General features: G+C 34.0%; 123 protein-coding genes and 7 pseudogenes (1 of these 130 cut by a window edge). 34 read left to right on the forward strand and 96 right to left on the reverse strand.

Translation table 11 applies throughout. The features are described from left to right. The 8 genes and pseudogenes from KFD70_RS05540 to KFD70_RS05575 all read right to left on the reverse strand — a co-directional run. On the reverse strand, window positions 1–1,589 hold the 5' portion of the coding sequence (locus KFD70_RS05540; protein WP_336451178.1) for a sigma-54-dependent Fis family transcriptional regulator. 268 nt of this gene lie to the left of the window's left edge; 1,589 of the gene's 1,857 nt are visible here — the first part of the coding sequence; the start codon lies at window positions 1,587–1,589; the stop codon falls past the left edge of the window. 353 nt (window positions 1,590–1,942) lie between these two features. Beyond that, window positions 1,943–2,491 carry a GNAT family N-acetyltransferase gene (locus KFD70_RS05545; protein WP_336451179.1) on the reverse strand — a complete coding sequence of 183 codons (549 nt, stop codon included), beginning with the start codon at window positions 2,489–2,491 and terminating at the stop codon, window positions 1,943–1,945. Window positions 2,492–2,723: 232 nt separating this feature from the next. Continuing rightward, complete coding sequence (locus KFD70_RS05550) at window positions 2,724–3,557, reverse strand: alpha/beta fold hydrolase (protein ID WP_336451180.1); 834 nt, start codon at window positions 3,555–3,557, stop codon at window positions 2,724–2,726. Between the two features lie 347 nt (window positions 3,558–3,904). Further along, on the reverse strand, window positions 3,905–5,284 hold the full coding sequence (gene lpdA / locus KFD70_RS05555) for a dihydrolipoyl dehydrogenase (RefSeq protein ID WP_336451181.1): 1,380 nt from the start codon (window positions 5,282–5,284) through the stop codon (window positions 3,905–3,907). Window positions 5,285–5,299: 15 nt separating this feature from the next. Further along, window positions 5,300–6,505: a dihydrolipoamide acetyltransferase family protein gene (locus KFD70_RS05560; protein ID WP_336451182.1), complete on the reverse strand. Its 1,206-nt coding sequence runs from the start codon at window positions 6,503–6,505 to the stop codon at window positions 5,300–5,302. A gap of 17 nt (window positions 6,506–6,522) precedes the next feature. Next, window positions 6,523–7,557 (reverse strand): acetoin:2,6-dichlorophenolindophenol oxidoreductase subunit beta, encoded by a 1,035-nt coding sequence (acoB, locus tag KFD70_RS05565; RefSeq protein WP_336451183.1) that lies wholly within the window; start codon window positions 7,555–7,557, stop codon window positions 6,523–6,525. A 17-nt stretch (window positions 7,558–7,574) separates the two neighbouring features. After that, window positions 7,575–8,573 (reverse strand): acetoin:2,6-dichlorophenolindophenol oxidoreductase subunit alpha, encoded by a 999-nt coding sequence (acoA, locus tag KFD70_RS05570; RefSeq protein WP_336451184.1) that lies wholly within the window; start codon window positions 8,571–8,573, stop codon window positions 7,575–7,577. Between the two features lie 415 nt (window positions 8,574–8,988). Further along, a pseudogene (locus KFD70_RS05575) lies at window positions 8,989–9,297 on the reverse strand (YbfB/YjiJ family MFS transporter); the annotation flags it as partial. Between KFD70_RS05575 and KFD70_RS05580 the strand changes: the two are divergent. Next, window positions 9,278–10,120: an oxidoreductase gene (locus KFD70_RS05580; RefSeq protein ID WP_336451185.1), complete on the forward strand. Its 843-nt coding sequence runs from the start codon at window positions 9,278–9,280 to the stop codon at window positions 10,118–10,120. The pseudogene KFD70_RS05575 and the gene KFD70_RS05580 overlap by 20 nt on opposite strands. Before the next feature lie 48 nt (window positions 10,121–10,168). Here the strand turns inward: KFD70_RS05580 and KFD70_RS05585 are convergent, their stop codons facing one another. Genes KFD70_RS05585 through KFD70_RS05595 form a run of 3 tightly spaced genes read right to left on the reverse strand, consistent with a single transcriptional unit; the run spans window position 10,169 to window position 11,961 of the window. After that, window positions 10,169–10,642: an NUDIX domain-containing protein gene (locus tag KFD70_RS05585; protein WP_336451186.1), complete on the reverse strand. Its 474-nt coding sequence runs from the start codon at window positions 10,640–10,642 to the stop codon at window positions 10,169–10,171. A 31-nt stretch (window positions 10,643–10,673) separates the two neighbouring features. After that, window positions 10,674–11,498, reverse strand: a complete 825-nt coding sequence (locus KFD70_RS05590) for a PP2C family serine/threonine-protein phosphatase (RefSeq protein WP_336451187.1) — start codon at window positions 11,496–11,498, stop codon at window positions 10,674–10,676. After that, the gene (locus KFD70_RS05595) at window positions 11,482–11,961 is read right to left on the reverse strand and encodes an HIT family protein (RefSeq protein WP_336451188.1); all 480 of its coding nucleotides are present in this window, start codon (window positions 11,959–11,961) and stop codon (window positions 11,482–11,484) included. Before KFD70_RS05595 ends, KFD70_RS05590 begins: the two co-directional genes overlap by 17 nt. 213 nt (window positions 11,962–12,174) lie before the next feature. On the opposite strand from KFD70_RS05595, the pseudogene KFD70_RS05600 reads away from it, so the two are divergent. Continuing rightward, window positions 12,175–12,420 (forward strand): annotated as a pseudogene (locus KFD70_RS05600) (hypothetical protein). Window positions 12,421–12,498: 78 nt separating this feature from the next. Here KFD70_RS05600 and KFD70_RS05605 read toward each other — a convergent pair. Both KFD70_RS05605 and KFD70_RS05610 read right to left on the reverse strand, forming a co-directional pair. Continuing rightward, a complete protein-coding gene (locus KFD70_RS05605) occupies window positions 12,499–13,338 on the reverse strand; it encodes an ABC transporter permease (RefSeq protein WP_336451402.1) in 840 nt (279 codons plus the stop codon). Further along, a complete protein-coding gene (locus tag KFD70_RS05610; RefSeq protein WP_336451189.1) occupies window positions 13,331–14,536 on the reverse strand; it encodes a quaternary amine ABC transporter ATP-binding protein in 1,206 nt (401 codons plus the stop codon). The genes KFD70_RS05605 and KFD70_RS05610 overlap by 8 nt, the downstream gene beginning before the upstream one ends. A gap of 202 nt (window positions 14,537–14,738) precedes the next feature. On the opposite strand from KFD70_RS05610, the gene KFD70_RS05615 reads away from it, so the two are divergent. Beyond that, entirely contained in the window at window positions 14,739–15,596 is an 858-nt protein-coding gene (locus KFD70_RS05615) for a glycine betaine ABC transporter substrate-binding protein (RefSeq protein WP_336451190.1), read from the forward strand. A gap of 53 nt (window positions 15,597–15,649) precedes the next feature. Here the strand turns inward: KFD70_RS05615 and clpP are convergent, their stop codons facing one another. Both clpP and KFD70_RS05625 read right to left on the reverse strand, forming a co-directional pair. After that, a complete protein-coding gene (gene clpP / locus KFD70_RS05620; protein ID WP_336451403.1) occupies window positions 15,650–16,231 on the reverse strand; it encodes an ATP-dependent Clp endopeptidase proteolytic subunit ClpP in 582 nt (193 codons plus the stop codon). 21 nt (window positions 16,232–16,252) lie between these two features. Continuing rightward, complete coding sequence (locus KFD70_RS05625; protein ID WP_336451191.1) at window positions 16,253–16,951, reverse strand: RNA polymerase subunit sigma-70; 699 nt, start codon at window positions 16,949–16,951, stop codon at window positions 16,253–16,255. A gap of 147 nt (window positions 16,952–17,098) precedes the next feature. On the opposite strand from KFD70_RS05625, the gene KFD70_RS05630 reads away from it, so the two are divergent. Further along, window positions 17,099–17,419 (forward strand): 2Fe-2S iron-sulfur cluster-binding protein, encoded by a 321-nt coding sequence (locus KFD70_RS05630; protein ID WP_336451192.1) that lies wholly within the window; start codon window positions 17,099–17,101, stop codon window positions 17,417–17,419. Between the two features lie 16 nt (window positions 17,420–17,435). Next, entirely contained in the window at window positions 17,436–18,098 is a 663-nt protein-coding gene (gene rpiA, locus KFD70_RS05635; RefSeq protein WP_336451193.1) for a ribose 5-phosphate isomerase A, read from the forward strand. 330 nt (window positions 18,099–18,428) lie between these two features. Here the strand turns inward: rpiA and ppsA are convergent, their stop codons facing one another. The 12 genes and pseudogenes from ppsA to KFD70_RS05695 form a co-directional block, all read right to left on the reverse strand. Next, window positions 18,429–21,044, reverse strand: a complete 2,616-nt coding sequence (ppsA, locus tag KFD70_RS05640; RefSeq protein WP_336451194.1) for a phosphoenolpyruvate synthase — start codon at window positions 21,042–21,044, stop codon at window positions 18,429–18,431. A gap of 755 nt (window positions 21,045–21,799) precedes the next feature. Continuing rightward, a complete protein-coding gene (locus KFD70_RS05645; RefSeq protein ID WP_336451195.1) occupies window positions 21,800–22,045 on the reverse strand; it encodes a hemolysin XhlA family protein in 246 nt (81 codons plus the stop codon). Between the two features lie 264 nt (window positions 22,046–22,309). Then, complete coding sequence (locus tag KFD70_RS05650; RefSeq protein ID WP_336451196.1) at window positions 22,310–22,699, reverse strand: ribosomal maturation YjgA family protein; 390 nt, start codon at window positions 22,697–22,699, stop codon at window positions 22,310–22,312. A 242-nt stretch (window positions 22,700–22,941) separates the two neighbouring features. Then, complete coding sequence (locus KFD70_RS05655; RefSeq protein ID WP_336451404.1) at window positions 22,942–23,385, reverse strand: DUF6241 domain-containing protein; 444 nt, start codon at window positions 23,383–23,385, stop codon at window positions 22,942–22,944. 189 nt (window positions 23,386–23,574) lie between these two features. Beyond that, entirely contained in the window at window positions 23,575–24,186 is a 612-nt protein-coding gene (locus KFD70_RS05660) for a DUF4241 domain-containing protein (protein WP_336451197.1), read from the reverse strand. Between the two features lie 138 nt (window positions 24,187–24,324). Next, window positions 24,325–24,786: pseudogene (locus KFD70_RS05665) on the reverse strand (DUF2441 domain-containing protein); the annotation flags it as partial. Then, window positions 24,729–25,022, reverse strand: coding sequence for a hypothetical protein (locus tag KFD70_RS05670; protein ID WP_420792331.1), 294 nt, complete (start codon window positions 25,020–25,022; stop codon window positions 24,729–24,731). The gene KFD70_RS05670 and the pseudogene KFD70_RS05665, both read right to left, overlap by 58 nt. A 50-nt stretch (window positions 25,023–25,072) precedes the next feature. Continuing rightward, entirely contained in the window at window positions 25,073–25,501 is a 429-nt protein-coding gene (locus tag KFD70_RS05675; protein WP_336451198.1) for a GNAT family N-acetyltransferase, read from the reverse strand. Between the two features lie 132 nt (window positions 25,502–25,633). Further along, window positions 25,634–26,413 carry a serine hydrolase gene (locus KFD70_RS05680; protein ID WP_336451199.1) on the reverse strand — a complete coding sequence of 260 codons (780 nt, stop codon included), beginning with the start codon at window positions 26,411–26,413 and terminating at the stop codon, window positions 25,634–25,636. Between the two features lie 92 nt (window positions 26,414–26,505). Then, window positions 26,506–26,844, reverse strand: a complete 339-nt coding sequence (locus KFD70_RS05685; protein ID WP_336451200.1) for a DUF952 domain-containing protein — start codon at window positions 26,842–26,844, stop codon at window positions 26,506–26,508. A gap of 86 nt (window positions 26,845–26,930) precedes the next feature. Next, window positions 26,931–29,027 (reverse strand): HelD family protein, encoded by a 2,097-nt coding sequence (locus tag KFD70_RS05690; RefSeq protein WP_336451201.1) that lies wholly within the window; start codon window positions 29,025–29,027, stop codon window positions 26,931–26,933. A 189-nt stretch (window positions 29,028–29,216) separates the two neighbouring features. Continuing rightward, the gene (locus KFD70_RS05695) at window positions 29,217–30,464 is read right to left on the reverse strand and encodes a tetratricopeptide repeat protein (protein ID WP_336451202.1); all 1,248 of its coding nucleotides are present in this window, start codon (window positions 30,462–30,464) and stop codon (window positions 29,217–29,219) included. Window positions 30,465–30,752: 288 nt separating this feature from the next. On the opposite strand from KFD70_RS05695, the gene KFD70_RS05700 reads away from it, so the two are divergent. Beyond that, window positions 30,753–31,955 carry an MFS transporter gene (locus tag KFD70_RS05700; protein ID WP_336451203.1) on the forward strand — a complete coding sequence of 401 codons (1,203 nt, stop codon included), beginning with the start codon at window positions 30,753–30,755 and terminating at the stop codon, window positions 31,953–31,955. Between the two features lie 50 nt (window positions 31,956–32,005). Here the strand turns inward: KFD70_RS05700 and KFD70_RS05705 are convergent, their stop codons facing one another. Genes KFD70_RS05705 through KFD70_RS05715 form a run of 3 tightly spaced genes read right to left on the reverse strand, consistent with a single transcriptional unit; the run spans window position 32,006 to window position 35,508 of the window. After that, window positions 32,006–32,404 (reverse strand): gamma-glutamylcyclotransferase family protein, encoded by a 399-nt coding sequence (locus KFD70_RS05705; RefSeq protein ID WP_336451204.1) that lies wholly within the window; start codon window positions 32,402–32,404, stop codon window positions 32,006–32,008. 22 nt (window positions 32,405–32,426) lie between these two features. Further along, window positions 32,427–34,544: a DNA helicase RecQ gene (gene recQ / locus KFD70_RS05710; RefSeq protein ID WP_336451205.1), complete on the reverse strand. Its 2,118-nt coding sequence runs from the start codon at window positions 34,542–34,544 to the stop codon at window positions 32,427–32,429. Window positions 34,545–34,593: 49 nt separating this feature from the next. Beyond that, window positions 34,594–35,508 (reverse strand): LysR family transcriptional regulator, encoded by a 915-nt coding sequence (locus tag KFD70_RS05715; protein WP_336451206.1) that lies wholly within the window; start codon window positions 35,506–35,508, stop codon window positions 34,594–34,596. A gap of 133 nt (window positions 35,509–35,641) precedes the next feature. Here KFD70_RS05715 and KFD70_RS05720 point away from each other — a divergent pair, with 133 nt between their 5' ends. Next, window positions 35,642–36,907 (forward strand): APC family permease, encoded by a 1,266-nt coding sequence (locus KFD70_RS05720; protein WP_431612984.1) that lies wholly within the window; start codon window positions 35,642–35,644, stop codon window positions 36,905–36,907. A gap of 885 nt (window positions 36,908–37,792) precedes the next feature. Then, window positions 37,793–38,161 (forward strand): cytoplasmic protein, encoded by a 369-nt coding sequence (locus KFD70_RS05725; RefSeq protein WP_336451208.1) that lies wholly within the window; start codon window positions 37,793–37,795, stop codon window positions 38,159–38,161. 60 nt (window positions 38,162–38,221) lie between these two features. Here the strand turns inward: KFD70_RS05725 and KFD70_RS05730 are convergent, their stop codons facing one another. From KFD70_RS05730 to ppaC, 3 genes are all read right to left on the reverse strand, one after another. Continuing rightward, entirely contained in the window at window positions 38,222–38,605 is a 384-nt protein-coding gene (locus tag KFD70_RS05730; RefSeq protein ID WP_336451209.1) for a hypothetical protein, read from the reverse strand. Window positions 38,606–38,702: 97 nt separating this feature from the next. Next, complete coding sequence (locus KFD70_RS05735) at window positions 38,703–39,155, reverse strand: DUF6884 domain-containing protein (protein WP_336451210.1); 453 nt, start codon at window positions 39,153–39,155, stop codon at window positions 38,703–38,705. Window positions 39,156–39,545: 390 nt separating this feature from the next. Then, a complete protein-coding gene (gene ppaC, locus KFD70_RS05740) occupies window positions 39,546–40,478 on the reverse strand; it encodes a manganese-dependent inorganic pyrophosphatase (protein WP_336451211.1) in 933 nt (310 codons plus the stop codon). Between the two features lie 182 nt (window positions 40,479–40,660). Here ppaC and KFD70_RS05745 point away from each other — a divergent pair, with 182 nt between their 5' ends. Beyond that, window positions 40,661–41,467: an alpha/beta fold hydrolase gene (locus KFD70_RS05745; RefSeq protein ID WP_336451212.1), complete on the forward strand. Its 807-nt coding sequence runs from the start codon at window positions 40,661–40,663 to the stop codon at window positions 41,465–41,467. An 80-nt stretch (window positions 41,468–41,547) separates the two neighbouring features. On the opposite strand, the pseudogene KFD70_RS05750 reads toward KFD70_RS05745, so the two are convergent. From KFD70_RS05750 to KFD70_RS05770, 5 genes and pseudogenes are all read right to left on the reverse strand, one after another. After that, window positions 41,548–41,877 (reverse strand): annotated as a pseudogene (locus tag KFD70_RS05750) (lytic polysaccharide monooxygenase); the annotation flags it as partial. A gap of 76 nt (window positions 41,878–41,953) precedes the next feature. After that, entirely contained in the window at window positions 41,954–42,319 is a 366-nt protein-coding gene (locus KFD70_RS05755) for a carboxymuconolactone decarboxylase family protein (RefSeq protein WP_336451213.1), read from the reverse strand. Window positions 42,320–42,449: 130 nt separating this feature from the next. After that, entirely contained in the window at window positions 42,450–43,940 is a 1,491-nt protein-coding gene (locus KFD70_RS05760) for an alanine/glycine:cation symporter family protein (protein WP_336451214.1), read from the reverse strand. A 279-nt stretch (window positions 43,941–44,219) separates the two neighbouring features. Further along, on the reverse strand, window positions 44,220–44,528 hold the full coding sequence (locus KFD70_RS05765) for a YxcD family protein (protein WP_336451215.1): 309 nt from the start codon (window positions 44,526–44,528) through the stop codon (window positions 44,220–44,222). Next, entirely contained in the window at window positions 44,516–44,965 is a 450-nt protein-coding gene (locus tag KFD70_RS05770; protein ID WP_336451216.1) for a hypothetical protein, read from the reverse strand. Before KFD70_RS05770 ends, KFD70_RS05765 begins: the two co-directional genes overlap by 13 nt. Window positions 44,966–45,221: 256 nt before the next feature. On the opposite strand from KFD70_RS05770, the gene KFD70_RS05775 reads away from it, so the two are divergent. Next, on the forward strand, window positions 45,222–45,983 hold the full coding sequence (locus tag KFD70_RS05775) for a DUF1836 domain-containing protein (RefSeq protein ID WP_336451217.1): 762 nt from the start codon (window positions 45,222–45,224) through the stop codon (window positions 45,981–45,983). A gap of 74 nt (window positions 45,984–46,057) precedes the next feature. Here KFD70_RS05775 and KFD70_RS05780 read toward each other — a convergent pair whose 3' ends face one another. Next, window positions 46,058–46,744, reverse strand: coding sequence for a DUF421 domain-containing protein (locus KFD70_RS05780; protein ID WP_431612989.1), 687 nt, complete (start codon window positions 46,742–46,744; stop codon window positions 46,058–46,060). Window positions 46,745–46,929: 185 nt separating this feature from the next. Here KFD70_RS05780 and KFD70_RS05785 point away from each other — a divergent pair, with 185 nt between their 5' ends. Then, window positions 46,930–47,103 (forward strand): hypothetical protein, encoded by a 174-nt coding sequence (locus KFD70_RS05785; protein WP_336451219.1) that lies wholly within the window; start codon window positions 46,930–46,932, stop codon window positions 47,101–47,103. A gap of 331 nt (window positions 47,104–47,434) precedes the next feature. On the opposite strand, the gene KFD70_RS05790 is transcribed toward KFD70_RS05785, so the two are convergent. Then, on the reverse strand, window positions 47,435–47,719 hold the full coding sequence (locus tag KFD70_RS05790) for a hypothetical protein (RefSeq protein WP_336451405.1): 285 nt from the start codon (window positions 47,717–47,719) through the stop codon (window positions 47,435–47,437). 85 nt (window positions 47,720–47,804) lie between these two features. Between KFD70_RS05790 and KFD70_RS05795 the strand changes: the two genes are divergently transcribed. After that, on the forward strand, window positions 47,805–49,484 hold the full coding sequence (locus tag KFD70_RS05795; protein ID WP_336451220.1) for a DUF6044 family protein: 1,680 nt from the start codon (window positions 47,805–47,807) through the stop codon (window positions 49,482–49,484). An 82-nt stretch (window positions 49,485–49,566) separates the two neighbouring features. Here the strand turns inward: KFD70_RS05795 and KFD70_RS05800 are convergent, their stop codons facing one another. Continuing rightward, window positions 49,567–49,710 carry a hypothetical protein gene (locus KFD70_RS05800; protein ID WP_420792332.1) on the reverse strand — a complete coding sequence of 48 codons (144 nt, stop codon included), beginning with the start codon at window positions 49,708–49,710 and terminating at the stop codon, window positions 49,567–49,569. 161 nt (window positions 49,711–49,871) lie between these two features. On the opposite strand from KFD70_RS05800, the gene KFD70_RS05805 reads away from it, so the two are divergent. Further along, the gene (locus tag KFD70_RS05805) at window positions 49,872–50,096 is read left to right on the forward strand and encodes a hypothetical protein (protein ID WP_336451221.1); all 225 of its coding nucleotides are present in this window, start codon (window positions 49,872–49,874) and stop codon (window positions 50,094–50,096) included. Window positions 50,097–50,152: 56 nt separating this feature from the next. On the opposite strand, the gene dltD is transcribed toward KFD70_RS05805, so the two are convergent. The 8 genes from dltD to KFD70_RS05845 form a co-directional block, all read right to left on the reverse strand. Beyond that, complete coding sequence (gene dltD / locus KFD70_RS05810) at window positions 50,153–51,334, reverse strand: D-alanyl-lipoteichoic acid biosynthesis protein DltD (protein WP_336451222.1); 1,182 nt, start codon at window positions 51,332–51,334, stop codon at window positions 50,153–50,155. 368 nt (window positions 51,335–51,702) lie between these two features. Then, window positions 51,703–52,221, reverse strand: coding sequence for a GNAT family N-acetyltransferase (locus tag KFD70_RS05815; protein ID WP_336451223.1), 519 nt, complete (start codon window positions 52,219–52,221; stop codon window positions 51,703–51,705). Between the two features lie 353 nt (window positions 52,222–52,574). Beyond that, window positions 52,575–54,197 carry a peptide ABC transporter substrate-binding protein gene (locus KFD70_RS05820; protein WP_336451224.1) on the reverse strand — a complete coding sequence of 541 codons (1,623 nt, stop codon included), beginning with the start codon at window positions 54,195–54,197 and terminating at the stop codon, window positions 52,575–52,577. A 41-nt stretch (window positions 54,198–54,238) separates the two neighbouring features. After that, window positions 54,239–55,240 (reverse strand): C40 family peptidase, encoded by a 1,002-nt coding sequence (locus KFD70_RS05825; protein ID WP_431612992.1) that lies wholly within the window; start codon window positions 55,238–55,240, stop codon window positions 54,239–54,241. A gap of 70 nt (window positions 55,241–55,310) precedes the next feature. After that, a complete protein-coding gene (locus KFD70_RS05830) occupies window positions 55,311–56,360 on the reverse strand; it encodes a dipeptide epimerase (RefSeq protein WP_336451226.1) in 1,050 nt (349 codons plus the stop codon). A gap of 67 nt (window positions 56,361–56,427) precedes the next feature. Continuing rightward, window positions 56,428–56,754 (reverse strand): DUF3870 domain-containing protein, encoded by a 327-nt coding sequence (locus KFD70_RS05835; protein WP_336451227.1) that lies wholly within the window; start codon window positions 56,752–56,754, stop codon window positions 56,428–56,430. Between the two features lie 129 nt (window positions 56,755–56,883). Further along, a complete protein-coding gene (locus KFD70_RS05840; RefSeq protein WP_431612993.1) occupies window positions 56,884–57,636 on the reverse strand; it encodes a serine hydrolase in 753 nt (250 codons plus the stop codon). Between the two features lie 232 nt (window positions 57,637–57,868). After that, window positions 57,869–58,225, reverse strand: a complete 357-nt coding sequence (locus tag KFD70_RS05845; RefSeq protein WP_336451229.1) for an FtsB family cell division protein — start codon at window positions 58,223–58,225, stop codon at window positions 57,869–57,871. 283 nt (window positions 58,226–58,508) lie between these two features. On the opposite strand from KFD70_RS05845, the gene KFD70_RS05850 reads away from it, so the two are divergent. Next, complete coding sequence (locus tag KFD70_RS05850) at window positions 58,509–59,435, forward strand: aldo/keto reductase (protein ID WP_431612994.1); 927 nt, start codon at window positions 58,509–58,511, stop codon at window positions 59,433–59,435. 88 nt (window positions 59,436–59,523) lie between these two features. Here KFD70_RS05850 and KFD70_RS05855 read toward each other — a convergent pair whose 3' ends face one another. The 4 genes from KFD70_RS05855 to KFD70_RS05870 all read right to left on the reverse strand — a co-directional run bounded on the left by KFD70_RS05855 (window position 59,524) and on the right by KFD70_RS05870 (window position 63,323). After that, window positions 59,524–59,997, reverse strand: a complete 474-nt coding sequence (locus KFD70_RS05855) for an ankyrin repeat domain-containing protein (RefSeq protein WP_336451231.1) — start codon at window positions 59,995–59,997, stop codon at window positions 59,524–59,526. A gap of 449 nt (window positions 59,998–60,446) precedes the next feature. Continuing rightward, window positions 60,447–60,677, reverse strand: a complete 231-nt coding sequence (locus KFD70_RS05860; RefSeq protein ID WP_003198034.1) for a hypothetical protein — start codon at window positions 60,675–60,677, stop codon at window positions 60,447–60,449. 247 nt (window positions 60,678–60,924) lie between these two features. Next, window positions 60,925–62,724 carry a Xaa-Pro dipeptidyl-peptidase gene (locus KFD70_RS05865; RefSeq protein WP_336451232.1) on the reverse strand — a complete coding sequence of 600 codons (1,800 nt, stop codon included), beginning with the start codon at window positions 62,722–62,724 and terminating at the stop codon, window positions 60,925–60,927. A 104-nt stretch (window positions 62,725–62,828) separates the two neighbouring features. Then, a complete protein-coding gene (locus KFD70_RS05870) occupies window positions 62,829–63,323 on the reverse strand; it encodes a transglycosylase SLT domain-containing protein (protein WP_336451233.1) in 495 nt (164 codons plus the stop codon). A gap of 617 nt (window positions 63,324–63,940) precedes the next feature. Between KFD70_RS05870 and KFD70_RS05875 the strand changes: the two genes are divergently transcribed. Both KFD70_RS05875 and KFD70_RS05880 read left to right on the forward strand, forming a co-directional pair. Continuing rightward, entirely contained in the window at window positions 63,941–64,210 is a 270-nt protein-coding gene (locus KFD70_RS05875) for a DUF1292 domain-containing protein (RefSeq protein ID WP_336451234.1), read from the forward strand. Between the two features lie 225 nt (window positions 64,211–64,435). Further along, entirely contained in the window at window positions 64,436–64,645 is a 210-nt protein-coding gene (locus tag KFD70_RS05880) for a hypothetical protein (protein WP_336451235.1), read from the forward strand. A gap of 197 nt (window positions 64,646–64,842) precedes the next feature. Here the strand turns inward: KFD70_RS05880 and KFD70_RS05885 are convergent, their stop codons facing one another. The 5 genes and pseudogenes from KFD70_RS05885 to KFD70_RS05905 form a co-directional block, all read right to left on the reverse strand. Further along, window positions 64,843–65,472 (reverse strand): class I SAM-dependent methyltransferase, encoded by a 630-nt coding sequence (locus KFD70_RS05885; RefSeq protein ID WP_431612995.1) that lies wholly within the window; start codon window positions 65,470–65,472, stop codon window positions 64,843–64,845. Beyond that, a pseudogene (locus KFD70_RS05890) lies at window positions 65,469–65,656 on the reverse strand (hypothetical protein); the annotation flags it as partial. The gene KFD70_RS05885 and the pseudogene KFD70_RS05890, both read right to left, overlap by 4 nt. A 5-nt stretch (window positions 65,657–65,661) precedes the next feature. Further along, window positions 65,662–66,075, reverse strand: a complete 414-nt coding sequence (locus tag KFD70_RS05895; protein ID WP_336451237.1) for an Rrf2 family transcriptional regulator — start codon at window positions 66,073–66,075, stop codon at window positions 65,662–65,664. 324 nt (window positions 66,076–66,399) lie between these two features. Beyond that, window positions 66,400–67,782: a sensor histidine kinase gene (locus KFD70_RS05900; RefSeq protein WP_336451238.1), complete on the reverse strand. Its 1,383-nt coding sequence runs from the start codon at window positions 67,780–67,782 to the stop codon at window positions 66,400–66,402. Continuing rightward, window positions 67,775–68,422 carry a response regulator transcription factor gene (locus tag KFD70_RS05905; RefSeq protein WP_336451239.1) on the reverse strand — a complete coding sequence of 216 codons (648 nt, stop codon included), beginning with the start codon at window positions 68,420–68,422 and terminating at the stop codon, window positions 67,775–67,777. The genes KFD70_RS05900 and KFD70_RS05905 overlap by 8 nt, the downstream gene beginning before the upstream one ends. A 157-nt stretch (window positions 68,423–68,579) precedes the next feature. On the opposite strand from KFD70_RS05905, the gene KFD70_RS05910 reads away from it, so the two are divergent. Beyond that, window positions 68,580–68,996, forward strand: a complete 417-nt coding sequence (locus tag KFD70_RS05910; RefSeq protein WP_336451240.1) for a hypothetical protein — start codon at window positions 68,580–68,582, stop codon at window positions 68,994–68,996. Between the two features lie 47 nt (window positions 68,997–69,043). On the opposite strand, the gene KFD70_RS05915 is transcribed toward KFD70_RS05910, so the two are convergent. The 5 genes from KFD70_RS05915 to KFD70_RS05935 all read right to left on the reverse strand — a co-directional run bounded on the left by KFD70_RS05915 (window position 69,044) and on the right by KFD70_RS05935 (window position 74,160). Continuing rightward, window positions 69,044–69,490, reverse strand: a complete 447-nt coding sequence (locus tag KFD70_RS05915) for a GNAT family N-acetyltransferase (RefSeq protein WP_431612996.1) — start codon at window positions 69,488–69,490, stop codon at window positions 69,044–69,046. A 78-nt stretch (window positions 69,491–69,568) separates the two neighbouring features. Next, entirely contained in the window at window positions 69,569–70,270 is a 702-nt protein-coding gene (locus tag KFD70_RS05920) for a 5'-methylthioadenosine/adenosylhomocysteine nucleosidase (protein ID WP_431612998.1), read from the reverse strand. Between the two features lie 39 nt (window positions 70,271–70,309). Further along, the gene (locus KFD70_RS05925) at window positions 70,310–71,062 is read right to left on the reverse strand and encodes a WecB/TagA/CpsF family glycosyltransferase (protein WP_431612999.1); all 753 of its coding nucleotides are present in this window, start codon (window positions 71,060–71,062) and stop codon (window positions 70,310–70,312) included. Between the two features lie 41 nt (window positions 71,063–71,103). After that, entirely contained in the window at window positions 71,104–72,744 is a 1,641-nt protein-coding gene (locus tag KFD70_RS05930) for a M3 family metallopeptidase (RefSeq protein ID WP_431613001.1), read from the reverse strand. A gap of 135 nt (window positions 72,745–72,879) precedes the next feature. Beyond that, window positions 72,880–74,160: an APC family permease gene (locus KFD70_RS05935; protein ID WP_431613003.1), complete on the reverse strand. Its 1,281-nt coding sequence runs from the start codon at window positions 74,158–74,160 to the stop codon at window positions 72,880–72,882. Between the two features lie 142 nt (window positions 74,161–74,302). On the opposite strand from KFD70_RS05935, the gene KFD70_RS05940 reads away from it, so the two are divergent. Next, window positions 74,303–74,737, forward strand: a complete 435-nt coding sequence (locus KFD70_RS05940; protein ID WP_431613004.1) for an Lrp/AsnC family transcriptional regulator — start codon at window positions 74,303–74,305, stop codon at window positions 74,735–74,737. A gap of 73 nt (window positions 74,738–74,810) precedes the next feature. On the opposite strand, the gene KFD70_RS05945 is transcribed toward KFD70_RS05940, so the two are convergent. The 3 genes and pseudogenes from KFD70_RS05945 to KFD70_RS05955 form a co-directional block, all read right to left on the reverse strand. Beyond that, window positions 74,811–75,647, reverse strand: coding sequence for an endonuclease I family protein (locus KFD70_RS05945; protein WP_431613006.1), 837 nt, complete (start codon window positions 75,645–75,647; stop codon window positions 74,811–74,813). Between the two features lie 87 nt (window positions 75,648–75,734). Continuing rightward, on the reverse strand, window positions 75,735–77,156 hold the full coding sequence (locus KFD70_RS05950; RefSeq protein WP_431613007.1) for a zinc dependent phospholipase C family protein: 1,422 nt from the start codon (window positions 77,154–77,156) through the stop codon (window positions 75,735–75,737). Between the two features lie 232 nt (window positions 77,157–77,388). Next, a pseudogene (locus KFD70_RS05955) lies at window positions 77,389–77,526 on the reverse strand (helix-turn-helix domain-containing protein); the annotation flags it as partial. A gap of 479 nt (window positions 77,527–78,005) precedes the next feature. Here KFD70_RS05955 and KFD70_RS05960 point away from each other — a divergent pair. Next, complete coding sequence (locus KFD70_RS05960; protein ID WP_336451249.1) at window positions 78,006–78,209, forward strand: hypothetical protein; 204 nt, start codon at window positions 78,006–78,008, stop codon at window positions 78,207–78,209. Window positions 78,210–78,383: 174 nt separating this feature from the next. Here KFD70_RS05960 and KFD70_RS05965 read toward each other — a convergent pair whose 3' ends face one another. Continuing rightward, a complete protein-coding gene (locus KFD70_RS05965; RefSeq protein WP_431613008.1) occupies window positions 78,384–79,301 on the reverse strand; it encodes an aminoglycoside phosphotransferase family protein in 918 nt (305 codons plus the stop codon). Window positions 79,302–79,590: 289 nt separating this feature from the next. Beyond that, complete coding sequence (locus KFD70_RS05970) at window positions 79,591–80,451, reverse strand: DegV family protein (RefSeq protein ID WP_336451251.1); 861 nt, start codon at window positions 80,449–80,451, stop codon at window positions 79,591–79,593. Window positions 80,452–80,712: 261 nt separating this feature from the next. Here KFD70_RS05970 and KFD70_RS05975 point away from each other — a divergent pair, with 261 nt between their 5' ends. After that, a complete protein-coding gene (locus tag KFD70_RS05975; RefSeq protein WP_336451252.1) occupies window positions 80,713–81,144 on the forward strand; it encodes a GNAT family N-acetyltransferase in 432 nt (143 codons plus the stop codon). Window positions 81,145–81,221: 77 nt separating this feature from the next. On the opposite strand, the gene KFD70_RS05980 is transcribed toward KFD70_RS05975, so the two are convergent. After that, a complete protein-coding gene (locus KFD70_RS05980) occupies window positions 81,222–81,500 on the reverse strand; it encodes a hypothetical protein (RefSeq protein WP_336451253.1) in 279 nt (92 codons plus the stop codon). A 42-nt stretch (window positions 81,501–81,542) separates the two neighbouring features. Next, window positions 81,543–82,397 (reverse strand): alpha/beta fold hydrolase, encoded by an 855-nt coding sequence (locus tag KFD70_RS05985; protein ID WP_336451254.1) that lies wholly within the window; start codon window positions 82,395–82,397, stop codon window positions 81,543–81,545. Between the two features lie 287 nt (window positions 82,398–82,684). Between KFD70_RS05985 and KFD70_RS05990 the strand changes: the two genes are divergently transcribed. Beyond that, complete coding sequence (locus KFD70_RS05990; RefSeq protein ID WP_336451255.1) at window positions 82,685–83,005, forward strand: hypothetical protein; 321 nt, start codon at window positions 82,685–82,687, stop codon at window positions 83,003–83,005. 57 nt (window positions 83,006–83,062) lie between these two features. On the opposite strand, the gene KFD70_RS05995 is transcribed toward KFD70_RS05990, so the two are convergent. From KFD70_RS05995 to KFD70_RS06015, 5 genes and pseudogenes are all read right to left on the reverse strand, one after another. Next, a complete protein-coding gene (locus KFD70_RS05995) occupies window positions 83,063–84,598 on the reverse strand; it encodes an MDR family MFS transporter (protein ID WP_431613009.1) in 1,536 nt (511 codons plus the stop codon). Window positions 84,599–84,621: 23 nt separating this feature from the next. Next, window positions 84,622–85,329, reverse strand: a complete 708-nt coding sequence (locus tag KFD70_RS06000; RefSeq protein ID WP_431613010.1) for a cytoplasmic protein — start codon at window positions 85,327–85,329, stop codon at window positions 84,622–84,624. Window positions 85,330–85,353: 24 nt separating this feature from the next. Next, window positions 85,354–86,064, reverse strand: a complete 711-nt coding sequence (locus KFD70_RS06005; protein WP_336451258.1) for a polymer-forming cytoskeletal protein — start codon at window positions 86,062–86,064, stop codon at window positions 85,354–85,356. A gap of 12 nt (window positions 86,065–86,076) precedes the next feature. Continuing rightward, a pseudogene (locus tag KFD70_RS06010) lies at window positions 86,077–86,700 on the reverse strand (YhbD family protein). 153 nt (window positions 86,701–86,853) lie between these two features. Beyond that, entirely contained in the window at window positions 86,854–88,644 is a 1,791-nt protein-coding gene (locus KFD70_RS06015) for an SgrR family transcriptional regulator (protein ID WP_431613011.1), read from the reverse strand. A gap of 48 nt (window positions 88,645–88,692) precedes the next feature. Between KFD70_RS06015 and KFD70_RS06020 the strand changes: the two genes are divergently transcribed. Continuing rightward, window positions 88,693–89,898: an MDR family MFS transporter gene (locus KFD70_RS06020; protein ID WP_336451261.1), complete on the forward strand. Its 1,206-nt coding sequence runs from the start codon at window positions 88,693–88,695 to the stop codon at window positions 89,896–89,898. 27 nt (window positions 89,899–89,925) lie between these two features. Here the strand turns inward: KFD70_RS06020 and KFD70_RS06025 are convergent, their stop codons facing one another. The 3 genes from KFD70_RS06025 to KFD70_RS06035 all read right to left on the reverse strand — a co-directional run bounded on the left by KFD70_RS06025 (window position 89,926) and on the right by KFD70_RS06035 (window position 91,574). Beyond that, window positions 89,926–90,609, reverse strand: a complete 684-nt coding sequence (locus KFD70_RS06025; RefSeq protein WP_336451406.1) for a YjgB family protein — start codon at window positions 90,607–90,609, stop codon at window positions 89,926–89,928. Between the two features lie 225 nt (window positions 90,610–90,834). Beyond that, window positions 90,835–91,230: a hypothetical protein gene (locus KFD70_RS06030; RefSeq protein ID WP_017151969.1), complete on the reverse strand. Its 396-nt coding sequence runs from the start codon at window positions 91,228–91,230 to the stop codon at window positions 90,835–90,837. A 95-nt stretch (window positions 91,231–91,325) separates the two neighbouring features. Then, window positions 91,326–91,574, reverse strand: a complete 249-nt coding sequence (locus KFD70_RS06035; RefSeq protein WP_336451262.1) for a GlsB/YeaQ/YmgE family stress response membrane protein — start codon at window positions 91,572–91,574, stop codon at window positions 91,326–91,328. A 339-nt stretch (window positions 91,575–91,913) separates the two neighbouring features. On the opposite strand from KFD70_RS06035, the gene KFD70_RS06040 reads away from it, so the two are divergent. Further along, window positions 91,914–92,402: a DinB family protein gene (locus tag KFD70_RS06040; protein ID WP_336451263.1), complete on the forward strand. Its 489-nt coding sequence runs from the start codon at window positions 91,914–91,916 to the stop codon at window positions 92,400–92,402. 109 nt (window positions 92,403–92,511) lie between these two features. Here KFD70_RS06040 and KFD70_RS06045 read toward each other — a convergent pair whose 3' ends face one another. The 4 genes from KFD70_RS06045 to KFD70_RS06060 form a co-directional block, all read right to left on the reverse strand. Beyond that, a complete protein-coding gene (locus KFD70_RS06045; RefSeq protein WP_336451264.1) occupies window positions 92,512–93,477 on the reverse strand; it encodes a nucleoside hydrolase in 966 nt (321 codons plus the stop codon). A 75-nt stretch (window positions 93,478–93,552) separates the two neighbouring features. Beyond that, window positions 93,553–93,741 (reverse strand): YvzF family protein, encoded by a 189-nt coding sequence (locus KFD70_RS06050; protein ID WP_336451265.1) that lies wholly within the window; start codon window positions 93,739–93,741, stop codon window positions 93,553–93,555. Window positions 93,742–93,809: 68 nt separating this feature from the next. Next, a complete protein-coding gene (locus tag KFD70_RS06055) occupies window positions 93,810–94,595 on the reverse strand; it encodes a class I SAM-dependent methyltransferase (RefSeq protein ID WP_336451266.1) in 786 nt (261 codons plus the stop codon). Between the two features lie 142 nt (window positions 94,596–94,737). Beyond that, window positions 94,738–95,325: a hypothetical protein gene (locus KFD70_RS06060; RefSeq protein ID WP_336451267.1), complete on the reverse strand. Its 588-nt coding sequence runs from the start codon at window positions 95,323–95,325 to the stop codon at window positions 94,738–94,740. A 231-nt stretch (window positions 95,326–95,556) separates the two neighbouring features. Here KFD70_RS06060 and KFD70_RS06065 point away from each other — a divergent pair, with 231 nt between their 5' ends. Then, on the forward strand, window positions 95,557–96,759 hold the full coding sequence (locus KFD70_RS06065) for an MFS transporter (protein ID WP_336451268.1): 1,203 nt from the start codon (window positions 95,557–95,559) through the stop codon (window positions 96,757–96,759). 32 nt (window positions 96,760–96,791) lie between these two features. Here the strand turns inward: KFD70_RS06065 and pduL are convergent, their stop codons facing one another. Beyond that, window positions 96,792–97,361, reverse strand: coding sequence for a phosphate propanoyltransferase (pduL, locus tag KFD70_RS06070; protein ID WP_336451269.1), 570 nt, complete (start codon window positions 97,359–97,361; stop codon window positions 96,792–96,794). A 183-nt stretch (window positions 97,362–97,544) separates the two neighbouring features. Here pduL and KFD70_RS06075 point away from each other — a divergent pair, with 183 nt between their 5' ends. The 4 genes from KFD70_RS06075 to KFD70_RS06090 all read left to right on the forward strand — a co-directional run bounded on the left by KFD70_RS06075 (window position 97,545) and on the right by KFD70_RS06090 (window position 100,609). Further along, window positions 97,545–98,744 (forward strand): LL-diaminopimelate aminotransferase, encoded by a 1,200-nt coding sequence (locus KFD70_RS06075; RefSeq protein WP_336451270.1) that lies wholly within the window; start codon window positions 97,545–97,547, stop codon window positions 98,742–98,744. A gap of 70 nt (window positions 98,745–98,814) precedes the next feature. Next, window positions 98,815–99,222 (forward strand): 3-hydroxyacyl-ACP dehydratase FabZ family protein, encoded by a 408-nt coding sequence (locus KFD70_RS06080; protein ID WP_336451271.1) that lies wholly within the window; start codon window positions 98,815–98,817, stop codon window positions 99,220–99,222. Window positions 99,223–99,277: 55 nt separating this feature from the next. Next, window positions 99,278–100,099, forward strand: a complete 822-nt coding sequence (gene coaW, locus KFD70_RS06085; protein WP_336451272.1) for a type II pantothenate kinase — start codon at window positions 99,278–99,280, stop codon at window positions 100,097–100,099. 24 nt (window positions 100,100–100,123) lie between these two features. After that, window positions 100,124–100,609: a DUF6584 family protein gene (locus KFD70_RS06090; protein ID WP_336451273.1), complete on the forward strand. Its 486-nt coding sequence runs from the start codon at window positions 100,124–100,126 to the stop codon at window positions 100,607–100,609. A 41-nt stretch (window positions 100,610–100,650) separates the two neighbouring features. Here the strand turns inward: KFD70_RS06090 and helD are convergent, their stop codons facing one another. The 7 genes from helD to KFD70_RS06125 form a co-directional block, all read right to left on the reverse strand. Beyond that, entirely contained in the window at window positions 100,651–103,011 is a 2,361-nt protein-coding gene (gene helD / locus KFD70_RS06095; protein ID WP_336451274.1) for an RNA polymerase recycling motor HelD, read from the reverse strand. Between the two features lie 303 nt (window positions 103,012–103,314). After that, the gene (locus KFD70_RS06100; protein WP_336451275.1) at window positions 103,315–103,821 is read right to left on the reverse strand and encodes a 2'-5' RNA ligase family protein; all 507 of its coding nucleotides are present in this window, start codon (window positions 103,819–103,821) and stop codon (window positions 103,315–103,317) included. 20 nt (window positions 103,822–103,841) lie between these two features. Further along, a complete protein-coding gene (locus KFD70_RS06105) occupies window positions 103,842–104,309 on the reverse strand; it encodes a CcdC family protein (RefSeq protein WP_336451276.1) in 468 nt (155 codons plus the stop codon). 50 nt (window positions 104,310–104,359) lie between these two features. Further along, on the reverse strand, window positions 104,360–105,019 hold the full coding sequence (locus KFD70_RS06110) for a DUF4052 family protein (protein WP_336451407.1): 660 nt from the start codon (window positions 105,017–105,019) through the stop codon (window positions 104,360–104,362). A gap of 2 nt (window positions 105,020–105,021) precedes the next feature. Further along, window positions 105,022–105,897 carry an ABC transporter ATP-binding protein gene (locus KFD70_RS06115; RefSeq protein WP_336451277.1) on the reverse strand — a complete coding sequence of 292 codons (876 nt, stop codon included), beginning with the start codon at window positions 105,895–105,897 and terminating at the stop codon, window positions 105,022–105,024. Then, window positions 105,894–106,271 carry a GntR family transcriptional regulator gene (locus KFD70_RS06120; RefSeq protein WP_336451278.1) on the reverse strand — a complete coding sequence of 126 codons (378 nt, stop codon included), beginning with the start codon at window positions 106,269–106,271 and terminating at the stop codon, window positions 105,894–105,896. The genes KFD70_RS06115 and KFD70_RS06120 overlap by 4 nt, the downstream gene beginning before the upstream one ends. Window positions 106,272–106,405: 134 nt before the next feature. Continuing rightward, on the reverse strand, window positions 106,406–106,903 hold the full coding sequence (locus KFD70_RS06125) for a DinB family protein (RefSeq protein WP_336451279.1): 498 nt from the start codon (window positions 106,901–106,903) through the stop codon (window positions 106,406–106,408). 471 nt (window positions 106,904–107,374) lie between these two features. On the opposite strand from KFD70_RS06125, the gene KFD70_RS06130 reads away from it, so the two are divergent. The 5 genes from KFD70_RS06130 to KFD70_RS06150 are packed head-to-tail and all read left to right on the forward strand — an operon-like array spanning window position 107,375 to window position 108,192. After that, on the forward strand, window positions 107,375–107,509 hold the full coding sequence (locus tag KFD70_RS06130) for a YrzI family small protein (RefSeq protein ID WP_336451280.1): 135 nt from the start codon (window positions 107,375–107,377) through the stop codon (window positions 107,507–107,509). Between the two features lie 27 nt (window positions 107,510–107,536). Next, entirely contained in the window at window positions 107,537–107,680 is a 144-nt protein-coding gene (locus KFD70_RS06135) for a YrzI family small protein (RefSeq protein WP_336451281.1), read from the forward strand. Window positions 107,681–107,710: 30 nt separating this feature from the next. Continuing rightward, a complete protein-coding gene (locus KFD70_RS06140; protein WP_336451282.1) occupies window positions 107,711–107,854 on the forward strand; it encodes a YrzI family small protein in 144 nt (47 codons plus the stop codon). Between the two features lie 29 nt (window positions 107,855–107,883). After that, on the forward strand, window positions 107,884–108,024 hold the full coding sequence (locus KFD70_RS06145) for a YrzI family small protein (protein ID WP_336451283.1): 141 nt from the start codon (window positions 107,884–107,886) through the stop codon (window positions 108,022–108,024). 27 nt (window positions 108,025–108,051) lie between these two features. Next, complete coding sequence (locus KFD70_RS06150) at window positions 108,052–108,192, forward strand: YrzI family small protein (protein ID WP_336451284.1); 141 nt, start codon at window positions 108,052–108,054, stop codon at window positions 108,190–108,192. Between the two features lie 261 nt (window positions 108,193–108,453). On the opposite strand, the gene KFD70_RS06155 is transcribed toward KFD70_RS06150, so the two are convergent. Continuing rightward, window positions 108,454–109,539 carry an AI-2E family transporter gene (locus KFD70_RS06155; RefSeq protein ID WP_336451285.1) on the reverse strand — a complete coding sequence of 362 codons (1,086 nt, stop codon included), beginning with the start codon at window positions 109,537–109,539 and terminating at the stop codon, window positions 108,454–108,456. 151 nt (window positions 109,540–109,690) lie between these two features. On the opposite strand from KFD70_RS06155, the gene KFD70_RS06160 reads away from it, so the two are divergent. Beyond that, entirely contained in the window at window positions 109,691–110,521 is an 831-nt protein-coding gene (locus KFD70_RS06160) for an HNH endonuclease (protein WP_336451286.1), read from the forward strand. A 300-nt stretch (window positions 110,522–110,821) separates the two neighbouring features. On the opposite strand, the gene KFD70_RS06165 is transcribed toward KFD70_RS06160, so the two are convergent. The 5 genes from KFD70_RS06165 to KFD70_RS06185 form a co-directional block, all read right to left on the reverse strand. Further along, complete coding sequence (locus tag KFD70_RS06165) at window positions 110,822–110,914, reverse strand: putative holin-like toxin (RefSeq protein ID WP_001289320.1); 93 nt, start codon at window positions 110,912–110,914, stop codon at window positions 110,822–110,824. A gap of 144 nt (window positions 110,915–111,058) precedes the next feature. Continuing rightward, a complete protein-coding gene (ssuD, locus tag KFD70_RS06170; RefSeq protein ID WP_336451287.1) occupies window positions 111,059–112,180 on the reverse strand; it encodes an FMNH2-dependent alkanesulfonate monooxygenase in 1,122 nt (373 codons plus the stop codon). 331 nt (window positions 112,181–112,511) lie between these two features. Next, window positions 112,512–113,363, reverse strand: coding sequence for an ABC transporter permease (locus KFD70_RS06175; RefSeq protein ID WP_336451288.1), 852 nt, complete (start codon window positions 113,361–113,363; stop codon window positions 112,512–112,514). 17 nt (window positions 113,364–113,380) lie between these two features. Beyond that, window positions 113,381–114,319, reverse strand: coding sequence for an aliphatic sulfonate ABC transporter substrate-binding protein (locus KFD70_RS06180; protein ID WP_336451408.1), 939 nt, complete (start codon window positions 114,317–114,319; stop codon window positions 113,381–113,383). A gap of 69 nt (window positions 114,320–114,388) precedes the next feature. Continuing rightward, a complete protein-coding gene (locus KFD70_RS06185; protein WP_336451289.1) occupies window positions 114,389–115,144 on the reverse strand; it encodes an ABC transporter ATP-binding protein in 756 nt (251 codons plus the stop codon). Window positions 115,145–115,343: the final 199 nt, after the last annotated feature.

Below are 115,343 nucleotides of genomic sequence, written 5' to 3' on the forward strand. Positions count from 1 at the left end.
CGCTCTAACACATTTAACAATTCACGAATATTCCCTGGCCATTCATGTTGTAGAAACTGATTACATATGCTAGTTGGGAATTGAACATCCCAGTCTTTCTTTTTACAAAAATCTTGAATAAAATAGGGAATATCCTCTTTTCTTTCACATAAAGAAGGTACATAAATCGGATATACATGTAACCGGTAATATAAGTCTTGACGAAAAATCCCTTCCTCTACTAGCTGCAGTAAATCACGGTGCGTTGCCGTAATGACACGAATATCTACTGCCACTTCTTTCGTGCTTCCAATCGGTGTTACTTTACGCTCTTGTAAAACCCGCAATAGAGCTACCTGCATTTCCGGGGGAACTTCTCCTATTTCATCCAGAAAAATCGTTCCACCATTCGCTTGTTCAAACTTCCCTTTATATCCTTGGCGGCGTGCCCCTGTAAAGGCTCCTTCTACATAACCAAACAATTCACTCTCCATCAATTCTTTTGGTAATGCTCCGCAATTAACAGCTACAAACGGTCCATTTTTCCTTGTACTGTTTTCATGAATTGCTTTGGCAACATACTCTTTCCCGACCCCAGTTTCCCCGCAAACATAGACACTTGCATCCGTCTGCGAAACGAGTTTAATTTCTTCTAACGTACGCTGGAACGAATCACTTATTCCAACAACCCCTGGGAAATGTACTGCCTTTTGCATTTGAAAAGAGTGGTGCTTTTTTTGGAATTGATTTTCTGATAGGTATATACATTTCCCAATCATCCTATCATTATTATATACAGGTACCTCCATCCTACTTCGAAATCCGTACTGTAATAAATCATTTACTTTCATCCGTGACCAATTAGAAACGTGTTCCCGAACTGGTTTACTTGCCGAAATGACAACTTGTCGATGATTACAAATGACTAAAGACTCCTCACTCTCAATTACATCTAAAAAACGGTGAATTAATTCTAATTCATGTTGATGCACACGAATGCTACATTCACGCTCAATTGCATGTGCAATGGATGTTACCATGCCAAGCATATATGGATGTGAAAATTCAATCGGGCACGAAAAATCAAGGACACCAATTAATTTCCCATCGTCATTACGAATGGGTGCGGCTGCACAGCTCCAGCTATGAGACGCGACAGAATAATGTTCTGTACCACTTATCATAATTGCTTCTTCTATCGCAAGCGCTGTACCAATTGCATTCGTCCCAACAGCCGCTTCGGTCCAGTTCACACCTTCGATAAAATTAATATGATTTGCCTGTTTTAATGTCTTTTTATTTCCTGTTATGGAAAGTACATATCCATCAGGATCGATTAAGAGTGCCATCATCTGTAAGTCATGAATTGTTTTTTGCATATTTTGCAAATGCGGTAAAGCGATATCAAGGAAAATTTCACTTTTTTGTTTTTGTTCATCAAACGTATCTGAAGTTAAAATATTCTGACCTTTATTCATATGCGGATTGACATTCGCTTGTTTACAGCGATGCCATGATTCTGAAATTCTTTTATTTATTCTAGCAGAATCAAGAACACCTTCATCAACAAATTTTTTCCAAGTATGTAAGTAAAACGGTGAAGCTAACATTCTATCATCTCCCTTTTTATTATTTTGGAGATTCTTTTTTAGGAGTTCATGCGAGGAAATATAATTTTATTATAAAACTCCATAAAAACGTTTTCAATAAAATGAGGAAGATGACACAAACATGTTAACAATTCGAATATTTTAATGAACACTTTTATATTTTCTAAATAACACTACATTTTGTACAACAGAGCTCACCGTTATACAAACCCATAACCATTTCATCGGATAATTGTCCATAAAAAAGATTGTACTTGCTATAATGAACAACATAGTAGACACGATACTTATATAAAACCTGATTTTAAGTTGCAAGGTTCTCACTCCTTTACATCTATATGTAATTTTATAAACTATTCCCCGTGAAATCTCCCCATAATGATAGTATTATAATATTGACCATCAGCAAGCCTTTTATCATTTTTTAATATCCCTTCAATTTCAAATCCTAACTTTTTATACAGTTTAATAGATTTCTCATTTATTTCCAACACATTCAAAATAATCTTTTTAATTCCATTGGTGTCAGCCCAAGAAATAGACTTTTGTAAAAGATTTTTACCAATCCCATGTCCCCAAAACTCTTTTAATACACATACTCCAAACTCTATTTTATGAGAGAATCTCTTTAAATACACTCCTTCGCATCTTGAAAACCCGACGATTTGATCATTCACTACAGCAACTAAAAATAAGTTCCTCGGACTTTCAGTATCCTTTTTTATAATTTCTTTAAACCCTGGTATATCTATGAATGCCTCTCCTTTTTCTCTATCCATATTTTCAGTCTCGCCATCAATCTGTAATCTTAAATCAGACAAATCTTTTGCATCTTTTTCAAGTGCGGATCTAACAGTATAATTGATCCCATTTACATAAAATTCTTGTTTGTTAATTATCATGGTACACTCCTTTGATATGAAGTTGATTTAAAGAATACAACAAGTAAAAATCTTTGTAATTCACAACAATTCTAGCCAAATAACCTACCCTAATTTATTGCCATAGGATATTTTTCGTATGGTAAATATCGGTAACATCAGTCTATCATAGATTACTTGACAATCTATAATACAGTGCATTTTTTACACATTCTTCTCCTCGAAATATCCTTAAAAAGGTGACCTTATTGATTTAACGAATCTTCTGTTTCTTTTCATACGGATTCTCTGTTCGTTTCATCCATTCCCCTACTAAACTCTCAAATAGCTCAGGTTGTTCAATCTGTAAATTATGACCAGCCATATCTAAAACAGCAAATGTTGCTCTTGGATACTCTTCAATAGTCTCCAATAAATCTTGATATCCTACAACTATATCCTGCCTCCCAGCGAGTAAAAGAACTGGTTTTTCATATTTTTGTCCATCTGTATTGAATGATAATGTATAATTGCATTGCAACATTTCTACAAACTCTGTATTAGCCACGGTAAGGCCTGATTTGATTTCTCTTTTATATCGGTTGTATGTATATTCATTTGCTATCACTGCTAACTCACAAAACTCGTTTTTTTCATCCGATGAAAGTTTATTTAAAAATTCATCATCACTTATAATCCTATTATATTTTGGAACTGTTCTCGCTTTATGATTTGCAATTATAACAGGGCATATGAGTAATAAACCATCAATTCGCTGAGACATTTTCGAAAGTATTGCTCTAGACAAATATCCGCCATATGATTCTCCTACGAGTAAAAAATTTTCATCAGGAATAATCTTTTCGATAAATAAAATCAAGATATCTAATAAAATATCTGAACTATTTATCCAATTAGGGGCCGTCGATTTTCCCATACCCGGTAAATCAATATAAATGCGCTTATAGCCTGCATGTTTCTGAAACACTGATTCCATACATCCCATCATCAACCTATAATCGACAGAACATCCGTGTAAGAGAATTACAGGTTTTCCCTCACCAATTATTTCATAATATATTTGTGCATCTTTAATATGGCATATCATAAAAAATCCTCCTTATTTTAAAAACAGAATCTTTTCTATTCCATTTCTTCATTCAACTCACAATATACTTTACATGTCTGATTTTCAATCAATAAAGTTTCAACATATTAGTTCAAGGACTTGCTATATTAATACTTTTCCAGAAGATATCTTTGTATCTATCTACTAGAATATACGTTCTTATTATATAGCACCCAGCCAATAACTGACAACTTTGATTTTTCAGATCGCAATGTTTTCACTTACAAATAAACAGTCTATATCGATGCCAAGTTATTTTGCAATTTGGTCATACAATAAAAAAGAACAAGTTTAATATCAAACTTGTTCTTTTCCACCTATATTCTTCACGCATGCACAGCATGCCCTATCGCCTGTAACACCGCTTCATGAATTGCTTCCGATAACGTCGGATGCGCTGCGATAAAATCTCTCATGATATCAGCTGTTACTTCCGTATGAAGCATGACAGTTCCTTGTCCAATCAATTCTGTTGCATGGGGTCCAACAATAGAGATTCCAATGATTTCTTGATATTTCGGTTCAACAATTACTTTCACTTTTCCAATTTGTTCTCCTAAAATAAGCGCTTTTCCGTTTGCGTTAAATGGAAATTCGCCAACGAGAATATCTCCATATTGATTACGTGCACCTTTTTCAGTTAAACCAACACTTGCGATTTCTGATGCTGTATAGATGCACCGCGGTACTGCGTGATAATTCACTTTCGCTTCTTCACCACACGCATGTAGTGCAGCTGTAGCTCCTTCATGGAAAGCGACATGAGCAAGCTGGGTTCCACCAATAATATCACCTGCTGCGTAAATGTGTGAAACGTTCGTCTGCATGTGTTCATTTACAGGAATGCCTTTACTCGAAAATTCTATTCCTGCTGTTTCAAGCCCCAATTCATTCACACGTGGTTTTCTACCAACTGAAACAAGAACATACTCTGGATCTAGTTCATGAGAGCCATCCTTATTTTCAAACAATGCTTGTTTCTTATGATTATTCAAACCTTTCAAGCTTGTTTCAGTAAAAATTTGAACACCATCACTCTCTAGTTTTTCTCTTAAAATACTTGCGATATCTTCATCTTCACCAGGCAAAATTTGCGATGCCATTTCAACAATTGTTACTTTTGTCCCAAGCCTACTATAAATACTAGCAAACTCACATCCTATTACTCCGCCACCAACAATGAGTAAGGATGCTGGTATATGATCAAGGGACATCGTATGACTACTATTCAAAATCCAGTTCCCATCGAACGGTGCAAATGGCAATTCAGTAGGCTCTGATCCAGATGCGATAATAAATTGATTTGCATCTACAGCTTCTTCTTTGTTACCCTGTATAATTTGTAAACGATGATCCGTTTGAAAGCGAGCTTTTCCTTTTATCACTTTAATTTTATTTTTCTTCATTAAATATTGAATACCTTGTACAAGCTGTGTAACGATTTTCTGTTTCCGATTTTGCATTTGTTGCCAATCAATTAAAATATCATTTTGAGGAAGTCTTACTCCAAATTCCTTTGCATGTTTCACTATATCGTGTACTTCTGCACTTTCTAACAACGATTTTGTCGGCATACACCCTACGTTTAAACATGTACCACCAAGCGCATCTTCTTCAATGAGAACAACTTCTTTCCCGTTTTGAGCAGCAGTAATTGCTGCTACATATCCAGCTGGGCCCCCGCCAATTACAGCTAATTTACTCATTCTCTCACCTTCTTTTTATAAAAGAATTGTTATCGGCTCTTCTAAATATTGTTTAATCGTACGCAGAAATGCAGCGGCTGGCGCACCATCTAATACACGATGATCAAATGTCAAGCTTAACGGTAAAATGCTGCCTTTTTGTAATTCTTCTCCTTTATATACAGGTACATGTTCAATTACGCCTATACCTAAAATTCCTGTCTCAGGTGTATTAAGTACCGGTGTAAAATATTCAATTCCATACGCACCTAAGTTACTAATTGTAAATGTTGTACCTTGCATATCATCACTACTTAATGTACCTTCTCTCGCTTTTGATGCAACCACTTTGATTTCTTTCGATAATTGCACAAGTGATAAATTGTTCGCAAAACGAATCGCTGGGACAACCAAGCCATTTTCTAATGCAACTGCCATACCTAAATGAACATGTTCAAATTGATGGATAGTATCATCGATATACGCACTATTCATACCTTTATGTTCTAATAGTGCTAAAACAACAGCGCGAGAAACAAAATCTGTAATTGTTAATTTATTTTCATAACGTTTTTGCACGCTATCAGCCAGCTGTTTATGTAATGCAACTAAATCCGTAACGTCCACTTTCATCGTTAATGTTAATTGCGCGCTGTTTTGTAAACTTGCATGCATACGGCTCGCAATTGCTTTCCGCATCCCTACAACAGGTATTTGCTTACTTTGTTCTTGCGCGTTCGCTTTTGAGAGTATATTTTTTTCTTCTAACGCTTTTAACACATCAACTTTCGTAATTCTTCCTCCAGGTCCTGTCCCTATTAATTTCGTAATATCAAGCTTTTTAGCTCTCGCCATCTTTTTAGCTACTGGAGAAATTTTAATTCTTTGTTTTGTTCCTTCTTTCGCATATGGTTCTGGGTGCTGTACATTATCTGTAGGTACTCCTATTTTAAGTGCCGGATTTTCTGGTGTAGATTGTTCTTCATGCTGCGGCACCGCTTCATTTGGTTTACCAATATAACAAATAACAGTACCAGGAGGAACGCCTTGATCCTCTTCTATAGCTATGTCTAAAACAGTTCCATCTGCCGGAGCTTCGATTTCCATTTCAATCTTTTCGGAGTTAATACTTGCAATTGATTCACCTTTTGTCACATGATCGCCCGTTTTTATGTTCCAAGCAGTGACAATTCCTTCTTTCATTGCCATTCCTAGTTTTGGCATTACAACTTCAACAGCCATACCTCTCTCTCCCTTCGTTATACGTTTAATAATGAACGGTCTCCAATCATTTCAGATACTGTTTCAATTACTTTTTCAGGCGTTGGTAAATATAACTTTTCAAGCGGTGGTGAGAACGGAACTGGTGTATGTGGTGCTGTAATTCGTTTAATTGGTGCATCTAGTAAATCAAATCCTTTATCTGCAACAATGGCTGCAATATCCGTTGCAATGCTACATCTTGGGTTCGCTTCATCAATTACAATTAGGCGATTTGTTTTTTCAACAGATTTCAAAATTGTATCTTCATCAAGCGGTGATAAACAGCGCGGGTCAATTACTTCTACTTCAAATCCTTTCTTCGTTAACTGCTTCGCAGCTTCTAACGCCGTATGCACTTGTTTCCCAATTGCTACAATCGTCACATCAGATCCCTCTCGTTTCACATCTGCTTTTCCTAATGGAATTGTGTAATAGTCTTCCGGAACTTCTCCTTTCATATTGTAAAGCGTTTTATCTTCAAAGAAGATTACTGGATCATCATCTTCAATTGATGCTAGTAATAGCCCTTTTGCATCATACGGAGTTGACGGAACAACCACTTTAATGCCAGGAATACTTGTAAATAATGCATATAAGCTTTGAGAATGCTGCGCTGCTGCACTAAATCCAGCTCCGTGCATTGTCCGGACCGTAACAGGTACTTTCGCTTTACCGCCAAACATGTAGCGGAATTTCGCCCCTTGGTTTAACACTTGATCTAGACAGCTACCAATAAAGTCATTAAACATTAACTCAGCAATTGGACGTAATCCTGTTGCAGCAGCAGCCATCGCAGCCCCCATATAACCAGCTTCAGAGATTGGCGTATCTAAAATACGCTCGCGGCCAAATTCTTGAACTAATCCTTTTGTAACCCCAAGGACACCGCCCCATGCTTCGTCATCTTGTAAGTGATCTACTTGTGCACCACCCGCAACGTCTTCCCCCATTAAAATGACATTTTCATCACGGCGCATCGCTAATTTCATCGCTTCATTAATTGCAGTTGACATACTCTCAATTCTAGTCATTCTTCTTCACCCTCCTCTTATTTATAAGAAACATATACATCTGTTAATAACTCACTATTCTCTGGATATGGACTATTTTCACTAAATTCAATTGCTTTTTGCACTGCTTCATCGACTGCCTTTTCCATATTTACAAGCTCAGTTTCTGTCAGCAATCCTTCATTGATTAAATGTTTGCGGAAATTGACAATCGCATCTTTTTCATTTAAATGCTCTTCTCTTTCTTCTGCTGTTTTATATGTTTGTGCTTCACCTTCGAAGTGACCGTAATTTCGATATGTCATGCACTCAATTAAAGTTGGTCCTTCTCCATTACGCGCACGTTCAACCGCTTCTTCCGCTGCTTTATATACAGCTAAAAGGTCTTTTCCATCAACGCGAACGCCAGGAATATTATAAGCCTTCGCGCGATCCGCAATTGATTTACAACTAGACGCATATTCAAACGGTGTAGCTTCACCGTAACCATTATTTTCAGCAACAAAAATAACAGGTAACTTCCAAATTGCCGCTAAATTCACACCTTCATGAAACGTGCCTTCATTATTTGCACCATCTCCGAAGAAACAAACACTTACATCCTTTGTCCCTTTATACTTTGCTGTTAACGCAGAACCGCATGCAAGTGGAAATCCACCTCCTACAATACCGTTTGCACCAAGCATTCCTTTATCTAAATCGGCAATGTGCATAGAGCCGCCTTTTCCTTTACATAATCCAGTTGCTTTTCCGAAAAGTTCAGCCATCATACCATCTAAATCACAGCCTTTTGCAATACAATGCCCATGGCCTCTATGTGTACTTGTAATACTATCGCTATCTGTTAAATGGGCGCACACACCAACTGCTACCGCTTCCTCCCCGGCATATAAATGAACGAAACCTGGTAATACACCTTGCGCGAACAATTCGTGCACCTTATCTTCAAATTTACGAATCTCTAACATTTTTTCGTACATCCAACGAGCTTGTTCTTTTGTCATTTCATTCCCTTTACTTTCAGTTGTTTTTAACATGTTTCAGCCCTCCTATTTTCTTGTTCACCTTTTAAATTGCAAGTATCGTGCCAAATTTAAAACGTTAGAATGATGGGGCTTTTCTCTTTTTAAAAGAGAAAAAAGTGGACATAACGAGACAGCTGTCTCATTATGTCCACTTTTGTTCACAGTGTTAGAAAGCAATAAAAATAAACAAATTTAAAACGCCACATACCGCCCGTTAATACGGGATAAAAACAGCCCGCTTCAATACCGAAGAGAGCTGTTTTTATCCTTTATGTAGTAAACTTTATTTTTTAATTAACAATTTTAATTCAAATTGTTAATTACCCATTATTACTGGTATTCGTAAATTTATTATCACACAACACATAATATTTACTATTTCACAGATACCGAATCGATACGACCTTCTTTTTTCAAACGCAACCCAATATAAATCGAGAGCACCTAACCCATATGCCGCCACAAAGCTCACCTTTTCAATGATCCAACCTACAATCCCTGGCCCAACCATTTGCCCTATCGCATAAAATACAGATATAAAACCAATCGCCATCGAAACATATTTCGGCGATACTTGCTTAGAGGCCGTAACTTGAATTAACAATAAAATCCCCCCTAAACTCGATCCCCAAATGATTGCCGATATAATGTAAGAGAATAATAGATTTTCTACACGTAAATCGTTATGATGTAAGAAAAAAGAAAGTGAGCGGGAAATGAATAAAATCGCAATTATTACAGGTGCATCTAGCGGATTTGGCCTTTTAACTACCCTTGAGCTTGCAAAAAAGGACTATTTCGTCATCGCTACAATGCGTAATCTTGATAAACAAGCAGAATTATTATCTCAAGCGACTGCATTACACTTACAAAAAAATATCAAAATCCATCAACTAGATGTAACAAATCAAAAATCTATACATACATTTCAATCATTTTTAAAAGAATTAAAACGAATTGACCTTCTCGTCAATAACGCAGGGTATGCGAGCGGTGGATTTATAGAGGAAATTCCGGTAGAAGAATATCGCAGACAATTTGAGACAAATGTATTTGGAGCAATATCCATAACTCAAATTGTATTACCTTATATGCGAAAACAAAAAAGCGGAAAAATTATTAATGTAAGTAGTATTAGTGGCCAAGTTGGGTTTCCTGGTTTATCTCCCTATGTTTCTTCAAAATACGCATTAGAAGGTTGGAGCGAATCCCTCCGCTTAGAAGTAAAACCATTTGGGATAGATGTTTCTTTGATCGAACCAGGTTCCTATAACACAAACATATGGGAAGTTGGTAAAGAACTTGCTGAAAATTATTCAGAAGCAGACTCTCCTTATAAAGATTATATGGATAAAATACAACGTCATATTAATAGTGGGAGTGATACATTTGGCAATCCGATTGATGTCGCTCAAAAGGTTGTAGCGATTGCTGCTGCAAAACATACAACACTTCGATATCCAATTGGAAAAGGCGTAAAATTGATGATGCTTGTGAAAAAAATGCTTCCGTGGAGAGTGTGGGAATTTCTTGTACTTAAAAGTTTTAAAAAAATGTAATGACAAGTAAAAAAACAAGAGTAGTTACACACTACTCTTGTTTTGACTTTAAAACAAATACATTACAACACTGAATGAAATCGTTAAGCATATAACTCCAAAAAAAGAAATTACATATTCCTTTGATTCTATTAAAGAAACAATTCCTTCAGGATAAGTCGGTTTATCTTTCAGCTCCTGTATCTTTTTCCATGTAAGAATAATATTTTCATGTTCTTTATGAAATAACGGTTCATTTATCTCCGTTATCGACTTACACCAATGAAATAACGTACATTGATGATGTAGCTTTCCATCAATTTGAAATATATGTTCATTTACAATCGCTAATGTCTCCACTTGAACTTGTAAATCATATTCCTCAAATAATTCCCGATTAATTGCTTCACATGCTAGCTCACCAAATTCAATGGATCCGCCAGGGAAACGATAGAATGTTTCTTTGTCGTCACATTGAACAAGAACCTTAGAACGCTCCTCATTCATGATACTGGCTTCCGCACGCAATAAAGGTCTTTTCATTTTCTTACCCCTTATTTTACTGATTGGAAGATTATCTTTTCTCCGGTTGATCACTCGGATAAGTAGAATAAACATGATTTTCATAGTCCCAACTAATTATTGTCGCACTATCTCTCCCAAGTTGATGATGAACATGCTCTAGCACATTTTGAATACATTCTGTTAGTTTTACTTTATTTTCGTATATATCCTTATATAAATGAATTGGATTTTCATAACGACGCTCTCCACATTCGAGTACACCATCTGTTACCATTACGATTCTATTGCTTCCTGTACGTAGCTCTCGAACACCTGAAGAATAACATGGAACGGGTAAAGAAAATGTATTCACATTCCCAATCCATTCATAAAAATGACGTTGGTTTAGCATATGCTGTCCTAATTTATGCAACTCTTCATGAAATACATAAACAAGACAATCTCCGATAGAAAGCCACCAAATATAATTTTCTTTTCGTACGCATATTAAGCACGCTGTTTCACCCTTCACTTGCTGACACGCCTGTTTAAATGAATGAGATTGAAAAAGTGTAAGAATATGATGTTCAACAGAACGAAATACCGTTTCAATGGGTTCTTCTAATAAAACTTTTATATTCTCATAGGCATTTTGGATTGTATGTACGACTAAAGCGACACTTTCTACACTATTGTGTCCATCTAATATCATCGCAAATTCCCAATTTCCATTTGACCAAAACAAGGCACCGTCTTCATTCTTTTTTGCACCTGCACTTGTATTCCCACCATATCTGCCAAGCGCCATATCACCATACTGCTGAACTGAAATTTCCCCTAAACACATTTCATCACTACCAACCCATAAATATTGTGTATTATTTGTTGTATGCATATTCGTTCACCATATACGTTCGTATTCTTTCACATAATTTTTGTATTTGTTCTGCTTGTCCATGAGGAGCGCCTTCCCAATTTACAAGTTTAGCCGGAGACCAAAATTCTTGCGGCGTGTTTGGGTAACGGGGAATGAGATGCATATGCATATGATTTGCCCCATTACCAGAAACGACAGCGTATATATGTTCTGCACCCTCACATTCTTTTAGCGCACGACTCACTCTACTCATAATTAGGCCGAAACCTTTTGCCTCTTCTTCAGTTAATTCAGCTAGCCCTGGTGTATGTCTTTTTATATCAATCATTACATATCCAAGATACGTTTCATCTTCTTCCCAATGAACATGTCCCACATATACGAGCTCATCTTTATAGATTGCCCCGCCTGGCACTTTAATTTCCCCTCTATGTTTCCGACATATAAAACAGTGTTCTTCAGCGTGACTTTGTGTAGACATGTATATCCCTCTATTCTTTGAATTTACCATAATAATACCATAAAATGCCGTATATTTCAGACTATTCGGAAGAAACTTGTTGTATATTCCTATTATTACAAACCAAAAATATAAGACCTTGTAATTCCTTTGCTTTTTCATCGAGTCACTTTTTAAACAGAGATGGGCATTTATTATAGAGAAAAATTCTTTCTTGAAGAAGGAGAAAATCATATGCACCCACATTGGAATTCTCATATGAATGATCCACCCATCCCCTATCCAAACAACACTGTATGAACTACAACACCAATTCCTCATGGTTCTCATTACACGATACAACGAATGACAAATCTTGAAAATCAATTAGCAAAATTGATCTCATTAATCGAAGAAAACCATCAATTAATAAAATCGATGGAACAAAAACAAAATCAAGTGTGTACACCAGCTGGAGGTTCAGTAATTGTGTGTATGTAATCCTGTTTCATTCTATACTTTCATTCAAATAAAAAACACGCATCGTAACCTCGCTTACGATGCGTGTTTCATTTCTCTTTACACTCTTTTTTTCTTATGAAATCCTTGTGTAATCCGATCTAATATAATCGCAATGACTACAATAGCTAGTCCAGCTTCAAATCCCATTCCAATATTTACTTGGGTTACAGAACGATATACATCTACCCCAAGTCCAGGTGCTCCTACAAGTGAAGCTGTAACAACCATCGATAAAGACAGCATGATGCTTTGGTTTACACCAGCCATAATAGTTCCTGTTGCGAGAGGTAACTGAACTTTAAATAACTTTTGCGATGTAGTTGAACCAAATGCATTTGCAGCTTCAATTAAGTCTTCCGGTACTTGCCTAATTCCAAGATCAGTAAATCGAATCGTCGGTGGCATCGCAAAAATGACAGATGCAATAATACCAGGAACAACACCTACTCCGAAAAATGTAATCGCTGGAATTAAGTATACAAAAGCCGGCATTGTTTGCATAAAGTCTAATGTTGGTTTTAATATTTTTGAAAACCGTTCATTTTGGGATGCTAAAATACCAATTGGAATCCCAACAATAATGGAAATAATGACTGATGTGAGAACAAGCGCCAATGTTTGCATCGTTTGTCCCCAATAGTTAATGTTTAGAATAAATAATAAGCCGATTAACGTAAATACCACTAAAGATATTTTCCTTGTAGTATACCAAACGAGAAAACATACGATTATAATCATTAAAAATGCTGGAATCCATGTTAAGGAATTTGTCAGTAAATCAACGAAACCACCAATCACATATGAAAATCCTCTAAAGAGTCCTTCAAAATTCTCATATAAACTTGCAACAAATGCATCAACCCATTCACCTAAAGGAATACGCGGAATACTATTCATCGTCATTCACCTCTTCCTCGATATTTCCTGCAAGGGCTTGAATGACACTTTCCCGTTTTATGATGCCTCTTAGCCTTTTCTTTTCATCAATGACTGGTAACGGTAGCTTCATTTCCGCCATTTTTGCATACGTTTCTTCCAACAATGTATCTACATACACGTGCGGAATATCTTTTATTAACAAATCAGCAATTGGCCACTGTTTGTGAACGGCTTTACTCGCATCATCAGCTGTTAATACCCCTAAAAATTCATGTTTTTTATTTACAACATATACGGTAGACACCCCCGCATTTCTCATAATTTGCAGGGCTACTCGAGGACCACGGTCAATTAATAATGTTTCCGGTCTTTTTAAAATTGATTCAGCGGTAATAACCTTACCTAAATTCACATCTGCAACGAATTTCTCTACGAACTCATTTGCAGGACTCATCATAATTTCTTCAGGCGTTCCGATTTGTACAATTTCTCCGTCTTTCATTAACGCAATACGATCACCAATTCGAAGCGCTTCATCTAAATCATGCGTAATAAAAATGATTGTTTTTTCCATTTTATCTTGGAGCTCTAACAATTCATCTTGCATTTCTTTTCGAATAAGCGGATCTAATGCGCTAAATGACTCGTCCATGAGAAGAACATCTGGATCATTCGTAAGAGCCCTTGCAATCCCAACACGCTGCTGCATTCCGCCGCTTAGCTGGCCTGGAAAGCTATCTTTATGATGATCTAATCCTACTAACTTAAGTGATTCCAGTGCCTTTTCTTCTCTTTCTTCTACTGGAACTCCTTGTATCTCTAAACCATAAGCAACATTTTGTATAACTGTACGATGCGGAAATAACGCAAACTTTTGAAAGACCATGCTCATCTTGGTTCTTCGGACTTTTCGGAGTGCCTCTTTCCCCATTGTCGCGATATCTTCTCCATCTATGTATATATGACCTGTTGTTGGTTTTATTAATTGGTTTAGCATACGTACAAGAGTTGATTTCCCGCTCCCAGATAGCCCCATAATGACAAAAATTTCTCCTGTATATACTTCAAACGTTGCTTTTTTCACTCCAACGTTCATTCCCGTTTCTTTTAATATTTCTGATTTACTTTTTCCTTCCTTTAATAAGGCAACTGCTCTTTGAGGATTTTTTCCAAATACTTTTGTTACGTTTTCAACACGTACTTTTGTATTTTCCATACAACGACTCCTTTTCTGCCTATCTATTCACATAGTGTAACGATTTTAAACAGAAATATTACATAGAAATGACATAAATAAGCTTTTTTTAAAATTCTTGTTTCCGTTCATAATAAGAAGGTTCACTTATAGATTTATTCATAAAAGCAATGCTATACAAAATGAAACAAAACAATTTTTATTTATGAAACGGGAGGATTCAATGAAACGGAAAATATGTCTTATAAGCATTTTGTTATTTATCAGCATGATTATTACCTCTTGTAATGCTACGAATGCAAATATGAAAGGGAAAATTAAACTTGGTGTAACAAGTTGGAAAGAAAATATTGCAACCGCAAATATGTGGAAAGTTTTATTAGAACAAAAAGGCTATAAAGTTGAACTCATGTATTTAGAAAAAGCAGCTATTTGGACTGGTGTCGCCCGCGGTGATGTTGATGCAAACTTAGAAGTATGGCTTCCGGTTACCGATAAACCCTTAAATGATCGGTATAAAAATGACATTGTCTTAAAGTCGAAATGGTATGAAGGAACTGGACTTGGTTTAGTCGTCCCTTCTTATATGAAAGACATTAACAGCATCGAGGATTTAAACGCCCATAAGGATGAATTGAACAACAAAATTGTTGGAATTGAACCTGGTAGTAGCCTTATGAATTTAACGGGTAAAGCAATGAAAGAATATGATATAAAGCTAAAACTTGTCCAATCTTCAGAAGCGGCAATGATGAGTGAGTTAAAAAAAGCTTATACGCAAAAGAAACCAATCGCTGTTACGCTTTGGAATCCACACTGGGGCTTTTCAGAATTTGATTTAAAATATTTAAAAGACCCTAAGAAAGTATATGGTGAAAAAGACGACATTTATTACTCTGTACGTAAAGGTTTCGAAAAAGATTATCCGGAAATTGTGAAATACTTCGATAAATGGAAAATGAATGATGAACAGCTTGGTACATTGATGGTGATGTTAAATGAAACGAAGGATCCTGAAGAGGCTGCCCGAAAATGGATTAAAAAGAACCAGGCATTAGTAGATCAATGGATAAAAGACTAATTTCTCATACAAAAATAGACCAGAGAAGATAATAGTCTCTGGTCTATTTTAAATTATTTTTTCTCAATAACAGCATCAACGATACCATATGTTTTCGCTTCTTCCGCTGTCATAAAGTAATCTCTTTCTGTATCATGCGCTACTTTTTCAATTGGTTGACCTGTTCGATCCGATATAATTTTGTTAATATCGTGTTTTAACTTTAATATGCGTTTTGCGGTTATTTCAATCTCTGTCGCTTGCCCTTTCACTCCGCCAAGCGGCTGATGAATCATAATCTCACTATTTGGAAGCGCAAACCTTTTTCCTTTTGCTCCAGCAAGCAACAATAATGCTCCAAATGACGCTGCAAATCCCATACAAAGTGTTTGAACATCTGGTTTAATAAGATTCATCGTATCCAATATCGCAAATCCTGCTGTAGTGGAACCACCTGGGCTATTAATATATAGAAAGATATCCTTCTCCGCATCTTCGGCTTCTAAAAATAATAACTGCGCGACTATACTGCTTGCTACTTGATCATTAATTTCTGATCCAATCATAACAATTCGGTCTTTTAACAACCTTGAATATATATCATAGGAGCGTTCTCCTAATTTTGTTTGTTCTACAACATAAGGAATTGCATTCATCATAATCCCTCCATCTACTTTTTAAGCTGCGCATCGCATATCACCGTAAGAAAAAGGTGTTTTCGTATTGAATAGTAGTACTGGCTGCTTCGATGATAGATGTGTAAAGTCGATTGTTGGAAGAAGTTTTGTCAACAATTCTGGTCTTTGTTCACGAATGGCTGTTACAACTACTTCAACATCATCCTCCTGCCCTGCTAATTCAATCTCCCCTTCTTCATTTACTATTTTCAACCTATTTCTACTACGAAACAGTGAGGCCTTTACTGCACCTTCTGATATTGAACATATCTCCGCAATATCGGATAAACTATATTGAAAAACATCTTTTAATAAGAAGATGACGGATTGCTGTACATTTAATAATGACAAAACTTTCTCCACCATCTCATGCACATCAGCAATTTTTTCATGTGGTTCTTCAAATGTAATCTCCTGCTCTAATTTCTTCTTAACTGATTTTGCTTTCATTTGATCTAGCCATTGATTTCGAGCGATTTTATATAGAAGCGTAATACAAACCTCTTTATATTCTGCACCTACATATTTTTGGAGTACTTTACAAACCGTTTCTTGGGCAAGATCTTCTCCGTCCCATTTGCTTTTTGTTAAAAACGTACAGTACCTTTTTAACTCCGCATAATTTTCAATGATAAAGTTTATATTTGAATGATTCATATCGATATGATTTTTTAACATTCGAGTTATTTTTGTGCACAAAATAACCACTCCTTTTCAGCGCTTACTTTATAAACGATTTTACCGATAAAAAAGTTACGGGTCTGATAAAAAATTTTACAACGTTTATGATTACGAAAATGGGGTCATAAATATGTTATGTAGAATTTTACATGAGGAGGCAATCATATGCCAAAATTAACCGTTATAGGTAGTGGCACGTTTGATGTAAAAGAAGGAACAAAATTAGTACTAGCACTTGAAGATAATGGTGTCCATATTCTTCATCGATGCGGAGGGAAAGCACGTTGTACCACTTGCCGCGTTGAAATTATAGATGGAGATTTTCGCGAACCTACACATATTGAGAAGAATGCGATTACTGAAAAAGGAATTGAAGACCACCTGCGATTATCATGTCAAATGTACGTACATACAGATCTCACCGTTCGTCCCATATTAACAGTTGAAAATTCCGGATTAGATGCTGGACCACGACCTGCAGAATAACTTTTGGAGAATGATAATGAATTTAAAACGTTTAGCTGGTGAATATGCTGCTGATTTTATAAAAGATGGGATGAAAATCGGACTTGGCACTGGTTCTACTGTATACTGGACGATACAAAAATTAGGACAGCTAGTTAGCGAAGGTTTAACGATTCAAGCTGTACCAACATCAATAGAAACTAAACAGTTGGCACAACAACTATCTATCCCTTTAATCTCGTTAGATGACATAGATTATCTTGATCTCACCATTGATGGCGCAGATGAGATTAATCCCAACTTACAATTAATTAAGGGGGGCGGTGGTGCTCTTCTACGTGAAAAAATAGTCGCCACTTCTTCCCAAAAATTTACTATTATTGCTGATGAATCGAAACTTGTAACACATTTAGGTACCTTTCCTCTTCCTATTGAAATCGTACCGTTCGCTTGGGAACAAACCGCAAAAAGAATTCGATCATTTGGTTGTCAGACAATTTTACGTATGCAAAACAATCAACCGTTTATAACAGACAATGGTAATCTAATCTTAGATTGTGTTTTTCCAAACCAAATAACCAAACCAATCGAAACTCATCAGCAGTTAAAAATGATAACTGGTGTAATTGAAACTGGTCTATTTATTAATATGGTGGATAAAGCAATTATTGCTACGGAAAACGGTATAAAAGAATTATAATGAAAAGGCTGACTATAATTACGTATCATCGTTGAAGTCAGCCTTTCTGTATTGATAACTGTAATTTTGGAATACAGTTTACTAAAAACGGATTCCCTTGTTATAAATCTGAATTCATTTTTTATAAAAAAGTTTGATTATAATTCTTTTAGAATTCTTTAGTTAAAAAGAAGAAAAACGTTGTCATATATACATTTTTACAGAAAATCATTATATTTTTTCTCTAATTAAAGTAACCAACCTTTTCTCTGAATCCCCCTCCATATCCACCAAGATCTCCATGATTCTCCTAATTCACATTCTCTTCTTTTATGATTTAAATGTAAAGAATTATAGTATTTCTATATACCCTTCTGTTCCATTCACCCTGATCCTTTGTCCATCCTTAATCATCTTCGTAGCATTTTCCACACCGACAACTGCTGGTAAGCCATATTCACGTGCGATAACTGCTCCATGGGTCATCAGTCCACCAACTTCGGTAACTAGACCTTTTATGGATACAAATAATGGTGTCCAGCCAGGATCAGTAAAGGAGGTGACTAATATATCTCCATCTTCTAAATCAGCGTCTTCCATGTTTAAGATGACACGTGCTCTTCCCTCTATAACTCCGGAAGAAACAGGCAGACCTAAAATCGCTTCAGCTGGGAGATTTTCTCGTTTGTACTCACCCGCAATAATTTCACCATCAGACGTAATAACACGTGGGGGAGTTAGTTTTTCATATAATTTGTACTCGTCTTTTCGTTTGCTGATGATCTGGTAATCCAGTTTGTTTGTACGTACGACTTCGTGAAGTTCTTCAAAAGTGAGATAGTATATATCTTCTTTTTCATGAATAACGCTGGATTGTACGAGTTGTTCGGCTTCTTTCAGTAAAGCCTGCTTATAAACGAAGTAACGATTAATCATGCCGTATTTTGGATATTCACGATAACCGATGAAATTCCGTATTATGCTAATCATTCGTTTTGTCTCTTTGGCTTTTCGTTTACCATCCGGTAATTGCTTCAATCGATCTAATAACTCTTGTTCTTTTTTCAAAGCTTCCTGTCGCCCTTGCTCAAATTTCCGATTTCCAGAATTAGGCTCAAATTCTTTGATGTTATTGAGAATCATGTGGACAAGTGTAGTTGGTTTTTCACTCCAACGAGTTTTAGTAATATCGATTTCTCCGGCACATCGCATTCCGTATTTGTTGAGATAAGCATAGATAGCGTCTTGGATTTCCTTGCCACCATCAAACTTAACCAGTTCATCCAAAAAGTTATTATCTTTTACATGTTGTAAATAATCAATTACTTCTGGATAAGGACGAATCACATCTGCGACATCCAATAGCGCCAGACCCATTTCTGAAGTAATATTGTTTGGTGCAGATAAAGAAAGCGTGTCTGCTACGTTTTTTTCACCTAACCACTTGTTCATTTTTTCATTGATCCATGATGAAGCATCCATAGCAGCCATAATCACACCCAAACTTTGTGGGTCAAATAAAATCTTCTTTAATTTCTGGATATCTTCTAGAATAAAATCAAATAAATCTGATCCTGATTTCGTTTGGATGTTTTGTTTTAACTCTTCTATCGATGTTTGACTACTCTTAATTAAATCAGAAACGATTGTCAGATCGTTTTCGATTTGTGCTTGAAAACCTGAAGACGATATATCTTTATTGCTTTTACTAGGACTCGGTGCTTGCTTATCATCTGGTGACGATTTTATAAAATCTTCTCGCTCTATTATAGTCATGAGTGCGTCTTTTATGAGCGGATCGGATTGTCCCAAGGTATCTATTATCGTTTTTCTGCTGACAGGCGAAGCCAGATTATGCGTGATATCAACAAATAACCTTCCAGCAGCTTTAAACCTGGGTCCAAAAGATGTTAACTGGAATAAAGACATTCCCAATGGTTTCATGGGATCAGTCATCATTTGTTGATGACCAACAGATACATAGACGTGATTTTCTTGATCGTTCGCTTCAGGGATGGGGTATAAAGTAGTGATTGGACGACTCTGGACAATATAAAATGTATCATCAACCAAACTCCATTCGATATCTTGCGGACAGCCAAAATACGCTTCCAGCTTTCTACCGACCCTTTCAAGTTCTAACACTTGCTCATCTAAAAGTGTAGATATATTCTGCTGGTTCGGCTCAATCTCCTTTTTCTCCGTTCCGCCTTCTTTTCGTACATGTATAGCCAACTTTTTGGTAGAAATCGTCTTCTCCACAATACTACCTTCCCGCACTTTATAATTGTCCGCAGACACTAAGCCAGAGACAAGTGCCTCACCCAGTCCAAAGCTAGCATCGATCGACAGCACCTTTCGGTTTGAGGTAACTGGATCAGCGGTAAATAGTATTCCGGAAGCTTGCGAAAAAATCATCCTTTGAATAACAACAGACAGATAAACCTTTCGATGGTCAAATCCGTTTTGCATGCGATAAATCACTGCACGATCAGTAAATAGCGAAGCCCAGCACTTGCTAATATGTTGTAAAATTGCATCTTTTCCTTTGATGTTTAGATAGGTGTCCTGTTGACCAGCAAAGGAGGCGTGTGGTAAATCTTCAGCAGTTGCACTGGAACGAACTGCATAAGCATGTTCATTGCCAAACCGGGAGAGATAGTGAGCAACAGCTTTCACAACATCGGAAGGAATTTCTACTTCCAAAATGATTTTCCGAATCTCCCTACTGATTTCACCAATTTGATTTCGACCCTCTACTTTTAGCAGTGTTAGTTGATCCAACAATGCATGGAAGGCTTCATTTTTTTCGAGGGATTTTCTATAAGCTTTTGTCGTAACACAAAATCCTTCTGGCACTTGTATTCCATGAATCTTCGATAGTTCCCCTAAATTACCCCCTTTTCCTCCAACCACCATTTGTCTCGTTTTATCAATCTCCCGAAACTCTAGAACATATGATTCCATTTCTTTCCCTCCCATTTATCCCGCATTAATGGGCAGTAAGACCCCCACCTCAAGATTCAGAGAGAAACGAGGAAAATAAGTGGGGGGCAACTGCCCGTAAAGCCCGATTGGTGAAGGCTAATAATCAGTGGGGAATGAAGAACCCCCCCACTGATTAAAGTTTCACTTTATCGCTCAATACCAAAACGAATCATATGACAAAAATTGTTCATCTCATCAACTACTTACGTTTAAATATATCATCGAAGAAGCAACTTCATTTTATTAATACTAACAATTTAATAAATAAAAAACAGACTAAAAATGGTGAGTTAATAATGGTATAATTAAATTAGGGAAAAGGACAGTTACCGATTATTTATCGTCACTGTCCTTTTTGTAACAAATCATTCTTGAACTATCCTGCATCGTTAGTTGAAGAAGGAAACTAATGTGTTATAAATTCATAAAATATTCCGTAATCTTCTCCTCTTCTTTTTCAAGTAATTGTTTATTTTCTTCTTCTAAATTTTTTATTCTTTTTTTACATATTTTTAATCCATCTTACCCACTAGGCGACCATGATTGGTAAGCATACTAGAAAAAATAAGCTTACTTCACATTTATTGTGATATAAATTTATACATATATGCATCTCAAAAATAGTCAAACAAAAAAGGCTACTGCAGTTCTTCCAGCATAAATGCAGTTCACCTTCTTTGAAAAGTAAACAAGAGAGAAATCGTTCCTCTTTTCTGTAAAAATATTAATTTATATCATAACGTTGCTTTAATTATCAACCCTAATACCCCTGTTAAAACTGCCCCTATTATAATCCGCAAAATCCAAGTCGTATTCATATTAATTCTTTCTAATCGCTTATTAATGGTAGATATATCCTTTTTATTTATATTTACACGTGTTTCTAAAAGGCGAATATCTTTTGTCATTTCTTTTATGGTTACTTGTAAATCGTCAATTTCTTCATGCAAATCTCGAATCTCTTCATCTGAACTTTTCATGCCACCACATCCTTTAAATGAAAAATCTATCTCTATATAATATGAGACAAGTTTTTCAAGGTGAATGTGTATACCAATACATTTATAGTGAACTACCCACCACTTAGCTACCGCCTACCGAAAATTCATCCCCCACCTACTCGCTGGGCCACGCCCTTCTCGCTCCTTGAGGAAGGGGACTTCTCTTCGGAACATATGTTAAAATCCCTTTTCTACATCAGTGAAAAGGGATTTTAACATTTTGTTATTATACTGCTGTCACACTTATAATCTTTTTTGAAAAACGAATTCACAAAGCATACCAACACCAACCCCAATTGTATAAGCCAATAAATCACTCCACAAAAACCCATACCCTAATACAAGTCCCCCTAAAGTCGTTGCACGAATATTATCTATCCATTCCGCATGATATAATTGACTCATTTCAATCCCATAGCAAAATAGCAAACTCAATAAAGCAACCTTTTGGGTCCCCATTTTATGAAAAAGGAATCCAAATCCAATAAAAATCATGAGAGCCCATAATGCATCTCCTAAGTAATCATTCAATAAATCTGGTAAAGCGTATGCAAATTTTCTTGATACCAATCCTAAGATGATTACTGTTATAGTTAATACCGCATACAGTAGTCTATTTCGTTTATAATCCATTCTTAAATCCTCTCTTATCACCACAAACTTTTTACAAAACCCGTCTCTTGTGCAAGGTGTTGAAGAATATATGAAGATAGATGTCGCTGTAGTTCTGCAATGAACAAATGAAACTCATCTACAATAATAGATTCATACAACAACGCCATCCTTTCTGCGTATTTCTACAAAAGAATAACGCTTTCTATGAATGATGGTATAAAGTCATCTTAGATTGATAGTAATGTGACGCTACCCCTTTATTATTTTTCAGACTTCGCTTGTTCTAGAATGTATTCTTCTTCTTGCTCCGGTGTAGCTAATTCGTATGCTTTACCATTGCTAGTATTTTCCCATTCCCATAATAAATTATGCTCCTTAACCGCTTGAGAGAAATCCCCTTCATACCAACGGGTCAAAATCTTGAGGTACTGTTCTTTATGTTGTAATGTTCCACTATTACTTTCATCAATCATTCTTCGCACTTCTTCGATGTTTTCTGGAGTCATTTTGATAAATCCTTGCTTTTCCTGAGATAATACTTTTTGATGAGTCATTTTGTGCATTGTATTAATTATATGACGATCTGAATTGAGATCAAATGTTATCTTTTCTCCTTTAACTCTCTCAGTCTGCCTGTCTTCACTGTCTGAACCTACATACGTACCTACTTTGTAACCAATAAAAATACCAGTAACGATAGTAATAACTCAGATTGATATGATTTTAATCCACTTTTTCAAACCTCTTCTCCCCTTAAAAAAGAACTATATACCTACATTTATATTATGAGATTTATATAACGTATCATTTGCAATTATATTTTTTACTAGGTACATTTAAATCCCTCTGAGAAATCTAATTTATCTCATGAAAAAACAGCAATTCTTTCATTCTCAATCCTCGTTATATAACACATTAAAATCAGTAACAATTGAAACGATATTCCCTCTTTCATCAATCCCCCAATAAGAAGGATAAAAACCGTCACCATAACCGGAACGGAACATAATCACATTACTTCCTGTTTCCTCACAAACTACACAGTTTCCCCATTCATCATCATGTTCTGTTAGAATGTCGTCTATCAAATCATCATACAAGCTTATAAATTCGTCTCCTAATTCTTGGTGTAGCCTATCTTCTATTTCTTCTAATTTATCAATTGCTTTTACATCTGCAAAACATCCTAGTCCTGTATCGACTGGGTAACCAAAAATATATCCTTCCTCTAGTTCGCTTACATTCTGCCCTGGTTTTGTTGCCATCTTCCACTCAATCACCTTTGATTCCGCTAATTTCAATTCAGCGCCCGCAATTACGCCGTCGTTCCACCAAGCCACAACTGGATATGTACCGGGCTGAATTGTATGTTCGAAGTGATTTTTATGAAAAATAAGAGGGTCACAAGCAATGATTTTCCCCGAAGTAACTTTTAAGTTCTCTAATACTTCAGAACGTAAAACCTCACTATTCGGTTTGGATAATTCATGTAGTAGTTTTGACATAATATTTCTCTTCCTTCCGTTTTCTGATAAGTTTACATTTTATTTCAACCAAGTTTGAATATGAGGACCAAAATATTTACCAATTTTCTCAACTTCAGTTATTATACGACTGATCCCAATATACAATTTTCCTAGAATTTAAACTGAGAAATCATCAATAATTTCTATCACTTCAATTTTTCCGTTAATCAAAAGCTCAGGAAGCTCATTTTTCACATTACCCTTCCAATATTCTTTAGCTTGTTCAATTTTTCGAGAAAAAGGAGCACCATCTTCCTTTGGTAAAAGGTTTCCATCACCCTCAAAAGAATTCCCAATCACTCGAAGTTTAGCAATCTGAAAAACCTTCCGATTGTAAGAATCAAATAATTTTTTCCATTTCAAAGCATCTTCATAGCTTTTCGCAGCGTATAAGCAAGACAATCTTGAAGGATATTCAGGATATTCTTGTAATCTAACCATTTCTACTATCACTTCTCTAAGCGCCCTGATTGTTTGATCTACATATTTCATAGCTACTTCAGTATTTTCTTTATTCATGTTCAAGCCTTCATTTGTATCATGGCCTTGTAAAATCTGAAAAAAATCTTCACCACTTGATTGTTTAAAAGTAGCTTTTTTATAATTTTTCGAGCTCTTTTTCCATTAGAACCTTTAAGATCATACTCACTTTTCCCTATTTGAACACCTTTATGATTCCTTAAACGCCAGGTACACTCTACAGTTAAAAAGCCATCTTGAAACATAATAGTAAGAGGAGTATCTATTTCTAGATTTATTTCTTGAATACACTGATTAATTAATTCTGAGAAATAATTCTCACTTAAAATTTGCATATGGCTCTCCTTCTTTATTTACTTAACCCTATTACTAAAAATTGGTATTTTTAAATATCAATATCTATTCTTTTTTCGAAAAAGTGCTGACTATAACCTTTCGGATGATCTTCAACTACCCCAAACTCCCTGTAACCATGTTTCTTGTAAAATTCAGGGGCCTGAAAACTAAATGAGTCAAGCAGTATCAATCTACATCCTTTTTCTTTTGCAATTTCTTCTATTTTATTTAGCAGTTGACTACCATATCCTTCATGGCGTACTGACTCATCCACCCATAAAAAATCAATATGAAGATGATAAAAATACATCGTTCCTGTTATGCCGCCAAATATTTTGCCAGCATCGTCTTTTACTAGAAAGCTTACATGCTCTAATGGGCTTTTTACTTCATCTGGTAGTACAGACATATTGTATTGAATTACTTTATTTTTTATATACTCACTTTCGTTTGGTGTGTACTGTTCGGTAATTTTCATATAATAATACTTCCTTTCCTAATTAATGAAATAAGGACTAAAAGTCTCTTTTACTTAAGAAACTTTTAGTCCACATTATTTAATTGTCTTTATTTTTCTAGTCAAAAGACTAACAATAACAAATCCCTCTGCTTATATATGAACATATTTCATTTCTTTTCTAACACACTCTTTATACAGACACCTTAAAACTTCCATTATTTTAGAATCAACTTCTTGATTCTCATAGCGATTTGGTAGATCCATTCCGCCAACAACATAAAGCAATGGATTTTCATGAAATGTTCCTAGTATACCGATATTTATAACAGCAGTAGGCAATCCACCTGTCATATGCGCCAAGTGGTAATTTGGTATTCCCTCATAGTTTCCTTGTTGTCTCACCATTCCATTTATAATGGGTTCCCATAACACCGGATTCGATTCATATCCTTGGAATATACGAATTAAAAGTTTAAGAACTTGTTTTAATTTCCCAACGTTTTTCGCATCCCTTGGGTCTTTCGTAATATTAATCTTTGAAAAAGAACTTTGAATTCTCTTATTTACCGCTTCCCATCCCCCGCAAAATCCTACAACAGATTGTGCAATAAAATTGTCATGACATGCAATCATTACTTCCACAGCATTTCTGAGTGTTAATACTGTTCTTTTTTGTAGATGCGGATATATTTCTTTACTATTCTCTTTGTGACTAAATGCTATATTGTCGATCTCATCACTCCAGCAAATCTGGTTTTCTTCAACCATTTTAGCTACAGCAAATCCGATTACAATTTTTGCTGCCGACGCTAACGGAACCAATATATCATCATTATATAAAGCGACAATATTTTGGCTTTCTGCTGAATAAACAACTATACCTACCTGACTTGATTTTATCTCCTTTATTTTCTTGATTACTTCCTCCATTTGTACGCCTCTTCTCGATTTCGTTTTATCCCTTTCAGTATTTCGATAATACGAATCAAAAATCCTTTTATGAGGTTAACAAATGTATTCTATTATTTTCGTTCTAATTCTACCGGTAAAACATAGACGCCATTTTCTTTCTGAAGTTCTACTACTTTCACAACAGCATTAGCATTTACGGTTCCATATATGTGTGGATAGGTTTGTCCATTAGACGCCAATTCATATTTTATATCCGCAGCAACTAATGACGGATCAATAAAAAGTAATACCAACTCCATTTCCGTACGAAAATGCTTTTCTGCAACTTCAAGCGATTGTTCTAAAAAAGAACAGTGAATAACCCCTTCTTGCTGAAGTGACACTTCGATGATTTCTCCTTTTGTTTTTCCTACTTCCCATTCACTTTTTCTCATTACCTTAGTAATCATAATGATCCTCCTTTTTTCCCGTCTTTGTTATAGAAAAAACAAGAGGATTTTCCCGCTTCCACTTGAAAACCCTCTTTAAATATTCATTATTTACTTTCATAAAACTCTTTTGGTATTCCTTGAATTAAAGGCGAAGCCTCCCCAGAATAAAAAATTCGTAAATCATGGAGAGATCTTGTACATCCAACATATAATAACTTTGCATCATGCTTTGTACCTTTATAATGTACTTCATCAACATCGATAAGAAGAACTGCATCAAATTCTAATCCTTTTGCTAAATAAACTGGTACAACTGAAATACCGCCTTCATATTTACTTTGATTTGCTTCAATGACATTGACAGTTATTCCTACAGCAGTTAGCTTCTCATATATATCACGGCACTCATCATCTGTTCTTCCTATTACAGCGATCGTCTTCACATTTTCTCGTTGCATTTTTTGTAGTGTTTGTACAATCTCCGCAAATTGGTCGTCTGTAGAAATAATCTTTACTTTCTCACCGCTACGAAAAACAGGCGTTGCAAGCCCTACTGGAATGTCCGCGTTTTTAATGACTTCATTTGCAAACTCAATAATTTCTTTTGTAGAACGATAACTTCTTGTCAGTTCATAGTAACCCGTTTCTTGAAATACCTCTCTAAAGTCATTCCAGTCTTCAATTCCTTGATAATCATATATCGCTTGCGATAAATCCCCTAAAATCGTAAACGAGTTACCCATTGTAATTTCTTTTAATATATGAATTTGGAAGGGTGAAAAATCTTGCGCTTCATCTATTACAACATGGTGGAATTTTTGCCCGATTTCAATACCTGCCAATCGATGGTGAATATGAATAAGAGGCGCTAAATCTTCTACATACACTTCTTTTTTACGGCAATTTTTTTCTGTTTCTTGCACAAGTTCTTCAGGCAAAACATCTAATATTTCTTTTTGCTTCATGAGCGAACTGTAAAATGATAATGGGCTCATTTTTGGCCAAAATTTCATATAAGCATTTAATTTCTTCGTCGCTTCTTTTTTCAACTCTTTTTTCTTGTTCGTTCCTTCAAACTTTTTCAGTTCAATTTCAATCCAGCGTTTCATTCGTCCCATCAATCGCTCTCTGCGCTTTGCTAATGGGTAGTGCTTATATTCAACTTGTATCCATTTTTTGATTTCTTCTACTGTAATAACCGCTTTATCCCACGCTTCAAAATCTTTAACTGGTACTACATTCTTTTCAAATTGAACAACGCTTTCCTCAATAAATGCTTTAAATTTCATCGTTCCTTTTAATTTACCGAGCATAATTTTGTTTTCATCACGATTGATTGAAAAGGCTTGTTTCAACTTTTCTTCCGTATCTTTCAACTTCACCGCATCATCTAATGTACGCAGTGCCCAATCTTGAAATGTTGTTTGCCTAATATTTCCGACGCCAAGTTCAGGAAGTACACTAGAAATATAATCTAAAAACAAACTGTTTGGTGCAAATACAATCATTCGTTCCGCCTCTAACTGCTCACGATATTCGTAAATTAAAAAAGCAAGGCGATGTAAAGCGATTGTTGTTTTTCCGCTTCCTGCAACTCCTTGAATCAATAGTGGTAAATTCTTCTCTGCACGAATAATATCATTTTGTTCTGATTGTATCGTTGAAACGATATCTTTTAATTTATTATCTTTGTTCTCACCTAATCGATATAGAAGAAAATCATCTGCAAGTGATACATCTTCACTTCCTTTTACATATGTATCCACAACACGTTCTAGTTCCCTTTTACGAATGGCAATGTTTCGCTTTAAATGAACATCTCCTTCTACTAATCCATCTGGTGAATGATAAAAAGCCGGTTCTTCACCACCAGCAAATGAATAAAACATACTCGCAACAGGCGCACGCCAATCAATAACAATCGGTTTCATCGTTTCTTCATCTGAAACACCAACTTTACCGATATAAATCGGATTTGGCTCTAACTGTCCATCCTCTTGAAAATCTAGTCGTCCAAAGTATGGTTCTTGTACACCGACGCGTAAGTTTCTCCGACTTGATTCTCTCATACTTTCAAGAATTTGCTCTTTAAAATCATCCCCATAATAAACTGGAACCTTTTCTAGTCTGTCCAATTGCTCATCCATTGTAGATAAGGTCTCTTTCATCCGCTGTAATTCTTCTTCAAATATGTTGCTCATTATGATGATTCCCTCCTGTCCGTTCTAAATTTTCAGTCGAGATACAATTGTATAAAAAATCCATTCACAAAGTCAATAGTTTAATTGAGAATTTTCTAAAATATAAAAAAGACAGGAACTCCTCCCTGTCTTTTTTTATTCATTATCTTTAGTATATAAATACTTGCTTAACCATAGAAAGATACTGTTTTATATAGTTATTAAATAGCTCTTATGCTCTTCATCTAATAGATCCTCTTTTTCCCATGTTTCGAGATATTTTCTAAACACTGGCTGTAGATCATGATTTAATTCCTTTGCGATATTAAACCCATTTATCCCTGCTGATATATTCGTAGAATCTAATTTTAGTGTTTGAAGAAACTCATGAAGCGACTCTTCTTTCCTTCCTACCAAGTTGAAGCAATACCCTAACATGAAGTGTGTAAAAGTCACTCTTGGTAAACCAACTTCTTTAGCTTTTTCAAACATTGAAAGTGCTTTTTCTGGCTTATTCATTTTCAAATAAAATTCGGCCATTTCATGATAAGATATACTCCAATTAGGATCTGTGGCTATTAAGTCATATCCAGCACGTTCTGCTTGATTATAGTTTTTCGATAAATAAATATGTTCCTTCAGTTCTGATTCATAGCAGGTTTTAATAGCATCTAATTTTCGGTATTCCTCTAAATCATTAGTGGCTTGAGCAAAATTAGCATAATATAGCGCTTTTTGCATCTCTTCTCTTGTTTCATTTTTCTCTTTCTTTTCAGCTGGTATCATTGCAAATGCACGGTGAAAAGAAGAGATTGCAATATGTTCACTAAAGTTATTTCCTTCTTTCATTTTTCTGCGGGAACTTACCCCTTGGTCTATATACCATCGAAAGAGCTCATTTCCTACTCTTTTTTGTTTTAATTCCCATACTATTGCTTGAGTAGCTATTTTTAATCTTAAAGTTTCTGGAAAGCGGTTTCTCTCTAACAACTCTTTCATTTTATTAAATTCTAATTCATAAGACATTTCATCTAAGCGGTTTTTCAAAAGAAAGCTTAAATAATAATAACGAAGTTTTTCTTGAGCTGAAAATTGCTCTGGATTAATTAGTTGGAGAATATGTGAAGTATATTCATAACGCGATATTGATAAAAGGCTGTGGGCAAGGTTCAATTTTTCTAATGGAGATAATTCTTTAATAACTGATAAACGACTTTGTAGCTGTTGAATAGGCCCTTCCGAAACATAATCTAATTTCAATACGTTTTCTATTGGAATCTTTGTAATCTCAGATACTTCAAATAAAATAGATGGCTCTAGTATTTGCCCTAACGTGTATGATGAATCATCAAGTGCATGAAACTTGAAAGAACGACAAACAGTCTTTGACCAAATATTAGAATTCTCATCCGTTTCCTTTAGGTGTATGATTGCTGATAAAAATGCGTTCTCACCCATATCCATTGTACCTCCTTCAAATAAAACGATAAGTTTTTTGATATATTTTATTAGAGATATGTATATATTATAATTTTAATAAACTTATTTAGGGAGAAAATAGTGAACCCCTATAATGCGATTCACTATTTTCAAAGTGTTATTAGTTAAATAGTCCAGATAACATGTTGATTTTTTTGCTTGAGAATTTCACCATATTTCTCACCTCCTCAAAACTTATAGTTATGTTATACTATAGCAAGTGTATAAAATTCAATATTTTCAGAAAAATAAAAAGGGGGAAATATATTGAGAAAAAAATTATGGACAAAAAGTTTTATCTTTCTTTCTCTTAGTAATTTTTTTACCTTTGTAAGTTTTTATATGCTACTTCCCACATTACCTGTATTTTTATTAGAGGTTTTGAAGGGAAAAGAAGAACAAATTGGACTCATTATTGGATTTTTTACATCGGCACAAATATTTTCTCGTCCTTTATCTGGTAAATGGCTAGATGAATTTGGACGAAAAAAAGTTTTTTTAATTGGAAGACTTTTGTTTTTCTTCTTGATGTTTTTTTATTTAAAAATTATGGGACTCATTTTGTTTCTTCTACTTCGCTTTATACATGGCTTTAGCTTCGGGGTTGCATCTACTGCAGCAGGCACTATTATCGCAGATATCATACCAGAGGAAAGACGCGCGGAAGGAATCGGATATTACAGCGGATTTACTAGTCTAGCTTTAGTCATAGGACCTTCTATCGGATTATTAATAATGAATAAATACGACTATAACATACTATTTATATCTTGTTTCATATTAGCTGGAATTAGTGTGATTTTAGGTTATCTTGTAGAATTTAAAGATTCGCCAAAGTCTAACAAAACACTTGATAACAGAACATTCGTTGAAAAATATATTGAACCTAAAGCAATCCCAATTTCTATCATTTCCATATTATTAGTAGCTGTTTATGGAGGCATCGTTTCCTTTATTTCTTTATACGCTATGGAATTAGGTGTAGTATCTGCAGCAGGCTATTTTTTCTCCGTTTATTCAATCGCACTTTTAATTTCTAGACCAATAACGGGTAAAATATCTGATCGATTTGGTCCTAATTATGTTATTTATCCTGGCATGATTACTTGTATTATTGGAATCATTCTACTTAGTCAAGCACACTCTACCATATCATTTTTAATATCTGCGCTCATGATTGGAATAGGATTAGGTTCCCTTCAGCCTACTTTAAATGCTATGGTCATTCAATCTGTTTCTCCAGAACGAAGAGGTGCAGCAACTGCTACATATTTTATGTCTGTTGATATCGGTATTGCACTAGGAGCATTTATCCTTGGCGTTATTGCAAAGTTTGTAGGATACAATGGTGCCTTTTTATCTTCAGCATTCTTTGTTGGCTTCAGCTTACTTTTTTATTATCTCTATCAAATGAAGCAATCAAAAAAATTAAGCAACTCTACTAATGAAATAACAAAAACATCTTTATAACAATAAAAAACGTTCATTCCTTTTGAACGTTTTTTATTGTTGAGAAAATATTATATTTTATTTTGATTGGATAATTTCAAGTAATCCAACCAATCACCTGAAATTATAGGCTCCAGTAACATATGCTCGCTATAGGCAATATATACATACGCTGTAATCGTTTTATCGCCTAAATAAACTGGTTGAGTTATCCTGTTATATAAATCTTTTTCAGGATTATCTGTATATTCTTCTAACTCATCTAATTTTTCTAAAACCATATCACTTACCTCATAAACTTCTCCGTATACTTTTTCACCTTTTGAGAGAATCATTGCCGGATAACCTTCATTTGTATCAAAAAGTCTCCCATAAGTCCATGCTTCTTCAGCTATACATGTTGCCTCATGTAAATAATGAGCATTTGCCTGTTGTTTTCTTAATGTGCCGTAAACAAATACATACTGCATTTCCCTATCCCCCTCGTTCTCTTTATTTTCTCATTTGTAAATATGCACGAATCATAAAGTAACTTACTTCAGCTGGAAGTTGTTCTTTAATCGACTTTAATCCACCTTCTGCATGTTGTATTGCTGTTTCAATAAGAGATTCATATTCTGCCGGTACAAAACTTGACCAATCCACTTCCATTCGTTCCTCAAAACAACGAATTAAATGATTTTCAACCGTTTGACGTGATAAACCTCGTTCTTTTGCAATCGTACTTAACTCAGTTCCTTGTTTATACATTTCATACGTTTCTAAGTGAGAATTGGTTGATGCTTTTCCAGATTTTTTGCGTTCCGTAACAACTTCTGTTTTAATCGTATCAGCGTAATCAGGGTTTTGTTCAATAAAATGAATGACTGCCTGTAAAAAGTGAGAACCGTACTTCGCAAGTTTATGTTCCCCAATCCCTTTTACTTGTAAAAGTTCCGCATCACTTTGTGGCATTTTCGCACACATATCTTTTAAAGTTTGATCAGAAAAAATAACAAACGGTGGTACGCCTTCTCCTTGTGCGATTTCTTTCCGCACTTCACGAAGTATTTCAAACAGTGGATGATCTTGTACAATTTGTCTTGTTTCCACTCTTTCTTTACGTAACACATTTTCATTTCCAAGTAATACTTCTTTCCCTTTTGCCGTTACTTTTAAGGTTGGATACGTCCCGTGTTCCACCGCAATTAACTCTTCTGAAATTAAAAACTCAATAAACTCACTTACCTCTTTTACACTACGATTCGATAAAAGGCCGTAAGTTGGTAATGTATGAAAATTAAATTCAATCACTTTTTTATTTTTTGATCCGGTCAACACTTGCGCAATCATTTGCTTTCCAAATCGCTGGTTTGTTCGAATCATACACGATAAGACCATTTGTGATTCTCGCGTAACGTCGACGCTTTCACGTTCATCAATGCAATTCCCGCAGCGCCCACAATCTTCTTTCGGTTTTTCTCCAAAGTACTCTAGAATAAATGATTGTAAACATTGTTCTGTATGACAGTAATCTGTCATATGTTGTAGTTTTTCCAGTTCATTTGAGAAACGTGATTCCCCGGTAGACTGATCAATTAAAAAGCGCTGCACTTGTACATCCTGAGAAGAATATAACAAAATACACTCACTATCTAGTCCGTCACGTCCTGCACGTCCTGCTTCTTGATAATAACTCTCCATGTTTTTTGGAAGTTGATAATGAATCACGTACCGTATGTTTGACTTATCGATTCCCATACCAAATGCAGACGTCGCTACCATAACGCTCACTTCATCACGTAAAAATCGCTCTTGCTGTTCATTGCGATCATGATCACTCATTCCTGCATGATAACGTGCAACTGAAACGTCTGCTTTATATAAATCTTCATACAATTGATCCACAACTTTTCTTGTCGCTGCATAAATAATTCCAGATTCCTTTTTATTTTGACGGATATAATCTGCTAAATATGCATTTCGGTCCTGTCCCTTAATCACTGAAAATGATAGGTTTTCCCGTTCAAACGTTGTCATAATTGTATTCTTTTGATCGATTTCTAGCGCACGACAAATATCTTCACGCACTTGCGGTGTTGCAGTTGCCGTTAACGCAAGTACAAGCGGTTTTTCTGGGAGATAATCTAATATGCGGTGTATATGTAAATAACTCGGGCGGAAATCATGTCCCCATTGTGAAATACAGTGTGCTTCATCAATTGCAATCATCGGTATTTTCATATCAATTAATTGATCTACAAATTCCATTGAATCAAGGCGCTCTGGCGCCACATATAAGAGCTTATAATGACCTTGTTTCGCCAATTGGATTCGTTGATTTGCTTCTGTTATTGAAATAGAACTATTAATATATGTAGCTGAGATTCCGTTTTGTACTAACGTATCTACTTGGTCCTTCATAAGGGAAATGAGCGGCGATATAACTAATGTTGTTCCCTCAAATACTAATGCCGGAATTTGATAACAAATCGATTTACCACCGCCTGTTGGCATAATACAAACGGTATCTTTTCCATCCAATACATTTTTAATTGTCTCATCTTGTCCTCTGCGGAATGATGAATAACCAAAATAGGACGCTAAAAGTTCTTGTGCTTTTGTAAACAAAAAAGATTCACCTGCTTTTCTTAGTCTTTCGTCTACTAGTATTATATCATTACTTAAAAGTCATTGTACTCTCTACTTGTCTCCATACCTTCGCATGCTTACGTATAATCGTTAAAAACTCATGCAGGGCTGGAGAAAACCATTTGTTTTTATGATACGCAAGTTGCGTTGCAAACCTTGTTTCATTTGAAATAACAGCGTGCAATCTCTTATCTTTCCATTCTTGCTGGACCGTAATAATTGGTAATAAAGAAATTCCTAATCCACACATTACACATTGTTTTATCGCCTCAATACTCCAAAATTCAAATGTACTTTCATGTTGGATACCTTGTTTTTGTAAATAATGTTCAAAAAATGCTCGGTAACTACAATCACGTTCTGTATACAAAAAAGTTTCCTCTTGAGAAAATTGGACATTTTGCGAATCTGTTTGTCTCACAGTGTAATCTTTTGGAAAAACAAACGCCATTTGCTCCATGACAAGTTGCTCAATATGTAAATCCTCTTCATGGCGCTCGGTGTCTAAGAGGAAAGCAATATCTATATTTCCACTCTTTAAATCATTTCGCAATTCCCAACACGTTGAAGCTTTTAATGTGATTTTTACTTTTGGATACTTTTTTTTATATTCATGAAGAATAGAGGGCAGTCGGTAAATTGTTAATGATTCTGGAGCACCAATTACAATTTTTCCAGTAATCTCATTATCCGCGCTTGGAATTTGTTTTGCTTTCTCAGACAAAGCAATCATTTCATTTGCATAAGGTAGTAAATGCTTTCCTACATCTGTTAACACCATTTTTTTCCCTAACCGATTGAATACAGGCTGTCCCATTTCTTGTTCAATTGCTTGAATATGCCCTGTTACAGTAGATTGTGCATAGCCTAAATAGTCAGCTGCTCTCGTATATCCTCCTAACTCCACAATCGTTTTAAAAGTTTTCAAATGTCGAATCTCCACTTCAATCTCCCCATTCTAACATCATGATTTCCGATCATTAACTTCATATATATCTATTTTACTGATAGATATACTCCAATTACAATAAAAGCAACGCAATATTTTAACTTTTCAAAAGGAGATGTATATAAATATGAGAAAGAAAAAATTAGGGGCTGTACTTCTCAGTGGTTTAATTATTGGTCCAATTTTAGGATCAGGAATCATTTTACTCCCTCCACTTATTTACAAAACAACTGGAGATTATGCCATTATTGCTTGGCTACTTATTATGGGAGTTGGATTTCTATTTGCATCATTATTTGGTAAGTTAAGCATTTACTTCCCTAGTGAATCTGGAGTTGCACATGCAGTAGATCAAGCTTTCGGACCTTCTATGAAACAATTAACTTCTATTTTCTTTATCATCGCTGGTTGTCTAGGACCTACTGCTGTTCTTATGACGGCCAGTCAATATATCGCTGCTTTATTTCCACACTTTAATGTTCCGTTAGAGGGAATTGGTTTTCTTTTAATGAGCCTTTGTGTATTGATTTTAGTATTAGATATATCATCTATCGGAAAAATATCATTTGTATTTTCAACAGTTGCAACCGTTCTTTTACTAAGCGGAGGAATCAGTTCTATTCCTCATTTCCGATCAGAACAGCTATTTCAAACACCTTTTTCTTTTGGAGATTTTGGATATAGTATTTTATTGCTCTTTTGGGCTTTGGTAGGTTGGGAGATTATTGGGAATTACAGTATGGATGTCAAAAATCGAAAGAAAACGATTCCACAAGCAATTGCGATAAGTACACTTACTGTAACGATTGTTTGTCTTGTCGTAGCAGGCGCCACACAATGGATTGAAATTCCCAGTTCAAATCAAGAAGACTTACGAATAACAGCCATATTAGCTACTTTATTCGGAGAGTTTGCTATTCCTCTTATTGCCTTTATTACTACTGTACTTTGCATGAGTACATATTTATTGGTTGTTGGCGGTGTCTCACGGCTCATCGCTTCTGAGGCAAAATATATAAAAAAATTATCTAAACTTTCCTATCGTACAAAATCGAATGTACCAATCATTTCTTTACTGTTATTAATAAGTATACATACTACTGTATTCATCTGCCTATATAACCATCTCATTACAGTTGAACAAATCGTAGCCATTGCAAATGCTTTCTTTATCTGTAATGCCATATGTGGAATCTTTGCAGCATATAAATTATTACCAGGTCTCTTTAACAAAGTTCTTTCTTTAAGTTTAATTGTCTGTTTCTTAATCATTCTTTCTTTCTCTTCTATCTGGATTTTAATGAGTATTGGAATACTAGTTTCTTTTTATGGATTACAGTATTTCAAAAACAGATCAAATCCTTATGAAAAGGAAATTTCAATAAAACAATAAAAAATCATTAAAAACGATTCATCACACAACTTACACATTCATTTTCATAATATATACGCATCAAATTAAGGGAGGTTTATTTATGAAATGTAACAATAATCTAATTGATTTTCGTACTTCAAATAAACAACTCAAAGTTTCTAATCTTGATGCTTGGAAAAATGAATCTATTTATAAATATCGGCCTTTATTTTCATACAAAAAGCTTATTAGCATCTTTTTTAAAGAAACAAAACATTGATATTTTTCATACAAAGTTTCTCAACATGTAACCTATAGACTTCATTCATCGTAATTGGTAGCATGTAAGTAAACTGTTGAACTAAAACCCCTTTTTACGACCTGCTTTATACTTGCAGGTCTTTTTTTATTTTTTCATCCAATAAATATGTAGTACAAAACACCAAAATAAAGAAACATGATATGAATCAAGCAAATTCACATCACAGTTTTATTTTTTCTCAATACACAAAATGAATTTCATTTGTTACGATAAAAGTACTCCAGATGGGTTATTCTCATCAACATTATCTAGTTAAAGGGACCTGCCGCGGGAAGTAGGTCTCTTTGACTTTGTTTAAAAGATTTCTTACAAGCCCTCCATTCATTTGGACACATTTACCAGGTTCCTTTCCAAGAAATTCATGTTAAGATTATTTTGTCGATTCCGATATTCTCGACTATACCCTTACGAATCCCTGTAACTTCCCTTACAGGGATTCATTTCTTTTATATTCACTTTAAACATCTACTTCAACTAAATTTTCTATAATTTACTTAAGAATATTCTCCGTAAACTTTTACCAGTCAGCTTATCTCTTTACATTTAACATGTATCAAGATATTTTATTAATATCTTTGTTTACATTTGTAGGAGGAAACGTATTGATTAATGCACTAGGTCTCGCTTTTATTCTGTCTAATAAGCCTGAAAAGAAGAAAAAAGTTTATCTTAATGATAGATTTGCACTAATAGACATTATTGAATCTAAAGATGTATATGATTCTGAAGGTAACCCACTAGTAGAGCTAACATGTAAATATAGTATTTATTTGGATGAAAAATACTATTGTAAATCTCTCGAAGACTACACTGGACAAGTATTTCCTTTCCTAAGTGCAAAAGTTGGAAAAGGTCTTATTAGAAATTTAAATTATCATTTTTCATATGTTGATGTATACGATAAAAAACCACCAGTTAAAGAAATAAGAAGCCGTATGGAACAAGTAATAAATTATACATGTTCTAAATGAAGGTTCTCTATCAAAAAAAGGGGGGATTTCTACAACCTCCCTTTTTTCATGAACGAATGATTAATTTTCATCTCGATATGTTAATTCGGTTAAAAATTTTTCTAGTGAATCGCTATGTAAAAGTGGCTCCCACGCATCCATGCCATGTTCAGCTGTATACACTGGAAAATGAACATCTTTTACATCAACAAAAAATGGATCACCCATTAATTCCTCATATCCAATAACAAACCAGCTATCTTTCCAATCTCCTTTTTCGTTTCCAATAAGAGATTCATTCTCTAATCCTCCTACACGGTAACCTAGTTGTCCTTCCTCAAACTCATCTCTAGAAAATATATAAACAGGCACCATTTCATCAGTAATATCTAAAATTTCTACCTCATGAGTTTTTAACCGCTCAAGCATACATAGTAATTTATCAATTTCATTTTTGTAGGACATTTTACTATCTCCTCATCTAAGTTTTCGTCTTATAAGCCTATATTTCTAACAATACACAACACGTTGATGTACACTATAAATCAAATCCTTTTAACTTTTACTGAATCTCGTTATGATTTTCAACCGCACACTTCAACTTCTGCAACATATATCCAATCCCTTTACATCCTTCTAGCGGATAGGAAATCATTTCTTCTGGATATAACTTTGTCACTACTTTTTTATGCTTCTTTCCTGCAAGCAAAACAATTTCATCAAATTCTAGCAGTCCTTTATCAATCATCTGCTTTTTTAATTGTTCTATACGAATAATCTCATCGCTTTTTGAATCAAAAGCAAGGTCATAGTTTTCTTTCACTATATCAGTCGGTCGTAAAAAGCCATGCTTTGCGGATAAAATAACCCAGTTCTCAAAAAACTCAGAAGCATACGCTTGGCACGCTTTTCCAAACGGACTAATGTATACATCTTTCGCTTCTATCGGCCCTTTATCAGGATACTTATCCCATACCTTCTTTTTTCCGCATGGAATTATACATAGCCTTTTCATTGTTATATTCTTACCTCTTTTCTCCCTCAATCCCATATAAAGTGAAACTTTAATCAGTGGGGGTTTTCCTCATCCCCCACTGATTATCAGCCTTCACCAATCGGGCCTTTACGGGCAGTTTATCTCCCACCTAACTTCTTTTCTCCCGCCGAATTTTAAGGTGGGAGTATTACTGCCCTAAAGTAGCGGGATAATCTATCCATAATGAAATCATAGCATGTTTTCATTCATAGATAAAAAGATGAGATATTTCTTTTCCCCTATCCAATTTCTATTTTTCCTAAATGAAACATGAGAATAACAGACCTTAATATCCGAAATTGTATGTTTCCTAAACACAAAAAAAGAACAAGCAGACTATATATCTGCTTGTTCCATCCAAAGTTACTCTTATAGAGCTTGGAACGTTTCTGTTAATACAGGAACGATTTGTTTTTTACGAGATACAACACCTTTTAATGTAGCAGTGTTGTTTTCTAGTGATACATTGTAAGCTTTCTCAACAGCTTGTGCTGATTTACCGATCGCAAGACCAACAGAATCGTTCGTTAAGATATCAGTTACAACGAATAAGAATAGGTCTAAACCTTTTTCTTCTACTACTGTAGAAATTACTTTTTCTAATTCCGCTTGGTGTACAAGAACGTCGTTTGTATCAACAGCGTTTACTTGTGCGATTTCAACTTTCGCATCGCCCATTTGGAATTCTTTTGCGTCAAGGGAGATTAATTGCTCCATTGTTTTACCGCTTAAATCTGCACCAGCTTTTAACATTTCTAAGCCATAGCTTTCTGCGTCAACGCCAGCGATTTCCGCTAATTCACGAGCTGCAGCTACGTCTTGTTCTGTACAAGTTGGAGATTTAAATAATAAAGAATCTGAGATAATTGCAGATAACATTAAACCTGCAACTTCTTTACGAATTGCAACGCCATTTTCTTTGTACATTTTGTTTAAGATTGTAGCTGTACAACCAACTGGCTCACAACGGTAGTATAAAGGATCGCTTGTCTCAAAGTTAGCAATACGGTGATGATCGATAACTTCTAACACACGAACAGATTCGATATCGTTAGCACTTTGTTGACGTTCGTTATGGTCAACTAAAATAACGTTTTCCACTTCATTTGCTACTGTCTCAACAAAACGCGGTCCTTCTACTTTGAAATGATCTAACGCAAATTGAGTTTCACCGCTGATTTCACCTAAACGTACAGGCTCAGCATTCATTCCTAATTCTTTTTTCAGCTCTGCATAAGCAATTGCAGAACAAATTGCATCTGTATCTGGGTTTTTATGCCCGAAAACTAGTACTTTTTCCATGATTTCCACCTCTTCATGAAAAGGATATCTTAAAGAAGCAAATATGACAATATTTTAAACACATTTTTTATAAATAAAATCAAGTTTTTATCATATTTACAAAAAAAACATCTCTCTTCTCTTATATAAGAGGAAAAAAGTTTGAAAAAGCGAATAAAATCATGAAAAGGAGGTTTATTATTATGCCTATTATAAAGCTTGAAAATGGTGTGGAATTATACTATGAAGAGCAAGGAAAAGGTACGCCTGTTCTTTTTATTCACGGTGTTTGGATGAGCAGCCGTTTTTTTCATAAACAAATCCCCTATTTTAGTGAAAAATATCGTGCGATTTCAATTGATTTACGAAGTCACGGGCGCTCTCCTCATATTGAAACTGGGCACACGATTGCAAACTATGCCCAAGATGTACATGATTTTATAGAAAGTTTATCTTTAAAAGATGTTATCTTAGTCGGTTGGTCAATGGGGGCATTTGTTATATGGGAATATATAAAGCAATTTGGAGAGGAAAATATTAAAGCTTCTGTTATTGTAGATGAACTTGCATCAGATTTTAAATGGCCCGACTTTCCCATCGGTGCCTTTGATTTTCCAACGCTTATACATTTCATGAGAGAAATTCAAACAAATCAAACTGAATTTCTAAAGGGATTTATTCCTCTCATGTTTAAAAACTCTCTTTCTACAGAAGATGAAACTTGGATGCTTGAAGAAGTAACAAAAGTTCCAGCATCTATTGCGAGCGCTATTTTGTTTGATCAATCTGTTGTTGATTACCGTGAAGAATTAAAGGCAATTACAAAACCAACTTTACTTTGCTTTGGCAGAGAAGAAAAATTAATTCCGGTGGCTGCGGGGGAACACCTATATAAGCATATTCCTAATTCCGAACTTATTATTTTTGAAAATAGCTGTCATTGCCCATTTTTAGAAGAAACAGAGCGTTTTAATAATATACTAGACTCTTTTATTCAATCTATTTCATAGCTTTTCATTTCTATTAACATAAAAAATAAAGGTCAACCTATACTAGGAATGACCTTTATTCAACTTATTTACTGTTGTCCTCAGAATAGACGCGAAGGAGGTAAATCTAAATATGAATATTGATGCGTCGCATCAGTTACGCCATGATTTACAAGATTCACATCTATAACTTGATAAAAAGCATTCCCTGTATCAGCAATTTCCCATACAGCTAAAATGAGTTGATAACCACTGCGATCAACCGGTACATTCGCTTCATGAGTAACAGTTGTTCCTGGTCTCACACCGCCATCATTTTTTACATAAAACGGTACTAAATCCAAATCAGCACGAGTTAATGGTTTATTGGGGTTCCAATCTTTTTTCGTAATATAATATTTCCATTCTTTCGTACTGTGTGGTGCAGTTAATTAGCTCTCACCAATCGGTTTTTTATAGGCAGTTAATGTGGGATAAAAAACCCCTCTTTAATTAAGAGGGGGGGACTTAATGTTTCTGATTTCTTAATTCTGTCATACATTCCTGCACTAAAGTTACCGCCTGACTCATTGCAGCTCCACCTGCAAATGCTGCCGAAACACCACAAGCTTCTAAAATTTCTTTATCGGAGCAGCCCTCATCAAGGCAACCCTTTGTATGATAAACTGTACAGTATTCATCTTGTGTTGCTAGACTAATTCCTAATGCAATGAGCTGCTTTTCACGTTTCGTTAATGCACCTTCTTGAAAACAGGCTTGTGTAAAAGCGTTATATGTTTCTGCAATTTCTGGAATTTGTTTTGTAAAATTACCAATTCCTTCTTTATAATGACGCAATACATCATTTGTAGAACCATGCTGTTGATATTCCATTATATATCTCCTCCATCTGCTCAAATCAATACAACCTTTAGTATAAGTAGATGGAAAAAATAGTATCCTTTTTTCTCTCTAAAATAAAATTAATTAAATTTTCAGAATAATAAAAGCGTATTTCGTGTAACTAAAATTTTATTCCCTTATCAATCGGTATAGGCGAATTAGAAACCTTCTCTTCTAATTCATTATATCTTTCTTCCCAAAATGCAGCACCTTCAATTCCTACTCTTTTAGGATCAAAAACAGGATCTTTTCCTTCTTTTTTCTGAGCTTCATAGTCCCTTAATACTTTTAAAGCGGTCTTACTAAGTAGTAAAATTGCTAAAAGGTTGAGCCACGCCATACTTCCGATTCCAAGATCCCCAAGATTCCATAATAAAGAGGCTGACTCGACACTTCCGATATAAACCATGATTAAAAATGCTATTTTTAACACTGTATTACCCCATTGAAATTTTAATTTTTGATCTAAATACGTAAGTGTAGTTTCTGCAATATAGTAATAAGCAAGTAGAGTCGTAAATGCAAAGAAGAAAATCGCGATAGAAACAAATAATGAGCCGAAACCAGTAAACACAGTTTCTACAGCTTGTTGTGTATAAATTGGACCCGCTTCAACATTTCCCATCGTTTTTACAATTGCACTCTTTCCTTCTGGCATAACATTATACATTCCTGTTATGAGAATCATAAGTGCTGTCGCTGTACATACAACAATCGTATCAATATAAACCGAGAATGCTTGAACTAGCCCTTGTTTAGCAGGATGTGATACTTCAGCTGCCGCTGAGCTATATGTTGCCTCTCCGACTCCTGCAACATTGGAAAACACTGCTCTTTTTACCCCCCAAGCAATAGCAGCTCCAACAATTCCCCCAAACATTTCATTCACTCCAAATGCACTGGAGAAAATGAGCACAAACATACTAGGGATTTCTGTTATATTCGCGATTAAAACGATGCATGTAACGACAACATATCCAACTGCCATAAAAGGCACAAGTGTTTGAGAGACTCCTGCAATTCTCTTAACCCCACCAAAAATGATCGCCCCAAGTAATATGACTAAAAGAATACCAGTCATATATTTACTTATGCCAGAAGAGTTTTCAAACCCAACCGCAATACTACTCGATTGAATTCCCGGTAATAAAACACCATATGAAACTGTAACAACAATCGCTACCAATACTGCAAACCATTTAATTTTTAAGCCTTTTTCAATAAAGTATGGTGTACCTCCTCGATATTCATTGCCTATCTTACTTTTATATAATTGAGCAAGTGTTGATTCGATAAATGCACTAGCTGCCCCTAATAATGCCATAACCCACATCCAAAAAACGGCCCCAGGTCCTCCAAAAGCAATTGCCGTCGCAACACCGGCAATATTACCGATTCCAACGCGCCCTGATAAAGCTAAACAAAAAGCTTGAAAAGATGATATCCCTGTTTCTGAAGTCTTCCCTTCAAACAATAACTTGATCATCTCTTTAAAGTACCTAATTTGCAAAAAACGAGTAACAATCGAAAAAAACACCCCTGCTCCTAACGCGAAAATGACTAGCCCAATACTCCAAACTTGTCCAACTAACCATTCTACCAATTTCTCCATCCAATCCCCCCTAAATAATCTCACCATTTCATCATGCAATTCACATACCAACTCATGATAAATTTTTGCATACTTAGGGATGACTATTTGTGAGACAGAATATTTTTACACACCCGTGTAAAATTTTTTTGAATTGTTATTACTTTTTTACATAAATATAACATTATATAATTTTTATGTATTGAACAATAGATGTTTTTTAAAATTCAAGGTTTATTCCATTTAAAAATATACATGCTAAAAAGAGCTGTCGAGATTACTCTCAACAACTCCTTTTCACTACTCATCTGAATTATTTAAATTCGCTAATGCGAAAATACCTTCTTCATCATCTAACTCAAGCTGTAATCTTACCGCAAATGGATTGACATTGTACTCCCTATCAAGCCATAAGCGAAGTGCTTCAATTAAGTTTGCTTGAATTAATATTTGTTTGCGACCATTTACTTCTACTTCCGCAGAAAAACCATAGTCATCATCATACATCAGTTCCGCTAATACCTCTTCTGGACCAACTTGACGCTTTTCAGCGATATATACACATAGCGCGTTTATTAGCTCTTGTTCCGAAATTTTTATCGTTTCCATGCTGCTTCTTCCGCCTGCTTCTTACGTTGATTTTTGAAATATTTAAACGCTCGAATTGCTAACATTATGATACCAGCCATTACCAACATGTTTACCATGAACGCTAATACAGAACCAAGTGCTCCCATGTTTGCGAATAAGCTTCCCATTAGTAATCCACCAAGACCACCAAGTAATAAACCTTTCATAAAGCTTCCTTTATTACTTTTTGGTGCTGTGTTTGATGCTTTTGTTTTTGTATCAGGATTTGTTTTCTGTGCATTTACATTGGAGTCTTTTTTGTTTAAATCAACTTTTGACTTTTGACCTGAACTTGGTGTAAATGATTTTTTACCAGATTTGTAACTTTTCGCTGCTGCATGATCTACAAATACAAAGCTACTAGCTCCAAAAACAACCATGAATGCAGTCATTACTGTAACGAGTTTTTTCAACATAGTATACCCATTCTCCTTTTACTATAGATATATGTTAAATCTACCTTTCTTTAAAATAAGAATGATAGATTTATTTTAAACTTAAATAAAAAGTTCTTATGAACTTATTATATGAACTTTTTTTGAATTTAGCAAGCATTATTTATTCATGATAATTTAATGAAACAGGAAAAATTAAGCAAAACAGAATTGACTTTAAACGAAACAAAACATATTATATGGTCATAAGAACTTTTTAAATTTTGGAGGTGAAAAGATGGAAACATTTCATCTCACACGAAACGAAATGGCGACGCTCCTTCTTTCTCTTAGAGGATGGAATGCAAAAAAACCTCTCGTTATTTTACAAGAAGCTTGGGCAAAGTCACATAAAAAAGATATTGAGTGTGGTCAAAGTGTTACAGCTTTTATTACAACCGCTCTTTCACCTATTTTTGAAAAACTGATTAAAATTGAAGATACAGACATTGGTTTTTCTTTAAATGAGATTGTTGCGCTTGGTAATCAAATTGAAAATACCAGTTTTTCTGTAACAGCTATGCAAAACTGGGTAAAACGAGATATAAAAGAAATGATTGGTTCACCGCAAAAAGGAAAAAAATACTCAATTGAACAAGCAGCACTACTATTCATTGTAGAAGATTTAAAAACCGCACTGGACTTTGAATCTATACGTAAGTTATTAAGACTAATTGTAAATGACCCAGCCGATCGTAGTGATGATTTAATCAACCCCGTTCATTTATACGTCGCTTACTCCTCTTTATTTGAAGAGTTGAATCAAGGTGGTTGTTTATTAAACGCAACTGATACCATTCATACAATTGAAAATACTGTAAAAGAAAAAGCGGATAAAATCGCAAGCAAGCTGGATCAAATCAATAACGAACAACGAGAAGCCATTCGCAATGCGATTATTATCGCTACACTCTCTGTACATACAGCATATGTACAAATGTTAGCAAAGCGCTATGTATCCGCAACATTATTTTTACAAAACTTAGATGTGAAACCATAAAAAATAGGAGCATAAAATGCTCCTATTTTTTATTGCATGAAATTATAATCAGCAATCTCAAACTACTATTACAACTATATTGTACAATCAAAAGTTTGAACGAATAATCCATCTCCCTCTAACCACTCTGCAATAAATACATGTTTATACTCCGTAATCCCCTGTTTTTTTAGTTCATATTTTATCCATTGCTCATCTCTCCCAAGATCATTTAGTTCATCCTGTAATACTTCTCCATCTCTAATAATCGTTACAGGCACATGAACGGACGTTCTCGGAAGATTAAAGTCTTCTTGCGTTGTCTTTTGATAAGCTGACTGTTTCAATATACTAAGTGAACCATTTGCTTCTAAATAACAATATGCAACCTCACGCATTGAAAAAGTTTCTGATTGTCGTAATAAACTTTGAAGCTGATTTAAGTTCATCCGACTTTTTTTAAGCTGATCGCGATTTACTATCCCATTTCGAATCAACACCGCCGGTTTCCCTTCAAAAAATCTGCGCATTTTTAAAAACCTTTGTCCTAAAATTTCAACCCCAAACAATAAACCTCCCCATAAACACATAGCGTAGATGACATATTGCACCCCCACCTTATCATCATATAACGCATTTCCTAGTAACTCTCCTAAAACAATCGCTGCAATAAATGTAAATGGTGTAGCTTGATTTATTATTTTTTTACCAAGTACTTTTATAAGGATAAATAAAAAAAAGAATCCAATTACTAATTCTAGTGTTAAATAAGACAGCTTCATCACTAATATCTCCTAACAATTGATGTTAGTACAATTTTATCCCATTCTTTAAATTTTATTGATTTTACCAAAACAAATACGATATCTCTAAATACGATGGAAAAAAAAGTAATCCTAAATTCTACATAGTATCCTCTTTCCAAGTAAATATTAATGGCAGCTTGATAAAAAGGAGGAAACATTCCATGAAAAAGAAAAAATATTTATTCGCTCTAATGGCTACAGTTTTATCGACAGGATTATTATTTGGTTGCAATCCCGGTGTTGATGAACAAGAACCCGATCCAACAGAAGAGCCTTCTGAACAAAAACAGCAAGACGAAAGACAAAATGAAAATAATACTAACAACAATCAATAATTGATTATCGTAATACAAAGGCTACAGATAAATTTTCCATACATTAAACATAGAATTATCAATATACACCATCTTCTAATCTGAGGATGACATAGATTAGAGAAATGTATTTGAATTTATCCATAATCACCATTGCTAGTAACAGATTATATCGATTTTTAAAATCACTTTTCCATTTCTCTATGCGATCATAAAAAAATAGGAGCAATTTTGCCCCTATTTTTTTATAATTAACGTAAACGTCAAATAACTTCAAAATCAACTTTTATTGTATATTTTGGAGTTACTTGACGTTTACATATATTTAATTCTGTCATACTAACGGGCATTACTATGTTTGTATAGATGATTCATACCATTTCCTATCAATGTAATACCAACCTTCCACTCGAATACCGCTAGCATTATAATAGCTCCAGTAATACTCATGATAATACCAATCTTTTACCATTTCACCTTTACTAGGGTTTAAGTAGTATGTGTTATTTTCTTCGTATAAGTGACCGGTTTCCATTCTTCTAGAAACACTAAAATGATACCACTTTCCTCTAATATTTTGCCATCCTATTCTACGCTTACATTTAGATAAGAATTTTCTTGTTTGTAAAAAATTGATAGTAACTTGATTACCGAGGGGATAATTTCTTTCGTTTCGGAAATTTTATAAGTAAACTTTTTAAGAATTTCTTGAGGTGTAGTGAATGTTTTCAATCCAGAACAACCACGAAAAAAAGTTACTTGTTTTTGCAGCAATTATACTCATTCTTTATTTGTCTCCTTTATTTATTCTTGGAGAAAATGCGCATATTCGCGTTCATGATAATCTTGATTCCAATTTGTCTTGGTATAAGGTTTTGGCAAGAAGCGGGGAGATACTAGGTCCGATTGATGCTACAATTCCACAGGTGATAAACAATCAATTATCAAGAAACGCATTTAGCACGGAATTTAGTAGTATTGTTTGGTTGTATGCTTTTTTTCCAAATATGGTTGCGTATGCATTAAGTCAGACGATTACAAGAGTGGTTGCTTTTATAGGGATGTATCTTCTTTTAAAACATCATTTTTTACCTAGAGAGGAATGGATAATCATTTCGGTTGGAGTTTCATTGGCTTTTGCTCTTACTCCTTTTTGGCCGTCAGGAATGCTTAGTACTCTCGGAATGCCTCTTGCACTTTGGGCATTTTTAAATATTCGAAAAGGGGAAAGGTCGTGGAAGAACTATTTCGTACTCACTCTTATTCCTCTATATTCGAGTATTGTTTTAGGTTTTTTCTTCTTTTTAAGCGGGATGGGTGTTCTTTGGTTAGTGGATGTAGTAATAAAGAAAGAATGGAACTTTCGTTTCCTTTTTTCAATTGTTTATATGACGCTCATTTACATGATTGTAGAATATCGCTTAGTATCTTCTTTCTTCTTATCCACTGCACCTAACAGCAGAGATGAATATTTTCATGCAAGATTATCGTTATGGCGGTCTCTCCGTCTTACAGTGAAAAATTTTCTTTTAGGACATAACCATGTCATGACAGTCCATACATTTGTTATTTTACCTGTCATACTTATTGCGTTGTATTTTATCATTTCCAAGGGGCTATGGAAGCAAGAAAAACTCTTTGTTTTTTTGTTCTGGTTTAACATAGCATTATCAATTTGGTATGCTTTTTGGTTTTATAAAGGTTGGCTTCCATTAACAATACGTTTTCACATTTTGGATACGTTTAATTTTGCACGTTATCATTTTTTGCGCCCGTTAGTTATTTATGTTTTATTTGCTCTTGGATTAAAAGTTTTATGGTTACAAGGGAAAATATGGAGACACGCAGTGACAGGTTTTGTGATAGCTCAAATTATTTTGTTAAGCTTTTTTAATGAGGAAATTATTTTTCAAAGTAAACCTTCAGTAAAGGAATTTTTTGCAGAAAAACAATTTCAGGAGATAAAAGAGTATATCGGTTTACCTTTGGAGCAGTACCGTGTCGCTAGTATTGGTTTACATCCTGCCATCGCTCAGTACAATGGATTCTATACACTTGATACATATAACAATTTTTATCCGCTATCCTATAAATATGAATTTCGAAAAATAATCGAGAAGGAACTAGCGAAAAATAAAACGATTCGTACGTATTTTGACGAGTGGGGTGGCCGTTGTTATATTTTCACCGATGAACTTGGAAAACACTATATGTTTAAGAAAAACTCGAAAAAACGCTTGGAAAATTTACAACTAAATATAGAGCATTTTAAAAAAATGGGTGGTCGATACATGTTTTCTGCTGTCCCTATTGAAAATGCAGTAGAAAACAATTTATCCCTTGAGAAAGTGTTTACATCAAAGACATCCGCTTGGAAAATATATTTGTATAAGGCAATATAGATGCGTGAAATAAATTGCCTCTCTCGATGTAAATTCATAAAAACCAAACTAATATTTAGATGCAATATTAGTTTGGTTTTTACTATTTCGTATTAAAATAAATGATGAAATGTGATATAACACCTGCAATTCCCCAAGATCCAGTTCGAGAAGGCTGAAACCATACATCATCAGGTACAGGTTTTAATCCTTGGCACCATTTGTTTAAGTTTAACTTTTTATTCAAAATAGATTCTTTTTCTATGTTCCTCTCTTTTTTTCTATTACAAATCGTTAACTTTGACTTATTCTAGACAGTACAAGAAAATCCTTCAACATAAAATCAGACGGATAAGCAACCATCTCTTCTCTCAGTTCGTATATTATCGTAAAAGGAGGAATATACACATGCAATGGCAACAAAAAGTACAGTATTTAATTGGTCAACCAGTTGGTGTTTCTCTCGTAAACGGTCAAGGAACATCTGGAGTTTTATGCGGTGTACACGGTGGACATATTTATTTGTATGAGTACTTATATCAAGCACAATTCGCAATGAAACATTATGATTTTAGACAAATCCAAGATATACATCCCTTCCCAAATTGTCCACATCAAAATCCCCTGTATTAAAAAACAGGAACAGCTTAAAAAGCTAGCTGTTCCTGTTTTTATGTTTGTCCTAAATATTATTGTCCCGCATGAAATTGCTGTAATGCTTCATCCACATATACCCAGCCTTTCCATCCTAAATGAATGGTATCCTTTAAAAAATACTTGTCATATTCATGACTAGTAAAATCTGCAACTGGAAATCCAGCTGCCTCAACTTGTTCCCGAACTTTCTTATAATAAACATCACGGCGTTCTTTTGGGAATCCTGCGTAATCATACCAAGGTCCATTTACAGGGACAGAAATGAAAAGTGGTTTCACTTTCTTTTGTTTGAAAATATCTAAAATGATTTGTAAATCTTCATATTCTGGCGATTCATCATAAGATTCTTTTGCTTTATATCCTTTTAGTCCATGTAACTTCTTTTGAAATTTGTTTTTATAGTAATATGGATTTTCAATTCCGAATGTATTTGATGTAGACTCTACTTTCCCAACTTGTTCAGCATGCTTTCTTGTTTCTTCCCAAGAAAGTGAACGTAATTCCATATTTCTTTGTTCTTTTTTTGGTTTTACATTAAATAAAGATTTCACTAAATCTTTATGATCCGTAATATTTCGATTTATATAGATAACAGGCTTAAATACTCCCGCTTTTATCTTCTGAATTGTATCATTGTATACAATTCCTTCTAATGAAGTTTTTAATATAAAATCGTCGCGGACAACTTTAAAATCTAACAACCGCTTCGCGATTTTTTTCTTCATTTCAGGTTTTATTTCATCATTAAAAATAAAATGATATGTTTGCTGTTTTGAGAAATTAGTACTAAAATTCCCTTCATTTACACCCTGTTTGGTAAACCATTGTGGTGAAAGGATAAATACTACTTTTTTTCCTTCTAATTGATCCATTGTGGAAGTCACATTTAAAATATGAGCAAGACTCTGCGTCCCGCCCGTCCCTATTAGAAACGGTGTAAATCCTTCAGGTTTTACTTTAAAATAGTTAGACGGATGATATGCATCCATCCGAGAAAATTCAGATGAACCATACATCGGTAAATACTTCGAATTCTCTAACATTTTTTGTTGTAAAAAAACACCTTGTAATTTTTCTTTTTGTAATGAAGTCGCCGCATCTTCTATCTTTTCATTACTAATAAGTGAAACTAAATATTTGGATGGAATAAGCAATATAACCATAAAGATTATACATGCTAAAATGATTGGGCCAAAAGCATGTTTCATCTTCATTTGTTGACCCACTCTCTTTTCCAAGTAATAAAATCCCTTACCATCATTCTCTTACTAACTCGGTATTGCATGTCTACCGATAACTCTAACCCTTGTTTACAACACGTCATCATTCTTTTTCTTCTCCTTTATCCTGTCAAATGCTCCATTCTATTAATCTCTTATTTATTTTCCTCCTTTAAAAACTTATTTATCAATCTTAGAAAAAGTTTCCAGGTAAACATTTTAATTATATAGGATTTTCTATTTCTTTCACACTCTAAATTCAGCAATGATTTTATTTCTTGACAAAATATATTTATATACAAAGATACATTTTTTCTAAACTACCTGGATAGTTCCTCTGAATATTGAAATTTTCATAGAATTTAATTCTTATACACATAATATGATAATTGACTTCCATCAAAATCTACATTATGTGTGTACTTAAATCCAGCCTTTTCTAAAACGTTCTTTGATTTTTCATTTGCAATTCTAATTCTTGCGGTTAATTTTTCAACCTTTAAATCATGAAAAGCATATTGGATTGTTGCACGAGTTGCCTCCGTAGCATATCCTTTTCCCCAAAACTTCGGATCAAGAAGATACATGATTTCTACCTCTTTTGTTCCAGCGATATACCTTAAACCACAATGCCCCATCATTTCTTCGGTGATGTGATTGAATATGAGCCACACACCAAAAGCATTTTTATCCCAATGATCTATAAACTTCCGAATATATTGTTCGGTTTCTTCTAATGACATGCCTCTTGATATAGCAAGCCACTTACCTACCTCACTTTTTTTTACAATTTGATAGAAATCATCAATATCTTCTAGACTCGGTTTTCTCATATAGAGTCTTTTCGTATTCATTGACTTTTCATTCCCATGAATGGACATATCCTCTTCCCCTTTAATATAATTCTAATGTGCATCTTGGTGTTGCTTTGAAATAAAGTTTGATCAAAATAAATTCTTCTTTAGCATATTTAGGTTTCGCTTTTATAAAAAGTTTGATCATTTTCTACCTCTGGTCTTCAACAATAGTGCCCTCTAACGGAACAACTTTATTGGCATTCAACAGTTCTTTAATCGATCTTTCAATTCAGATGTCCTTTTAAACGGTATGACTTTATTTCAAATTCAAACATGGTGAATTATACCATAAAATCTCTCCACAATATATGAGCACGCCATTTTTATACAAAAAAACAGACCGTTTCCTCAACACAGTCTGTTTTGTATACTTCATTTTATTTTTTCACATCCGCCCATTTTAAGCTAGTCGCCGGTCCGAATTGATGTACATATAAATCTTTCACATATGGTTTTTGTAAATACGATAATCCGCGCTGAAACACCGGTGCAATAACCGCTTCATCTAACAACATTTTTTCTGCATCTTGCATCGCTTTCCAACGTGCTTTTTCATCATTTCCTAAATCCGTTTTTATTTTTTTGATTAATGCATCATACTCCGGATTTGCATACCCCGTATTATTAACGCCACTTTCTGAAATAAAGACCTCTAAGTATGTCATTGGATCTGGATAATCAGGTAACCAACGTGATAATGACATTTCATATTCTTTCTTTTTCTCTAATGCTAGTTTCTGAGAATGTGGTTGTAGTTTCACATTCACCGTTAGTCCTGGTAAGTTCTTCTCTAATTGCTCTTTAATATATTCTCCTACCTTTTTAAAGTTTTCTAAATCATAGTTGAGCATTTCTACAGTAACTTCATTCGTTCCTGTTTCTTGCTTCGCCTTTTCCCAATATTCCTTTGCTTGTTTTACATTCGTTTTATTAAACTCTGTCGTTGTTTCCCTGAAATCTTTTTTATCTGGTCCTTTTAAGAAGCCATTTGGAATGTAGTAGTTTGCAGGTACTGATCCATCATTTAAAAATGAAGTCGCAAGCCCTTTTTTATCAAAAGCCATACTAAGCGCAAGGCGAGCATTTTTATTTTTTAAAATTGGGACATTTTCATTAAAGCGGAAGAAATACATGACCGGATCTGTATATTGTTTCAATTCTTTATCATTTTTATATTTATCAACAAATTCTGTTGAAATAACAGCACGATCGATTTTATTTGTTTGATATAGATTTACTACCGTCGAAATTTCTTTAACAATTTGGTAGTTTACTTCATCTAATTTTACTTCTTTTTTATCCCAATATTGATTATTTTTCTTCATCGTAAAGCTTGCTTCGTGCTTCCATTCTGATAATGTAAATGGACCATTATATATGGTTGTATTTGCTTCTAAACCATATTTATCTCCTTGCCCCTTTGCATACTTTGGATTAATTGGATAAAAGGATGGTAAACAAAGTAGTTTTGTAAAGTATGGAACAGGATGCTCTAACTCTACAGTAAAAGTTTTTTCATCTTGTGCTTTTACTCCTAATTCGTCCAGACCCATCTGCTTCTTGTTTATTTTTTCCGCATTTTTCACGTCGTACATAATATATGCATATTCAGACCCTGTTTCTGGATTAATAAGCTGTCTCCAAGCAAATTCAAAATCGTGAGCTGTTACAGGATCACCGTTAGACCATTTCGCATCACGCAAATGAAATGTATATGTTTTCCCATCTTTACTCACCTCATACTTTTCCGCAATCCCAGGAATGACCTCATCATTTTTTGAAAGTCTAAATAATCCCTCCATTACATTATTTAATACGTTAAATGAAACAGCGTCTGTTACTTTTAAGGAATTCAATGATGGAATTTCTCCTGTTTCTGTTAACTGCAATATTTTCTTCTCTTCTTTTGGTTTTGTAGTCGTTTTTTCTTTTCCACAACCAGCTAAAAATGAAGAAAGTAGTAACGTACTAACTAATGAAAAACGAACAACTTTGTTCATTCAAAAACCCCCTTGTATTATTGTTCTATTACTCTCTCTTGTTATGGTAAATAACGGCGCGCACCTGCATATTCTTCAATGTACCCTGGCGTGTTCACAGGGATAATTTCAACGGTCTTCGCTGCGTTTGGAGAATGAATCATTTTCCCGTCCCCAATATACATACCTACGTGATGAACACTTCCCTTTCCTTGATTATAAGCAAAGAATATTAAGTCACCTTTTTGTAAGTTTTCTTTTTCAACAGCAACCCCCGCTTTTGATTGTGGACCGGAGTCACGTGGAATTGTAATACCATGAGATTTGTAAATCGTATGTGTAAAACCAGAACAGTCAAAGCCGAAACCACTTGTTCCAGCCCATATATAGGGCAATCCTAAAAATAATTTCCCAGTATTCACTAAATCATCACCTGTTGGAGCCGGAATATCATTTTGCGATTTATATACTTTTCCGTCATTTTTCCGTAACCATGCTTTTTGTCCGTTTGGTAACAATACTCGATACGATATATGATCTTCACTTATTAATGGTAAGCGTGTGTTATAACTAACCTCTAAAGATTTATATTTATCAGATGGATTCATGTATAAAATAGCTGTCGGCTTTGTAATAAGAACAAATGGTTGTTCCTTTTTCTCTGCAAATTCTTGATTATAGGTTAGTTGTTTTATTGGGACCCATCCTGGATAACCAGCCTCATTTCTTGGCGTTGGCTGACCATGAACTACTACTTTTGCCCACTCACCTTGCCGATCAATGATTGTTACTTCCTGCCCTAATAAAGCTTGTGTTTCTAATTTATTAGTACTTGTTAGCCAAAGTTTTTCATCGAGTGTCATCGATTTCGTCCATTTCCATAGATTAACAGGGTTCGTCGCACTTGGCTCATCAATTGGACGAAGCAAATTGGGCCCAGTCCATAACGTTGCAGCTGCTACATCGACATACGCTTCATTACTTTTTGCTTCTTCAGCATTTACAACAGAAAAAGATGAAAATACTAACAAACTACTAAAAAGTCCAGTAATAAGTTTCCTCATAAGCACATCCCCTTTATTCATAATTTTCCTGCTCAAACAGGTTATAGCTTGTAAAACAACAACTAAAGCTTTATTTTATATTCACTGCATGATGCAGGTTAACCTTTGGCCCGTTATATGTGATTCCGCCTGGCTCTTCCATTAACCATAAAGGAGCATCCAGATCAAAGTAATGAATGTTCGGATGAGCTGCTGCTACATGTGTAATCGCTGCCACAGAAAGCGATGATTCCATCATGCTACCAACCATGCATTTTACACCGGCAGCGCCAGCAATATCAGCAATCTTCCACGCTTCTCGTATCCCTCCGCATTTCATTAATTTAATATTTAATAAATCAGCGTACTGTCCTTGAACAAGTTTTAAAGCATCCTGCGCCGAAAACACACTTTCATCAGCCATAATTGGTGTTTGCACATGATCTTTTACATATTTCATTCCTTCCCAATCTTTCGCGTGAACGGGTTGTTCTACGAATTCTATATTTAAATTTCTATTTTCCATTTCTCGAATAATCGATACAGCTTCTTTTGGACTCCATCCTTGATTTGCATCTAATCGTAAAGTTACATCCTTCGGCACAACATTTCTAATCGCTTCAATGCGTTCTAAATCCAATTCTGCTGATTTACCAACTTTAATTTTTAATGTGTTAAATCCTTTTTCTACATGACTTTTTGCTTCTTTCGCCATTAATATAGGTTCATCAACACTTACTGTAATGTCCGTTTGAATCTCTTTCTGTCCACCTAGCAACGCATATAATGGGATATTATGAAACTGGCAATACACATCATATAAAGCCATATCAACTGCTGCCTTTGCACTCGTATTTCCTACACAGCTCATTTGAATCTGTAACAACAATGCTTGAAATTGCTGCAATTCTTTCCCAATTAGTACAGAACGGATCGGCCCTAAAATAGCTTCTTCCATTCCACTCGCAAAATCTCCTGTAATAACTGGTGTCGCAGTTCCAGCGCCTTTCCCTATAACCCCTTCATCTGTATGAATAAAAACATCAATACTTTCGATTTCAGTTACAGTGCGCAAAGCTGTTTTAAATGGTGTATGAAGCTTGATATAACGATGTTTTACTGTTAAATCTATGATTTTCATTTCATTCATCCTTTCTGTCTAATAAAAAAATCCAGCCATAAGAACGAATCTTATGGCTGGATTTTGTCTATGAATGTGTAGACAAAGCAGCAATTTGATTATATTTTTTTTGTGCATCTTTTAAAGCTACAAGCAATGCTTTTTGAGACGATCCGAAATACCGAGTTCTAATCTCTTCTACTAATTGTGGGTCATTTATATTTCTATGTAGAAATAAATGTTTTACAAACTGACTCGTCAATGAAATGGTTGCTGAACAATCCGCATCCACAATCTTTCCTGTATCTTTTTCAACAACAAATGCAACGAAATAACTCTTGAATTTTTCTGTAATCGGATTGTTTTGAGGTGCTTTTGCGTCCCCTACGATATAAATCGTATTAGAAGCGTACACATAAATCTTCCTTTCTTATACGAGGATAACGGTTTTCTTAACAGTCGAATAAGCTGATGACTCATCGTTAATCAAGAAATGTATCCGCTTACTGAATATTATATACAATTGACAGAATTTTAACAATATTTATTTTAGTAAATATTGTACAATTAGACTTCCAATCTCTGAAAATATATAATTTGTATGATTTATACATTCAACATTTGAACTTAGGACAGCTACATATACCGTCTTATTATTTATGTTCAGCCTTGCAGCATCATGTGTAACAGTTTGTAATTCTCCCGTTTTGTTCGCTGTTAAAAGTCCTTTCATCCCATCTAACTTCCCACATAATTTATAGGTAAATTGTTGATTTTGAAGCGGGTTATAAAATTGTTCTTTATTCTCATAATGCTTTAGTAGAGACACAATATCTTCAGCTGTTGTAAAATTATCCTTTCCCGGTTCCTGAGGTGGTTGCATCATATATCGTTGTAGTTTCGTTCCATTTAACTGCAGTGAATCAATGTGTTCTTGAATGCGATTCATTTTCAACTTATTTATAAGCCAATTTGTCGCAGTGTTATCAGAAACTGTAATCATCAATGTAATAAGATCTTGTATCGTTACATTTGGTGTATGTAATGAAGCAACAATACCGCTTCCACCAGTCTTTTCAAGAGATGAAACAGAAATTACTTCATATGGATTTAAAATTCCATCCTTCATCGTTTCTATCGCACACGAAAGAATAGGTAACTTAATAAGGCTAGCTGATGGATGTACCAAATGTTCATTGTACCGATACGTCATTTCTCCTTGTATCATGACGCTTACATTTCCATTTATACTTTTAATTCGTTTTTCTATTTCATATATAAAGTCTGCTTTTTTCATATTTACCTCTTTACCTCTCCTTTTTGAAAATTATAGCACTAATAACTATTCGCAGTTATTGATATATCTCTTTAAAAAGTGCTTGACTCAGTAGCATTTTTCTTCTCCTAACCAACTACTTTGTAAAAAAAGTCGTGTTTCCTAAAAAGAATTAATAAAAAACTGCACCCCAACTGTAGACAGTGTCTAACAATTCGGGTGCAGTTCGCTTTATTTACTGCTTTTTACATTCTTACTTAGGTAGTACAAATATAGTTTCGTTCGGCTTAGAGAATTGATACTCCTTTCTTGCATACTTTAAAATTTCTTCTTCATTATCTGTCAAATTATTAACTTCGCTTTTTAAATAACGTGAATCTTTTTCTAAAGAAATTAATTGCTTTTGCTGATTTTTAATCGTATCTCGCTTTTCTACAATTATTTCTTGCTGCTTATTAAGAATATATTGGACATAAAAAGTGGCGGAAAAAATAAAAATAAAAACGAAAATAAACCGGCGTAATTTTTTCTTATTTATAACTCGATATTCATTAGACTGTATTTGCTGTTGTGGCGTATTAGGAACATTTACTTTCTTGAGTTTCCTCATTTTTTAAATCCCCCTAACTCATTTTATTTCACTACCACAGGTGTACTTTCTTACTACCCTAAATTCTCTTCTCATAAAATAAGCTCCTCCATAAAAAAATCTCATAAATTAACCAATTAGAGATAGCTTTCGACGACATCTCTATATTTCAGATGAAAATTTTATTTTTTGTGCTATAAATTAGTGTTTTATGTTTTTAAGCTAAGCAAAAAGATCTCACAAACACATTCGCTTTTTCACTGAATAATTTATTAGGTATTCCTTTTATTAAGGAGGTAAACAAATGAAATACCGTGCATTAGGAAAAACCGGTTTAACTGTTTCTGAAATTGGATTTGGAGCATGGGCAATTGGCGGTGATGAATGGGGTCCTGTAAATGACAAACATTCTATCTCTGCAATGAAAACAGCAGTTGAATGCGGAGTGAATTTTATTGATACCGCTGATGTATATGGTTTAGGGCATAGCGAAAAATTAGTGGCACAAGCAATAAAAGAACATCGAAATGATATCGTTCTTTCCACAAAGGGAGGATTAGTTGGTCATCACTATGATCCTAATGGAGAACCTGTCTACGATACAGCAGAAAAGGTAATTGCAGTATTTGAAACGAGTTTACTCCGCCTTCAAACAGATTACATTGATGTTTATTTTTGTCATATTTGGTGGGATAAAAAAGAAGAAACCGAAGCCTTCCTTCGCGCATTTGAAATTTTAAAACGAGATGGAAAAGTAAGAGCAGTTGGTGTTTCTACGCATGACTTACAATATATTAAAAACTTTAATAAAGCCGGGAAAATTGATGTTGTACAGCTTGACTACAGCATACTAAACCGAGAACCTGAAAATGATATTTTACCTTACTTACAAGAGAAAAACTTAGGAGCTGTCATTCGGGGGCCATTAAAAATGGGGATATTGACTGGAAAGTTTACAGAACAAACAACATTTCCTGATGGTGATTTACGACAAGATTGGCCAAAAGAAACATGGTTTCAAGATGCTTTACGAAAGGTTGAGAAATTGAGATCACTTTCAAACCCTAAACGAACTTTGGGGCAACTGGCCCTTCGTTATGTACTATCGCATCCTGCTGTATCTGTTGCTATTCCCGGAGCAAAAACAGCTAATCAAGCAGCCGAAAATGCAGCTGCTTCTGTACGCCCTCTTCTATTAGAAGAAGAATTGGCATATATACAAGACTTCTAAAAAAAGATTGGTAGCAATGCAATGCTACCAATCTTTTTTGTTATTTTATTATTCTCATATTATATATGTATTGTTTATTTCAATTCCTTTATACAAGATGTAGTAGATGCTGATGTCCCTTCTCTAACGCGATATCATATGCTGTTTTACCATCCTCTTTCTTAATATTTTTATCCGCTCCGTTTTCAATAAGTAAAGCTACGATTTTTTCATCGCCTAATAAAGCTGCTTCATGGAGCCCTGTCCAACCACCACTTTGTACAGCATTAACATCTGCCCCTTGTTCAATTAAAAATATAGCGAGTTCAATTTTTTTGTTTGCAATTGCTGCTTGAAGGGGTGTATTTTCATTTTGATTCTTCGCTTTCACATGTAAATTAGCACCCTTTTTCAGAAGGAAATTTGCAATTTCTTTATAACCAAAATAAGCTGCTAAATGAAGAGGTGTCCAGCCATCCTCACTATAAGAATGCACAAGATCTTGATCTTCATTTATTAATCCCACTACCTTCTCCTCTTCCCCATTCATTACTGCATTTGTAATTGCTACAATTGAATTCATCGTTATCCCCCCTTTTACATAGAATTATTTTATTTTCTAGCATAAATAATTCTATTAAACATGGTAAATTCCTTTTTTATCTAATTCGGTTTACATAATAATATTATAAGTATTATTTCATTTTCATTAATCATACAAAAAATGTTTTTATATTAAAAAGCAGCCCATTTCAAAAATGGACTGCTTTAGATTTAAACAAAACATATTTTTATATCATTTTTCTATTTCTTAATAAATACAAAAACATACACTACCAAATTGATCACTCTTTATTTTTTAAAATTCGGATATTCCTTTATAAATTTAAAAAAATGATTGTTAATTTAATAAAAAATAATGGTTAGGCAGCATCTATTTGGATTATTTTTTCAAATAAAATTTAAAAATCATTTTTATGTTTCATCTGAAAAATAATTGAATTTTATATTCTTTTAAAGATACAATAACTCCTACATTAACCTATAGCAATTTTGCCTTCTTCCCTTACCCGTCTCTTTTAATACGTACGATTTTACCACGAGTTCCGTTAACGAATCTGTTAATGTTTTATATGATAAATTAGATAGTGCTAGCAAATCATTTGTATATAAAATTCTATGTTTTTCTAACAGTAATAATACTAATCGTTCAGATGGCTTTAATGTTTCATCACTTTCTAGTATAAAATCTACATCTTTCATAGGATATATTCTCCTTATTTTAAAAATTACAATTATCCATTATTAATACGAAAATATTATATAATAAATCTGTTGTTATTTCAAAATAACATATTACCTATGCTAGGATTATAAGATATCCTTTTAGTGAAAAATAATCTCTCCCCTTCTTCTCTCCTTTATAACATCCTTTTGAAAATTTCATTTAACATCCATCTCCTTTTTTCAATACAAAAAAAACAAAGCCTCCGAATGTGGAGGCTTCTTTCTATTTTACAATTGGTAATGTTACTTCACTTAATTTTACTGTAAGTTTCGTTCCTGCTTTTGGGCGAATTGTATAGTCATAGTCACTTGCAATTAATACGACTCCTATTTGATGGCCGGCTTGGAATACATAATCATCCGGCTGCATGTCCCATGTAAATGTATAATCTTTCCCTGGTATAATTGGCGTTGACTGTTCTTTTCCATTCAAGTTTTGTGGATCCATCCATCCTCTCGTTACAATTTCTGGTTTCGCACCGCCATAATCAACAAGTAATGCAGTTAAATTTGAGACTGGACGATCAATACTTCCCTTAAATGAAATTTTTGGTGTACCACTTATTCTCATTTCTTTTTCGAGCTTAGGCATTACATATACTAACCGATTTGATGATTCTAATTCTGGATTTGCTGCTAATTGATTCGATTTAATTTTTGCATCATCTAACAATGAAGATACTTGTTGCATCGCACCCACTCGAAGTGGTAAATCTACGGCTTTATTACTTAAAAGCATACGTATTTTAGACGAAGCTGCTGCAGGGTCTGGCCAATTTTTTAATTTCTGCCACGTTTTATTTTCTCGCTCGACATCTACCATCGGTTCGTTCATAATCCCATTTTCAATTCCGTATAACCAATAGTCAAACCATTTATTTTGTGTTTGCTGCCAGTTATTACTTGATGTTCCACCATGTCCACCTTGATGTAACCACATTTTGCGAGGAATATTATTTTCTCCAAGAGCTTCCCACCACTCTGAAAACTGTTTTGTCTTTACATTCCAATCGTTTAAACCATGTACAACAAATACACTTGCCTTTATATTTTTAGCATCCTTCACGTAGTTACGCTTATCCCAAAAATCATTATAATCTCCTGTTTTTCGGTCTTGCCCTTCAGTTAGCTCTTTCGTAATTTTTTGACAAACTTCAGGATTCTCTCTCGTTAATACTGCTTCGGCCATATTATCTGTATCTTCACCTTGGTAACCACCTGGTGCAACAACTGCACCATTTGCACGGTAATAATCGTACCAGCTACTAATTGCGGCAATCGGAATAATTGTTTTTAATCCTTCAACTCCGGTTGTTGCAACAGCGTTTGGTAATGTACCATTATAGGAAACTCCTGTCATCCCGACATTTCCTGTAGACCAATCCGCCTGTATTTCCTTACCATCTGCTGTGAATGCTTTCGCTCGTCCATTTACCCAATCAATGACAGATTTTGTACCGAGAATTTCTTGTTCGTCACCAGTTGTTGGACATCCATCTGATTTTCCAGTTCCGATGCTTTCTCCTAAAATAACGGCATATCCACGAGGAACATAGTAATTTCCATATGAACCGAGATTAGCTGGTCCTGCATAAGGTTTGCCTTCAGTAGGATGTAATTCTTCATCTACATTATAAACTGGGACGTCTTTTATTCCCGAACGGTAAGGACTCATTTCATAAATAACGGGAATTTTCACACCCGGTTCTGTTTTCGGTCGCATTACCTTTATCGATACACGATCTCTTTTTCCATCTCGGTCGCTATCAATCTCAGTTTCTACAAATAAATTTTCTACAATCGCCTCATCAGTTGAATAAATGGGCTTCGTCATTCCATTTTCCAACTCAATCTTTGTTGACTGAGCTAATGTTTCTGGCACTTTACCATTTAACGGTAAAGCAGAAAATTTTATCGAACTCTCTTCGCTTTTTTCTGCATGTACTGTAATACTCGAAATACTTGATGTAAATGTTAAAGAAAACATTGCTGAGAGTGCAACTGCTAGCTTTTTTTTCTTCAAATTTCTTCCCCCTTTATATTTTTCTATTACATCTTTCACTATACAACAAAATAACAGAAAATTCAGTTTGTTAAAGGGTGAAAACTTGAGAAATTTGTAATACTTTAATCTTTCTTATATAATTTATAGGATTTTTCTAATCCCACGTTGTATTTCGTATTGTTATCCGTCCAAGCTTCTTCTAAATTCCCAGGCCATCCTGATGTATTAGCTACATATTTTAAAAGCGCTAATTCTGTTAATCCTTTGTTTACTCCGCGTTTATAGGAATTTACCATATGCGAGATTGCTATTGTCGCATTCGTTTTTGCATCTTTTAAATTCTCTTCTGATAGTTGCGCAGGTGCTAATCCACCCCGATGTAACTGAAATAATCCAAAAGATGTCCCTTTATCTCCAACAGCTTTTCGATTAAATTTTGTTTCATGATCGGCAATTGTAAGTGGGATCCATTCTGGTATACCGTACTGTTTTGAGACTTCACTAATTACTAATTTATTATTTTCAATTTCTTTTTGTTTTTCATACTTCATATAAGCTGCATAACATAAAAGTGTCAACGTGCAAATTACTACTATATATTTTAATAATTGTTTCATAGATTCATCCCCTATATTGTGTATGTTTAATCCTGTATACCCCTACTATAAAATGTTCATGTGACATCTATTTGACAGAATGAAATTAAAAAATAAAAGACCGATTTTGCTAACATACTATTATTCGAAGAAGATACTATATTCAATATAGAAGCATAAATCCAAACGACTATGAACTGATAAATATACTGGCAGTACTCATGCACAGTTAAGATAAACTGTGTATAAATTGAGTAAGATAATAGTTTATCTATTTTTTCAGTTAAGTGGATCTTGATTTTCTGCTACTTATGTTTACCGCCACATGCCCATCAAGCTAATATTTTAAAATGTCTCCAAAACGGAAATTTTATTATTTTACAGTTATTTATGAAAGTTCAACTCATTTTTTTCGTTTTTTGGGGCAACCCATTTCTTAAGTTAATGGGCATATGACGAGAACCTAAAATGTATTCATTCATATTCACAGATGATGTCCTTTTAGTGGGATTCTTACGCTGAAGCAACAAGAAATTGTTGTTCTTTACGCATGAATTTGATTTTTTATGGAAAGATATACTAGTACGTATACGATTTGAACGTTCTATTTTTTAGAGCATAACAGGAGGAGAATGAATATGTCGGAAATTGAAGTAGGCGAAATTTTTACCCTTAGCGATGAGAGTAATGAGGAGCAGGAAGTTGAAGTGCTCGGAACGATGAATGTCGAAGGAGCAGAATACATTGCAGTTGGCTTTGTAGAAGACATTCAAACGGAAACAGAGGACGACATTGATATCTTCTTTTTAAAAGTAGAAGAAGATAGTGAATTCTCATACATTGAGAGCGACGAGGAATTTGAAAAGGTATCTGCTGCGTTTGAGAAAATTATGGACGAGCAAGAATAATATTAGTTGGGCACAAGAGGGGGATGTATATCTCCCCTCTGTTCTTGTATATAGGGATATCACCCCATTGTCATCAGCCTAGTACCTTGAAGTATCCCCAAAACGAATTTTCTATTTTATAGTTATTTATTAGAACTCAGATTATTTTTTTGTTTTACGGAACAACCCATTTCTTAAGTTGATGGGCATGTGGCGATTTCTCATATAAAGTAATTTTTATAAAAAATGAAGCAAGGAATAACTCTAGCTGAGTTTGCATCTAAAAAAGGCATAGATGAAGCAAAGTTAATCCATTATTTTGCAATAGAACAAAAAAAACAATTAGATATTGCACTAAATAAAGGGGAAATAGATCCTCAGATGTATCAAGATCTCTTACCTGATATCCATCATAGTATTTATAGAACTATTCATTATAATCCTAATTCTAAATAGACGTTTCCTTCTTGAGTTAGGATGAGATATACTTGATTAATTCAAATCATAAATTTAAATGATTATCAATGAACTTTCATGCTTTTCAAACGGCTTTATTGTAAATTAAACAATTTTTTGTTACTTAACGTGAATAGGTTACACATAAGCTTTATCAATTAACAATTCACTATTTTTGTTTTTTTATGCAATTGTAATTATAGTTCTTTTTGACATTTTACCATTATAAATTTAAATGGAGGTTTATTTTCCATATTCTTATGTGGCTCAACAATTTCCGAAAATTCTATCAGCCCATATTTTCCGAATTCTTGTTTTATCGAGTCAGAATCATAAAAAAACATTTTTACCCCTTCCATTATCTCGAAATAATCTTTACCCAGTTGTTTGCCCTTTCCAAACATTGGGGCTTCTTTTGAAATAGTAGTAAAAATCATATATCCGTTTGGCTTTAACTGATTATAGCAATCTTTAATAAACTTCTCTCTCTCACGATTATTCAATAAGTGAATAAGTGCATAACAAAATATACCATCATAAAGTTTGTTATCAAAAGGCATATCGGTTATTGAACCATGAAAAATACTAATATTAAGCCCATTTCGCCTTGCCAATTCAATCGCTGTTTTTGAAATCTCAATACCGGTTACATTCATTCCGTTGTCAATAAAAACCTTTGCATTTCTACCATATCCAATACCAGGAATCAATATATCCTTAACTTTCTTTTCAAGGAAAAAGTCCTTTGTCAAGATTGCGGAGTCTGAAGGTTCAAATCCCCACATCATTTGATTTTCTATAAAACTTGATTCCCAGAATTCTGTCATACTTCAATCTCCTTTACAAATATTAGCTCTCTTTTTTAAAACCTGCTGTTTTTGTATAAGCATAGGCTACATTACATTGAACCATAAAATTCTTTACCTTTATTGCTTCTTTATGTTTTCCTCTTTTTACACGCTTATGGTCTAATGAAAAATCATGGGCGAACTGAACATAACTCTTATTGGAGACATTTATGATTTTTTATTGATTTGGTTTGCAATATCAATAATATATTTATTGTTTAGTTCATCTTTCATCTTTTTTTCTGCTTCAAACATCACATTTTCAATTAAACAATCTCCATTTTTCAAGTCTTCATGTTCTAAAGAACATGTGAATAAAGTTGTTTTACCTTCAATAGCTTGAATTACATCTAAAAAAGAAATATTACCAGACTTTCTTACTATACTATATCCACCATTAACACCAGGATTGGATTCAATTAGTCCTGCTTTAACAAGTTTTGTTAAAATCTTAGAAAGATATGTTGGTGAGAGATTTTGAATTTTAGCTAACTGTTCTACTCCAATCGCTTTTCCTTTTGGTGTTAGTGTTAAATATACCATTGTGTGTAAAGCATAATTTGTAGCTTTTGAATATTTCATTACTTCCCCCCATTATAAATACATTAAAGATCTTTTATGTCTGGAATTCATTTTAATTTAAAGTGAAAGAAATAGCAAGCTTTTATGCAGAGTCTGAACATACTACGCACTTATTCACCCCCCTTCCTTTTCGTACAATAAAAAAAACCGCATCACTATCATTTCAGATAAGAGATTCCGTTACTCTTTTTATAAACGGTACAACTTTCTTATAAACAATGCATCTTTGTTTCAAACCGATAATAAAAAGAGCAAAAGCTCTCACAAATTAGTCATATCTAATTTGTGAGAGCTTCTTATTTTTAGCATTTAGGTCTTGCTAACTCAAAGTAAGTTCTTTTCTATATACATATAAAATTGTATTTCATTTTTTATAATGGAGACACCATACTCAAAACCATGTCGTTCTAAAATACTCTTTACAATAGCTAATCCTAATCCAGTCCCTGATATTTCTTTATTACGTGAAGCTTCTAATACATAAAATGGTTCCCAAATTTTTTCGATATCTGTACTTACTTCAGGGTTAATTCCATTTTGAATACTAAAATATACACAATCATTTCTTTCTTCCAATACAATCTTGATATTTTGATTTTCTGTATATTTGATTGCATTGGAAATTAAATTATTAAATACCATGTGCATTTTATCCAAATCTGCATATATACTAGCATTTTCTACGTAACAATCCATTTGTAAATGTATGCCTTTAGCCTGGAGTTCAATTTCATATTTATCAATTACACTTTGAATAAGTGGTACTACCTGAAATTCTTCTTTCTGCAGTAAGTCTCTTTCAAGCTTAGAAAAGCGAAGCAGTTCCTCTATTAAATTTGACATTTGATCCGTTTGTTTAATAATTGTATCCAAATATGTCCCATCATCTAGTCCATCTTGAATCCCCATTGAATATGCCTTAACTAATGCAATTGGTGTTTTTAGTTCATGAGTAATATCACCCATAAACTGCTTCAAATGTTCATTTCTATCCGTTAAATCTTGATGAGCTTCATGTAACTTATTACTCATAATATTAATGCTACTAGCTAATTCACCAATTTCATCGTTTGTTTTTACCTGCGATTGCTTAAATTTAAGGTTAGAAATATCTTCTGCGACATCGCTTAATTCTTTTAATGGAGTTGTAATTGTTTTGGATAGTACCCAGACTAGTACAACGACAAGTAATATTGAAAATCCTAAAATATATAAATAAAATGTGTTAAGTACCTCTATCAGTTCGTTTGAATGCGCAATCGAAACCCCTACTAAAATTAACATATCATTTTTAGCGATATATTTTGCAAAAAAGCTCGCTTTAAGCTTCTCTTGATCATATAATTTATTCGATTGTCCAGAACGCTTTACTTTCATTACCTCTTCTTTTGTAATCCAAAGCTTATTCAATGTCACCCTCTTATGGGCAAGCTGCGAACGTAATGCGTCATTCATTTCATCTTCTGTGCCTTTTATAGAAGTGTAAACAATTGTTACATTGTTTTCATTCTCAATTCGATTGATCATATCTACTAGTGTTTCATCAGAGGCAGATTGTATTTGAGTCGTAATTTCATTTAGGCTTTCTCTTGTCTTGTATATATTATATTTCGGCAAAAAATAATTTATTAATAATAGCGAAATTGTAAAAATAAGAATAATCGTTAAGGAAATACTTAGAAACAGTTTTTTACCAAGTTTATTCACGAGCTTCCTCCAAACTATACCCTAAACCACGATGCGTTTTAATAATCTCTTCACCTATTTTTTTTCGCAATCGTCTAACATGTGTATCCACTGTTCGCTCATCCCCGAAATAATCAAAGCCCCATACGATATCTAGTAACTTTTTACGCGTTAATATTGTACCTTTATGATTTAAAAAACATTTTATTAATTCTAACTCTGTTTTTGTAATTTCTAATTCTTTATCATTTTTATATACTTTATTTTTTAGTAAATTGATTTTTAAATTTTGAACTTGTATGACTTCATCTTGATTTAAAAGTTTTTTAGCACGTGTAAGTAAAATCCCTGGATGAAATGGCTTTTTTACATATTCATCCGCCCCGTTTTGCAAAGCCGCAAGTTCATCCTCATTTTCACTTTTAGCAGTTAGCATTAACACTTTCACGCTTGAGTTCTTTTTTATTTCCTGACATACAGTGATTCCATTCCTTTTTGGCATCATCCAGTCTAAAATAGCTAAATCAATTTTTTCTTCATAAAATCTTTCAAGTGCTTCTTCTCCATCCTTTGCTAGGAGAACTTGGAATCCTTCTTTCTCGAAATAAGCTTTTAATATTTTAAGCATATCCTGTTCATCATCCGCGATTAATACTTTCATGTGTTTCTTCCTCCATTAACTATCTGTAAACCTTATCATACCAAAGTAAAATGAGAAATTCATACTTATGGCGCTATCATACACTTTCTTTGTTACATAAATGTGACAAAAAATATTTATAGGATTTGAGGGAATAATAAATATGAGGTGTTGTTCCATGTTTAAAAAAATAGGATTCCTTTTTCTGTTTTCATTTTTATTATCAACAAATGTTCTCGCAGAAACAAATAAACAAATTGAAGTATTTGATTGTCAAAAAGAGATGGTCGTGCAAAAACAATCTCTAGATGCAGAAATTCAAAAAGAGGCAATACAATATGCAAAATCCATTACTGGCCCATTTAAAAATCTAAACGTTGTCCCTAAAACTGGTCATTTGATAAAAATCCCTTTATCTAAACCGGTTACCATTACAAACCAATGGATACATACAACGATAGATGAAGTTCTTGTACTCCTTCCGCTTAACGAAAAACCCTATATCATGATTTATGATGATGAAAATAATCCGCATTTTTATTATGTACAAGGTCATCCTGAACATTTATTGAAGCATTTAAAAGTAAAATTATAATTACTTATAAAAAAGATTCCATAAACTTGTGCCGTATGGAATCTTTTTTATAACCTTAAATAATGAGTCGATCCTCGATACCCTTCACTTTTCCTAAATCCATTTGAAATATAAAATTGACTACCTTGTTTTGTGTCTGTATACAGAACGACAATTTGAAAATGCTCTTTTGCATCAGATAAGATTTTCTTTAATAATAAATTTCCTATCCCTTTCCTTCGATATGTTTTAGAAATATAAAACCTTCTTAACCGTCCAACTGCTTTAACTTTCGTATACGGATCTTGATTTATGCCACCAATTCCGATAAGAACTTCATCTTGAAAAACGCCATACAAGCACTCCCCCTTTTGATTAAATGTATTTGTTTTATTTCTGTATTCATTTACTAACTTTATAAGAAAGTTAAATCCTTCTTTTTTACTTTCTTCCACAAGATGAGTGGTATCAACTTGTGATAAGCTTTCAATTTGTTTCAATTGAAAGTTCCACATCTCCATCACCTACCAATAATATGAATTACTACCAAAAAAGGACTTTCCCCTTTACAAGAAGTCCTTTTTTCATTCCTATCACACTACTATATTACTTTTCATATTCTTAATCATTTCAACAATAATCCTCGAAGATTGATTCGCTGCGACTTTTGCAAAGCTTTCATAAGATATAGTTGCCTCATCATCTGCAGTATCAGAAATACACCGAATGACAAGAAATGGTACATCATTTATATACGCAACATGACCAATCGCCGAACCTTCCATCTCTACACAATGCGGCAAGTATTCAGCAATTAATTTCTCTTTCAGCTGCGCATCTTCAACAAAGCATTCTCCGCTTACAATTCTTCCCTCATAAACATTTCCTTCTAGCCCAATTGTATTACATGATTGTAATGCAAGCTCTCTCAATTCCTTATTTGCAATGAACGTTTCTTGAAACGGAAATAAATTCTTCATTTGTCCTTTATCTACATCATGATGTGTAACATTCGTGGAAATTACGAGATCTCCAACTTTAATACCTGTATGTAATCCACCTGCAACGCCAGTATTAATCATACAATCTACTTCGAATTTGTTTATTAAAGTTTGTGCACATGAAGCAGCATTCACCTTTCCAACACCACAGCGAGTAAGGATAATTTCTTTATTCATAAATGTTCCTTTATAAAAAGGCATTTTGGCAATCGTAAATTCTTCTTGAATCTCTAATTTTTCTAAAAGTAAGTCTATTTCAATTTGCATTGCTCCAATAATACCGATTTTTTTCATTTGTCATTTCCCTCTTCTCGATTACATATACAGTTTAAGTTAATGAACACTTTTCCGGACTCTCTCAGCCATAACTGATACTAAAAATTTCGGAAGGACAAGCTGCCTTTTTATTCTCTTAGGCTGTGTTACTAATCTATATAACCATTCTGTACCAGTATCCCTCATTAGTTTTGGAGCTCGTTTTACTGTTCCGGATAAAATATCAATCATACCTCCAATCCCAATAGATAAAGGTACGTTTAATTTTTGCAGATTTTCATAGATGAATAACTCTTGCTTAGGAGATCCTAACCCTACCAATAGTAAGTGCGGTTCGAATTGTTGAATTCGAAGTTTAACTTCTTCTATCTGCTCTTCATTTACAAAGCCATGTTGTCCTTCAAAAGTAGCATGTGGAAAACGCATTTTTAAATTTCCTAATGCTTTCTCATTACTTTCTGGTGCAGCACCAAAAAGAAACACACGGTATCCCTTTTGATTACAATACTCTATTAAGTCATGCGTTAAATCTGCACCTGTCACACGCTCTTTCAATTTTCCTTTTAAAATTTTAGAGCCGAGTATCACACCTATTCCATCTGCTGTTATTAAATCCGCAGATAGTAAAATGTTTTTGAAACGTACAGATTCAGTTGAAGTTTCTTTAGCAGACATCACAATTTCAGGATTCGCTGTAACAATAAACCTTGGTTTATTTTCCTTTTCAGATAACCAATTTTTTAATAAAGCTATTACTTTTTTATACTCTAAGCTACAAAATGGTATTCCTTTTATGTACTGTTGTTCCATTTCTTACATACACTTCCCTTATGATTCTTATAATAAATGACTTATACTTCTTCTTTTACAAGCTGTAAATACTCATCAACATCCTTATTTATTTGAAGCAATGCTTTCTCCCAAAACTCATGATCAGCAAGGTCGATATGAAAATATTGTTTCACCAACTCTTCAACTGGACGCTTTCCAGTCTCGCACAAGAATTTTTTGTACTTCGAATGCAATTCACCACCATCTTGCTTTGCAATTTCTAATAATCCTAAACTGAGTAGATAACCAAATGTATATGGATAGTTATAAAATGGAACATTTGCCGTATAAAATTGAACATATTTCATCCAAACAAAAGGTTGATATTCTGTTAAACAATTACCATAAGCTACTTCTTGTGAACGTATAGATATGTTTTCTATTTCATCTGCACTTAACGGCCCTTTTTGAATTTCTTCATAAAATGTTTGCTCAAATTGAAAGGATGCTCGAATGGCCATTACATAATTAAAGCTATTTCTGATTTTCCAGCTGAGCAACGATTTTCTCAGCTCTCTACACTCTGCTGTTTTAACTAAGTAATCTACAAGTACCATTTCAAAGAAAATGGATGCTGATTCAGCCATACTCATTGGAAGATAATCATCCAAAAATGCGGTAGACTGCTCATGACTCATTACATAAAAATGCCATGCATGTCCTAATTCATGCGCTAATACTCTTACACTATCAATTGTTCCATCATACCGTAATGAAATTCGAGACTCTCCTTCGCTTAAAAAAGGAGCACAAAATCCACTAGGAGGCTTATTATCTCTTGGCTCAGCATCTACCCAACCATTCATAATAGCGTGCTGTGCAAATTGTGCTAATTCTTCATCAATACTCTTTAAAGCATCGTATATATCCTTTACTGCTAGTGAAAAAGGGATTTCAATCTGATTACTTTCTTCTAATGTCATCAAATCATGCCAAGTAAATATCTCTTTATTACTTTTATGAAACGCTATAACACTTGATAACTTTTCAAGATTCCTTTCAATTGCATCCCACATTTCCAATAATGCATTTTTAGAGATACCGTTTGCTTGAAGAGATTGTGACAAGACTCCCTTTTCTCGCAGCAGATTACTTTTTAGATTACGCAATCTCCCCATTTGATTAAGCACGCTAGCAAATACTGTTTTCTCTTTTTCTAATGCCTTAGTAAAAGAAGAAAATACTGATAATCTTTCATGATGAGTTTCAGCATTCATCGCAAGATAGTTTGCTTTTCCAAATGAAAAGACTTCATTATTATTATGTATTTCCAGTCTATTTCGTAATTGTATGTACATGTCTTCCCAAGTTTTTAATTCATTTTCTATAAAATTGATATTTTGATATTCGGAGAAGTTACTTTTTTCACAATTCGCTTCTTGTAGTAATAAACGAACTTCAGTTTTTAAATCATTTATTTTTGTATGTGGTAAAACAACTGTAGATTCATCTACTTGTTCAGTAGAAAGACAGTAGAAGTAATACTCTGCCTTTTCAATACTTTGTATAATTCTTGAAAGGATTGCTGAGTCTCGATTTTCTTTATATGTTGCTATTAATTGCTCAATTTTCTCTTTTTCTGTAGAAAACATAGGGTCTTTTGTTTCAGGATATAATCTTTCCAAATCCCACCGCGTTGGATGATTGATGATTTGATTCATTTTATAGCCTCCTGCTTTTACAGATACTTACAATCATGCATTCATTAGCTAATTATATACGAATTATTTTAATTTTAATATCTTGAAATATTCCGACTTTTATGTAAGTATTTTATTTTCCTTTTCTATTTCTTCTTATTTATATATCGTGCATTTACTGCCTCTTCTTTTGGGTATGTATAGATACACTAAACACATCAACGCAACTACAATCGGAATGGCAATTACATCACCAATAAACGGATATACCATTACGCAACATGTAAATGCTGTTACAGAAAAAATCTTTCCTAGTCTATTCTTGATTAGCTTTATTCCCGCTGCAGTACCTACTATATATGTAACAATTCCTAACGAATTAGGGATTAATACTAATTTATCTAGGTTAATATGAAAAATAAAACTTATGAAAATCCCTGCTATTGCGATGAACCCAACTGTCATTAAGGCATACGTCGGTGTATTCCTTTTATTATTTAAATATCCAAGATACTTAGGTGCAAATCCTTCTTTTCCTAAAGAATAACCAAGCCGGCTCATACTTGCTATAAATGCATTTGTTGTACCTAAGCAAATCATGAAAGCTACTAATCCAACTAACCATGCAAATTGGTCACCTAATATATCTTTGATAACGATTACTAGAGCAGTACTATTATCAGACTCTGTAGAATATGATTTCGTACCAATTACTGAAACGGCAATGCCTATATATAAAAATCCAATAATCACAATAGCAACTCCTGTAGAAAAAATGATATTCCTTTTTCTTGGAGATTTAAATTCTGGTGCTAAACTTGAAATTGCTTCCCATCCAAAAAAAGACCAAAAAATTAATAATGACGCATGTAAAATAGGTTGTATATTATTTACTGAAACGTTCATGTTCATATTCTTCATTTCAATATTAGGTAATGAGCAAACAATGGTTATAAATAAAATAAGAAAAGTTAATACGCCTATACACACTTGAAATACTCCGCTCATTTGTAACCCGAAGACATTTGAACAAATAGCTGTACTTAATATAATAAAAGCAATTACATATGCAAAGTAAGCAGGGAAATCGAAGACTTTAGTAATATACATCCCGCCCGTTAGAGACACGATAATTTGCCCAACACTTCCAGCAATAAAAAAACACCACCCTATTATAGCCCCAACATTTTTCCCAAAAGCTTTTTCAGAAAACGTTGCAATTCCACCTGCACTAGGATACTCAATAGATAAAAAGGCAAACGTAAACGCAAGCGGGATACTGAGCAAAATCATTATAAACCAAGAAATAATAGCATTTCCCTCCGCTATACTAGCTGTCATACCTGGTAAAATAAGAATTCCTGATCCTAAAACTGCTCCTACATATAAAGCGGTTCCCTTTCGAATAGAAATCGTTTCTTTAAAATCATTAGACATTCTATGCACCTCCATTTATATTTAAATTATAGAAAGTTATTTATCTATTTTATATTCAAAAATGAACATAGTTTTTTTCTAAACTTTATATTATGAAGGTATTTTAGTTATTTATTTTCACTTTCGTAAAGGAGTGCGTATTATGGATGAAATCGATAAAAAAATAATTTTACTTTTACAAGAAGAAGCCAGAATGACGATTAAAGAAATGACGGAACATTTACACCTTAGTCGTCCTAGTGTTACGGAAAGACTCAAACGATTACATGATGCAGGGATAATCGAAAAATATACAGCACGTATTTCTCCTGATGCAGTTGGCAAAGGAATTCAAGCGTTTTTAAGAATAGAGAACTTAAAAATCCCCTGTAAAAAATTCGAAGAGAAAATATACAACGAACATAGAATACTTGAATGTCATCGAGTAACAGGAGAAAGTAGCTATTACTTAAAAGTAGCTGTGCAATCAATGAAAGAATTAGAATCATTAATCGATATTGTAATCCCATTTGGTTCTGTAAAAACCTCTATGATACTCTCCTCACCAATCCCTTACAGACCAATTATTGTAGAATAAATATAAGAAAGGAGTGGTTATAAAGACCACTCCTTTCTACTTTAAATTTTTACAAAATCATGATTTTACTTGTTTATTTCCAAATCTCATTTACCCATTCAGGATGATCAATAAATGGATTCCGGTTATGTTGATACTTTGTATAGATAATTTCATTGCGATTTCGTTCAAAATCATCGACAGGATCTTGTTCATTCCATTTTAGTAAGACTGATAGTTTCCCCATATATGGATCTTGATTGTTATTCACTTTTTCATTAAGTTCTAAATCTATTTCACCATTATCTCCTTCATAACGAACAGCCATGTAAAACAACATTCTAGCGATATCTCCTTTTACACTATCACGAGGTTCCCAAGAATCACTATCAAATTTACATTCTGTTGCTTCCGAATGATTCACACCGCCATTATCAAAATCCAAATTTCCACGTGAACTATTTACAGATACATCCGTCGCTCTTAAATGGTGAAGGTCCGTTCCTGGTCCTGCTGCTGTCCCAAAATCACCATGAGATTTTGCCCAAACATGCTCTCGGTTCCAATTATCTACTCCTGAACCATTTGTAAATTTCTCTTGCGAACGCCCTGTATATAAAAGGAGTACATTATTTTTATTATTTGGATCTTCATCAGTATCTCTTAGTGCTTCCCAAACCGCACTGTATGATATCTTTGTATGATTATCAATAATAGTATGAAGCTCCTTTTTTAATTCTAAACCCGTTTTCCCCTTCGCACTATTATAATACGTATCATCATAATTAGTTGCGATTACCCCATGATTTACTTTTGAGGTCGAAGAAGTTCCTTCACCATATACGGTATCTGTAAATGCTAGGGATGAAGAACCTAAAATAAAAAATGAAGAAATAGTAAAAATAGCAAGTTTTGTATTTCGAAACGTCATATACAGCTATCCCCTTTAAAATTTAATATAAACACGTTAAATATTTCAAAGTTACATACACATTTTCTCTCTTTACGATAGAAAATCCTATTCAGCCTGTATAAATTTCCATGATTTTGGTTTTTCCGTTTTCTTTCCTAACACTATCCAGCTTTTCTCTTTTCCATTCTCTTGATAATTTACTGGGTATCCATCTGTATATAGGTAGTATTCAGATGGATTATCCGGATTTGAATACACTTTAAACTGCGCAGTATTTGTTTTTTGTTTTGCAAGATGTACCCAGTTTGTCAAGTTAGAGTAGTTTAGAAATACGTAATTATCATAGTTAGATTGCGTCATTTTCAGCAGTACACTTTCTCCCCTATGAAGGATACCGTTATTCTCTTTATCAAACACAAATTGAACTGGCGTACCATGAACTTTATTATCATCTACGTAATTAGATAATAGTGCATAGTCATTCCTCGCATACACTTCAAAGGTCAAACCTCTATTTGAAAACTCACTCGGCACAATGAAGTATTTTTTATTTTCTTGTATTGCTTCTCCCTTAGAATCTTTTACTACAGTATTTTCAATATCTTCAGCAGCAGTTTTGCCAACGTATGTTTTAAACCATAAATGAATAAATCCCGCTGTATTTCTTTGCGCTTTTTCTAAACCCCTCTGAACAGCTGGCATAACTTCTCTTTGCCAAAGAGCATTGTTTCCTTTATTGTATTGAGTTTTAATATTATCATTGGTAATATTCATAATTTCTGCCTTTGCAAGTTTAGCGGTTTCATGTATCCACTGTTTCGGATCATTAGAATCAACTAAATTATATGTTCCCTTGTCATCCTTCACTTCAAATTGTGTCTGAATAGTAGTCACATAATTCTCAAAAGCGCTATGAAACTTTAAAGCACTCATATCAACAGCCGTAAAATTAGCGGCATGCATTGGCTGGGTCGCATCTGTAAAGTAATGCGTTGCAACACCTAAATAATAAAAAGCTTGTTTTTGGTCACCCTTCTTAAAGTATTCACCTGCTAATTTAAAATATTTATCTCCTTGCGAGAGGGCTGTTGGTTCTTCTTCCTCTTTATAGTTCTTTCTCGTATCAGGATCGTAGAAATGAGATTTCCATCCTCCCCTAATTAGCCCATCGATGCCGATTGTACCTGTACCTCCATCGTTAAATTCATCAAGGTAATCCGCATCATAAAGACCTCTTTCAAATAACTCCTTATATTCAGGAGTATTTAAAAATTGCAATTCATTTCCCTGGACCGTCTTATCTTGATTACGACTCATAATTTGAATCGCATTTCGCGCAATCCATAAGTGCGTGCTTTCATTAGGATGGTGCGGATGCTCCGCAGACCACCTCTTCACACGTTTGTGCTCTTGGTTCTCCTGTTTCATTACTTCTCCTATTCCACAAGCTTCTGCTACTGTTGGAATTACCGTAGTACTAGAAGTAATTGCTGTTATGAGAGCCAATGTACATAATTTCTTTTTCATACCATTCTCCTAAGTCTTAATTTCATTGATAACGTAAACGGTTTCACTTCGAAGTAAAAATATCCTTCTACATTAAAAATGTAGTTTAATAATAACTTATATATTTTGATTTATTTATGCAATTATACATATTTGATTACTAGCTAAAAAGGAAACGGTTCACAATAAAAATCTCTATGTAACAAAATATAAAACAGAAGATTAAAAATAAGAGTTATTACCATTTTCAATATTCTGACACCTCAACTAAGAAACCATTTGATTTTAATATTCTACTTAAATCAGCGATAGAGCATACTCTCGACACGAGTTCACCTTGTGACATTCCTTTATGTATACGAATTTGACGGATTCTTTCCCCGATTTGCATGTTTCCACCTCTCATTTAAACATTCCCAATAATGAAATAACTATTTAAATACTGATGTACTATATTTTAATTGTACTGTTGTAATTCTATAATTTCTATCCACTTGTTAAAAAAATTGGTAAAAAAGCCAATTTTTTCGTCATTTTTTTATAAAATTTAACTACTTGTTATTAACATAAGCAGCATTGTATACTTTAAATACGATAAACTTGCTAGAAAAAATTTGAAACAATTGTTATTTTTATCCTATCTTTAGTAGCTTGCACTTATTTTTTACACAAATAAGATGAATCGGATATTATACATGTAATATCCGATTCATCACACCAACTTATTACATATGGATTTATCTATTACGTATTCAAAAAATCAAAATATCTTAATAGACAAAATAACGGTTGTTATGTGAGCAACAAGTAGTTATAGTTTATCGATTATTACAATCAAAAATATTTATTAAATAAGAAAGAGGGATGAATATGGTTTGGAGAACACATGACAGAAAGGCACGAAAAATAGTAAGATATGCTGCAGGATTTGTTATCCTTTTAATACTAGTATCCTTTATCTATCAGTGGAATAACGGTTTAGTGATTGATACAACTGAAAGAGTTTCTTTCGGGCTAGTTCTTACTACTTTCCTTTCAAGCTTCTTACCCGTTAAAAAACAAATTAATGAATAAAAAAAGCACTTGCGGTTTGACCTAAGTAGTTCAGTTATTATGGGGAAAATTCCTAATCACAGCCTCAATATTAAATCACATAGTAAATAGCACATAAAAAGCTCAGAGTTTATGTATCTGAGCTTTTCTTTTTAAAGACAGCACTAAATTAAAGCCCTATTTAATAATAGTAAATTATTTAAAGGAGTTATACCATATAGGCTTATTCGAATTAAAAAAATCATGGTCTCTTACTATTAAATCAATCCCTTCTAAAGCATCATTAAATGATGCAGGATCATATTTTCTAGTCCATACAATGGTAGAAAATATATTCATCGCGGCATATAGTGCGTACAACCGCCAGAATGTTTCGTCAGGTTCGTATCGAAAATAACCTTGTATCTGTCCAATACAAAAAGGGATACTTTGCCTTCTACTAAATAATGAAAGGTTATAGAAATCATGATATGGGTCACCAAAGTCATATCCATTAAAATCAATTACTCCATTATAATTATCATGAAGTACTATGATATGTCCTAAATGAAAATCATCATGAAGTAATGTTACTGGTCTATTCTTTAACAAAGATATGTTATCCTCAATGAACGTGATTAATTTATCTTCCTTTTGAAGTTGGAAGTTGTCTCTTTTATACTCATTTAAATAAAAGTTAAATTTCTTTTTTTGAACTTCCTCCCAGTTCATATATTTGGGAGCTTTAAATTGATGGATTTTTCTTAATTCTTCCCCTGCAGCTATTCCAATTTTATATTGCTTTTCATCAGATATATAAGCAATTACTTCATTTACAGGAGTTCCTTCAATATAACTCATTACCATCAAAGATAGTTGCTTATCTTTTAATACTCTATATTCTATCGGCTTGTGAGTTTGTACATGTAATGTATCTAATTCTTTAAGTAATGTAAATTCTAATTCTTTCTTATCATTTTGTTTTGTATCTAAAACACGCAGAAAATAATCGTTATTCCCCACGCTGACAATGTATTTACTATCTAATGAATACCCCTTTTCAATTTTTCGGATAGATGAATATCCATTTAGACACGGTAATTCATCAATTATATCGTTAATCAAGTATGACATATTCTCACTCTCTCTATGAAAATTTCAGAAAAATAGAATAACAATTTATACAATATCTGTCAAAAAAATATGTGTATTCTTTTCATCTAGCAATGAATCCTATCATCTTATCCTTCTCTATTTCATAAAGTGAAACTTTAATCAGCCCTCACCAATCGGGCCTTTACGGGCAGTTTATCTTCCACCTAACTTCTTTTCTCCCGCCGAATTTTGAGATGGGAGTATTACTGCCCTAAAGTAGCGGGATAAAAATGGTATAACAAAAAGGATTGATCAAAAGATCAATCCTTTACTCTACTTCATTTAAGAAAAACAATGTTAAAACACCTGGCCCTGTATGTGCCCCGATTGCTGCTCCAATTGTATTGACAATAAATACTTCACAACCAAATTTTTCAGTAATTAATGCTTTTAATGCATTCGCAGTTTCTAAATCATCACCATGTGTGATTCCGATTGTTTGTCCCTTCAGTTCTTTACCGCGTTCTTCCATGATATCAACAATTCGGCCTAAAACTTTCTTTCTACCTCTTATTTTTTCAAGTGGTACAAGCTTTCCTTCTTCTACATTTAATATCGGTTTAATGTTTAATAAACCCCCAATAAATCCAGCTACTTTACTTAAGCGACCACCTCTTACAAGATACTGCAGGTCAGCTACAGTAAAGATATGCTCCATATGTTTTGTTAGAAAAGCAATTCGGTTCAAAATTTCTTCTTTTGATGCGCCCTCTTTCGCCATTTTTGCAGCTTCTATTACTACAAGCCCTTGCCCAAGTGAAGCACATTTTGTATCAATAATTTCTAAATCTAAATCTGCATATGTTTCTTTCACTTCTTCTTTAATAACTACTGAAGATTGATATGTACCTGAAAGTTCAGAGGAAAAAGCTAAATATATACAAGGTGTACCTAGCTTTGCATATGTAACAAATTTTTCTTGAAATGTTTCTAGTGAAGGTAGCGATGTTTTATACACTTCGCCTTCTCTCATCTTTTGCAACAAGTGAGTTGATTCTAATGTTACTCCGTCTAAATACTCTGCTTCTGCTTCATCATATACACGGAGTGGAATTAAATCTATATCGTAAGCTTGCAGCAATTCTTTTGGTAAATCGGCCGCACTATCCGTAATGATTTTAACGCTCATTTTTAAACCTCTATTCTATTATAAGTATACTAATATAAGAACAATTACCTTTAAATTATATACGTAAAACAGGAATGAAGAAAGAGAAAGTGTTATTAAAGTATTCTATATTCTATGCTCGAAATGTTCAGAAATTAACCTCATTATTAAAATGATTTTTTATAACAGGAATATTGATTCAAATGAAACACCGAATTTTCATTACAATTCATTTTCTTCTATATATAATAAACATATCAGAAAGTTAAGGGGGCTTAAGTTATGGGAATTAAATTCGCTACATCAGAAGACTTAGAATGGATTAATAATCAATATGTGTCAGTGGGATTTGTTCCAAGTGATTTAAAACAAGATAAAGTCGCAATTATCACATACAACGGTGAGAATGTAGGATTAGGACGTTTAGTATATATTGACCAGAATACGATAGAAATGGGCGGTATTTACATACTTCCCGAATACAGAGGCAATAAATTAGCCGGAGATCTCGTCTCTTTTTTAGTACAAGAAGCCAAACAATCAAACGCATCTCATGTCTATTGTATCCCTTTTGAGGAACTTGCCACTTTTTATAAAAAATATGGTTATAAAGAAGTTGATACAGATCAAGAACCTGTTCATCCTACTATCATGGCGAAATATAAATGGTGTTTGCAAGAATATGATAAAAATGTTTTATTGTTTGCATTATAAAATTTAAATCAGTTACGACTGACAGAAGTCCCCTCCCTGACACTTGCTTGAGGAAGGAGACTTCTGTTCGAGTGCTGTTAAAGTGTATTATATTTTTTCACTTGTAACGGAATGGTAACTACATATAAATCAACAGCATAATAAGTAATCCAAATCCCTTTGCCTTCCGCATCAAGCTTTGATTGAAAAAATTGTTCTGAAACTTTTCTTTTCCCCCACTTTTTAGGAAACCATTGAAATACTTTCGGAACATTATATTTCTTGTTGGACCATACCTTTAATCTCCAAAGAACGACAATAACTGCAATAAAGATGATAAGATTAACAAAATCAGAATAGGAAATTTTCAAAAACATATCTTTCTACCTTTTTATTCTTTTTTTATAAATATAACATAATTAAATCATCAACTCTTTCTTCCCTCTAATAAAGTTAAATGCCACGTTACACATCTTTTCTGGTTGTTCCACAACTGTCCAATGACCACATTCCTCAATTTCTACTAATTGTATGTGTGGTATATGTTCTGAAAATAACTCTTTAATAATAGAGGGCGTTAAAATATCGTGACTCCCTTGCGCAATAAGGATAGGAATGTTTGAAAGATGATGTAAATCTCCAGTCACATCATAGTTGTTTCCCATATCTTTTCCGATTGTTTTATTTACTTCGCTGCTAAATGTGATTTTTTCTTTACGTTTTAAAGTTTCTTGAGAGAAAACATAATAGGGGTCTAGTATATGAAGAATATCATATATTGAAGATTCTCCAATTTTAAGTTGCTCCTCCAATTCGGAAAGTTTACGTTGATCATCCTCGGTTAGTCTCTTCTCCAGTTCTTTACTAAACCTTTCTAATCCCTTAACAGTAACACCTATTGCAGCTGTTAACAGTATTTTATTCACTCTCTCTGGGTATGTAGTTGCGTAAAGTAAAGCAAGCATAGATCCCCATGATTCTCCGAATAAGTTCATTTTCTCAAAACCGAATTGTATGCGCAGTGCCTCTAAATTTTCCACTTCATTTTTCATAGAGTATTGGTTATTTTCCGATAGATCTGATTTCCCGCAACCTCTTTGATCATAGAAGACTAGCTGAAACTCTTTTGATAACGGAATCATATGCGGAAGAAAAAAGCGGTGTTCACTTCCTGGTCCTCCGTGGAGAAATACGATTGGCTCTCCTTCACCTATAAGATTAACATACAATTGATAATCGTTGATTTTAATAAAACTAACACTTTTTGTATCCATAATGCCCCCCTATATTCTTACTTTATATTTCATTTCTTCTTTTTTATAAAAATCCCCTTTTCAACAGGTTTATAAAGTAAAACTTTAAGCAGTGGGGATCTTAACTACACGTTAATAAAATTATTATTTTTAGAGATAATTCAAAGTTTGATTAGCCTGTTATGGTAAAGTTAAATTTCATTCCCCATCAATTTTAATTTAATAAAGGAAACAATTTCATGTTTCCACTAAAAAACGTTATAATAAACTGTAGCCTCTACGATTACGTTATAAAGGAGAATGAAACAATGGCTAAAATTAAAGTATATCAAGCAAAAGAAGAACACATGGAAACAGTAAAAGACATTATTGACGTTCAAGAAGAAAACCCAACTGCTGAACATTTACAAATTCTATACACATGTGTATTAGATACAGAGGATATGGCATTGCCTGAATCATATATGGAAGAAGATATTTTAATTGATTCTATTGAAGTAATGGTAAATGTTTCTCAAAATAAATTAAGAGATCTAGGTCCATACGATGTAATTGAAGTACAAAACAAAGGTAAAAAAACTCAAATTTTATTATTAGCAGACGAAGAATACGAAGTAATCGAAGGTTAATTTATAACGTTACATACGAAAAACTCCTTTCTAATCTAGAAAGGAGTTTTTCATTTTCTATGCTTTTGATGTCTCTGCTTTTATCTTTTCTTGTTGTTTCTGGTATACCATTCGTTCATTCCCCATAAAGAAAATAAATACGAATGCTAGGCCGGCTGGAACTAATGCCCACATAAATATCTGAACGATAGAACTAGAAAGGGCTTCAATAATTTTATCTAATATTTGCGGCGGAATTTGAGATCTTGCACCTTCTGAAAGAATCGCTCTTGAATCCCCTAGCACGTTGCTACCCACTCCGCTTCCCATTCCTTTAAACACTTCTTCTAATTTGTCTTGAAAACTTGTTCTTTGAATCATACCAAAGATTGTAATTCCAAGCGTCATCCCTAGTGAACGAACAAAGTTACTCGTTGAAGTTGCTGATCCTCGTTGATTCATACCAAAGTTATGGATTGCAGCCATACCTAATACCGAGAATGAGAAACCTACGCCAAAACCGATAATAATCATATAAATTGTTAACCATACACGGCTTGTTTCCGGTGTTAATGTACTTAATAAGAACAATCCACCTAACATAATAACAGCTGAGATAATCATGATATTACGATAGCTTAACTTTGATGTTAAAAATCCACCTAAATGCGCTGTAACGACTGATCCTAACATCATTGGTAATAGTAATAAACCGGAATTGGTTGCGGACCCGCCATATACGCCTTGAATAAATAAAGGAATATAGACAGTTGCTGACATGAAAGCAGCCCCGTAAAATAACGCGATAATTGTACTCATCCCAAATAAACGCTGTTTAAACATTTCAAACGATATGATAGGTTCTGCCACTTTTCTTTCAATAAAAATAAATATAATCATTAAAATAGCAAATGCTGCAAATAAACTTAAAATAAAAGTAGAATCCCATTCATACTTCTGTCCACCAAGTTCTAATGCAAACATTAAGCAGACGACTGCACCAACTAATGTAATTGCACCAAACCAATCAATCTTTTGTTTTTGGTGAACGCGTGATTCTTTATAGAAGAATACAATAAAAATAAGTGATAGAATGCCTAATGGTAAGTTAATGTAAAACACCCAGTGCCAACTAATATAATCTGTAATATATGCACCAAGTAACGGTCCGAAAATGCTAGATAACCCAAACACTGCACCAAATAATCCACCCATTTTCCCGCGCTTTTCGGGTGGGAAAATATCAAATACTATTGTAAATGCAATCGGAACAAGCGCTCCTCCGCCAATACCTTGAATCGCACGATAAATACCTAACTGCGTAATATTTTCTGCTGTACCACAGAGTGCCGAACCAATCATAAAAACAATTAAACCGAAAATAAAAAACCTCTTTCTACCATACATATCTGATAGCTTTCCGAAAATCGGCATCCCTGCCATTTCTGCTACCATATAGGCGGATACGACCCAGACAAAGTTTTCTAATCCACCTAAATCACCAACGATTGTCCCCATCGCTGTCACAACAATGGTATTATCCATTGATGCCATTAAAATCCCTAGTAATAAACCGGCAACTACAAAACCGAGTTTACTGTTCTTTGCAACCATATTTCTTGCTCTCCCTCTTACACCTATATTTGTTTATGTTCTTTTACAACGGATCTTCCTTTTTGATTAAAACTCGTATGATATTCTACAACACTGATTTCACAGCCAGGGCCAATTGTAACGTTGTTTCCTCTTACTATTTCAGCTACTGTGTGTTCTAAATAAATGTCATCCCCTTCAATAATTGATGTTTGAAGGTTACCAGTATGACTAGTGAAAGGAATAAATCTAGCTTTTTTTCGTACGGTAATCTTTTTTCCACCAATTTCTCTTACTTTACTTCCTTCATAACGCAAAATGATATTAATATTTTCAGCATTTAAAAGCCCTTCATTTTCAAGACCACCAACTAATAAAAGCTCTTCTACTTCAATATCTTCTTTTACTGTAAGACCTCCTTTAATATCTACAAAGTTTCCAGATAGCTTGCCATTCACTTCAAGCATCCCTCGAATTTTTGTTTTGTTTATATGACAATCACGCTGAACTTGTGTATTACCATACACTTTCAAATACTCCGCATGTAAACTCCCTTGTACTTCACTATCCCCATATACAATATACGACTTTGCTGTCATATCACCTCGAACATCACTCGTTCCATATGCCTTAAATTCATTACAGCTCACATCATTTGAAATTGTTCCTTCGCCTCGAATTTTCACCTTATTGTATGCTCCACCAGATGAACTACCAGACCCATTCAAAGTGAGACTATTTTGCTTTTCCATTGCCATTCCTCTCTCCATAAGAAATTAAACTTGCTGAATTTCTTTTACTTTCGCATTTTTATCCACATGAAGAACTCCTGTATATTCAATCAGTCCAATCTCGCAATTTGGCCCTACCGTAACATTGTTCCCTCTTACGGTTTGAATTTGTACGTAATCAATATCAATATTGTCACCTTCTAACAATTCAGCTTCTAAATGCGATCCAAATACCGTTTGAAAAAGTCTACTAAATGCTGTCGCTCTATGCCTTACTTTAATTGTTTGACCACCTATTTCTTTTGCTCTACATGTACCGTGAATATCGATGTCAATTTCATCTGCACTTAGTAAGCCACCGACTGTGAACTGTCCTTCTGACGAAAAGATATCTACTTCGCAATTACCGTCAATCGTCGCTTGCCCACAGATTTTAAGCTCTTCACCTTTCAAAGTACCACCAATTGTTCCTTTACCAGCAATTTTTAAATTGTTAGCCTTTACATCTTTTGTAATCGTTGCTTTTCCATCGATTCGCATGTTTTCAGTATCTACTTTCCCATCAACTTTGCCAGAACCGCTAATTCTTGTACGTTCACTTTTCAAATCACCATTCACATTACCTGACCCGTTGCATTCAAAATCATCGCAATCTATATTTCCATTAACAGTCCCTTTTCCATTTAACTGTACTTTATGAAACTCCCCACCATTAGAAGAACCGTAACCATTTATAATTAATTTTTCTGATCGCATCATTTTCCCCCACTACAATAGTTTTGATTTTAACGCTTCTGTATATTGCATGATTGCTAAACGTACCACTATCTTCGTTCCTTTTTCAAACAGTAAATCATCTACATTTGAAATTAAGAAACATGTAGAAACACCCAGCTTCCGAACCACAACTAATTCGCTATTCTTTTGTTTCATGATTTCATAATGTTCGTGAAGTACTTACAGTATCATCTTGCCTTCTTCCAAGCTAATTTCTCCAGATTGAAGCAATTCCTCTAAAATAAATACATAAAGAATATCAGCAAACTGAAATTCTGCCTGTTTATTCATTTGTTCTATAAAAAATTGTACAACCGGTTCTGAAGCAATACCCTTTCGGATGATGTCTTCTTTCATGAAAGAAATCTCAGATACACTTGGTGAAAACATATTTGCTAGTTCATCAAGCGATAGGTCTTCTTTCATCGTTTGAATTTTATCAATACGCTCTAATATCTTTTCTTTCGGAAAAAATGTTTCTTGCCCTGTAAAAGTCGATTTCCTGATAAACCAATCTTCTGGTATTAAATTCTTTCGTTTCCACCTATATAGTTGCCCGTATGAAATACCAGTCAGTTCCAATAAATCTTTTTTTGAAATTAAATCTGTACTCAACTGTATAACACTCCTTCCTGATAACAACATAACACTGTTACATTGTAAATGAGCGTTTATAAAAACATGCGTAACAATGTTCAAAACCAACCTTTTATTCCATACAAAAAGGCCCTTTCGTACTCCATTTAATACCGAAAGAACCTTTATATATCAATGTTTAAACCATATATGATAAAAATCAATCCAGCCCTGAGAATTAATCATTATATTTTGTACTTTTTCATGTGTACTTATGTGCTGTTTATTACGATATAAAGGAATAATATGAATGTTACGTAACAATGTGTCCTCCACATCGCGTAACAGTGTAATTCGTTTTTCTAAATTAAGTTCAATAAAATATGAATGGAATTGTTCATTCCAATCAAAAGAGCTATGTTGATTTATAAAACTATTTTTCGCAAGAAACATTTGTAAAAAGCTTAGTTCTATTTGCTCACTAATTGTAGCACTATCATGAATCATATCTGCTTGTTCAATTGTTTCTACTTGTAATAATTCCTGCGCATCGAGAAAATGTATTTCAATCGTTATTCCGTACTTTGCACATTCTGTTTGAATCCATTTAGAATCTTCCACATGATCTTGTTCTTTAAACGTATACAAGTATAATACTTCGCCATTATATTTGCTCTTTTGTAGCAGATTATTCATATCCTCTTTTATTCTCCAAACAGTGCGATTTCCTAACAACAATTCATCTGCGACCTCACCGCGTTCTCCCCCTAACTCGTCTATCATTTTGTTACTATGAATCATTTTATATAATGCTTGCCTGAATGTGATATCTTGTAAAGGCCCTTGTTTTTTAGTATTTAACGTAACATATGTTACGTTGGATTCCATTTTAGAAAGTTCTTTATGAGGGCTCTCTATCCCTTTATGCTCGGATTTCATCGAAACGTCATATTCATCCATACTTCTCGGTACATTCCAAAGTTCAATTCGATCAAGAAAGGGGCGTTCACGAAAGTATAAATTATGTGCTTCTAATACAAAGATAGAATCGTTATTTTCTCGTAGTTTAAATGGCCCCGTTCCACTTAAATTTCCTTCCTCATCTTCCGTTACAATAGAACACTGTTCTGTACCTAAAATATGTAATAATAACTTATTTTCTGTATGCAAGTAAATCTCCACAATATATTCGTTTACAATATGGATTTTTTCAACATGTTGCAACATCCACAAATACGGATTATCTTTCTTATTCAGAAACCTATTCAATGTATATGCAACGTCATCAGCAATAAATCGTTTACCATTATGAAACTGTACACCTTTACGTAAATAAAAAGTCCACACTTTTTGATCGTTATTATATTCCCAGTGAAACGCAAGTCTCGGTTCTATTACGTTTGTACTCTCGTTCACATATACAAGCGTGTCATATATATGTTTCACCATATGACATTCGGAACGCATTGTAGCATATACAGGATCCAAAAAAATCTTCGGCCTCATTTCAACTTGTAAACGAAGTACATCTTGTCTACCTTGAGTAGTCATTTCAATTTGATAACCAAATATTGAATTTATCCAAGTTTGGAATTGTTTTTGCAACGATGGAAAATACACAATATATTGTTCAACAAATGCTTTTCCACCCCTTACATCTCCTTGTTTGGTTATTTCTTTCCCATGTTCTAAAATTAAGAAAGCTGGATTCTTTTGAAATGATACCTTTGACCGATTCCCTCTCCCGCGTCCTGGAAACCAACAAACCCAACCTAGCTCTTCTAATTTTTTAATAATAAATTTACTATTACGATCGGTACAAAATAACATTTCCGATATGTTTTGTAGTGATATTTCTATTTTTTCTTCCCCTGTTCTCCCTTTTCCATACTGGAGCCACAGCTGTATATATTGCTCCAAAATAACCATACTTTTCCCCCTAAAAGATGAAAATTTTCCCTCTTTTATTCTACCCTTTTTCATTTTTCACTTCCATCTTAAGATTTCAATATAGAAAGGAGGAAATGAAAAATGAAAGTTCTTATAAAACGCTATAGCAAACCAATTTGGATTCGACTACTAGGTGAATTGTTAACAAGAACGACTGAGGCGATGTTAGCGATAATTTTTATTGTACATGTCAATAAAGCTTTAGAAGGAAATGTCGTCCTGACGATGCTTCTCTTTGGCTTGCAACCTCTTTCTGATATTGTGTTCACAATCATTGCTGGAGGTGTGACAGATAAATACGGCAGAAAGAAAATTATGTTACTTGGATTATTCGTACAGGCAATTGCAATCGGCGGATTTGTTTTTGCTACATCAGTCCCTTTCTTTGCTTTGTTATATGTAATGAATGGTGTTGGCCGCTCCTTATATATTCCTGCTCAGCGTGCTCAAATTGCAGACTTAACTGCACCAGAACAACAAGCGGAAATATTTGCTGTTCTTCAATCAGTAGGAGCAATCGGAGCTGTAATTGGTCCGTTCATTAGTGCCTTTTTTTATAATAGTCATCCTGAATACTTATTTATGATTCAAGCTATGACTCTCCTGCTATATGCCATTCTCGTATGGACGCAGCTTCCCGAAACAGCGCCAATCATTCAAACAGCTCAAAAATCAACACAAGTCACAACAAAGAAAGAATTTATTTTTAAGCATTATGTCGTATTTGGACTTATGATATCTACTCTTCCGATTAGCTTTTTCTATGCGCAAACTGAAACGAATTATCGCGTATTTGCAGAGAATATCTTTCCAAATTTCTTATTCGTTCTCGCATTCATTTCAACTTGTAGAGCAATTATGGAAATCATACTACAAGTTGGTCTTGTCAAATGGTCTGAACGATTTTCAATGCCCAAAATTATCGTGATTTCATATTTTTTCTATACATTGGCTGCCATTGGTTATGGCTATTCCACAACATTATGGTCACTCTTCTTTACACTGCTTTTCCTTACAATTGGTGAAAGCATTGCTTTAAATCATCTACTCCGATTTGTTTCGGGAATCGCACCGAGTCATATGCGTGGATTATATTTTTCTATTTACGGGATACACTGGGACATTTCTCGAACATGCGGTCCGGTTATTGGAGCAATGATATTAGGTCATGTAAATGGCAGTACCCTATTTTATATTTGTGCCTGCTTATTAATAATCGGTGGAATCATTCAAACCTATTTTGTTTCTTCCGTAGAGCGTAACAAAGCAAAAGAGCTGTCCTTATAAAAGAACAGCTCTTTTTTCTTCCCTTTACTAGCCTGCCATATTATTAATACTATCTTCTGGAGAAAATACAGAAATATGATCGACTTTTCCAGTAGAATTTGAAATTACAAATTTCAATTCAAATTGGCCATTCGCTTTATAAATATATATTTTGTCATTCCCATTTACCTTAACTGAAATAGGTTTCCCTAAAACTTTTTCGATGTCTTGTAAAGTAAGTGTGTGAAGCTCTGAATGATTGGAACGAATGTCAAAAATTTGAGATCCTTTATTAAATCCAATAACAACATTTTTATTCGTAAAAGTTGCATACATACCTTTCCCTGCTGGCTCAGTTTTATCAGCTTTCCCCCATACCTTTTCAACTTCTTCAATATCTCCTGTATGTGCAGCAAATGTAACATTCGGTACTTTTCCTTGTTTTGCTTGTTCTAATATATTCTTAATTCGATTACTTTTTTTAGGGTCTATAGATGAATTTGACGGATTTTGTGGCTTTGGTTTGGGATCTGTTGTTTCCGATTTATCTGAAGGTGGTTTTTCATTCTTCTTTTCAGTTGACTGATCAGCAAAAGAATCTGATTTCACTTCAGAATTCTTCTCAGGTGTTTGTGTAGTTAGTCTCTGTTCATCTGAACTCTTACAAGCTGTTAGAGTTAACAATGTCAAACTAAAAAACAATATGAGTATTCTTTTACAACTTTTCATGATTTCAACCTCCTACCTTATCGTATTCACCCTTACATCCAATCCATTACACTCAAGTTAATATCATCATATAACAGTTTCCTAAACAATCTCATCAAAAATACGCTGTATTGTAATAAGCAAAAAATGGTTTTATATTGAAGGAAGTATAAAAATAGGAAACAGATTTGTTGAATTCATTCTAAATAAAAAAACTGCCCTATTTATAGGGCAGCGCCAAATATGTAATTACACTTCAATACTCTTTCCATCTTCAACGATATGGTAAAGTAAGTGAGCTAAATGATGAATCGGACCATATTCTTCCTCTTCTTCATCTGTTTCACCTTGGAATTCAAGGTCATTTAAGTAAAGTGCTAAAAATTGATAGAATAATTTTAAATCAAATCCGTAGCAAGCACTTGGTTCTTCGTGATCTCCCTCATATTGCAACATTAAGTATTGTTCGTTTCCTTCTGCATCTTCTGCATCAAAGAATACAAAGAAACCGACATTTGTATCTAAATCAAATAAATGACGAGTACCATTCTCTGTTGCTTTATTAAAATCCTCTTCACTTAACTTATGTACTGTTGTTGCTTTTGCATTGTCTTCTTGATGAAAGTTTACTGTAAATGATTTCAATGCTGACACCTCCTGATTGTATAACAGTAGCATAACAGATTAGAACACATAATACAAAAATGGATTGCCTACTATTGTAGGCAATCCATCTCATTTCACTTTCGGATCGCGCGAAGTAATAAGCTTACAATAAAAATTAAAACAATGGCACCTATTAATGCCGGAATAATTGCATATCCTCCGATAACCGGTCCAAACGTCCCCAATAACCATGTTCCAAGCCAAGAACCAATAATCCCAGCGATAATATTTCCAATTACACCACCAGGTATATCTTTACCAACGATTAAACTTGCTAGCCATCCTAAAATACCTCCGACAATTAAAGACCATATAAATGCCATATTATTTTACCTCCTTAATTTTACAAAACAAAAATAATGACAAAAAATTATTGCTTACCATTAGTTATGCTACTTTTTTATTGAGTTATACTATCAACTTGCGGATAGTAGAAGTACGATTATACCGAACGATTTAAAGTGACACTTCCATCGCCAACAGCCCTTTTTTTAGAGAAATCATCCATATCTTTATTCTTTGATCTAATTATTCAAAATTGAGTTTAGGGTGGCATGTAAAATCCCACTCTAAAGGTACCTACAAAACGAATAAATATTTTGATATGTTTCTTAAAATTCAGTAAACTGAAAAATGAGTATATGAACAGGGGGGAACATAACTTGAATAATGTCGATTTGTTATTATTAAACCTATCAGAAGTAAGAAGACGAAGCATAAAAGTTTGGACAACTATTCCTGAGGAGAGATTAGATTGGAGACCAGATTCTGAGGCATTGAGTTGTAAAGAGACGATAAGGCATGTTTTAGAAGTTGAATATCTTTATCTACAAATATTAAGAAATCAAGATAATGTCCAAAATATAACATCACCTTTTGAAGCAAAAGTATTTACATCTGTTAAAGACGAGCTCCATTTTGCACAACCATACCATGAACTGTTTATTGATTTTGTCAGATCTTTATCAAATGAAGAATTAGAAAATATAAAAATAGATCGTTCAAACCTAACTGAACTTGGCTACACGGGCTATATTCGTTCTTTAGGTGACATGCTACTACGAATCGCGTATCATGAAGGTGTTCATACAGGACAAATATTAGATTATATGAGAACGATGCAGATAGACCGACCGGATATTTGGGACTAAAGTCCTTGATATTTACATATTTAAGGGAATAATTCTCTTTTAATTAAGCATACTATTGTATTTTCTAACACAGATTGTTCTTGCTTCTTCACGTATTCATATATACCATCTAAGAACAATCTGGTTTCAACATTGTTCTCATAAATTCTCTTTTAAACGCTTGATAATTAAAATCAACAGCAATTCTTTGTACAGGTCTATTATCAAATCTTTTCAGTTCAGCAATCTCTCTAAAATCAGCTACACTTTGCCCTCTTGTTTCATCATTTGTTGTACTTATCCATATAGCAGACTTTTTATATTCAAAGATATTATCATTGATTAATGAAATGAATGGTAATAGATCATGAATCGGACTTCCACCAATTCCAGGGTATTCTTTTTTATAAAAGTTTTCATAATAAAAATCAATCATTGGCTTAATTAGTTTTGCTTGCCCTGTTCCTTTTTGATGAATAACGTTTACCATTTGAGGAGTAATAAGTGCTCGCTGCGTTACGTTTAACGGATAAACACTAACATTCTTGGCATATTTCATGACAATATTAGTAGCCATTGGGTCTCCATAAAAGTTAGCTTCTGAAACAGGAGTAACATTACCTGGAAATAAAAATGCACCGCCCATTATATAATAAGAGCATACTTGGTCCATTACATCTGGATACAAAAGAAATAGTGTCGCAAGTGAAGTTAAACGTCCTGTCGCCACAATAATAATATCTTCTGGACATTGTTCAATAAGCTTAATGACTTCGCAAAAGTTTTCTCTTTCCGGCCCTCTCATTTTCGCTGGAATAATTGATCCCAAACCGTGATCTCCATGGATTTCTGGAAAAAACAAAGGATCTTCCGCCGTCATCGGCCGACTTGCTCCTTTTATTATTTTTACCTTCGTAGCATAGTAGTTCTCTAAAAAATAAACATTTTCGGTTACAATCTCTCTTGAAATGTTACCATAATCGGCCACAACCCCAAGGATATCAATATTACATGTTTTATCAGCATAAATTAAAGCAACTGCATCATCGATACCAAAATCTCCAAAAAAGATTATTTTTTTATTAACGCCTCTCACCCTCCTCACCATATTCTACTATTATTATTATGTAGAAAAGACAAGGCGGTGAAACAGTTTAAAAGAAAAAACCACCTATTTATTGGTGGTTCCCAGCTTTTTATATGATAAATATGCTAACACATTCTTACTGTTTTCATACTTCGGGTTATTTCCTTTTCTCGGCTCCCTCGTATGTGTTTTTTCAAATCCAGTAATTTCAGGCATGTTCTCCAAAAAATCAACAATCTCTTTTTCAGTTCCCTCAATACGTACACGAATCATTATGACTACTCCTCAATCCTATTTTCTCTATAACAAGTATAACGTACTCGGGAAAGACTGCAAGATAATTATCTTTTTAAAGTTGCACTTTTCTGGCAAACAAAGAGTGCCATCTCAGTATAGAACGATTCAACTTTATTATTTTCAACATGTATTTTGAAAAACTCCTTCATTTCATTGGAGGTTTTCATCATGCAATCTGTTAACTTTGAACGGATTTCCTGTGGTACATCCATCATATTGCACCACCAATCAAAATCAAATTGTTTCTCAAATGTGAGGCATGATTGCATTTGCAAACCATTTTTCTCTAATAATGAAATCCATTCTGTTTTTTTCAGCGCGCGCCTATGGCTCGGATCTCGCTTTTTCTCAATAAAGTTATAAAATGTATCGTATTCATTATTTTCAGGAGCAACATTGTCAATTAATATAAATAACCCATTTTCTTCTAACGTGCGATGTACTTCAAAAATAAATTGTGAAGGATTTGAGAAATGATGCGCTGCAATACGACACACAATTGTATCAAACGATTCATTAGAAAATGGTAAATCCTCTGCATTTCCTATAACAAATGAAACATGATCATGTCCATTAGCATGAATGAATTTTTTTGCTTTTTCCAACATTTTTTCCGTTAAATCAAGAGCGACTACGCTTTTGAATAATGGCGCTAGCGTATTCGCTACATGCCCACCACCTGTAGCAATATCAAGAAGACGAGTATTTTTACGATTTTTTACTTGCTGAACTAAATATTGCAAATCTGATCCTTTTGCATGAATTTGACTTTTGACATACTTTTCAGCGTTACTACCAAACTGAGTCTTTACAAGTTCTTCATTACTCATTCTGGATCATCTTCTTTCTACATATATTTACATATTCTTTTCAGCAAGAATACGCAAATCTCCTCTTTTAACTAGACTTTGAAAAAAGTCTCTTATCTCTATGTGTAAACAACAATGTAATTCCTCTCTATTCCTTTTTTACTCAATGAACTAATAGCTCTATTTCTTTCTGACTTTCCTCTCGCTTCATATATTCACGTACATTCGTACTATATGCTTGTACGATTAAGGACAGTGACAATACGAATAGTTTCTTTAACACATTCTCTTCATACTCATCAATCCAATCCTTTGCCTCTACACAATGATTCAAAATCGATGTATAGAAACTCCCAAATTCAATTTCTGTTTTATCCACTCCTATTTCTCTTAGCAATTCTTTACATAATAACGAGCGCTTCTTAATAAAACGCGGAAAGTAATACGCATAAATCATTTCACGGCACTTTTCTCTAATCATTTCTTCAAATTTTATATGATATATTTCAATTCCTACATAGAATGTTCCTCTCATTCCCCCACTATACTCTCGTAAAAAATCTTCAATTGTATGATACGTATAATCTTCGTGTGTTTGATTCATATATACCAAAACACCACTAGCATTCACAATATATTTAGGAACTGCTATGTAATAATAAACCACCCAAAAACAAAGTTTTTCTAGTATTTCCTCTTCTTGTTCCTGTAAAAATTGGTCAAGCAGTTTCTTGAAAAATTGTTGTACCATCAACTCGCCTCCCCTCATATATTTTAAATTTATCCTCGTCTACTTTCCAATGTGTAAAATTTGTTTTTAGCCCTACAAAAACAAATTTTTATCTAAATCAAAAAGATTGAACTTTGATTATCAAACACGTAATATAGACTCTGGCTCTAAAAAATAATGATTAACATATAGGAATGAAAAGGAGGATTTATATACGATTTTTTCTATTTTAAAAGACTGTGAGGTTTTGTTATGTGGCGTAATAGAAATGTCTGGATTGTTCTAATCGGTGAATTTATTGCCGGACTCGGTTTATGGCTAGGGATTCTTGGCAATCTAGAATTTATGCAGAAATATGTTCCTTCTGATTTTATGAAATCAGTCATTTTATTTATTGGGTTATTAGCCGGTGTTTTAGTTGGTCCTATGGCGGGACGAGTAATTGATCAATATGAAAAAAAGAAAGTTCTCCTTTACGCAGGCTTTGGCCGCGTTATCAGTGTGATTTTTATGTTTTTCGCTATTCAATATGAGAGTATTGCCTTTATGATTGTTTTTATGATCGCCATTCAAATTTCGGCAGCTTTTTATTTCCCTGCTTTGCAGTCTGTTATTCCGCTTATCGTTCGTGAGCATGAATTATTACAGATGAACGGTGTACATATGAATATCGGAACGATTGCTCGTATTGCTGGAACCTCCCTAGGCGGTGTTCTTCTGGTCGTAATGAGCTTACAGTATATGTATGCATTTTCAATGGCTGCCTACTCTTTATTATTCCTTTCGACCTTTTTCCTACAATTCGAGGATCGAAAATCTAATATATCAAGTAAAAAGGCAGCGAAAGATAATAGTTTTATAGAAGTATTTCGTATTTTAAAAGGGATTCCAGTCGCATTCCGTGCACTTATTTTAAGTATTATCCCCCTTTTATTTATCGCGGGTTTCAATTTAATGGTAATTAATATTAGCGAAATGCAACATGATCCAACAATTAAAGGGTTTATTTATACAATTGAAGGTATAGCTTTTATGTTAGGTGCTTTCGTAATCAAGCGTTTATCTGATTATTTTTCACCTGAAAAATTGCTTTATTTCTTTGCATTCTGTACTGCTGTTGCACACCTCTCACTATTCTTTAGTGATGTGAAATGGATGGCGCTTGTATCATTTGGCCTGTTTGGATTTAGTGTTGGCTGTTTCTTCCCTATTATGTCGACAATTTTCCAAACAAAAGTTGAAAAAAGTTATCATGGGCGTCTTTTCTCATTCCGCAATATGTTTGAAAGGGTTATGTTCCAAATTGTCTTACTTGGAACAGGCTTCTTCTTAGATACAATTGGATTACAGTATATGGTGCTTATTTTCGGTGTTATTTCATTATTTATTATTTTTATGTCCTTATCAAAACAGAAGCAGACGAATAAAAATACTTCCCAAGTATCAAACATGTAAAATCCATCTCAATTTTGAGATGGATTTTACCTTTATTGTAAGAGTTGACCTAAGTCCCCGGTTATTACATTCCCGCTATTGGCTTCATCCGTATCAATATGCATATCTAATGCGTACGTATCTTTTACACGAATTAATACTCGATTAAAAACTAATCCTCTGTCTCCTTCTACTTTAACACTTACATACTGTCCATCTTTCACTTGAAATTTCTCAGCATCTTGAGACGTCATATGGATATGACGTTCAGCAATAATTACACCTTTTTCAATTTTTAAAGATCCCTTTGGACCAATAAGAGTAATCCCTGGTGTTCCGTCAATATTGCCTGATGCCCGAATCGGAGCATCCACCCCTAATTTGCGTGCATCTGTTTTTGAAATTTCAACCTGCGTAAATTTCCGAATAGGACCAAGGATACGAACCTTTGAAATTTCTGCTTTGTCAGTCTTAATGGTTACTGTTTCTTTTGCTGCAAACTCTCCTGGTTGTGAAAGTTCTTTTGCAACCGCTAGCTCATATCCTTCCCCAAAAAGTTTTTCTAAATCTTCGTTTGTCAGATGGATATGCCGATTTGATACACCAATTGGAATTTGTTTCACCTAAAACACCTCTTCATTATGTAATAGTATTCCTAATCTTTAGCTTTCCCTTCTTTTTCTTTTTACACAACTACGTTTTGAATTCTGCCCCAAAAGTGATAAAATATAATTATGTGTTTTCAGAATAATAAAAGAATATACAAACTACAGAAATGAAAGCACAGTTTTTTAGGAGGGGTTTTGATGACTTATACGTTGGCAACTAGAATGAAAGCATTTCAATCTTCTATATTTAGTGAACTAGCAGCTTATAAAAAAGAAAAAATTGCAGCAGGTCACAAAATGATTGATTTAAGTATCGGCAATCCAGATATGCCTCCTGCTGATATTGTAAAAGAAGCTATGATACATACAGCAAGCGGAAAAGAAAATTACGGTTATACTTTAACAGGTATTCAAGAATTTCACGAATCAGTAACTGAATATTACGATAACACTCACAATGTTACATTAGATCCAAACAAGGAAGTTTTATTATTGATGGGTTCCCAAGATGGACTTGTTCACTTACCTATGGTATTTGCAAATCCAGGTGACCTTATTTTAGTACCTGATCCTGGCTATACAGCATATGAAACAGGCATTCAAATGGCAGGTGCAAAACCCTACTTCATGCCTTTAAAGAAAGAAAATGACTTTTTACCTAACTTACAAGACATCCCTGAGGAAATTGCTAAACAAGCAAAAATGATGATATTAAACTTCCCTGGAAATCCAGTTCCAGCAATGGCTCATGAAGATTTCTTCAAAGAAGTAATTGCGTTCGCAAAACAGCACCATATTATTGTCGTACATGATTTCGCCTATGCTGAATTTTATTACGATGGAAAGAAACCAATCAGTTTCTTATCTGTTCCTGGCGCTAAAGAAGTTGGTGTTGAAATTAATTCCCTATCCAAAAGCTATAGCTTAGCTGGTAGCCGCATTGGTTATATGATTGGAAATGAAGAAATTGTAGGTGCACTAGCGCAATTTAAATCAAATACAGATTACGGCGTATTCTTGCCAATTCAAAAGGCTGCATCAGTTGCCTTGCGTCAAGGGGCTGATTTCTGCGCAAAAAACCGCATCATCTACCAAGAACGTAGGGATACGTTAGTTGACGGATTCGCTTCTTTCGGATGGCATGTTGATAAACCAGCTGGTAGTATGTTCGTATGGGCCGAAATACCAAAAGGTTGGACTTCATTAGAATTTGCTTATGCATTAATGGATCGTGCGCATGTTGTTGTAACCCCTGGCCATGCTTTTGGACCTCATGGTGAAGGTTTTGTTCGCATCGCACTTGTCCAAGATAAAGAAGTATTACAACAAGTTGTTGAAAACATTAAAAATAGCGGTATTTTCTCTCTTGAAAGAGCAGATGCATTAGTCAAAAATTAATTACAAATCCCCTGCCCATTTTTAGCAGGGGTTATTTTCATTTTTCTTTTGAAAATTAGGAGGTACATATATGAATATGAAAAATATTAAAGACACTCTCCCTCATCGGCATCCATTTTTAATGATTGATAGAATCACAGAAATTGAAAATGAAAAATCCGTAAAAGGATACAAACTAATTACAAGTAACGAATGGTTTATAAATGAGCATCAAAACAGTATGCCTCATATGCTAATTGTAGAGGCACTTGCACAACTTGGAGCATTCGTAGGAACAAGTGGGTCGAATGGATTAGGATTTCTCTCCTCATTAGACGGTGTAACATTTAACGGAACTACTATACCTGGTGACAAGCTAGATTTACAATATGAAGTTCTGCGGAATAAACGAGGGTTTATTCTCGGAAAAGGAATTGCTTCTGTAAATGGAAAAACGATTGTTACAGTTGAAAAATTACTAGTTTATATTACACAATAAAGATTGTATTTTAAATGTTCACTATAATAACTATACAATGACAAGGGGTACAAAAATGAAGAGCGCCGTTGGTATTGATGCTGGGGGAACACTAACAAAAATTGCTTATTTTAATCAAGACAATGAATTACGTTTCGAAAAATTTTACTCCCATGAACAAAACAAAATTAAAGATTGGTTACATAACAATAAATATATAAATAGACTATCTATAACTGGTGGTAAAGCTGAGCAATTACAAACGTTATTTTTAGGAAAATATAATATAGAGCACCTTGCAGAATTTGACGCCACGCTTTCAGGTGTTCATTACCTCATTGATGTAGAAAAGCACCTTATCAATAACTTTGTTTTAACCAATATCGGTACAGGTACATCCATTCATTATGTCCAAAATACCGAGTATATTCGTGCTGGCGGAACAGGGGTTGGTGGAGGCACTATCATGGGATTATCAAAGCTATTAACAAACATAGATCATTTTGAAGAAGTCATCGGGCATACAAAACTAGGATCTAGGCGGAGTCTTGATATTACAGTTGGAGATATTTATAACGGCATTCTTTCTCCTATTGATAGTAACTTAACAGCTAGTAATTTCGGAAAAGCTGCTATTCATGAACCTGATTATAACAAGTCCGATTTAATCGCCACCCTTCAAGGTCTTGTTGGTGAAGTAGTTACTGCATTAAGCCTTCAATTTGCAGAAGCAAAAGATATAGATCATATCGTTTATATTGGATCTACACTTTCAAACAATAAACATCTACGAGAGATTATAAGTAATTATACCGTGTATCAAAATAGAACACCTATATTCTTACAAGATCATGGCTTCAGTGGAGCTATAGGTGCTTTATTGAGTGCAACAAAATAAATTTATTACACAAAGGAGGCTTCTGTGAAAGAAAAAACATTACTTAAAATTGAAAAAGACATCGAAAATCATGACTTAGGAAAAGCAAGAGAGCGCCTTCACGGCTTAATTCATTCTTATCCTAGTGACCTGTCACTTCGCAAAAAATTAGGTGATATCTATTTTAGGTTACACTATCCAACAATGGCTGGACGATATTGGTATCTTGAAGAAAACAAAACGCCCGAAATGATTCAAGCATGCCAACAATTTGAAAAATCGTTGGGCAACAGCCCTAATGAGATTGTAAGAGCTTTGAAATTTAAAGGTGATTCCGCAATAATTAATAATTTATCATTAAAATATAGCTGCTCAGTTATACAAAGTCGTGTAATAGAACAAATTGCACAAGAACCTGAAGAAACGTGGAAAGATAACTTAGTTCACATTGGATGTATTTCTATAGTAGCTGCAATCTTTGTTTCTACTTGTATTGGTCTGTATACCATTTTCAATTGGTTATTTTCATAATATATGATTCAATAAAAAAACTGGCATGTAAGCCAGTTTTTTTATTGAATCTTTTCCTTTTCTAACATATACGTATCTGTAGAAACAGACTGTAAGAACGTATTCATCTCCCCTACAGAATAAATATATAACTCATGCATCGCACGCGTACAAGCAGTATAAAATAATTTCCGTTCACTTTCCCTGCCGTATTTTTCCGTTGATGCATCATAGATGATAACTGCATCAAACTCTACCCCTTTCGATAAATACGATGGGATAATCAAAATACCTTCATCAAACGAGCTCGTTTCTTTCTTAATAAGACGAACTGGCAATGATGTTTGCAGGGCATGGTATGCTTCTTCACTTTCTTCCGCTGTTTTACAAATAACCGCAATTGTCTTGTGACCATCTTGTTGCAGTTGTTTGATTTGATTCATAATCTTTTTATGATGCTCCTCCCGATCTTTCACTTCTGTTATAACCGGTTGCATACCATCACGCTGAAACGGTTCAATTTCATCACCATTCGTAATTAACTGCTTCGTAAATTCAATGATTTGTTTTGTGGAGCGATAACTACGCGTAAGAACAATTCTTTCACTTAGTTCTTCCCCATACAGCGTACTTAACTGCGAAAATTCATTCTCTGACGCATGTTCATAAATAGTCTGATTAAAATCACCTAGTATTGTCATTTTTGTATGCGGAAATATTCGTTTCAAAAATGCATATTGAAATGCAGAATAATCCTGCGCTTCATCAATAAATACGTGCTGCACAGATGTATTTTTTTGCAATTCTTCCAGTTGATCTTTCAAATATAAATAAGGCGTTGCATCTTCATATGACATATAAAAATCTTGTATTTTTTCTATTGTTTCTTTACATATTTCATTCCATCTTTGCGGTAATTTATGTTCTTCTACAAGTTGTTTAGCGAACTCAGGATCTTTAAATAACTGTATATAAAGTGCCGGTGTATGAATGAATTGTAAATTTTTCACACGTCTTTTCAGCGGTTTAAAATGCTCTTTTACAACAATTGCTGCTAGCATCTTCTGTTCCCGCTCAAAATCATCAAATGCACCATTTGAATGTTCTTCTTCTCGTTGCAATTGATGATACACTTTCGCATATGTTTCTTTATCTAATAACTGTATTTCTTCTTCCACCCATAACTCTTTTCTCTCTATTTTTTCTTGTTTTCTTAACTCTTTTAATAACCACTCAGAAATTAATTTTATTCGATTTGGAATTCGGATTGAAGAATCAAATTCATAAAACTTTTCTTTCATTTGTTCTTTAGAGATTAATACTTTCCCTCTAAATTTTATATCTTTAAATAACATACCTTCTCGTTTTAAATAAGATACATACTGATTTACTACTTCAATAAAATCAGTACTTGCTTTATATTTAATTCCTTCTAATCGTGTTTCATAGCTCTCTTCTTCCATTCTTGTCAATACATATTCCATCTGTGTAAATGGATCTTCTAATTCAAATTTCTTATCAATATGACGTGCTAAGTATTCTTGGAATGTCGTTTGCTTCATATTGTCTTCACCAAGTTCTGGCAGTACTGTGGAAACATAGCTATTAAACATCGAATTTGGAGAAAAAAGAATGATTTGATCAGCGTGTAATGTCTTACGATAACGATACAATAAATATGCGATGCGCTGAAGTGCTGCCGATGTTTTACCGCTTCCTGCAGCTCCTTGCACAACCAGCAAACGACTTTTTTCATTCCTAATAATTTGATTTTGTTCCTTTTGAATTGTTGAAACAATGCTTTTCATTTGTGTGTTCGCGTTATTTCCTAATACTTCTTGCAATAATTTATCGCCAATCGTAACACCTGTATCAAACATACTTATAATTTGACCATTCCGAATCACATATTGCCTTTTTAATGTCATTTCACCCGAAATCGTATCATTAGGTGCCATGTATTTTGCTCTTCCTACAGAATAGTCATAATACAAACTTGATATAGGGGCTCGCCAGTCATATACAAGAAATTGTTCTGTAGTTTCATCGTAGAATGAGTGAATACCAAGATAAATAGCATCCTCACTTTTTTCACCGTCTTCTAAAAAGTCTACCCTTCCAAAGTATGGTGATTGCTGTAATCTCTGTAATCCTTTTAGTTGATTATAAGCATGGCGATGACTTTGTTCTCGTTCGGATAATAGCTCTGCTTGTTGCTTAATACTTGCTGCCGTTTCTATAGCCTCTTCTGTATTATCAACATTCACAGTTACATCGTCCCAAAAATGTTTGCGAATCTGGACAACATCTTTTGTTGTTGCACTTGTATAACGTTCTAATGTATCAATATGTTTTTCAATCTTTCCAACTACGTCTTCCACACGATGTTGTTCCTGTTTCCATTCTTGACTTGTTTTTTCCATATCGCCACTCCTTATCAACTGATCGTTCTGATGCTCATTGTTTGATGCAATACAGTAAAACTTTAATCAGCCCCCACCCAACTTCTTTACTTTCGGTGAATTTTAAAACGGGGACTTGCCACCTGTTAATGCGGGATAAAATTTTTCAACAAACCGTTTGACAAACAAGCAAACAGTTTGTTATAATTAAATTGGGTAATTATTGAGTTTTTTACAATAGAATAAACAATGAGCGTTTTTTCATTTTAACACATATATATGAAAAAGCAACAAAAAGGAGATACAAATTTGTATCTCCTTTTTTTATTTTGAAAGTTCTACTTCAAATTCTATTATCGATTCTCCACTTTCCCCAATACGTTCAATACTCACCTTTTCAATTAAACATCGCAATCGCATGCTTAATCTCGGCATCTTCTCTACAATTTCTATTGCCTGTTTTTCATTTTCTTTTCGTCCAACTGTAACGTGCGGTATGTAGGGTATATCACTTCGTAAAAATTCCGCTAACGGCCCTTCGTATAACGTATCATGCAACTTCTTTACTTGTTCTTTCCCTTTTTCAACATTTAAAAAGATATATTCTCCTTCATTGCGAATGTGATTAGTAAACTCAATCGCTATCGGGGGAATCCCTTCTACCTTTTCAATTATATGCTGTTTTAATGCATCCTTAGAAATTGCACTTTCAAAAGGAAATACGAGTGTAATATGCGGCTTGATTAACCCAAATAAAGGATCGTGTTTTTGTCTAATCGTTTCAATTTCATCTAGTTGTGTTTCGTCTTGAAAAAACAAAATCGTACGCACTTTCCATCCCTCCTTCACCTCTATGAAACCGCCTGAAAAACCTTTCTAAACTTCATATAGCAACCAATTCGCCACGGTACAATATAAGAAATCGCAACAACATAAAACAATAATCCTATCGTTTGCTGATCTAAATTAATGATATATTGCCTTGAGACATATCTTAACGCTACAATACCAATAAACGTCATAAGAAAAGCTACACTTTTTTTCGTATATATGTTGCCATCTTCTCTTCTTTCATAGTTTGTAAGGATGATAAGTGGAATCGCGAAAAGAAATCCAAATAACATCGCAAAACTAATGTACAATGTGGCTGGATGAACAGGGCCAAAAAACATAAAAATACCTGGTGATAAAAATAATAGCGGCAATAAAATTCGCTTTCCATTTCCTTTTATCGGTTTATGCATAGAGCGGTAACGTCTCCATAAAATTAGCATTGCAATACATAAAAACATCATTACTAATGAAGATGTATCTCTCATATGTTTTCCTTCTCTCCTAAAATATCTATTTAACACTATTATACAATTTATTAAACCATTTGTTCTAGAGAAATTTTACGAATAAAGATGCCACTAACCAGGAAGTAAAGTATAATTAGCCCAATGGAAATGATGATAAACGAAGGGATATTCATCAAAACTTCAGTTTTTGTAAGCGTCATTTTTAAGCCTGTATTATAACATACACTTGTTAAGCCTATAAAAAAGATCGAACCAATTGCGCATCCAATCCAGTTAAATCTTTGCTGGAAAATAACAATACCTTGGAAAAGGCTTGCGACCGTAACATACAGTAAAAACTGTACAAAGAACTGCTCAATTGAACCATCTAACAAACTATTACTTTCTATATGATAAAATAGACCCGGTAAAAAAAGAATTTGAAGAAGCGAAAAAAATGCTGATTGTAAAACAATATAACAAATCGATCCAATAAAAAATTGTAACCTTGTTGCTCCAAAAGAAACTGCTAAGTGAAATAGATCTAACTGTATAAAGAAAGTACTCACTACAATGAAAAATATAACCGCAATAGAAGGATTGTTAATAACATCTTGCAAAAAGCCAATTCGTATATCTTTTATATCTATGAAATTCGGTAAAATTTGAATAATGAACGCCAAAGCCCAAAATACGAAAATAGCTTTGTAATGATAATTGATTTGTAATTTCAACTGTTTCATTAACATCTTCACTTTACATCACCATCCGTTATATAAATAAATAATTTCTGAAACGAAACCCCCTCAATTTCTAAATCCTCACTTTTGATATAATCATAGTCTTCCTCAGAAAACTCTCCCCACATAACACCAATCCCTTTGTTCCCAAAGTATTCTCGATGAACAACATGTTTATTCATCATAAATTCATCTATTTTATCTTTTCGTCCTGATATGTAATGGGCTTGCTGTAAGAAATCTTCAACAGCTGATTGAACAATTACTTGCCCATCCTTCAAAATCAACACATCTTCGACAATATGCGCTACCTCTTCTACTAAATGCGTCGATAAAATAATTGTTCGCGGGTGATCACCATAATCTTCTAATAAAACGTTATAAAACAAGTCTCGGTGTGCTGCATCTAAACCAGTCGTCGGTTCATCAAAAATAGTAATGGGTGCCCGGCTCGCTAACCCTTTAATAATTCCAACAACAGTTTGCATACCATGCGACAACTTATGGTACTTTTCGTTTACATCCATTTGAAACTTAACTACAAGTTCCTCCGCAAATTCTCGGTCCCAATTTGGATAAAATAGGTTACATAGCTTAAAGATTTCTTTCACTTTATAACTCGAATAAATCTCCTCTTTCACTTTAACAAAACAAATGTTTTGCAACGCATGACTATTTTCATACACATCTTCACCAAATATAGATACGCTTCCTTCACTTGAAACAATTTGTCCAGTAAGAAGGTGTAGTAGTGTCGTTTTTCCAGCCCCATTTCTACCAAGCAAACCATATATTTTATTCTCTTCTAGCGAAAAAGTTAATCCATTTACAGCTATCTTTTTCTTATATTGTTTTGTTAATCCTTCAGTTTTAATTGCGATTGTCATTCTTCCCCCTCCTTTGCGGCCATTTGAATCATTTGAATGAGCTCCTCTTTTGAAATTTCAAGCACTTTCGCTTCTTCCAACACTTTAGGCAAAAATTCATTTTGAAAAGCGCTTTGCCGCTTCTTTAGTACCACTTCCTTCGCTCCCTTTGTAACAAACATTCCAATCCCCCTCTTTTTATATAAAATCCCTTCATCAACTAACAAATTTACTCCTTTCGCCGCTGTAGCTGGATTAATTTGTAACATCTTTGCAAATTGGTTTGTTGACGGAACCTTTTCTTCTTCAAGTAGGATCCCCTTTAAAATATCCGATTCAATCGTTTCTGCGATTTGTATGTATATTAACTTATTTTGTTCAAGAGATTGTTTCATATTTTCACCCCCTCAGGTTCATAGGTTCATTACTTATGTAATTAACCATATCACAAGAATATATTTCCATTCAATATTTTTCCATGATTTTTCACAAAAAAAAGAAGTATCATACCTTGGAGGATGATACTTCTCTATAAAATCGTTGTATTTTCTATACACAACCTTAATTTCTTTTCATTCAAACCATTTTGACAAAAATCAAACTTCTTTCCCTTTAATAATTTGGTTCGATCTACCACCTGTCCTAAATGATAACTTGTATGCTCAACTAAATGAAACAAGCTATGTATGTCTATACGAGTATTTTCATTATAAGCTTTAACATACTCTTGTTTCCATTCATCAAATATTCCTTGTATAATTTCAGATAACGTTTTGGAATCCAACCGCATAACCGGAAAGTATTCTTCAATCCCGTTTTCAAAGTGTATATTCGGATTCGAATAACGACTGCTATTCCTTTTTATATGCTCACAAATATGTAATACAATGCCACCAATTGAATTGACTGTCCCTTCTGTTTTCCACAACTCGTCCTCATTTAAGTATCCAATTGTTTGCAGTAGTTTAGGCAAATAATGATCATACATTCGGTGATAGGCAATCTTGTAAAACAACTCTACTTTCATCCTCCATCTCTTCACTCAGCTTAATCTTTTCATTTAATCAATTTCTTTAAATACTTACAAAACCACGCTTCACTTTCCCCATAATAAATACGTAAATTTATTGAAATCACCTTCCGAAAAATACGCACTTTAATCAAAATTAAAAATTTTCATTTTTCATGTTTACAATTATCCACTAATTGTATATAATTACTAACGTAAGAAAAAAATTCTAAAAGGAGGTCGAATAAAATGATGAAATTAAAATTACATGTTGCACCTGTTTTACAATTAAATATGAATTCGACCACCCTAATGGAGAATTGAAAATCGTTCGGTATTTTCTTTAATTAACAAATTCGCCACAGGAGGTCGTATACTTTCCTGTGGCTTTTTCACGCCCTGCCGCAGGAGAACTATATCATTCTGTGGCTTTTTTGTGCGATTTTTTAATCTCTAACACTATTTCTTTTCGAAAGGAGCAAATATCCAATGACTTTTCACGTACTATTTTTCAGCATTACAATTCAGCGAAAGCAATTATCTGAAGTCGAAATGATGCACGATCTACACATTGAAAAAGCTATGAGTGATATAAAGGAGCGTCAAAGTCCTTACAGTATGTAATTCCTTTACGAAAGGAGGAATTCATTTATGACTTTTCATATTTTCTTTTTTACGATTACTCTTCAGAAGGAATCTTTATCTGAAACTGAAATTTTACGTAAACAGCAATTAAAAGAGATTATAGACAAAGTAAGAGATCGTAAAAGTTCTTATTATAATCAAATGTATTAAAAAATAGTTTTCAAAAGGAGCAATCATCTAATGAAATTTCGAGTATTCTTTTTAACCATTACGATTCACAAAAGTAATTTTTCTGAGACTGAGATTTTACATGAACAGCAAATTCGAAAAATTATGACTGAAACAAAAGAGCGTCAAGTTTCTTATTACAACCATATGTACTAAAAACTCATATTAAGAGGAGGATTCACCTAATGAAATTACAAGTATTCTTTTTAACCATCACGATTCAAAAAAACAAACTTTCCGAGTTTGAAATGTTACACGAACAACAAATTCAAAATGCTATGGATGAAGTGAAAGAACGGCAACTCCCTTATTGCAGTCACCTATAATTCCTTTACGAAAGGAGGAATTTATGTATGAAATTCCATGTTTTCTTTTTAACAATTACGATTCAAAAGAAGCGATTATCTGAAGCTGAAATTGCACAAGAACAGCAATATAAAAAGATTATGGATGACATCCGAGATTGTAGAAGCAAATACTATACGCATCTATAATGATCTAACTTAAATATAATGAAAGGAGAAGATTAAGATGTTAATGGTGCGCTGCAAGGAAATGATTTGGATTATTGAGAGGGATTCCACATAGTCTACAATTTTTTAAAAGGCTAATTCTTTCAAAAAAATCAGTAAAAATTACACAATAAAAATGCCTAGTTCTCATTTTAAAACTAGGCATTTTTATTGCTCTAAATCATCATAAAAAAGATACATCACTTAAAGCAATGTATCTTTTATGATTCCTATCAATACTTTTTATTTCCGATTATTTCTTTTCATCTTAAATAATCTCACCAAATTTGAAACAATTGTTTTCGTCACAGCGTAAACTGGTACTGCTAAAATCATTCCAATAATACCAGCGAAATTACCTACACCAAGAATTAACACAATAATTGTTAAAGGATGGATATTTAATTTCGAACTCATAATACGCGGTGAAATGATGTTACTCTCAAATTGTTGCACAATGGTTACGATAACGATTACCCAAGCTGCTTGCACCGGGGATACGAATAAAGCAACAATAACAGCTGGTGCCGCTCCAATAAAAGGGCCTAAATTTGGGATAATATTTGTAAATGCCGCTATAATTCCTAAAACGAAGGCATATGGCAAATCAATAATTACATAACCTATAAACGTAAATGCCCCAACAAATAAACAAACTAATGCTTGCCCTTGAATATACGCAGATAACGTTTCATTTGTTTCTTTTAAAATGCGCAGTCCTTCTTCACGATACGATTCTGGTAAAAAACTAACAGCTTTCCCTGGGAATGCATGACCATCTTTAAACATGTAAAACAAGATAAATGGTACTGTAAATACGACTAATGCAACGTTTGTAATAATACCAAATAAAGCCGTTGCACTCGACGTTATCGTGTTTGGTATTTCCTTTAAATACTCAATTGCGTTTTGTTCAATCGTTTCAATCGATACATAATTTTGTGTAGCTAACCATTCAAATAGCCTATGATGAGATAATTCTTGTATGTATACTTTCCCCTCTTTAATATATGTTGGCATGTTTTTCACTAGGTCCATTAGCTGCTGTGAAATCGTCGGAACGACTACACCAATTGCGACTGCAGTCAGTGAAATGATAAAAACATATAACAACAATATCGCTAAGCTTCTAGGAACTTTTTTCGCCTCTAAAAACACTAATACAGGATTAAAGATAAAGTATAAAAACAAAGCGATTAAAATTGGGAAAAATAAAGTTGAAATGAATATGCCAATCGGTTGAAATAAAAATGATATTTTTGTGCAAATAAATATAATCCCTACAACCATTAGCACTTCTAATGTCCAAAAGTGCACTTTCGATTTCAAAAAAACGGCCTCCTTTAAACTAGCACTTCCCTCTATTGTATCAAAACATCTATGAATTTTACACGCTATTTTCATCTTCAATGTTCCAAAATACGAATAAATACACTACAATGAGATTACATACAAATTTGCAGGGTAAAAGGTGATAAATATGACGCAATGTATCATTTGCAGAAAAGAAACGAAAGAACTTAGTGAACAACATGTTATCCCAGAGATTTTATGTGGACATTATTTAACAAAATCAATTTGTGATACTTGTTATGAACATCTCACAACAAACGTTGATCGACCATTAATTAGACACAAACTGATTCAATATAAAATCGAACAAATGAAGCAACAAATTGATTCTCCTCTTTATACGAATGAATATGGTCAAGAATTGGCTGCAGCGGAAACTGAAGAAGTGGAAACGAATGACGAAATATACTATTCTAATGAGTTAATTATGAAACTATGTAAAAAACATGATATTTCATTACATAATGAAATTTGGAAAGAAGAACGCGTAACCAAAGTAGCAAGCTCCATTCAACGTGAATTACTTTTAGATAACCGTAAATATAAAATGAGTATCTTAAAAATGGCTTATACATTCGCAGTACATACAATTGAAGGTTATTTTAATGATCCAGATGCGATGGATATTTCTACTATTATATCTAATGTTGACTTTATCGAATTAAAAGAACGAAGTATTGTTCGTGATTTAAGTAAAAGTTCATTGTGGAATACCCTCAATACAACGAGCGATAACCACTACTTTATTTTATTAAGTGATAAAGACGGCTTATTCTGCTTCATCCGTCTATTTGATATTTTTGATGTGGTTGTCCACCTCTCTAGAAAAAAATATGAACTTTCCTCTCCAATTGTTGGGGTGAATGATGTAGAAAAACAAGAATTCTATATTGAGAGCTTAAAACAATACATGGATGAGTTATTTAAACAAAAGAGTACACAAGCTACTCGGGTTTAAAAATACAGAAAGGAAATAACTTGGTAACAAAGTTATTTTTTACGAATTGAATCATAGTTAAATCACAATAATTCAAAATAAGAACATACGGTCTCCTTTCTTGATGAAAAGACACTATGTTATAATGAGTATGAAAAGAACAATACAATCACATAAAACAATTATAAATTGTATATAAATAAAAAAGACTAGTGTGCGGCTACACACCAGTCCATGTAACTTAGCAGATTGGATTGTTCATTTATCCTATTTGTTTCTCACAAACGAGACAACCCACATTCTATTGGCGTAGGTGGGTTGTTATTTTTTGAGCTTATCGATTAAAACGACAACAAACGTTAACAATGCAACGAGAAATAATCCGCCTTGCAATAATAACGCAATTTCACTCATACATTATCACCTCCCTTCTACCCTGGAGAAGTGATAATTGAACAACCAACCATACCATAAGTTACCTCTTAATTTTATCATATTTTTTAATAGTTTACGATGAAAACCAGCAAGCGAGGAGCTTGCTGGTTTATTCTTTTCTCTCTATTTTTTTAATGCATATGCGTCCGCTATCATTTCTCCAACAATTTTATCTTTTTGATTCGTCTTATTGTTTGATAGGGGTAAAAGTGGAAATAATAATTCTGCCACTTGATAAGCTTCTTCTAAATGCGGATATCCTGATAAAATAAATGTATCTATACCTAAAGCTTCATATTCTTTTATTCTTTCAGCTACAGTATTGGGATCTCCTACTAGTGCAGTTCCTGCTCCGCCACGTACTAATCCAATTCCAGCCCATAAATTTGGACTAATTTCCAATGACTCTCTCGTCCCTTTATTTAAATAGGTCATTCGCTGTTGACCAACTGAATCATAACGTGCAAATGTTTTTTGCGCTAGTTCAATCGCCTCATTATCCACATATTGAATCAATCTCTCAGCTTCTTCCCACGCCTCTTCCTCTGTCTCCCTTACAATAACATGTAATCGGATACCAAAGCGGACTGTACGCCCTTTCGCTTCTGCAAGTTTCCTTACTTTTTTGATTTTCTGTTCTACCTGCGCTGGTGGTTCACCCCACGTTAAATATACATCACTATGCTCTGCTGCTACTACTTGCCCGGCTTTTGATGACCCTCCAAAATAAATGGGCGGATAAGGAGATTGAACTGGAGGGAATACAACTTTACTGTCCTTAACTGTAATATGTTTTCCCTCTAAAGAAACATTCTCCCCTTGTAAAAGTGATTTCCATACTTTCAAAAATTCATCTGCTGCTTCATAACGTGCATCATGGTCAAGGAAAAGACCGTCTCCCTGCAGCTCTACTGGATCCCCTCCGGCTACAACATTAATTAGTAAACGGCCATTCGAAATTCTATCAAACGTAGATGCCATTCTTGCAGCAACTGTTGGTGACATAAGCCCTGGTCTTACTGCAACTAAAAAACGTAATTTTTCCGTTTCAGCTGCGAGTGCAGAAGCAAGGACCCAAGGATCTTCACACCCTTGACCAGTCGGTAATAACACACCGCTATAACCTAAATAGTCGACTGCCTGAGCCACTTGTTTATAGTACCCATACTCAGCAGCTCTCCCTCTTTTTGTTGTCCCTAAATACCGGCCATCTCCATAAGCAGGAATAAACCATAATACTTCCATTTCGTAACACTCCTTTTATATATTCTCCAATAAAGTGAAACTTTAATTAGTGGGGGTTTTCCTCATCCCCCACTGATTATTAGCCCTCACCAATCGGGCCGTTACGGGCAGTTTATCTCCCACCTAACTTCTTTAGAAAAGCGGAAGCGCCTCGTCCGAGGGGGTGCGGGCGACCGAAGATTCTAGCCGCTAGAGCTGGACATTGCTCCCGCCGAATTTTGAGGTGGGAGTATTACTGCCCTAAAGTAGCGGGATAAAATTACTTATACAACGCCCCTCTCATAACGCACTTATCACATAAATTTACTAGAATTTATATCTATTACATTCTCTAATTTATATTTTCTCCCTTATAGTTATCTCTCCATCTTAAAAATCTAACTTCTAATAATCGAACTAACGAATCGGAAAATTTCCCAACAAACGCAAAAATAATAATCCCTACAAAGACAATATCTGTATTTGAGAATTGCCTTGCATCCATAATCATATATCCAATCCCTTCAGTTGACCCCATTAATTCTGCAACTACTAAACTTACCCAAGCAACCCCTAATGATAATCTCGCTCCTAATAAGAGATTCGGCAAAGCAGCAGGTAAAATCAATTTCGTAATTAATTTCCTTTTACTAAATTCTAAAACTCTTGCAACATCAAATAATTTAGAATCAACACCACGTATTCCTAAAAAGGCATTTACATAAAGAGGGAAGAATGCCCCGTCTGCAATAAGTAATACTTTCGATATTTCTCCAAAACCAAACCATAATACAAAAAGTGGCGCAACAGCTAAATGAGGAACTGTCCTTAACATCTGTACTGATGGATCCAAATATTGCTCACTTCTAGTTGAAAAACCGACAATTGTTCCTAACAAAATACCTAAACTCCCTCCTATCAGAAAACCAACAGCAGCTCGAAATACACTGATACCTAAATGGTTAAATAGTTCGCCTGATTGAATAAGCCCTTGAAAAGCTAAGAAAATATCCCAAGGTGTAGGCAAAACTGTTTTAGAAACAAAACCCAAAATCCCTGCTAATTGCCATATTATTAAAACAATGATTGGTATAATAAGTGCTCTTGTCACAATAGATACTTTCCTTTTACGTGTACGAAGTACTTCTTTTTTTGAAAGACCATGCACTTTCGTTGGTTCAATCATTATTTTGGTACTTTCCAATTTACAACACCTCCCTGTTATTTCTCTTTTAAGGCTTTCTCAACGTACGAATTATCAACAACCTGAGCTGGCTTAATTTTCTTTTTAATAGAATGAAGCTTATATTGAAAATCCGCTGTACGTTGTTGTTCTTCTACTATGTCTTTTGTAATTGGAACTAAGATAGGTTTGTCATGATTAAATACTTCTTTAACAATTTCAGCATCAATTTTCTTTGCAGAAGCATAAATATTTATTGCCTCTTCTAAGTTATTCTCCTGCCAAACACGCGCTTTTTCGTATACTTTAAGAAATCGTACGACTAATTCTGGATTCTCTTCAGCGAATTTTGTTCTAGTAATTACAAATTCGGGTGATGAAATATTTAATGTTTCACCATCTGCGATAACTTTCGCCCTTTTTTTTAACGTATGTAATGATATGAATGGATCCCAAATTGCCCACGCATCTACAGAGCCTGATTCAAATGCTGGCTGTGCTTCATCAGGTTGTAATTGAATCACATCTACATCTTTTGCATCTAATCCTTCTTGCTCCAATGCCCGATATAATAAATTAAATGCGCTACTTCCCTTTGCTACTGCAATTTTTTTCCCCTTTAATTCTTTGATACTACTGATTTTACTGTCCTTCTGCACAAGAATCCCTGTTCCTTTTCTCGCGTAACTTGTATTCGCTATTTCTGTAAAACCAATATTAGCAGCTTGAGCCGAAATAACTGGTGAATTCCCTACTTCTCCGAAATCTAAACGATCCGATGCAATAGCCTCAAAATATGGAGGACCACTTTGAAACTCAGTCCACTTCACTTTTACACCAATTTTCTTAAATTCCTCTTCAAACCAACCCTTTTTCTGTGCTAACAACAACGGACTTAGTCCTTGCTGTATACCTATTTGAATTGTTATATCTTTTTTCTTATTCTTTCCGCTTGCTGCATTGCTCTGACATCCCATCAGAAAAAGTAAAATTGCTACAATAAAATAAATGAATCCAGTTCTTTTCTTCACCTCAAGTCCTCCTCTTTATACGCTTTTGTTTACAAGCTCTCCATACTCAAATTCTTGCAGTACTTTACTTCTAAATTGTTGAAACAAAGAGGAAGTTTTACTTCGTGGATACGGTAAATCATTCGGAATAATTTTATTTATCTTCCCTGGTCTTGCACTCATAATCACAACACGATTTGAAAGATAAATTGCTTCATCTATGTCATGTGTCACTAAAATCATTGTTGTTTTCTTTTTTTCCCAAATATCAAGTAAAACGTCTTGCAAATGAGTTCTCGTAAATGCATCTAATGCACCAAATGGTTCATCTAGCAATAATACGTTAGGACCCCGTAATAAAGCTCTTGCAATCGCAACCCTTTGCGACATTCCACCAGATATTTCTTTCGGATATGATTTCTCGAACCCTTCCAAACGAACAATTTCAATCCATTCTTTTACATGTTTTTGAACTTCTTGTTGTTTTAATGACAAGTTAGCAGCGATATTTTCTTCCACTGTTAACCATGGGAAAAGACGATGCTCTTGGAAAATAAATCCTTGTTTCATACTTGGTTTAACAACATGTTCCCCATCAATTAAAATCTCACCGTCATAATCGTTGTCTAAGCCAGCTATTATTTTTAATAAAGTGCTTTTACCACAACCACTCGGGCCAATTACTGTTACAAAATCCCCTCTTTCCAAAAGTAAATTTATATCCTCTAAAACTTGAACGCGTCCGGAAGTCTTCAAAAAAGACTTCGTTACCTGTTGAATTGAAACTGTCACTCTTTCTACCTCCTTTTCAGATGTAATTTCTCTTAATCCTCTTTAAACATCCCTCCTTAAAACAATTAATATAGATTAATTGATTCTTTAATTATGTAACCAATAAAAAAACCAAAGGACATTTCATCAAATTATGAAATGCCTTTGGTTTTTCCAATCAGCTATAAAGACTTATTGAATTAACTACATAATATATAAA

It is taken from the genome of Bacillus pfraonensis, assembly GCF_050768835.1.
Classification (GTDB): domain Bacteria; phylum Bacillota; class Bacilli; order Bacillales; family Bacillaceae_G; genus Bacillus_A; species Bacillus_A pfraonensis.

Excerpts from the sequence above, each read along its gene's own strand:
- KFD70_RS05660 (WP_336451197.1), bottom strand. The coding sequence starts at position 24,186 with ATGTCAAAACTACTACATGAATTATCCAAACCGAATAGTGAGGTTTTA.
- KFD70_RS05760 (WP_336451214.1), bottom strand. The coding sequence starts at position 43,940 with ATGGAGAAATTGGTAGAATGGTTAGTTGGACAAGTTTGGAGTATTGGG.
- KFD70_RS05860 (WP_003198034.1), bottom strand. The coding sequence starts at position 60,677 with ATGAAAGATGTAGATTTTATACTAGAAAGTGATGAAACATTAAAGCCA.
- KFD70_RS05845 (WP_336451229.1), bottom strand. The coding sequence starts at position 58,225 with ATGAGGAAACTCAAGAAAGTAAATGTTCCTAATACGCCACAACAGCAA.
- coaW (WP_336451272.1), top strand. The coding sequence starts at position 99,278 with ATGAAGAGCGCCGTTGGTATTGATGCTGGGGGAACACTAACAAAAATT.
- KFD70_RS05990 (WP_336451255.1), top strand. The coding sequence starts at position 82,685 with ATGGCTAAAATTAAAGTATATCAAGCAAAAGAAGAACACATGGAAACA.
- KFD70_RS05805 (WP_336451221.1), top strand. The coding sequence starts at position 49,872 with ATGCAATGGCAACAAAAAGTACAGTATTTAATTGGTCAACCAGTTGGT.
- KFD70_RS05745 (WP_336451212.1), top strand. The coding sequence starts at position 40,661 with ATGCCTATTATAAAGCTTGAAAATGGTGTGGAATTATACTATGAAGAG.
- KFD70_RS05855 (WP_336451231.1), bottom strand. The coding sequence starts at position 59,997 with ATGAATTCAATTGTAGCAATTACAAATGCAGTAATGAATGGGGAAGAG.
- KFD70_RS05585 (WP_336451186.1), bottom strand. The coding sequence starts at position 10,642 with ATGAAAAGACCTTTATTGCGTGCGGAAGCCAGTATCATGAATGAGGAG.
- KFD70_RS05960 (WP_336451249.1), top strand. The coding sequence starts at position 78,006 with ATGGTTTGGAGAACACATGACAGAAAGGCACGAAAAATAGTAAGATAT.
- KFD70_RS05580 (WP_336451185.1), top strand. The coding sequence starts at position 9,278 with ATGAATAAAATCGCAATTATTACAGGTGCATCTAGCGGATTTGGCCTT.
- KFD70_RS05875 (WP_336451234.1), top strand. The coding sequence starts at position 63,941 with ATGTCGGAAATTGAAGTAGGCGAAATTTTTACCCTTAGCGATGAGAGT.
- ppaC (WP_336451211.1), bottom strand. The coding sequence starts at position 40,478 with ATGGAAAAAGTACTAGTTTTCGGGCATAAAAACCCAGATACAGATGCA.
- KFD70_RS05705 (WP_336451204.1), bottom strand. The coding sequence starts at position 32,404 with ATGCAGTATGTATTTGTTTACGGCACATTAAGAAAACAACAGGCAAAT.
- KFD70_RS05980 (WP_336451253.1), bottom strand. The coding sequence starts at position 81,500 with ATGTTTTTGAAAATTTCCTATTCTGATTTTGTTAATCTTATCATCTTT.
- KFD70_RS06105 (WP_336451276.1), bottom strand. The coding sequence starts at position 104,309 with ATGAGAGATACATCTTCATTAGTAATGATGTTTTTATGTATTGCAATG.
- KFD70_RS06180 (WP_336451408.1), bottom strand. The coding sequence starts at position 114,319 with ATGGGATGTCAGAGCAATGCAGCAAGCGGAAAGAATAAGAAAAAAGAT.
- KFD70_RS05885 (WP_431612995.1), bottom strand. The coding sequence starts at position 65,472 with ATGACAGAATTCTGGGAATCAAGTTTTATAGAAAATCAAATGATGTGG.
- KFD70_RS05830 (WP_336451226.1), bottom strand. The coding sequence starts at position 56,360 with ATGAAAATCATAGATTTAACAGTAAAACATCGTTATATCAAGCTTCAT.
- KFD70_RS05905 (WP_336451239.1), bottom strand. The coding sequence starts at position 68,422 with ATGAAAGTATTAATCGCGGATGATGAACAGGATATGCTTAAAATATTA.
- KFD70_RS05895 (WP_336451237.1), bottom strand. The coding sequence starts at position 66,075 with ATGAAATATTCAAAAGCTACAAATTATGCTTTACACACAATGGTATAT.
- KFD70_RS05650 (WP_336451196.1), bottom strand. The coding sequence starts at position 22,699 with ATGGATTATAAACGAAATAGACTACTGTATGCGGTATTAACTATAACA.
- KFD70_RS05825 (WP_431612992.1), bottom strand. The coding sequence starts at position 55,240 with ATGAGGAAACTTATTACTGGACTTTTTAGTAGTTTGTTAGTATTTTCA.
- lpdA (WP_336451181.1), bottom strand. The coding sequence starts at position 5,284 with ATGAGTAAATTAGCTGTAATTGGCGGGGGCCCAGCTGGATATGTAGCA.
- KFD70_RS05615 (WP_336451190.1), top strand. The coding sequence starts at position 14,739 with ATGAAACGGAAAATATGTCTTATAAGCATTTTGTTATTTATCAGCATG.
- KFD70_RS06110 (WP_336451407.1), bottom strand. The coding sequence starts at position 105,019 with ATGTTAATGAAACAGTTGAAATTACAAATCAATTATCATTACAAAGCT.
- KFD70_RS05730 (WP_336451209.1), bottom strand. The coding sequence starts at position 38,605 with ATGTCCTACAAAAATGAAATTGATAAATTACTATGTATGCTTGAGCGG.
- ppsA (WP_336451194.1), bottom strand. The coding sequence starts at position 21,044 with ATGGAATCATATGTTCTAGAGTTTCGGGAGATTGATAAAACGAGACAA.
- KFD70_RS05545 (WP_336451179.1), bottom strand. The coding sequence starts at position 2,491 with ATGATAATTAACAAACAAGAATTTTATGTAAATGGGATCAATTATACT.
- acoA (WP_336451184.1), bottom strand. The coding sequence starts at position 8,573 with ATGTTAAAAACAACTGAAAGTAAAGGGAATGAAATGACAAAAGAACAA.
- KFD70_RS06055 (WP_336451266.1), bottom strand. The coding sequence starts at position 94,595 with ATGAGTAATGAAGAACTTGTAAAGACTCAGTTTGGTAGTAACGCTGAA.
- KFD70_RS06080 (WP_336451271.1), top strand. The coding sequence starts at position 98,815 with ATGAATATGAAAAATATTAAAGACACTCTCCCTCATCGGCATCCATTT.
- KFD70_RS06130 (WP_336451280.1), top strand. The coding sequence starts at position 107,375 with ATGACTTTTCACGTACTATTTTTCAGCATTACAATTCAGCGAAAGCAA.
- KFD70_RS05940 (WP_431613004.1), top strand. The coding sequence starts at position 74,303 with ATGGATGAAATCGATAAAAAAATAATTTTACTTTTACAAGAAGAAGCC.
- KFD70_RS05965 (WP_431613008.1), bottom strand. The coding sequence starts at position 79,301 with ATGTCATACTTGATTAACGATATAATTGATGAATTACCGTGTCTAAAT.
- KFD70_RS05685 (WP_336451200.1), bottom strand. The coding sequence starts at position 26,844 with ATGATTACTAAGGTAATGAGAAAAAGTGAATGGGAAGTAGGAAAAACA.
- KFD70_RS05560 (WP_336451182.1), bottom strand. The coding sequence starts at position 6,505 with ATGGCTGTTGAAGTTGTAATGCCAAAACTAGGAATGGCAATGAAAGAA.
- KFD70_RS05925 (WP_431612999.1), bottom strand. The coding sequence starts at position 71,062 with ATGGAACAACAGTACATAAAAGGAATACCATTTTGTAGCTTAGAGTAT.
- KFD70_RS05915 (WP_431612996.1), bottom strand. The coding sequence starts at position 69,490 with ATGTGGAACTTTCAATTGAAACAAATTGAAAGCTTATCACAAGTTGAT.
- KFD70_RS05695 (WP_336451202.1), bottom strand. The coding sequence starts at position 30,464 with ATGGGTGAGAACGCATTTTTATCAGCAATCATACACCTAAAGGAAACG.
- KFD70_RS05735 (WP_336451210.1), bottom strand. The coding sequence starts at position 39,155 with ATGAAAAGGCTATGTATAATTCCATGCGGAAAAAAGAAGGTATGGGAT.
- KFD70_RS05985 (WP_336451254.1), bottom strand. The coding sequence starts at position 82,397 with ATGGATACAAAAAGTGTTAGTTTTATTAAAATCAACGATTATCAATTG.
- KFD70_RS06005 (WP_336451258.1), bottom strand. The coding sequence starts at position 86,064 with ATGCGATCAGAAAAATTAATTATAAATGGTTACGGTTCTTCTAATGGT.
- KFD70_RS06035 (WP_336451262.1), bottom strand. The coding sequence starts at position 91,574 with ATGGCATTTATATGGTCTTTAATTGTCGGAGGTATTTTAGGATGGCTA.
- KFD70_RS05755 (WP_336451213.1), bottom strand. The coding sequence starts at position 42,319 with ATGGAATATCAACAGCATGGTTCTACAAATGATGTATTGCGTCATTAT.
- dltD (WP_336451222.1), bottom strand. The coding sequence starts at position 51,334 with ATGAAGATGAAACATGCTTTTGGCCCAATCATTTTAGCATGTATAATC.
- KFD70_RS05630 (WP_336451192.1), top strand. The coding sequence starts at position 17,099 with ATGCCAAAATTAACCGTTATAGGTAGTGGCACGTTTGATGTAAAAGAA.
- KFD70_RS05645 (WP_336451195.1), bottom strand. The coding sequence starts at position 22,045 with ATGAAAAGTTCAGATGAAGAGATTCGAGATTTGCATGAAGAAATTGAC.
- KFD70_RS05785 (WP_336451219.1), top strand. The coding sequence starts at position 46,930 with ATGAAAAAGAAAAAATATTTATTCGCTCTAATGGCTACAGTTTTATCG.
- KFD70_RS06065 (WP_336451268.1), top strand. The coding sequence starts at position 95,557 with ATGTGGCGTAATAGAAATGTCTGGATTGTTCTAATCGGTGAATTTATT.
- KFD70_RS06125 (WP_336451279.1), bottom strand. The coding sequence starts at position 106,903 with ATGAAAGTAGAGTTGTTTTACAAGATTGCCTATCACCGAATGTATGAT.
- KFD70_RS05670 (WP_420792331.1), bottom strand. The coding sequence starts at position 25,022 with ATGCAAATTTTAAGTGAGAATTATTTCTCAGAATTAATTAATCAGTGT.
- KFD70_RS05880 (WP_336451235.1), top strand. The coding sequence starts at position 64,436 with ATGAAGCAAGGAATAACTCTAGCTGAGTTTGCATCTAAAAAAGGCATA.
- KFD70_RS05945 (WP_431613006.1), bottom strand. The coding sequence starts at position 75,647 with ATGACGTTTCGAAATACAAAACTTGCTATTTTTACTATTTCTTCATTT.
- KFD70_RS05770 (WP_336451216.1), bottom strand. The coding sequence starts at position 44,965 with ATGTTGAAAAAACTCGTTACAGTAATGACTGCATTCATGGTTGTTTTT.
- KFD70_RS05910 (WP_336451240.1), top strand. The coding sequence starts at position 68,580 with ATGTTTAAAAAAATAGGATTCCTTTTTCTGTTTTCATTTTTATTATCA.
- KFD70_RS05550 (WP_336451180.1), bottom strand. The coding sequence starts at position 3,557 with ATGATATGCCATATTAAAGATGCACAAATATATTATGAAATAATTGGT.
- helD (WP_336451274.1), bottom strand. The coding sequence starts at position 103,011 with ATGGAAAAAACAAGTCAAGAATGGAAACAGGAACAACATCGTGTGGAA.
- KFD70_RS05815 (WP_336451223.1), bottom strand. The coding sequence starts at position 52,221 with ATGTCCATTCATGGGAATGAAAAGTCAATGAATACGAAAAGACTCTAT.
- KFD70_RS05795 (WP_336451220.1), top strand. The coding sequence starts at position 47,805 with ATGTTTTCAATCCAGAACAACCACGAAAAAAAGTTACTTGTTTTTGCA.
- KFD70_RS05975 (WP_336451252.1), top strand. The coding sequence starts at position 80,713 with ATGGGAATTAAATTCGCTACATCAGAAGACTTAGAATGGATTAATAAT.
- KFD70_RS05680 (WP_336451199.1), bottom strand. The coding sequence starts at position 26,413 with ATGGAGGAAGTAATCAAGAAAATAAAGGAGATAAAATCAAGTCAGGTA.
- clpP (WP_336451403.1), bottom strand. The coding sequence starts at position 16,231 with ATGAATGCAATTCCTTATGTTGTAGAACAAACAAAATTAGGAGAACGC.
- KFD70_RS05605 (WP_336451402.1), bottom strand. The coding sequence starts at position 13,338 with ATGAATAGTATTCCGCGTATTCCTTTAGGTGAATGGGTTGATGCATTT.
- KFD70_RS06050 (WP_336451265.1), bottom strand. The coding sequence starts at position 93,741 with ATGATTCGTGTACGTATTGAGGGAACTGAAAAAGAGATTGTTGATTTT.
- KFD70_RS05995 (WP_431613009.1), bottom strand. The coding sequence starts at position 84,598 with ATGGTTGCAAAGAACAGTAAACTCGGTTTTGTAGTTGCCGGTTTATTA.
- KFD70_RS06140 (WP_336451282.1), top strand. The coding sequence starts at position 107,711 with ATGAAATTTCGAGTATTCTTTTTAACCATTACGATTCACAAAAGTAAT.
- KFD70_RS05765 (WP_336451215.1), bottom strand. The coding sequence starts at position 44,528 with ATGGAAACGATAAAAATTTCGGAACAAGAGCTAATAAACGCGCTATGT.
- KFD70_RS06165 (WP_001289320.1), bottom strand. The coding sequence starts at position 110,914 with ATGAGTGAAATTGCGTTATTATTGCAAGGCGGATTATTTCTCGTTGCA.
- KFD70_RS05690 (WP_336451201.1), bottom strand. The coding sequence starts at position 29,027 with ATGAGCAACATATTTGAAGAAGAATTACAGCGGATGAAAGAGACCTTA.
- KFD70_RS05720 (WP_431612984.1), top strand. The coding sequence starts at position 35,642 with ATGAGAAAGAAAAAATTAGGGGCTGTACTTCTCAGTGGTTTAATTATT.
- KFD70_RS05970 (WP_336451251.1), bottom strand. The coding sequence starts at position 80,451 with ATGAGCGTTAAAATCATTACGGATAGTGCGGCCGATTTACCAAAAGAA.
- KFD70_RS05610 (WP_336451189.1), bottom strand. The coding sequence starts at position 14,536 with ATGGAAAATACAAAAGTACGTGTTGAAAACGTAACAAAAGTATTTGGA.
- KFD70_RS06075 (WP_336451270.1), top strand. The coding sequence starts at position 97,545 with ATGACTTATACGTTGGCAACTAGAATGAAAGCATTTCAATCTTCTATA.
- KFD70_RS05950 (WP_431613007.1), bottom strand. The coding sequence starts at position 77,156 with ATGAAAAAGAAATTATGTACATTGGCTCTCATAACAGCAATTACTTCT.
- KFD70_RS05780 (WP_431612989.1), bottom strand. The coding sequence starts at position 46,744 with ATGAAGCTGTCTTATTTAACACTAGAATTAGTAATTGGATTCTTTTTT.
- KFD70_RS06150 (WP_336451284.1), top strand. The coding sequence starts at position 108,052 with ATGAAATTCCATGTTTTCTTTTTAACAATTACGATTCAAAAGAAGCGA.
- KFD70_RS05850 (WP_431612994.1), top strand. The coding sequence starts at position 58,509 with ATGAAATACCGTGCATTAGGAAAAACCGGTTTAACTGTTTCTGAAATT.
- KFD70_RS06020 (WP_336451261.1), top strand. The coding sequence starts at position 88,693 with ATGAAAGTTCTTATAAAACGCTATAGCAAACCAATTTGGATTCGACTA.
- ssuD (WP_336451287.1), bottom strand. The coding sequence starts at position 112,180 with ATGGAAGTATTATGGTTTATTCCTGCTTATGGAGATGGCCGGTATTTA.
- KFD70_RS06015 (WP_431613011.1), bottom strand. The coding sequence starts at position 88,644 with ATGAAAAAGGGTAGAATAAAAGAGGGAAAATTTTCATCTTTTAGGGGG.
- KFD70_RS06135 (WP_336451281.1), top strand. The coding sequence starts at position 107,537 with ATGACTTTTCATATTTTCTTTTTTACGATTACTCTTCAGAAGGAATCT.
- acoB (WP_336451183.1), bottom strand. The coding sequence starts at position 7,557 with ATGACTAGAATTGAGAGTATGTCAACTGCAATTAATGAAGCGATGAAA.
- KFD70_RS05930 (WP_431613001.1), bottom strand. The coding sequence starts at position 72,744 with ATGAATCAAATCATCAATCATCCAACGCGGTGGGATTTGGAAAGATTA.
- KFD70_RS06145 (WP_336451283.1), top strand. The coding sequence starts at position 107,884 with ATGAAATTACAAGTATTCTTTTTAACCATCACGATTCAAAAAAACAAA.
- KFD70_RS05590 (WP_336451187.1), bottom strand. The coding sequence starts at position 11,498 with ATGCATACAACAAATAATACACAATATTTATGGGTTGGTAGTGATGAA.
- KFD70_RS06000 (WP_431613010.1), bottom strand. The coding sequence starts at position 85,329 with ATGGAAAAGCAAAATAGTCTCACTTTGAATGGGTCTGGTAGTTCATCT.
- KFD70_RS06115 (WP_336451277.1), bottom strand. The coding sequence starts at position 105,897 with ATGACAATCGCAATTAAAACTGAAGGATTAACAAAACAATATAAGAAA.
- KFD70_RS05870 (WP_336451233.1), bottom strand. The coding sequence starts at position 63,323 with ATGAAACAATTATTAAAATATATAGTAGTAATTTGCACGTTGACACTT.
- KFD70_RS05840 (WP_431612993.1), bottom strand. The coding sequence starts at position 57,636 with ATGAAAAAAGCAGACTTTATATATGAAATAGAAAAACGAATTAAAAGT.
- KFD70_RS06120 (WP_336451278.1), bottom strand. The coding sequence starts at position 106,271 with ATGAAACAATCTCTTGAACAAAATAAGTTAATATACATACAAATCGCA.
- KFD70_RS06060 (WP_336451267.1), bottom strand. The coding sequence starts at position 95,325 with ATGGTACAACAATTTTTCAAGAAACTGCTTGACCAATTTTTACAGGAA.
- rpiA (WP_336451193.1), top strand. The coding sequence starts at position 17,436 with ATGAATTTAAAACGTTTAGCTGGTGAATATGCTGCTGATTTTATAAAA.
- KFD70_RS06160 (WP_336451286.1), top strand. The coding sequence starts at position 109,691 with ATGACGCAATGTATCATTTGCAGAAAAGAAACGAAAGAACTTAGTGAA.
- KFD70_RS05595 (WP_336451188.1), bottom strand. The coding sequence starts at position 11,961 with ATGTCTACACAAAGTCACGCTGAAGAACACTGTTTTATATGTCGGAAA.
- KFD70_RS05935 (WP_431613003.1), bottom strand. The coding sequence starts at position 74,160 with ATGTCTAATGATTTTAAAGAAACGATTTCTATTCGAAAGGGAACCGCT.
- KFD70_RS05775 (WP_336451217.1), top strand. The coding sequence starts at position 45,222 with ATGGAAACATTTCATCTCACACGAAACGAAATGGCGACGCTCCTTCTT.
- KFD70_RS05675 (WP_336451198.1), bottom strand. The coding sequence starts at position 25,501 with ATGAAAATTACCGAACAGTACACACCAAACGAAAGTGAGTATATAAAA.
- KFD70_RS05820 (WP_336451224.1), bottom strand. The coding sequence starts at position 54,197 with ATGAACAAAGTTGTTCGTTTTTCATTAGTTAGTACGTTACTACTTTCT.
- KFD70_RS05920 (WP_431612998.1), bottom strand. The coding sequence starts at position 70,270 with ATGAAAAAAATCGGTATTATTGGAGCAATGCAAATTGAAATAGACTTA.